The sequence below is a fragment of the Olivibacter sitiensis DSM 17696 genome, from assembly GCF_000427965.1.
GTDB lineage: Bacteria > Bacteroidota > Bacteroidia > Sphingobacteriales > Sphingobacteriaceae > Olivibacter > Olivibacter sitiensis.
Window position 1 is genome coordinate 1 of the sequence record NZ_ATZA01000002.1, and the last position, 115,343, is coordinate 115,343.

The 115,343-nt window shown below is 43.9% G+C and carries 95 protein-coding genes (1 of these 95 running past the window's edge); 33 read left to right on the forward strand and 62 right to left on the reverse strand.

Annotation, left to right across the window (positions count from 1 at the left end; translation table 11 throughout):
• The coding region (locus A37S_RS27360; protein ID WP_036600858.1) for a hypothetical protein at positions 1–252 on the forward strand (252 nt) is incomplete at its 5' end.
• A gap of 14 nt (positions 253–266) precedes the next feature.
• Here the strand turns inward: A37S_RS27360 and A37S_RS23150 are convergent.
• The 10 genes from A37S_RS23150 to A37S_RS0101245 all read right to left on the reverse strand — a co-directional run bounded on the left by A37S_RS23150 (position 267) and on the right by A37S_RS0101245 (position 16,696).
• Positions 267–2,534: a DUF5107 domain-containing protein gene (locus A37S_RS23150; protein ID WP_169719412.1), complete on the reverse strand. Its 2,268-nt coding sequence runs from the start codon at positions 2,532–2,534 to the stop codon at positions 267–269.
• A 56-nt stretch (positions 2,535–2,590) separates the two neighbouring features.
• On the reverse strand, positions 2,591–5,575 hold the full coding sequence (locus A37S_RS0101205) for a glycoside hydrolase domain-containing protein (RefSeq protein WP_245586280.1): 2,985 nt from the start codon (positions 5,573–5,575) through the stop codon (positions 2,591–2,593).
• Between the two features lie 34 nt (positions 5,576–5,609).
• Entirely contained in the window at positions 5,610–7,223 is a 1,614-nt protein-coding gene (locus A37S_RS0101210) for a M60 family metallopeptidase (RefSeq protein ID WP_028295415.1), read from the reverse strand.
• 154 nt (positions 7,224–7,377) lie between these two features.
• Positions 7,378–8,364 carry a DUF5007 domain-containing protein gene (locus tag A37S_RS0101215; protein ID WP_028295416.1) on the reverse strand — a complete coding sequence of 329 codons (987 nt, stop codon included), beginning with the start codon at positions 8,362–8,364 and terminating at the stop codon, positions 7,378–7,380.
• Between the two features lie 25 nt (positions 8,365–8,389).
• Positions 8,390–9,079: a fasciclin domain-containing protein gene (locus A37S_RS0101220; RefSeq protein ID WP_028295417.1), complete on the reverse strand. Its 690-nt coding sequence runs from the start codon at positions 9,077–9,079 to the stop codon at positions 8,390–8,392.
• Between the two features lie 21 nt (positions 9,080–9,100).
• Positions 9,101–10,558: a RagB/SusD family nutrient uptake outer membrane protein gene (locus tag A37S_RS0101225; RefSeq protein ID WP_169719413.1), complete on the reverse strand. Its 1,458-nt coding sequence runs from the start codon at positions 10,556–10,558 to the stop codon at positions 9,101–9,103.
• 49 nt (positions 10,559–10,607) lie between these two features.
• On the reverse strand, positions 10,608–13,772 hold the full coding sequence (locus tag A37S_RS0101230) for a SusC/RagA family TonB-linked outer membrane protein (protein WP_028295419.1): 3,165 nt from the start codon (positions 13,770–13,772) through the stop codon (positions 10,608–10,610).
• Between the two features lie 516 nt (positions 13,773–14,288).
• A complete protein-coding gene (locus tag A37S_RS23155; RefSeq protein ID WP_211229700.1) occupies positions 14,289–15,296 on the reverse strand; it encodes a glycoside hydrolase family 43 protein in 1,008 nt (335 codons plus the stop codon).
• Positions 15,297–15,445: 149 nt separating this feature from the next.
• Positions 15,446–16,045, reverse strand: a complete 600-nt coding sequence (locus A37S_RS0101240) for a Crp/Fnr family transcriptional regulator (RefSeq protein ID WP_051292628.1) — start codon at positions 16,043–16,045, stop codon at positions 15,446–15,448.
• Positions 16,046–16,057: 12 nt separating this feature from the next.
• Positions 16,058–16,696 (reverse strand): rhomboid family intramembrane serine protease, encoded by a 639-nt coding sequence (locus tag A37S_RS0101245; RefSeq protein WP_028295421.1) that lies wholly within the window; start codon positions 16,694–16,696, stop codon positions 16,058–16,060.
• Positions 16,697–16,820: 124 nt separating this feature from the next.
• Here A37S_RS0101245 and A37S_RS0101250 point away from each other — a divergent pair, with 124 nt between their 5' ends.
• Positions 16,821–20,057 carry a S41 family peptidase gene (locus A37S_RS0101250; protein WP_036600859.1) on the forward strand — a complete coding sequence of 1,079 codons (3,237 nt, stop codon included), beginning with the start codon at positions 16,821–16,823 and terminating at the stop codon, positions 20,055–20,057.
• A 49-nt stretch (positions 20,058–20,106) separates the two neighbouring features.
• Here the strand turns inward: A37S_RS0101250 and A37S_RS0101255 are convergent, their stop codons facing one another.
• The 6 genes from A37S_RS0101255 to parS all read right to left on the reverse strand — a co-directional run bounded on the left by A37S_RS0101255 (position 20,107) and on the right by parS (position 26,142).
• Complete coding sequence (locus tag A37S_RS0101255; protein WP_036600865.1) at positions 20,107–21,102, reverse strand: alpha/beta fold hydrolase; 996 nt, start codon at positions 21,100–21,102, stop codon at positions 20,107–20,109.
• A gap of 14 nt (positions 21,103–21,116) precedes the next feature.
• Complete coding sequence (locus A37S_RS0101260; protein ID WP_051292629.1) at positions 21,117–22,265, reverse strand: metallophosphoesterase; 1,149 nt, start codon at positions 22,263–22,265, stop codon at positions 21,117–21,119.
• Positions 22,266–22,337: 72 nt separating this feature from the next.
• Positions 22,338–23,561 (reverse strand): sterol desaturase family protein, encoded by a 1,224-nt coding sequence (locus A37S_RS0101265; protein ID WP_028295425.1) that lies wholly within the window; start codon positions 23,559–23,561, stop codon positions 22,338–22,340.
• A 235-nt stretch (positions 23,562–23,796) separates the two neighbouring features.
• Positions 23,797–25,173, reverse strand: coding sequence for a dipeptidase (locus tag A37S_RS0101270; protein ID WP_028295426.1), 1,377 nt, complete (start codon positions 25,171–25,173; stop codon positions 23,797–23,799).
• A gap of 58 nt (positions 25,174–25,231) precedes the next feature.
• On the reverse strand, positions 25,232–25,699 hold the full coding sequence (locus tag A37S_RS26000; RefSeq protein WP_028295427.1) for an RES family NAD+ phosphorylase: 468 nt from the start codon (positions 25,697–25,699) through the stop codon (positions 25,232–25,234).
• Positions 25,696–26,142, reverse strand: coding sequence for a type II RES/Xre toxin-antitoxin system antitoxin (gene parS / locus A37S_RS0101280; RefSeq protein WP_157278305.1), 447 nt, complete (start codon positions 26,140–26,142; stop codon positions 25,696–25,698). The genes A37S_RS26000 and parS overlap by 4 nt, the downstream gene beginning before the upstream one ends.
• 96 nt (positions 26,143–26,238) lie before the next feature.
• Between parS and A37S_RS0101285 the strand changes: the two genes are divergently transcribed.
• A complete protein-coding gene (locus tag A37S_RS0101285; RefSeq protein ID WP_036600867.1) occupies positions 26,239–27,444 on the forward strand; it encodes an MFS transporter in 1,206 nt (401 codons plus the stop codon).
• A gap of 35 nt (positions 27,445–27,479) precedes the next feature.
• On the opposite strand, the gene trpA is transcribed toward A37S_RS0101285, so the two are convergent.
• Genes trpA through trpD form a run of 4 tightly spaced genes read right to left on the reverse strand, consistent with a single transcriptional unit; the run spans position 27,480 to position 31,133 of the window.
• A complete protein-coding gene (trpA, locus tag A37S_RS0101290) occupies positions 27,480–28,268 on the reverse strand; it encodes a tryptophan synthase subunit alpha (RefSeq protein ID WP_028295430.1) in 789 nt (262 codons plus the stop codon).
• An 11-nt stretch (positions 28,269–28,279) separates the two neighbouring features.
• A complete protein-coding gene (gene trpB / locus A37S_RS0101295; protein WP_028295431.1) occupies positions 28,280–29,461 on the reverse strand; it encodes a tryptophan synthase subunit beta in 1,182 nt (393 codons plus the stop codon).
• Positions 29,462–29,472: 11 nt separating this feature from the next.
• The gene (locus A37S_RS0101300) at positions 29,473–30,129 is read right to left on the reverse strand and encodes a phosphoribosylanthranilate isomerase (protein WP_036600868.1); all 657 of its coding nucleotides are present in this window, start codon (positions 30,127–30,129) and stop codon (positions 29,473–29,475) included.
• Positions 30,126–31,133 carry an anthranilate phosphoribosyltransferase gene (trpD, locus tag A37S_RS0101305; protein ID WP_028295433.1) on the reverse strand — a complete coding sequence of 336 codons (1,008 nt, stop codon included), beginning with the start codon at positions 31,131–31,133 and terminating at the stop codon, positions 30,126–30,128. The genes A37S_RS0101300 and trpD overlap by 4 nt, the downstream gene beginning before the upstream one ends.
• Before the next feature lie 265 nt (positions 31,134–31,398).
• On the opposite strand from trpD, the gene A37S_RS0101310 reads away from it, so the two are divergent.
• Positions 31,399–32,610, forward strand: a complete 1,212-nt coding sequence (locus A37S_RS0101310; protein WP_028295434.1) for an NAD(P)/FAD-dependent oxidoreductase — start codon at positions 31,399–31,401, stop codon at positions 32,608–32,610.
• 4 nt (positions 32,611–32,614) lie between these two features.
• Here the strand turns inward: A37S_RS0101310 and A37S_RS0101315 are convergent, their stop codons facing one another.
• Entirely contained in the window at positions 32,615–33,235 is a 621-nt protein-coding gene (locus A37S_RS0101315) for a DUF1684 domain-containing protein (RefSeq protein ID WP_028295435.1), read from the reverse strand.
• Between the two features lie 156 nt (positions 33,236–33,391).
• On the opposite strand from A37S_RS0101315, the gene A37S_RS0101320 reads away from it, so the two are divergent.
• The 4 genes from A37S_RS0101320 to A37S_RS23165 are packed head-to-tail and all read left to right on the forward strand — an operon-like array spanning position 33,392 to position 38,203.
• Positions 33,392–34,831, forward strand: coding sequence for a TolC family protein (locus A37S_RS0101320; protein ID WP_051292630.1), 1,440 nt, complete (start codon positions 33,392–33,394; stop codon positions 34,829–34,831).
• Positions 34,828–35,820: an HlyD family secretion protein gene (locus A37S_RS0101325; protein WP_028295437.1), complete on the forward strand. Its 993-nt coding sequence runs from the start codon at positions 34,828–34,830 to the stop codon at positions 35,818–35,820. Before A37S_RS0101320 ends, A37S_RS0101325 begins: the two co-directional genes overlap by 4 nt.
• A gap of 24 nt (positions 35,821–35,844) precedes the next feature.
• A complete protein-coding gene (locus tag A37S_RS0101330; RefSeq protein ID WP_028295438.1) occupies positions 35,845–37,014 on the forward strand; it encodes an ABC transporter permease in 1,170 nt (389 codons plus the stop codon).
• Positions 37,001–38,203, forward strand: coding sequence for an ABC transporter permease (locus A37S_RS23165; RefSeq protein ID WP_051292631.1), 1,203 nt, complete (start codon positions 37,001–37,003; stop codon positions 38,201–38,203). The genes A37S_RS0101330 and A37S_RS23165 overlap by 14 nt, the downstream gene beginning before the upstream one ends.
• A 21-nt stretch (positions 38,204–38,224) precedes the next feature.
• On the opposite strand, the gene A37S_RS0101340 is transcribed toward A37S_RS23165, so the two are convergent.
• From A37S_RS0101340 to A37S_RS0101355, 4 genes are all read right to left on the reverse strand, one after another.
• A complete protein-coding gene (locus tag A37S_RS0101340) occupies positions 38,225–39,073 on the reverse strand; it encodes an NYN domain-containing protein (protein ID WP_028295439.1) in 849 nt (282 codons plus the stop codon).
• Positions 39,074–39,174: 101 nt separating this feature from the next.
• Positions 39,175–40,191, reverse strand: a complete 1,017-nt coding sequence (locus tag A37S_RS23170; protein WP_036600870.1) for a fatty acid desaturase — start codon at positions 40,189–40,191, stop codon at positions 39,175–39,177.
• 65 nt (positions 40,192–40,256) lie between these two features.
• Complete coding sequence (pnuC, locus tag A37S_RS0101350; protein ID WP_036600873.1) at positions 40,257–40,862, reverse strand: nicotinamide riboside transporter PnuC; 606 nt, start codon at positions 40,860–40,862, stop codon at positions 40,257–40,259.
• Positions 40,859–43,657, reverse strand: coding sequence for a carboxypeptidase-like regulatory domain-containing protein (locus A37S_RS0101355; protein WP_028295441.1), 2,799 nt, complete (start codon positions 43,655–43,657; stop codon positions 40,859–40,861). Before A37S_RS0101355 ends, pnuC begins: the two co-directional genes overlap by 4 nt.
• Before the next feature lie 240 nt (positions 43,658–43,897).
• On the opposite strand from A37S_RS0101355, the gene A37S_RS0101360 reads away from it, so the two are divergent.
• A complete protein-coding gene (locus A37S_RS0101360; protein ID WP_028295442.1) occupies positions 43,898–44,704 on the forward strand; it encodes a hypothetical protein in 807 nt (268 codons plus the stop codon).
• Positions 44,705–44,743: 39 nt separating this feature from the next.
• On the opposite strand, the gene A37S_RS0101365 is transcribed toward A37S_RS0101360, so the two are convergent.
• Positions 44,744–47,800 carry an AAA family ATPase gene (locus A37S_RS0101365; RefSeq protein ID WP_028295443.1) on the reverse strand — a complete coding sequence of 1,019 codons (3,057 nt, stop codon included), beginning with the start codon at positions 47,798–47,800 and terminating at the stop codon, positions 44,744–44,746.
• Positions 47,797–49,020 carry a metallophosphoesterase family protein gene (locus A37S_RS0101370; protein ID WP_028295444.1) on the reverse strand — a complete coding sequence of 408 codons (1,224 nt, stop codon included), beginning with the start codon at positions 49,018–49,020 and terminating at the stop codon, positions 47,797–47,799. The genes A37S_RS0101365 and A37S_RS0101370 overlap by 4 nt, the downstream gene beginning before the upstream one ends.
• A gap of 251 nt (positions 49,021–49,271) precedes the next feature.
• On the opposite strand from A37S_RS0101370, the gene A37S_RS0101375 reads away from it, so the two are divergent.
• From A37S_RS0101375 to A37S_RS0101390, 4 genes are all read left to right on the forward strand, one after another.
• Positions 49,272–50,105, forward strand: coding sequence for a sulfite exporter TauE/SafE family protein (locus A37S_RS0101375; protein WP_028295445.1), 834 nt, complete (start codon positions 49,272–49,274; stop codon positions 50,103–50,105).
• Between the two features lie 133 nt (positions 50,106–50,238).
• A complete protein-coding gene (locus A37S_RS0101380; RefSeq protein WP_028295446.1) occupies positions 50,239–50,634 on the forward strand; it encodes a DUF1634 domain-containing protein in 396 nt (131 codons plus the stop codon).
• 190 nt (positions 50,635–50,824) lie between these two features.
• Positions 50,825–51,802, forward strand: coding sequence for a 2-hydroxyacid dehydrogenase (locus A37S_RS0101385; protein ID WP_028295447.1), 978 nt, complete (start codon positions 50,825–50,827; stop codon positions 51,800–51,802).
• Between the two features lie 148 nt (positions 51,803–51,950).
• The gene (locus A37S_RS0101390; RefSeq protein WP_028295448.1) at positions 51,951–53,483 is read left to right on the forward strand and encodes a CotH kinase family protein; all 1,533 of its coding nucleotides are present in this window, start codon (positions 51,951–51,953) and stop codon (positions 53,481–53,483) included.
• Positions 53,484–53,537: 54 nt separating this feature from the next.
• On the opposite strand, the gene bshB1 is transcribed toward A37S_RS0101390, so the two are convergent.
• The 3 genes from bshB1 to A37S_RS0101405 are packed head-to-tail and all read right to left on the reverse strand — an operon-like array spanning position 53,538 to position 55,425.
• Positions 53,538–54,260 (reverse strand): bacillithiol biosynthesis deacetylase BshB1, encoded by a 723-nt coding sequence (gene bshB1 / locus A37S_RS0101395; RefSeq protein ID WP_028295449.1) that lies wholly within the window; start codon positions 54,258–54,260, stop codon positions 53,538–53,540.
• Between the two features lie 51 nt (positions 54,261–54,311).
• Positions 54,312–54,797: a glutathione peroxidase gene (locus A37S_RS0101400; protein WP_028295450.1), complete on the reverse strand. Its 486-nt coding sequence runs from the start codon at positions 54,795–54,797 to the stop codon at positions 54,312–54,314.
• A 7-nt stretch (positions 54,798–54,804) separates the two neighbouring features.
• Positions 54,805–55,425 (reverse strand): DUF4294 domain-containing protein, encoded by a 621-nt coding sequence (locus A37S_RS0101405; protein WP_028295451.1) that lies wholly within the window; start codon positions 55,423–55,425, stop codon positions 54,805–54,807.
• Between the two features lie 220 nt (positions 55,426–55,645).
• Here A37S_RS0101405 and A37S_RS0101410 point away from each other — a divergent pair, with 220 nt between their 5' ends.
• The 4 genes from A37S_RS0101410 to A37S_RS0101425 all read left to right on the forward strand — a co-directional run bounded on the left by A37S_RS0101410 (position 55,646) and on the right by A37S_RS0101425 (position 61,165).
• Positions 55,646–57,859, forward strand: a complete 2,214-nt coding sequence (locus tag A37S_RS0101410) for a RelA/SpoT family protein (RefSeq protein ID WP_028295452.1) — start codon at positions 55,646–55,648, stop codon at positions 57,857–57,859.
• An 85-nt stretch (positions 57,860–57,944) separates the two neighbouring features.
• Positions 57,945–58,439: a Fur family transcriptional regulator gene (locus A37S_RS0101415; RefSeq protein WP_028295453.1), complete on the forward strand. Its 495-nt coding sequence runs from the start codon at positions 57,945–57,947 to the stop codon at positions 58,437–58,439.
• Between the two features lie 143 nt (positions 58,440–58,582).
• The gene (locus A37S_RS0101420; protein ID WP_028295454.1) at positions 58,583–59,857 is read left to right on the forward strand and encodes an adenylosuccinate synthase; all 1,275 of its coding nucleotides are present in this window, start codon (positions 58,583–58,585) and stop codon (positions 59,855–59,857) included.
• A gap of 12 nt (positions 59,858–59,869) precedes the next feature.
• Positions 59,870–61,165, forward strand: a complete 1,296-nt coding sequence (locus A37S_RS0101425; RefSeq protein WP_028295455.1) for an anthranilate synthase component I family protein — start codon at positions 59,870–59,872, stop codon at positions 61,163–61,165.
• Between the two features lie 60 nt (positions 61,166–61,225).
• Here the strand turns inward: A37S_RS0101425 and A37S_RS0101430 are convergent, their stop codons facing one another.
• Entirely contained in the window at positions 61,226–61,450 is a 225-nt protein-coding gene (locus tag A37S_RS0101430; protein ID WP_028295456.1) for a hypothetical protein, read from the reverse strand.
• 142 nt (positions 61,451–61,592) lie between these two features.
• Between A37S_RS0101430 and A37S_RS0101435 the strand changes: the two genes are divergently transcribed.
• The 4 genes from A37S_RS0101435 to A37S_RS0101450 all read left to right on the forward strand — a co-directional run bounded on the left by A37S_RS0101435 (position 61,593) and on the right by A37S_RS0101450 (position 69,959).
• Entirely contained in the window at positions 61,593–61,775 is a 183-nt protein-coding gene (locus A37S_RS0101435; protein WP_028295457.1) for a hypothetical protein, read from the forward strand.
• A 103-nt stretch (positions 61,776–61,878) separates the two neighbouring features.
• Positions 61,879–67,194, forward strand: a complete 5,316-nt coding sequence (locus A37S_RS23175; protein WP_051292632.1) for a translocation/assembly module TamB domain-containing protein — start codon at positions 61,879–61,881, stop codon at positions 67,192–67,194.
• Positions 67,109–69,490, forward strand: coding sequence for a translocation and assembly module lipoprotein TamL (gene tamL, locus A37S_RS0101445; protein WP_245586281.1), 2,382 nt, complete (start codon positions 67,109–67,111; stop codon positions 69,488–69,490). Before A37S_RS23175 ends, tamL begins: the two co-directional genes overlap by 86 nt.
• A 31-nt stretch (positions 69,491–69,521) precedes the next feature.
• Complete coding sequence (locus A37S_RS0101450; protein ID WP_028295459.1) at positions 69,522–69,959, forward strand: aspartyl protease family protein; 438 nt, start codon at positions 69,522–69,524, stop codon at positions 69,957–69,959.
• Between the two features lie 13 nt (positions 69,960–69,972).
• Here the strand turns inward: A37S_RS0101450 and A37S_RS0101455 are convergent, their stop codons facing one another.
• From A37S_RS0101455 to A37S_RS0101500, 10 genes are all read right to left on the reverse strand, one after another.
• Positions 69,973–70,869 carry an aldo/keto reductase gene (locus A37S_RS0101455; RefSeq protein ID WP_028295460.1) on the reverse strand — a complete coding sequence of 299 codons (897 nt, stop codon included), beginning with the start codon at positions 70,867–70,869 and terminating at the stop codon, positions 69,973–69,975.
• An 84-nt stretch (positions 70,870–70,953) separates the two neighbouring features.
• Positions 70,954–71,667 (reverse strand): BamJ family beta-barrel-assembly machinery protein, encoded by a 714-nt coding sequence (gene bamJ, locus A37S_RS0101460; RefSeq protein WP_211229701.1) that lies wholly within the window; start codon positions 71,665–71,667, stop codon positions 70,954–70,956.
• Between the two features lie 134 nt (positions 71,668–71,801).
• Positions 71,802–72,404: a 2,3-bisphosphoglycerate-dependent phosphoglycerate mutase gene (locus A37S_RS0101465; protein ID WP_028295462.1), complete on the reverse strand. Its 603-nt coding sequence runs from the start codon at positions 72,402–72,404 to the stop codon at positions 71,802–71,804.
• Between the two features lie 120 nt (positions 72,405–72,524).
• Positions 72,525–73,520, reverse strand: a complete 996-nt coding sequence (locus tag A37S_RS0101470) for a glycosyltransferase family protein (RefSeq protein ID WP_028295463.1) — start codon at positions 73,518–73,520, stop codon at positions 72,525–72,527.
• Between the two features lie 37 nt (positions 73,521–73,557).
• Positions 73,558–74,091 carry a DUF962 domain-containing protein gene (locus tag A37S_RS27365; RefSeq protein ID WP_028295464.1) on the reverse strand — a complete coding sequence of 178 codons (534 nt, stop codon included), beginning with the start codon at positions 74,089–74,091 and terminating at the stop codon, positions 73,558–73,560.
• Between the two features lie 74 nt (positions 74,092–74,165).
• A complete protein-coding gene (gene rny / locus A37S_RS0101480; RefSeq protein ID WP_028295465.1) occupies positions 74,166–75,719 on the reverse strand; it encodes a ribonuclease Y in 1,554 nt (517 codons plus the stop codon).
• Between the two features lie 307 nt (positions 75,720–76,026).
• On the reverse strand, positions 76,027–76,320 hold the full coding sequence (locus A37S_RS0101485) for a cell division protein ZapA (RefSeq protein WP_028295466.1): 294 nt from the start codon (positions 76,318–76,320) through the stop codon (positions 76,027–76,029).
• Between the two features lie 36 nt (positions 76,321–76,356).
• On the reverse strand, positions 76,357–76,665 hold the full coding sequence (locus A37S_RS0101490) for a hypothetical protein (RefSeq protein WP_028295467.1): 309 nt from the start codon (positions 76,663–76,665) through the stop codon (positions 76,357–76,359).
• A 45-nt stretch (positions 76,666–76,710) separates the two neighbouring features.
• Positions 76,711–79,104, reverse strand: coding sequence for a phenylalanine--tRNA ligase subunit beta (gene pheT / locus A37S_RS0101495; RefSeq protein ID WP_028295468.1), 2,394 nt, complete (start codon positions 79,102–79,104; stop codon positions 76,711–76,713).
• Between the two features lie 143 nt (positions 79,105–79,247).
• Entirely contained in the window at positions 79,248–81,182 is a 1,935-nt protein-coding gene (locus A37S_RS0101500) for a KUP/HAK/KT family potassium transporter (RefSeq protein WP_028295469.1), read from the reverse strand.
• A 320-nt stretch (positions 81,183–81,502) separates the two neighbouring features.
• On the opposite strand from A37S_RS0101500, the gene A37S_RS23180 reads away from it, so the two are divergent.
• The 10 genes from A37S_RS23180 to A37S_RS0101555 all read left to right on the forward strand — a co-directional run bounded on the left by A37S_RS23180 (position 81,503) and on the right by A37S_RS0101555 (position 90,016).
• Positions 81,503–82,027 carry a T9SS type A sorting domain-containing protein gene (locus tag A37S_RS23180; RefSeq protein ID WP_157278308.1) on the forward strand — a complete coding sequence of 175 codons (525 nt, stop codon included), beginning with the start codon at positions 81,503–81,505 and terminating at the stop codon, positions 82,025–82,027.
• A gap of 246 nt (positions 82,028–82,273) precedes the next feature.
• Positions 82,274–82,885, forward strand: a complete 612-nt coding sequence (locus tag A37S_RS0101515; RefSeq protein ID WP_028295470.1) for a fumarylacetoacetate hydrolase family protein — start codon at positions 82,274–82,276, stop codon at positions 82,883–82,885.
• A 29-nt stretch (positions 82,886–82,914) separates the two neighbouring features.
• The gene (locus A37S_RS0101520) at positions 82,915–84,642 is read left to right on the forward strand and encodes a M23 family metallopeptidase (protein WP_051292634.1); all 1,728 of its coding nucleotides are present in this window, start codon (positions 82,915–82,917) and stop codon (positions 84,640–84,642) included.
• A 52-nt stretch (positions 84,643–84,694) separates the two neighbouring features.
• Complete coding sequence (gene bcp, locus A37S_RS0101525) at positions 84,695–85,156, forward strand: thioredoxin-dependent thiol peroxidase (protein ID WP_028295472.1); 462 nt, start codon at positions 84,695–84,697, stop codon at positions 85,154–85,156.
• 91 nt (positions 85,157–85,247) lie between these two features.
• Complete coding sequence (locus A37S_RS0101530) at positions 85,248–86,093, forward strand: transketolase (RefSeq protein WP_028295473.1); 846 nt, start codon at positions 85,248–85,250, stop codon at positions 86,091–86,093.
• Positions 86,094–86,178: 85 nt separating this feature from the next.
• The gene (locus tag A37S_RS0101535; RefSeq protein WP_028295474.1) at positions 86,179–87,135 is read left to right on the forward strand and encodes a transketolase family protein; all 957 of its coding nucleotides are present in this window, start codon (positions 86,179–86,181) and stop codon (positions 87,133–87,135) included.
• A 73-nt stretch (positions 87,136–87,208) separates the two neighbouring features.
• Positions 87,209–87,754: an RNA polymerase sigma factor gene (locus tag A37S_RS0101540; RefSeq protein WP_028295475.1), complete on the forward strand. Its 546-nt coding sequence runs from the start codon at positions 87,209–87,211 to the stop codon at positions 87,752–87,754.
• A 35-nt stretch (positions 87,755–87,789) separates the two neighbouring features.
• Positions 87,790–88,431: a hypothetical protein gene (locus A37S_RS0101545; RefSeq protein WP_028295476.1), complete on the forward strand. Its 642-nt coding sequence runs from the start codon at positions 87,790–87,792 to the stop codon at positions 88,429–88,431.
• Between the two features lie 6 nt (positions 88,432–88,437).
• Positions 88,438–88,842 (forward strand): hypothetical protein, encoded by a 405-nt coding sequence (locus tag A37S_RS0101550; RefSeq protein ID WP_028295477.1) that lies wholly within the window; start codon positions 88,438–88,440, stop codon positions 88,840–88,842.
• The gene (locus tag A37S_RS0101555; RefSeq protein WP_036600874.1) at positions 88,823–90,016 is read left to right on the forward strand and encodes an aspartate aminotransferase family protein; all 1,194 of its coding nucleotides are present in this window, start codon (positions 88,823–88,825) and stop codon (positions 90,014–90,016) included. The genes A37S_RS0101550 and A37S_RS0101555 overlap by 20 nt, the downstream gene beginning before the upstream one ends.
• 128 nt (positions 90,017–90,144) lie before the next feature.
• Here the strand turns inward: A37S_RS0101555 and A37S_RS0101560 are convergent, their stop codons facing one another.
• Positions 90,145–91,608, reverse strand: coding sequence for a DUF294 nucleotidyltransferase-like domain-containing protein (locus A37S_RS0101560; RefSeq protein WP_028295479.1), 1,464 nt, complete (start codon positions 91,606–91,608; stop codon positions 90,145–90,147).
• Between the two features lie 6 nt (positions 91,609–91,614).
• Entirely contained in the window at positions 91,615–92,289 is a 675-nt protein-coding gene (locus A37S_RS0101565) for a 3'-5' exonuclease (protein ID WP_028295480.1), read from the reverse strand.
• A gap of 204 nt (positions 92,290–92,493) precedes the next feature.
• Here A37S_RS0101565 and A37S_RS23185 point away from each other — a divergent pair, with 204 nt between their 5' ends.
• Positions 92,494–93,690: an alpha/beta hydrolase gene (locus tag A37S_RS23185; protein WP_051292635.1), complete on the forward strand. Its 1,197-nt coding sequence runs from the start codon at positions 92,494–92,496 to the stop codon at positions 93,688–93,690.
• A 364-nt stretch (positions 93,691–94,054) separates the two neighbouring features.
• On the opposite strand, the gene A37S_RS0101575 is transcribed toward A37S_RS23185, so the two are convergent.
• Complete coding sequence (locus A37S_RS0101575; protein ID WP_245586282.1) at positions 94,055–94,636, reverse strand: DUF4136 domain-containing protein; 582 nt, start codon at positions 94,634–94,636, stop codon at positions 94,055–94,057.
• A 70-nt stretch (positions 94,637–94,706) separates the two neighbouring features.
• Entirely contained in the window at positions 94,707–96,353 is a 1,647-nt protein-coding gene (locus A37S_RS0101580; RefSeq protein ID WP_028295482.1) for an NAD+ synthase, read from the reverse strand.
• Between the two features lie 73 nt (positions 96,354–96,426).
• Between A37S_RS0101580 and gldB the strand changes: the two genes are divergently transcribed.
• A complete protein-coding gene (gene gldB, locus A37S_RS0101585; RefSeq protein ID WP_028295483.1) occupies positions 96,427–97,455 on the forward strand; it encodes a gliding motility lipoprotein GldB in 1,029 nt (342 codons plus the stop codon).
• 3 nt (positions 97,456–97,458) lie between these two features.
• On the opposite strand, the gene A37S_RS0101590 is transcribed toward gldB, so the two are convergent.
• The 17 genes from A37S_RS0101590 to A37S_RS0101670 form a co-directional block, all read right to left on the reverse strand.
• Positions 97,459–98,082, reverse strand: coding sequence for a hypothetical protein (locus tag A37S_RS0101590; protein ID WP_245586283.1), 624 nt, complete (start codon positions 98,080–98,082; stop codon positions 97,459–97,461).
• A 263-nt stretch (positions 98,083–98,345) separates the two neighbouring features.
• Positions 98,346–98,564: a hypothetical protein gene (locus tag A37S_RS0101595; RefSeq protein ID WP_028295485.1), complete on the reverse strand. Its 219-nt coding sequence runs from the start codon at positions 98,562–98,564 to the stop codon at positions 98,346–98,348.
• A gap of 50 nt (positions 98,565–98,614) precedes the next feature.
• On the reverse strand, positions 98,615–99,394 hold the full coding sequence (locus A37S_RS0101600; protein ID WP_028295486.1) for a 5'-nucleotidase, lipoprotein e(P4) family: 780 nt from the start codon (positions 99,392–99,394) through the stop codon (positions 98,615–98,617).
• A gap of 97 nt (positions 99,395–99,491) precedes the next feature.
• A complete protein-coding gene (gene atpG, locus A37S_RS0101605) occupies positions 99,492–100,379 on the reverse strand; it encodes an ATP synthase F1 subunit gamma (protein ID WP_028295487.1) in 888 nt (295 codons plus the stop codon).
• A 94-nt stretch (positions 100,380–100,473) separates the two neighbouring features.
• Positions 100,474–102,048 (reverse strand): F0F1 ATP synthase subunit alpha, encoded by a 1,575-nt coding sequence (gene atpA / locus A37S_RS0101610; RefSeq protein ID WP_028295488.1) that lies wholly within the window; start codon positions 102,046–102,048, stop codon positions 100,474–100,476.
• 46 nt (positions 102,049–102,094) lie between these two features.
• Positions 102,095–102,634, reverse strand: coding sequence for an ATP synthase F1 subunit delta (atpH, locus tag A37S_RS0101615; RefSeq protein WP_028295489.1), 540 nt, complete (start codon positions 102,632–102,634; stop codon positions 102,095–102,097).
• Between the two features lie 9 nt (positions 102,635–102,643).
• Positions 102,644–103,138 (reverse strand): F0F1 ATP synthase subunit B, encoded by a 495-nt coding sequence (locus tag A37S_RS0101620; protein ID WP_028295490.1) that lies wholly within the window; start codon positions 103,136–103,138, stop codon positions 102,644–102,646.
• Between the two features lie 146 nt (positions 103,139–103,284).
• Positions 103,285–103,488, reverse strand: coding sequence for an ATP synthase F0 subunit C (atpE, locus tag A37S_RS0101625; RefSeq protein ID WP_028295491.1), 204 nt, complete (start codon positions 103,486–103,488; stop codon positions 103,285–103,287).
• Positions 103,489–103,528: 40 nt separating this feature from the next.
• Entirely contained in the window at positions 103,529–104,695 is a 1,167-nt protein-coding gene (gene atpB / locus A37S_RS0101630; protein ID WP_028295492.1) for a F0F1 ATP synthase subunit A, read from the reverse strand.
• A gap of 14 nt (positions 104,696–104,709) precedes the next feature.
• Positions 104,710–105,105, reverse strand: coding sequence for a hypothetical protein (locus A37S_RS0101635; protein ID WP_028295493.1), 396 nt, complete (start codon positions 105,103–105,105; stop codon positions 104,710–104,712).
• Positions 105,102–105,332 carry an AtpZ/AtpI family protein gene (locus A37S_RS0101640; RefSeq protein WP_036600876.1) on the reverse strand — a complete coding sequence of 77 codons (231 nt, stop codon included), beginning with the start codon at positions 105,330–105,332 and terminating at the stop codon, positions 105,102–105,104. Before A37S_RS0101640 ends, A37S_RS0101635 begins: the two co-directional genes overlap by 4 nt.
• Before the next feature lie 103 nt (positions 105,333–105,435).
• Positions 105,436–106,626, reverse strand: a complete 1,191-nt coding sequence (locus tag A37S_RS0101645) for a glycoside hydrolase family 88 protein (protein WP_084163711.1) — start codon at positions 106,624–106,626, stop codon at positions 105,436–105,438.
• Positions 106,627–106,772: 146 nt separating this feature from the next.
• Entirely contained in the window at positions 106,773–108,044 is a 1,272-nt protein-coding gene (locus A37S_RS0101650) for a glucose-1-phosphate adenylyltransferase (protein ID WP_028295496.1), read from the reverse strand.
• Positions 108,045–108,171: 127 nt separating this feature from the next.
• Positions 108,172–109,596, reverse strand: a complete 1,425-nt coding sequence (locus tag A37S_RS0101655; protein ID WP_028295497.1) for a glycogen synthase — start codon at positions 109,594–109,596, stop codon at positions 108,172–108,174.
• Positions 109,597–109,628: 32 nt separating this feature from the next.
• Positions 109,629–111,770: a 1,4-alpha-glucan branching protein GlgB gene (glgB, locus tag A37S_RS23190; RefSeq protein ID WP_084163712.1), complete on the reverse strand. Its 2,142-nt coding sequence runs from the start codon at positions 111,768–111,770 to the stop codon at positions 109,629–109,631.
• Positions 111,771–111,801: 31 nt separating this feature from the next.
• Complete coding sequence (locus A37S_RS0101665) at positions 111,802–114,255, reverse strand: glycoside hydrolase family 31 protein (RefSeq protein ID WP_028295498.1); 2,454 nt, start codon at positions 114,253–114,255, stop codon at positions 111,802–111,804.
• Between the two features lie 192 nt (positions 114,256–114,447).
• Positions 114,448–115,343 carry the 3' portion of an acyl-CoA dehydrogenase family protein gene (locus A37S_RS0101670; RefSeq protein WP_245586284.1) on the reverse strand. Its footprint extends 619 nt past the window's final position, so 896 of the gene's 1,515 nt are visible here — the last part of the coding sequence; the start codon falls outside the window, past its right edge; the stop codon is at positions 114,448–114,450.

Sequence of the window (115,343 nt, forward strand, 5' to 3'; positions counted from 1 at the left end):
GACAGGGAACTCAAAGCACTGCTCTACATGGGTGCAAAAGCTGCCGTGAAACACAACAAGGAATATCGGCTGTATTACCAGAAAAAGCAACAGGAGGGCAAACCCCATTACCTAATCATGAATAATGTTATGAACAAATTATTAAGAACAATCTACAGTGTGGTAAAGAACAAAACACCATACTCACGGGACTACGTATGTCTCGACCCAAGAGAGAAAAATGTAAACGGCTCCGAAAAAATAGTGGCCTAAAAACTTGTAATTTATTAGAGTATATGAAGTAATGCCAAGAGATAACGGGGTTTCCAAGATGAGGATTCTTCCATTGCCCACTCCAATACAGGCGCAGACTCTTCTCTAAAGGGGAAGACATGAAACATTTCGCTATCGCCGATTAATGACAACCACTTATTTTTTTCTGCCTCCCGATCTTTATCTAACCAGGCCAGCCAAAACAATACTTCTGCATTTTTGGGAGCAAGCGCCAAAATTTGCTTGACGCCATCATATTGATTGATATTTGCATACCAGATAGCCAACTCCAAATATGTTTCTATAAGTAATTCACTTCTTATCAAAGAGGTGAAACGTTCTTTGCCATCCTCATCAAGATTGTCTGAATAACTTTCAAAACGGACAAAATGGTTCAAAGGATCCAAGTTCAAAAGAACCTTCTCTACGGAGTCTCTCGTACTTCTTAAGTTCAATGCCTTCGCACATAAATAGGTCAATTGCAATGCCTCGATATTTTCACCGTTATTTTTCAACGCCTTGCGTGAATAATCCAACGATTTGCGATAGTCCGTATTACGGATATACTGTTTACTTAAAGAAGTATAGGCGGCACTTTGAAGCGAAGGATCAAGGGAAGCTACCTCAAATCCATCTATGGCATCGTATTCTTTGCCCAGTTTTAGCGCCGCCAGGCCATAGTAATAATTTGCTTCTCCGTTGTATGTATCAATACTTAGCGCTCTTTGTGCATAAAAATAAGCCGAATCGTATTGCATGTGAAACAGATGCAATTTGGACATTTCGACTAAAGATGGAACAAAATACGGGTCGACGGTAAGCGATTGCCTTATTTTTGGTTCCGCCCCGGCGTTATTCCTGAAGCGCATTAAATCCCTTCCCTGCAAATGCAATCCGTAAACTGTTCCAGTATCAACGTCAGAGGGAGTTATTATCGGTCTTTTTAATGCATTCAACGCCTTACTTCCATCCAAGTCCAGAACAGTTTCATTGAGCTTTAACTTCACTGCTATTTCTTTGCTTGGCAAGGCCATTTCTTCATCCATGGTTTGCCCTACGGATAGTGCAACAAAACGTGAAGCTATAATTGCTCCTTTCCCATTGTAAACAAACAAACTATCGGCTATTTGACAATTAGGATCTATCTTTATTTTAATCTTATTGCCTTCTTGATGTACGACAAAAGTCCCAAGGAGATTTGCACTGGAAGGCTCGCCAATTCCACTATAAGGATACCAATATTCTGTCCAGGAATCACTTTGATATGGGGCAAATCCAAGTTGCTTAAAAGGCGTAAAACTACTTTCAAATACATTCTGATTAAAAAGCCGTCCACTTTGTATTTCTACGTATTGTCCGCTTTCATCCGTAAGCAGCTCTTCCCATATCTTTCCTTCATCAGACTGGGCCCACAGAAAGATCTTTTTGCCCAATTTGTCTTCTCTATTGGCATAACGGATCATGCCATAATTTTTATCTTTCCAGTAAGCACCAAAATAATTGCTAAGTGCACCCAATACATGGTAAGATTTTGATCCACCAAAATCATTCTGTTTATAAAACGAAAGATCACGCCCGTGCTCGTCTATAGGCCAAGAATGACTGCGTCCATCATGTCCGATGTAATGATTGCCAGGATATATGAATTGCAAATCGTCGCCTGCAGGCACCCCTAGGTTCATCCATGTATAATAAGGTTGTTCCAAGGAATTCGTATTGCACCAATAAGACCGGGTAGAAAAATACTTTTTGTCCTTTTCCAATTTTATTTCCATTACCCAGCGCGTGCGCGTTAGCAAGTCAAGCGTCCCAACGAAACAACTAACGCTCCCGTCATCATTAGTTCTAGTCAAATAGTCCACCGGTGTAGAAGTGTTTGGTGTATGGCCAATAATTCCATAGTTGGCTTCTATACCCCCACTTGTCCACGGTCCGCGCATGGCGATATCCCTGAACTTGACCACCCCATTATTATAAATAAAATCTCTCTTTGAAATTTTATCATAGGCGCTCCAGATTTTGCCGCCTATTTCAGGCATAATTTGTACCTTGATAAAATCATTCTCCATCTCCACTATTTTCCACTCCTTCTCTTCTGGTATATCCGTAAAGCCATCAAACCTATAATAGGGGTAAATTTTCTGCACGGCTGGAACTGGTTCGGGATCCGAAAAAGGATAAGTAGTATATGTTTTTGTAGATTCTGTAATAGTTGCCGTCCGTTGTGCATATAACCCAAGGGGCAGCAAGCTAATTAATGTGATAAAGAAAGACTTATTCATGAATTGTTTAATTACGTTCATTAATCCCTATAATTTGACAAGTGAGAGATAACTTATCACTCAATAATGAGCAGCCATCCTTTGTTTTTTGCTACAGGCACGGTCTCCCCTAGCTTCATTTTTGTTGCCTGCTGAAAATCTGCAATCTCTGGTGCGTAAATAGTTGCTTTTTCTGAATCAATACCAAGTCCTTTCCAGTCTATCGACAAATTCACCTGCACATCCTCTTCGGCCCAGCTTGCTAGTGCAAGCATTATTTTTCCTTCTTTTTTAAAAACCGTAGCTAAAACTTGTTGGTGATCGGTCTTTACGGGGCTGTTATCCACCCAATAGCCAATCATTTGTGACCCTTTAATCCCGAAATCATCCCAGGCTTTCCATAGCGCCTGTGGGCCGCTTTTCTGATAAGGCAAGCGATTGGTCATTCCGTAAATCATGCCTCGCCAAGGATTTCCTCCGTCCTGCAACATCTCTCCCATCAACCCAAAAGGGATACCGCTAATCTCGGTAAGGAAGAAATCAGGATTGTTGTTTTCATAGTCGAAATACTCACCAAACCATAATCTGTTGAGATATGGAAAATGCTCCAAATAGAGATGAGCACTATTATTAAAACCATCCCGTTCATTGTATTGGTTGGCAGAATGAAGATCTATTAAGCCAGGTCGACCGTTTTTGGTCATGACCCTTTTTATCCGTTTCATAGTTACCCGGTCAAATGCTACATCATCAAGATATATCCCATCTATACCTATATGGTCAACCAACCAGTTCATACCTTCCACATAGTAATTGTGCCAGCGGTTCATGCCGCTGTTAATAATTGCCGCATCTTTGTAATAAGGCACAAACCATGCAGCAATATAGTCGTCATGGAGATGCTCCTGTAGCCAAGAATACCCTTTACCTGGACCAGCCGAAAACACCTCGTGTCCTAGGCTACGAAGCGGGTATAACTCATACATTCGGTTGGAAACCTCCCTTACCGTATTGTAGATTTTCACCTTCAAGCCCACCTGATGCGCAGAATCGATATACGCTTTCATCTCCTTCGTTGCTATAAAAGGGTAGTTAATATAGGGGTTTAAAGCATTTGCATGGTGAATATTAATAACATTTGCTCCGCTTTTCTTCACGGTATCAACTGGTTTATAAGCGTGAAAATAACGCTCATCCCATTGTGCTTCTGTATTAAGGGCGTGAAAGGGAGTTAGGAGCAAGGTAAAATTGTAATATAGCGTATCGCCCGCCCGCATGTTCCGTTCTCCACTGTAGTTGTTCACAAGCAGGGACGCTCCTTCCATACTGATATCAATCCCCCCTTTATTTCCATTTCCCCATGAACTGGGTAATAGCAGGGGTTTTTGTAAATAAAAATTAGTATTCAACGGACGTTGATATTTTTCGTCACGCAGCGAGAATTGTATGCCTGCATTTACGTTACCTATCCACGCACCATCTTGGTTTTTCTTGGCAACATCCCATTTCCAGGAGATACTATCTGGCCGAAACCCACCCTTTTTACCCAGTCCTAGCATATAAGTAGCCATCTGTGGTTGGTAAGGTATATGCATTGCAATGTCCTGCAGCTCCAAATCTTTTAAGGCGACAAGCTTAACGACATAATTAACGAAACCATCGAATTCTAGCGAAGCAGCCACCTCCATCGTCAATTCGTCCGATACGTTGTGGCTTATCCAACTAACGGTGCCTGCCTGTTTTTTGGTTAGCGAAAGTCCTTCTGCTTTGAATTGAACATCCCCCTTACCCGTTTTACGTGTCACGTGAAAGTGAATAGGTTCCGCCAGTAGGCTTATGGCTGTCTTTCCAATACTCGTCATTTCCGGGGTAAAATAACTCAGTATTTGTTTAGGAAATCCACTGGCATCGAGAACGACTTTACGACCTAATAAGGAAATAGCAGTATCTCCTTCTACTTCCAGTGGAGTATAAGGCTTTATCACGCTATTCTCTTGTGCCAAGGTAGAGTTCAGCCAAGGCAACCTCGTCATCCTCCACGGCTCGTCTACGCCGCCGTTAACGGCAACGGCTGGCAGCACCGTCAAGCTAATCTGTACTATCTTTTCCGGGGCATTGGCGGGTTTGATATGCACGGTGCCACTATAGATGCCCGGTTTGGTATCTTTTGGTATTTTTAGCCCACACCACAGTGCCTGCACCTTCGATTGCGGTACGTCGACTTTCATGGACATCGGCTTCTCCGTGTAGCTAATGCCCTGTGTATTGATGCAGTCAAATGCGTCAGCAGACAAAACGGCCCCGTTCTCACTTTTTAAGGAAGAGCAACCGACCTGCACGTCCTTCAAATCTGTCTTTGCCGACCATAATCCCAACTGAAAGGCGTAGTATGCTCCTCGCTCCGTTTCTCCCTCCAGAGATAAAAGCCCAGATTTACCCTCTACCCATCGCCGAGGCAGATGTGATGACATCTTAATAGGATGGGTATACCGTTCCGGAAAGACGAAATAGCTTTCCCCTTTGAACTTTTGTAAGTAGGCTTGTACTTCGGCTTCTGTGGCTGTCACCTCCATGGGATCATTGCTGTTGAACTCGTCTACAGCCTCCAACCGCAAGAGTATTGCGCTATTTTTAGCCTCAATGGATTTTATAGACTCCTGCTCAACTGGCCGCTTAAGGTACTCGGCTTCCGGGTAATAACGACTGCCCTTCAATCGATAGGGCAAATAGTAAACATAATAGATACCAGAGCCGGAGGTCGCTTCAAAAATAAAATCGCCCTTCTCTTCTGAAAATGCTCCATAATGAATGTTTTCTACCAACCGATTGCGGGCGCTATCGACAATAAACAAAAGTTGATCTGCGGTTACCTGACGATTTCTCCATGCAATTGATGCCTTAGCGAACTTATCCTCTCCCTTAACCAACAAAACCGCACGTTGATTGCCCAATGAATCGGCGTTCCATTTAGCTACTTCGGGTGGAAAGGGGTATTGTGCGAGGCTTTGCCGCGCGGCCAAAACGACAATAAAGAAAAGGGATATAATTCGAACAAAGTTCATATGCTGATCAATAATGGTAAAACTAGTGGACAGTTCAATCCTTTAATAAGCTAATATCTAGCTTTGGTTTTGAAAGGCTCATCGCCTTGATTTCAGCTTTGCATTTGTCCACCATATCTTGGGTCATATTATAACTGTAATCACCATAATCATCGTACTGAAATTGCCCTACGTAGAAAAAGCCATATTGCTCAAAAAAATCTGTCAAGTCTATTCTGGACACTTCACATGCAGTCTTCACAAAATTCAATTGAAACGTTGCTGGATTAGCGCCCCTATCACCCCAGCCCCCTCTACGGCTCGGATTTCGCATGTTGGCTCCTTGCCGACGGAACGCCTCGAAGAGATCAGGATAAAAATCAGGTTGCTCGCCCTCCCTCTCAAAATACAACTGCAATTGCCAGAAAGGGATTAAGCGGTTGAATACATCCTTGTCTTGCAAATAGCAGATCTTACGATCTATAATGCTATCGCGTGCCTTTTGGTAGTTATTTTGTTCTGAAACCCGACTTTTATTGCCAAATGACTTCGTCACGTAAAGAGCAAAGACATTATTACTTACCTCGCCCAATCCGCCCCAGTTAAAGAAAGGCCTCAATTGATGAACATGACCGACTTCATGGCTAAAACCCCAGCATGGGTCGCCCTTTATTACGCGATCTGGATCGACTACCAGAGACATGGCATTGCCCGGATCTGTACCCATATATGCCACCCCATCGCCATCCCTGAACATATAATAATTATAGTTCACACGGGCCAGAATATGATTTTTTGGTACTTTATCGTATTTCACAAGTCCCAAAAGGCGGTGCTGCCGATATACCAACGAATCGTAATTGCTGATCAATTCCTTGCCCCTTCCATAAGCGTATTTCTTGCAATCCGCTGCCGGATAAACGATTTGGATATGTTTCCCAATGGCATCTATAATTGGATAAACAGCGTTGTCTATGAGGCTGTTCCAGTCAGCATCGTCATTTTTTGCAATGTCAAAGTATCCATTCACTTTAGCATCGGGAAAGTGAACCAGCACAGCTTGGGCATCTTCTGGCTTATCAGAAAAGTAATCGATATAAGCCAATCCGTCAAAATCCTTCAACTCAATGATGTTCACCCCATTTTGCAGCCTGAATTCCTGTTTCACCACTCCCCAACCAGCGGGATCTTTTGTTGGATCCGCGGCATTCGGTGCACGGCGATTCCAATTGGGCACTACAAGATTTACTTCTTTGCCCGGGTCAATGTTATCTACCAGTACAAGATGCTTGCCCAATGGGAGATAAACACCAGTAATATTTTCATATCTACTGTAACCATCACCTATCATCAGCTGATTGCCTAAGTTATAAGGATTCAGGAAAGCATCGTACTTTGCAATACGATATTTTGCATCATACTGTTTAGCCAGCAACGAGCGAGCGACTTCTTTTAATTGGGCATTTTTGATTTTCTCAATATTTCCTTTTCTCGTGCCTTTTTTTAAGGACATAGCCATTGGTGTTTCAAACAAAGAAAGGTCTGCATAGACAGACGCTATTTCCGCTGCCGACTGTGCCAGTGATACTTGGCATATACAGGTACAACAAACGACTAGCAATACGGTCCTTTTTACCCCCAATGCAAGTTTAATAAAGCAGTTTGACATATTATATATTTATCAATTACGATGTTCATAAATCTATCTTAATACCCCTTTAGATATCTCAACAGCGATGGAGGTTATTGCACGAGATAATCCTTCCATCACTGGGTATATATCTGTCTCAATATCGAGAGATATATTAGTGTTACCCCCTAACTTACCGATGCGCCACGCCAAGAACAGTGACGGTGATTTCGTAGGTTCCTGGATAGTATGCTCTGAAAGAAAATCTCGCATTGCAGGAGTAAGTATCGTCCGCTATGTCTAAACTTTCATCAAAATGTACATATTGGGTAGGAATGCGATAGTAATAGTTAAACCCATTGCCCAATGAATTTAATGGGAAAGGTACCACGCCATAAATAAATTCCATCCGATCATCAAATGTTTGATAACTCAAAGAGTAATCTTGCATAGTCTGCAAATAGCCCCCCGCTGTTCCAGAATTTGGTCTACGGGCTATTTCGCCAGCGGCTGGATTGAATGGGGTGCCATTTTTGTCAACTATGCGAACAATTATTTTATCTTCCTCACCAATCCGTTCTACACTAATTTCACCTGCTGGAAGTGTCTTTGTCGTAGATTCAGCTCCCACCATCATAGCAACGGTACTGCGAGCGGCCGGTATTTCGTAAGTTGGGGCGCTACTCAGCTCAAACTCACCTATCCTACTATAGATGTTTGTGCCAGCGGGATTGGAGATTTCCAGATCAAACTGGTAAGATCCAGTTGGGACATTCAATGTTCCCATATTTGCTTCCAACTGCCCACTATATTCATTGATGACGATAGGAGGAAGGTCCTGATATGTACGTTTTGCATTGATCAGGTCTAGAGTAGTGTCAATTTGGGGGTCATACAAACCTGTCCACACTGGCACGTTGTATGTCTGCGCAAATAGATCATCCACATTAGCTCCCGTTTCCTTATTGTAAACGTGGAGCAGTTTGACAGTGACGGGCTTTCCAGAACCGTCCAAATTTAACGCCGAACTAACGGATGCTCTCCCTTGCGCCACCGCTATGGGAAATTCCTCGTACCGGATATACTGACTTAGAAAACCATCGGGTACTTTCTTGCAGGCTATGGCCGTGACAAGCGTAACGAGTGTCAGGCCTAATGCGATCTTATAGTTTCTTTTCATAACAATAGTTTTAATCTAGTTTCAATTATCGAGCATAAAACAACCTGTGACTATTGGATAGTACATTCACTCTCCCTGTTTGCGTTTCAATGCCCGAAGTCTGTACCAAGGTTCTTGCCCCTTGTTCAGAGGTAATATTGGGCGCAATGAGAGGAGAAGGTGCTGGGCCAAACAAATAGGTGTAGTACATCACCTGGGGTAGGTTGGCACTATTACTGTTATAGCCCAAATTAGGATCGTCCGTATATTCAAACGAAACCACAGAATTTTGTCCCGCCATTTGAGTAGCATACAGCGTTCCATTATTTGTCAGATCATCGTATGTAATAACCTGAGGGACAATGTAGATATCCAGTGAATCTGCAAAACGAGGTAATTCGTACTTAATGATTGAATCTACAGTCCACATCCGAAAGGGGTCTATCTCCTGTTCTATGGCTGTACGGTACTCTATATAAGAGTTGATGGAATAGTCGGTAGGTGCAAAGAAGGTAATACCCGGTTGGTTTATCTTATCTGCCACGCCAGCCCTATCTACCAAAAGCAATAAGGTGTCGAACAAACCCCTATCATTGCTTTGCAGGAAATCATAGGTGGACATTTCTACTTTAGCAGTGTGTAAAGATCCACCGATAAAATAATCATCTTGTTTACAGGCTGGAATCAAAACGGCCAAGCCCAACAACATATAAAAATATTTAAACAATGTTTTCATAATCTATTTTTTTGAATGAAATTAATGACTCTTCCACCATTCGTTTTGTGTCAACAAAGGTGCCTGTGGCAATAAGGTACGCATAGCCAAAGGCCAGAAATACCCTTGTTGAGCTATCCGATCGCTGGAATAAATTGTGGGGTATAGGCGTTGGTGCTGTTCCATCCGGATCATATCAAACGCAGTGCAGCCTTCTCCAATGAGCTCCCTTCTGCGTTCATCAAAGATCTCGTTGAACAAGTCATCGCCAGAACCGCTATAAGAGGCAAGTTTGGCCCTGTTCCGAATCAGGTTTAAATCAGCCAACGCACCAGATTCATTACCATTCTTGAAACGGGACTCTGCCCTTAGCAAATAAATATCTGCCAGACGCATAAGCACCAGGTTGTTGCTGACCACATAAGTGTTTGGATTGTTTGCGTCATAATAATCGACACCCATGTACTTGGCCAAGATCCTACTCGAACCGCCCCCTGCTGCTACCTTGATAATGGTGTCTGCCCGAGCCTCGTCTTCCACGAACAGATTGTTCAATACCTCACTGCTCAGGGGCCAAGCGCTATTTAAGCTTCTGCTCCTAATATAGGGATCAGTTAAGAATATATTGAAAAAACCTGAGGTGCCTTCATTGCTTATGGCATCATAAAGCATATTGAGCTCAAAAATACTCTCTTCTGAATGGCCATTCCATATTTGAAGGTAGTTTTCAACGTCTTCCAAGGCAAACCCTCCAGTGGTAATCACTTCATTGGCATAAGTTTCCGCATTGGAATAATCATGCTCCCATGCATAAATATGAGCCAAAAGGGCTTGTGCAGCACTTCTGTTTGCTACGGTCACTGGTTCACCATTGTCCAGCAATTCAATTGCCTTCAGCAAATCATCCTTGCAAAATGTCAGCGTTTCTTCCTGTGGAACCCTTCCTAGTTCCGGTACGTTTTGGGGATCTTTTAATGCTTCCCTTGTCAGGATGACATCTCCCCACACTCTTTGCAGATAGAAGTATACGTATGCCCGCAGAAAGCGGGCCTCACCTTCAATCCGGTTCCGCTGTACCTCACCTCCGCTGAAACTGGAAACATCTATATTGGGCGTGTTTTCGATAATGAGATGGCATTGATTGATGATGCTATAGAAACGGCTCCAGTTGTGTACGGCACTTTCCAGATATGGAGCATAACTAAATCTGAAGTTCCCGCTTTCCACGAGCGTATTATAGTTCCAATAGTCTCCTCCCACAGCCAAGTTACCTCCTGCAATGTCACCAAATATGAAATAGCTTCTCGTATCTCTGAAAGCATCTCTCAATAAGCTATATGCTCCGGACAACGCTTTACTTACGTTTGCCCCGTTCACCCAGAAAACCTCATCGTAGGTAGAGTTCTTAGGTTCCAAATCCAGATACTTATTGCAGCTTGGAGCAGTCAGTGATGTAGCAAGTATACCTGCCAGCACCAATCTTTTAATATTATTCTTCATGTTCATTGCGATATCCATGTTTTAAGTACTAAACAAATTGTGTCTATGCCTATAAAGTTACTTCTACGCCAAACGTAAATTTCTTGGGTAGTGGATAAGATCCTCCAGTATATTCCCCTTGTGGGCTTACCAGCTCGGCATCTGGCACACGAGAAGACTGGAAAATATGAACATTGTCCATGATACCGTAAACCCTAGCACCCTTGATACCTAACCTGCTTAGCATATTGCTGTTAAAGAAATAACCTACCGTAATGGTTTTGATCTTAAAGTAGCTTCCATTTTCATTCCACATGGTAGAAAATGGCAAGAATTGATAATAATTCGGTCCATATGGGCTAATCGAAGGGAAATCGGCATTGAAATTCGGGTCTTCGGCCTTAGATGGCGTCCAATAGTTAAGTCCTTCCAGATCTGGCAAGCGCTGATTGGCAAGCGTATATGTACTGCCGTAATTCCAGATATTGGAAAATTGATTGGCCATCAAGGTGTTGATGATATCCCTATCAAAGGTAAAGGTACCCAATATTCCCAACGAAAAGTTCTTCCAGGTAAACTCATTATAGAGACCTCCCGTAAATTTAGGGTTCGGATCGCCCGTGGGCACCAAATCGCCATCTGCATTGCCCGTATCCGAATCACTCCATACGTCCCAATCGCCATTGACATCCGACCAAACTGGGAAGCCGGGTTGTACTGGATTGTAAGTTTTGTAATAGCTTAACCTTTGTCCATTGGCGGGGTTGACAGGAATATCTTCCAATCGGTTATAAACCTGGCCCGTATAGATCAATTGTGCCCATTGGTAAATGGGATCGCCCACATTGTAATATAATTGTTGATTAAAACCTCTGGAGTCACCGTAAAAACTTCGATTGCCGTTTGGCAAAGAGCCTAGCCTGTTTTTATTGTAACTAATATTTAGATTAGTACTCCACTGCAACTTGCTGCTGGCATTAAGATTCCTGGTGTTGATGGTCAACTCTATACCCTCGTTCAAAATGGTCATGGGCACGTTGTACGAGAGGCGGGTATAACCAGTATAGAAAGGGAAGTCAAAGGCCATAATCGGATCGATGGTTTCCTTTCGGTAAAAATCGGTCGTGATATTTAGCCTGTTTTTGAACAAGTAAATGTCGGCACCGATATTGGTTTGTTTTGATTTGTTCCAGGTCAAATCGGGTTGTGTCAACGGGTTACTGCCATAGTTTGGCGTAGCAATGGAGTTTCCGTCATAAGTGGTGGAAGACATGTTCCAAGAGTTGTACGGCGCATAATAATCCGAGGGCAATGTGCCCGATAAGCCGTAACTTCCCCTGAACTTCAACAATTCGATCCATTCAACGGGTTTCAAGAAATTTTCTTCCGAGGCTAGCCAAGCTACCGACGCTGCCGGAAAATAGCCCCATTTGGTATTTGCTCCAAAACGACTGGATCCATCAGCGCGCCAAGAAGCGTTGACTATATATTTTTCTTTATAATCATAGGAGAATTGGCCCAGATAAGAGATCAGCCCAGATTCCCGCAGATTGGAGTTGGCATCAAGGTAACGTTGAGCCACGCCCTGCACCACCTGAACGTCATCGGTAGGGAGATAGGAGCCATAAGCATATACACTTTTTATATTATCATACTCGAAGGCCTGCATCCCCGTTAAGGCAATCGTATGTGTATCAGCAAAGGTTTTTCCCCAGTTCAAAATATTGGTCACATTGTATTTGTAGTTTTCATACCGATTACTGGAAGCAAACGACTCGCCCACACTGCTCAATTCTGCCGGTTGGAACCTATCCCTCCGGTCAAATTTAGCCTGAACAGATGCTTGCAATGAATATTTAATTCCCTTAAACAAATCTATGTCTGTCTGGGAGAAAATATCTACGGCATCAGACTGGTTGTCATCCCGCAATTTGTCATATTGCCCATAGTAAAAATCATAATCACTTTCGGTCAGTTTTACAAACGAAGAAGGCATGGACGATGCGGTAATGGGCACTATTTCGTCAACCCCTCTACCCAACCCCCTTTTGCGATCCATCCTGGACGCAGCCACTATCAGATTCGTTCTGGCATTGGGAAAAAGCCTGAAATCAAAGTTGCCGCGCATGGTATAACGTTTAAATCCCGAATTCCTGACTATACCGTCTTCATTATAATGATTAAATGCCAGACGATAATTGAGAATATCAGTTCCTGCAGATATATTCACATCATAGTTTTGCACCGAACCCGTACGATAAAATAAATCCTGCCAATCGGTAGCGTTGTTGAAATTTGGATTTAAACTGTCTGTAAGAACCTGTGGGATATCCGATAGTTGAGCATGGCTACCATACTCCTGGAATATCCCCATTTTGAGTCTTCTTTCTTCAGCTCCAGCTAGCGTATTTTGTAGTTCCGGCCTTTGCGTTGCGCCTACATAGGACGAAAACCTTACGGTCGGCTTTCCCATTAAACCCTTTTTGGTTTTAATCACGATGACCCCATTTGCTCCTCGTGACCCCCATACGGCAGTAGCCGCCGCATCCTTCTGGATGACAATACTTTCAATGTCATTGACATTGATCCCTGCAATATAGTTTGTCCCCGTTGCCGTAGATCCGGAAAGATCCGTTACAGATACCGGCATACCATCAATAATGAATAGCGGAGAACTCATGGTATTTGCCAAATCTAAATTGTCAGTATTCAAATCGCCGCTAATAGTCGTATTTCCACGAACGGTAAAGGTATTACGCACACCTGGCTCCCCCGTAAAGTTTTGAATGTTGACCCCTGCGACACGACCTTGCAGTAAAGTTTCAAAGCTTGGCGCAGGCAGGTTTTCAATTTGTTTACCCGTAATCGTTTGTACCGCGCTGGTCGTTTTCTTGATGGACTGCTGTTGGTAACCCACAACAACCACTTCGTCAAGATCAGATCGATTTTCAAGTAATACGACTGTCACTTCTTGTGTATTCGATACATTGACTTCTTTTGTCTGAAACCCAATCATGGAAAAAGCAAGAGTGTTAGAGCTCCCGTTTAACGTTATCGTAAATTGGCCCCTCGTATCGGTCTGAACCGCATTCTTTGTGCCTTTTTCGATCACAGAGATGCCCGGTAAGACCTGCCCATCGCTATCGGTCACTATCCCAGTGATCCTATTTTGCTGAGCATACGAAAAGTATGAGCAAAACCATAGCAGGATAAAAAAAGTAACTCTTTTTTTCATACAATTTTTGATTAAGAAATTATTTTGTTTTTGATTTAGTTTTGTACTAGTTCTCTTCCAAAAATGAAACACCAGCACAACATGCGCGTAATTTTAACTCATACATAAACACAGTTAATTATTCAACAAATAAATAACCCCTAGAATAATAATTGGTATCGTTAGCTATGCGTAACATTGATTCTTCCTAATGTCCCGTTGAATCAACATTAATACAATAATAGCCATGTGTTTTTACTATGACAAGTTATTTCCAAACGCAACCGATTGCGTAATTTGCGCAACCGATTGCGTAAATCACACTGCATTTTAACTGCAAAGACAGCAATTTTCTTTTTCCCTATTAACCTACCCTATCCCCAAAAATTCAGTTGGAACCCGAACTAAAAAGCAATATAGTGCCGAGTCACCCTATTGGAGATATCGGGTCAATCCTTCTACATGCTTTGGCGATAAAAACGGGATAATCTACATGACGACTAGTCATAGATACGCCGAGACATCAAATCATGCCCACTACTCTTTTTTTCGTGCATAGAGGTGCCTGAATGCGGAGGCATCAAATCGAGGAATGGCTATTTGGTGGTTTTTGTCGTGCACAAAAGCAAATGGCACAATGGCTGTCTTTCTGGGTCCTACCTTTTCGTCCGAATAATGCGTATGACAAATGTAATACCACCCCTTGTCATTTCTGAAGACGTCTCCATGTCCTGTACCTGCCCAATGGGTGTTGGCCATGCTCAGAAGTGGCGATTCCCCTATCCTTTCCCACGGACCGTACACCTTGTCCGCTACGGCCACTCCCACAGCATATTGCTTGTTCCTGAAATCATTGGCAGAATAGAATAGGTAATAACGTCCTTCGTACTTTATTACAGTAGGCCCCTCCACCACGGGCCAATCCACTTCGTCCGTATTTTCCCATTTTAGCTCTGCATGGATACATTCCTTTAGCGTGCCAGCCACTATACCCCTATATCCGTCTTCCAGTTCTGCCACGAATATGCGGTTGCCCGCTTGCAGACGCACATGGAACAAATAGGTTTTGCCGTCATCGTCATGAAAAATAAACGGGTCGATTTGCTTACCATCCGCTATTAAAGGTTGCTGTTCAACTTGCGCAAACGGCCCAAGGGGAGAACTGCCAGATGCTATTGCAATATTTTCATTGGCCGTATAAGCCATATAAAATCTGCCTGCATGTTCCCACACTTGTGGCGCCCAGAAGCCCCTGTCACCATAAGCAACTCGGCTATGTAAGGCATATCCGTCTAGCACCCCAACCGCCTCTTCCCAATTTTCCAGGTCTGCAGACCGAAAGACTTTGATGCCCTGATGGGCATCATCGCCATCCGTACCATAAAGGTAATACTGCCCATCATGAAAAAAAATGGTTGGATCTGCCTGTGTAATCTGGACGCCTGTCTGATCCACTTTGGACAACTTGCGGGCACTACACGCCATTAGCAACATCACCATACCAACAAAACAGCAGAAATGACCGTATCTTTTAAGGAAGTCCATAACCTTCATATTGCTAATTGACGCCATGGCACACGATAGCGATGCCATTGGTACAAATATGGGCATTCGCTCCTAGAATGAAGGGACAAGCTTTATCAATAAATCGCCAAATTGTCTCAATCATTACGTTTGTCCACCTTCACAAGCTTCTACTTATACAACCTCCTCCTCACTTTGCTCAAAAACTCCGGCGTGAAACCAAGGTAAGAAGCAATATAATGCTGTGCCACCCTATTGGGGATATTGGGGTAGCGCTCCAAGAAATTGAGGTATTTCTCTACGGCAGAAGTGGTAACGGTCTGAAAAAGCCGCTCCTGCAAATTGGCCAGGTTGCGTTGCACCATAAGACGGAAGACCCGCTCAAACAGTGGGATTTCTTTCAACAGCAGCTCTTTGGTTTCCAGCGTGAGCAGCAGCAGTTCGCTGTCTTCCAAGGTCTCTATAAACAGTGTACTCGGTTTATGTTCTTGAAAACTAGCGATATCGCTTACCCACCAGTCTTCTACCGCAAAGTATAGCGTCAATTCTGCTCCTTGCGCATCTATGAAATACACCCGTACACAGCCCTTGACCACATAAGCCTCAAATCGACAAATCTCTCCTTGATGCAGCAAAAAGGTTTTTTTAGGCACTTCTTTATATTGGAGCAAGTTGTTGAAAAACTGCAGCTCCTTATCGGAAAATATACCGCACTTTTGCACATTAGCATTGATTCCTGCAAATTTATCGCTGTCATCCTTCCGTATCATAAATGTTCATCGCTATCCTAAATAATAAGAAAATATACCAGCGGTGTTGTGCCAGAAAAACAACAATCCAATGATGGTACCGCCCAGCACGCCGAAGAAATGGTTCCAATGGTCAACCATTTCGTCTGATTGCCTGCTCAAGCTCAACGATACCAATACGAACAAAAACAGCAAAACGGCAAGACCATTGAAATGTCCTATGGGCTGTATGTTCAGCATATATTTGAATGGATTGAGCAAGAGATGAATGGCCATCAAGCCCAATGCGCCCCCAGATGAGCCCATGCTTCGCACCCTTAGATTTCTTCTATGACGCCAAGAAGATCCTATATTGGCCAAAAGAGCGCAAAGAAAGAAGAAAAACAACAACAAGAACGGAGATTGCCGCTCCAGTTTCAAATCTTTCTCCAGTCCCATCCCCACTATCAATAAAACGAGAAGATTGAGCAAGAGGTGGAGTACGTTCTTATGAACCAAGGGTGCCGTAAGCAATGTATATAATCTTTCTTTTTTGTACAGGCTATAAGGTACCATCACCAACTTCGCAAACAGCGAAGGCTTGAGAAAACCAACAATACTCACTGTTACGATTAGCAATACCAATGTGATAGTAGCTGGATTGTGCTGCAAAAATGTAGTAAAAAAATCCATAAAAAAGCTTTTCCGATAAAAGTGCTAAATATAGGCAAAAACCGCTGGTAACTTATGTGTTATTCTTAATTTATATGGCGATTCAATACTTATATTCGCTACATAAATTTACTAGATTATAAAAATGAAGAGATTGTTTACTCCATGCTTAGTCTTGCTCGCGACTTTTTCATCGCTGGCCCAGACAGCACCGCAATGGATCCGTTATCCTTCTGTTTCACCCGACGGGAAACAGATCGCATTCACCTACAAAGGCGATATCTACACCGTTCCCAGCACTGGCGGCGAAGCCCGTCAGCTCACCGTGCACGAAGCGCACGATTTCATGCCCGTCTGGAGCAAGGACAGCAAGCAGATTGCCTTTGCTTCGGACCGATATGGCAATTTCGATGTTTTTGTGATGAGCGCAACCGGTGGCCAGGCAAAACGCCTTACCTACCATTCCAACGACGAAGTTCCCTACAGTTTCTCCCACGACAACAGTTCCATCCTTTTTGGCGGCGTTCGTCAAGATGCGGTATTACATCGTCAATACCCTACCGCTTCGCAGCCCGAGCTTTATGCCGTGCCTGTCGCTGGTGGCCGTGTAGACCAAATCCTAACCGTACCAGCAGAGTGGGTACAGGTAAGCAAGGATGGCAACAAACTGATATACCACGACAAAAAAGGGGGTGAAAACGAGTGGCGCAAACACCACCAATCGTCCATAGCCAGGGATATTTGGCTTTATGATAAAACGAATGATAAGCACGAAAAAATAACGACATTCTATGGCGAGAATCGAAATCCGCTTTTTGCAGACGATGAGCAAGGCATGTACTACTTAAGTGAAGAAGACGGAACATTCAACATATTCAAGTCTAGCCTTTCACAAAAGGGAGACAAACGACAAGTCACGCATTTCAAGAAATTTCCGGTACGTTTCCTGAGCAAGTCAAACAGCGACCTGCTCTGCTTTGGATACGACGGAGAAGTATATACCTTGACCGATGGCCAAGAGCCGAAAAAAGTAGACATTGCCATCCATGCACAGGACAAGAGCAACAATGACGGCATCGTCACCATCAGTAGCGGTATCAGGGAATTTGACATCTCTCCCAACGGAAAAGAAATAGCCTTCATAGCGAGAGGCGAAGTGCTGGTATCTTCTGTGGATGGCAAATTGACCAAAAGAATAACCAATACGCCAGAACAGGAACGCTTTGTAAAATTCACCCCAGACGGCAAGTCCATCATCTATTCCAGTGAACGAAATGGCAAGTGGCGTATCTACCAAACCACCAAAACACGGGAGGAAGAACCCTTCTTCTTTGCCTCCACCCTATTGGAAGAAAAGGAATTACTGAGCAATGAAAATGACAACTATATGCCCGCAATCTCTCCGGATGGGAAAAAACTGGCATTTATAGAAAATAGGCGCAGCCTAAAGGTGATGGACATTACGTCAAAACAGATCGTCACATTGCTCACGCCAGAGCAGTTGTTTTACATGCAAGATGGGGATCAATATTTCACCTGGAGTCCCGATAGCAAGTGGCTGCTGGCTACCTACAGGCCCACCATGTCCAATGGGGAAGTCGTGTTGTTGGATGCCTCGGGCAAGCAGCCTATGAAAAACCTCACCCAAAGCGGTTATAGTGACGGCAATGCCAAGTGGGTGAACAATGGTAAGCAGATGATCTGGTTCAGCAACCGCGACGGCATGAAGGCCCATGCCAATAGCGGGAGTTCGCAACGCGATGTGTACAGCTTGTTCTTCACTCAGGAAGCCTGGGATAGGTACAGTCTCGACAAGGACGATTTCAACCTGTTAAAGGAAATTGAAGATCTCCAAAAAAAGGATAAGGAGAAAAAGGACGACAAGGAGAAAAAAGAGGACAGTAAAGAAAAGGCGACAGTATCCGATCTACGCTTCGATTGGGATGGCCTCGAAGAGAGAAAGGCCCGCTTGACCATTCATTCATCCAGTCTAGGAGATGCCGTACTATCCAAAGATGGCGAAAAACTATATTATCTCTCCAGTTTTGAAAAAGGGATGAACCTATGGAGCACCAATTTACGCACAAAGGAAACCAAAATGGAGATTGCATTGAACGGAAGTTCCGGCAGCCTCGTTTGGGACAAGGAAATGAAGAACCTGTATCTCTTAAGTGGCGGTAGTATCTCAAAAATCAACCCAGAAAACAACAAAAGAGAATCCATCAGCTTTGCCGGTGATATACAGCTCGACAACGATGCCGAGAGAAAATATATGTTTGACCACGTGTGGCTGCGCACCAAGGGAATGTTCTATACACCCAACATGCACCATGCCGACTGGGAAGCACTGCGGCCCGAATACGCCAAATATTTACCCCATATAGGCAATAGCTACGAGTTTGCCGAAATGCTCTCAGAAATGTTGGGCGAGCTCAATGTGTCACATTCCGGTGCCCGGTATAGCCGCAATATCCCCGAGGCCGATGCCACCGCATCGCTGGGCATATTGATGGATTACAACTATAAGGACAAGGGCATCAAAATAGCCGAAATACTCCAAGGAGGTCCATTGGACAAGGCTAGTATGAAGGTGAAACCAGGAATGATCATAGAGCGCATAGATGGAACAGACATCGATACCAAGCAGGATATTGCAGCCTATCTCAATCGCAAAGCGGACAAATTCACCCTGTTAGATGTGTTCGATCCCGCAAGCGGACAAAAGCAGCAAGTCACCGTTAAGCCTATTTCCCTAGCGGCCGAAAATCAATTGCTGTACAAACGTTGGGTAAAGAAAAACCAAGCCGAGGTAGATAGCGCTAGCGGCGGAACCTTGGGTTATGTACATATTCCCGGCATGAGCGATGGCCCGTACCGCAATACCTACGAGGAGATGATGGGCAAATATGCCGACAAAAAGGCCGTCATCGTGGACACCCGCTTCAACAGTGGTGGCGACCTGGTCTCCGATCTGGCCATGTTCTTCACGGGCGAGAAATTCCTGGATTACGCCACCGAGGATCGTTCCGTGGGATACGAGCCTACGTTCAGATGGACGAAACCCACTTTGGCTATGTTCAACGAGGCAAACTATAGCGATGGACATTGCTTTTCCTGTGGCTATACCGATCTTGGCATTGGCAAGACCGTAGGAATGCCTGTGCCTGGCACCTGTAGCTTTGCCGGATGGGAGATGCTGCCCGATGGCACCCGTTGGGGAGCAGTGCCCATCAGCGCCAAGAACAAGGCCGGTGAGTGGCTGGAGAACAACGAGACCAAGCCCAGTATCGAAATCAAAAATATGCCTGGCATCATAGACCATGGAAGAGATCAACAGCTGGAAACAGCCATACACGAACTGGCTTCTGAAGTGACTAACTAAAAAAGCAGGCCTGAACCCTTCCTTTCTTTAAAGGGTTCAGGCCTTGCTTTTACTGCTTTAAAAAATGGAGCAAGGGCAAAAGAAAGCGTTCATAGGATTCGATATGAGGAAGATGCCCTATCCCTTCAATCTCTACAAGTTCCGCATTTCTTATTTTCTCGGCAGTTTCCCTGCCCAATTTTGGGTAGTTGCCAAGTAGTTCCTGCGCTTCCTTTGGTGCCTTGGCCTTGCCAAGAGCCGTTCTATCCCTTTGTCCTATGACCAACAACGTGGGCATTGATAGATTCCCGAACTCGTAGCAAACAGGCTGGGTAAATATCATATCATACAATAAGGCCGAGTTCCAGGCCACACGTGGATAATCGACACTGGCAAGCCAACCTGCCGAAAGCGCCAGCCACCTATCATATTCGGGCTTCCATTGATTGTCATAGTAAAAAGTCAGCTGATATTGTTTCATTTTTTCATAAGTCTGGGCCAATTCGCCCTCGTACCATTCCTCCACCGCTTGATACGGCACATGGATTTTCCAATCCTCCAAACCTATTGGATTTTCCAATATCAGCTTTTCTACCATATCGGGATAAGATAGCGCAAATCGTGTGGCCAACATGCCTCCCATAGAATGCCCAAGCAGACTGATTCTATCAATTCCCAAACTATCTAACAGGCCTTTTGTATTGCTTGCCAAGAGCTGAAACGTATATTGTATGCTCACCGGTTTAGAGGACTTGCCAAAGCCGATTTGATCTGGTACGATAACCCTATAGCCTTCATCGCTTAAATCTTTTGCCGTTTGTTCCCAATAAGCGCCATTGAAATTCTTGCCATGCAACAATACGACTACCCGTCCATTTGGTTTTTGTGGCCTCACGTCCATAAAGGCCATTTGCAAATGTTCACCCTGAATGCTTACGTGATGATATTTCACCTCAAACGGGTAATCAAATCCCTCCAGATTGGGCCCGTAATTGGATTGTGCACACAGTATGGGACAAAACAGTGTAAACAAGCAAATAATCCCTACATTCTTCAGATAATTCATAGTCAAGCAACTTTTTACTTATGTTTATTTATGTCGTTAATTAGTGCCTCCAGGCTTTCTTCCTCTGCAACGATACGTTCTGGCTGTCCACTAGCTTCATTCCTGTGCCACTTTACCAGTCGGATGCAACCTTCAGCCAATTCTATCCCCGTAATGGTACCATCATCAAAACAACAACAACCAGTATTGAAATAAGATGGCTTGAGGTGACCATAGTCCATTTGTAGAACATCGTACTCTCTCAATCTTCTAGGTATTTCCTTCAATATCCTTGCTTCCTCGTCTGTGTTTTTCTCCCTTCTGGCCTTATCCAATCTCAGGTACAGACGCTCCAGATGGCTCAATGAATTGAATACAGGTTGATGGGTATGCCCCGTTATCAATAAGAGGTTGTTTTGCCGGGCGCTCCATTCGTACATCAATTGATTGTGCACGGATTTAAGTCGATTGTCATGCGCAGGAGTATTGATATTGATTCTCAAAAAGCTTTGTAATGGAGCCCAAATATAGGTTACAAACCATACACTGAACTTATTGCCATCGCTCTGCTTATCCCCTTGATGTCCATGTGTACAAAAAATATCAAAATGATTGCCAGTAGGAAAATTCAAACGAATGACCATTGCCCCTAGCATCCTCACCGACCTTCCGTAAATCTCTTTCAGATAGATTGGTGCCAAGGGGTCTAAATGCCAAAAGACGTCATGATTGCCATATATCTTGGCCATCGCCTTTCGCCGGTGAAATTTTGCCTCGGCCGCAAAACTGCGCTTGTTCTGGGACATAATGCTGAAGATATTGTACTTCCAGAAATCTTCGCTATCCCCCAAATTGATATAATAGGCCTTTTGCTTGTTGTAGTAATTCAAAGCAGCCACATAATTGTCTTCGGCAGCCGCAAATTCGTCACTTCCTCCCTTATTTCCTTTATGCTGATCGCTCAATATGATGATCGGATTGCTTTTATCCATGTCCCATTCAAATAAACTATCGCTATCTGCACGCGTACACTGTTCATACAAATACGACAGTGACTCGAATACATCTTCCTTAATGGGAGCTGAAGAAACTTTATTGGCAAAATAGACAATGGGCTTCCGCAAGAAAAAATTAAGTACCTTTCTTATAGGATGAGCAATTATAGCAAGCAGTTTTATTATCATTCAGCCGTCTTTATCCACAAAAATGCAATCTTTGATATTAACTTCCCATTAAACTTGCAAGGTGGTATTCCATTAAGCATACTTCTCTTGCTCACCTACTACCCACTCACTGTATTTCCCTTTTATAGGATAAAATATACTTACAATTGCAAAAGCTGCCAAAAAGGAAAGCGACAGCCAATACCCCTGAATTAGGTAGTCTAGAAATAAGAAAGTCAAAAACATACGTGTCAACTCTATGTAATAGGCATAGCTCTTATGATCCAATAATGCTCCGCAATTAATCAAGGTAAGTACCAAGAGTACGCATATGAACACAAAAGACACCCCATCCATATACTTGTAGAGCAACACGGTAAAAAATAGCACAATCAAGGCCAATGCAAGCTGTATGTTGATGTAAGATTTATAAGTGGACGACATGGGAAGCTTATTCTGATAGATCCTCAGCCTTCTCTCCAGTATGGGCCTTATACGAGGGTTCATGCTTTCGGGTCCTCCAAATAACAGTTTCAATTTATTTTTCCACTTCTTCTCTCTGCCCATTGCCACCCAAATCTCCATGTAGTAGTGAAAATGCGCCCATAGAAAGCCATAGCTCGTAAGAGGGTGGACGATCCCGTAAGTGGGTTCTTCCTCCTCTTCCACATAAGTGCCGAAAAGCTTATCCCAGAAAATGAATATATCGCCATAGTTTTTGTCCAGGTATTTTTCGTTGGCCGCATGGTGCACCCGATGATGGGATGGTGTTACCATGATTTTTTCGATCCATCCCAACTTGCCTATCATACGCGTGTGCGTAAAGAAAGAATAAACCCCGTGCAGTAAGAGAATGGGGATTACCATATCGGGATGAAAGCCCACAAGCGGCAAGATGGACCAGAAAACCGTTCGAATAAAGGCCTGAAACAAGGTAATCCTCGCCGCCGCACTGTAGTTAAACTCTTCACTTTGGTGATGGACGATATGGGCAGCCCAGAAAAAATTGATCTCGTGCCCCAAGCGATGATACCAGTACCACACCAAATCGGTAGCCAACAACAAGAATATCCAAACATACCATTGCTTTCCTATTTCGAAAAGATGAAAGTGCTCGTAAACATAATAATAAACTGAATAGAAGATAGCCGAGAAAAAAAGATCGAACAGGCGATCAGCTATGCCTACAGAGAGATTGGCTACAGTGCTCTCGTATTTGAATACGCCAACCTTATTTGCCTTTTTGGAATAGAAATATTCTATCCAGATTATCAAAAGTATAGCAGGAATGCCTAAAGCGATATAATTTAGTTCCATAAGTTCTGTCCATTTATTCGTGTAGATACCCGCACCACTAAATCCAAAACTAATTAATAATGTCCGCAATGGCTTGCTTTTGGCACCGCAGACAAACTAAAAATTACTTAAAAAAAACAAAAGCTCGGATATACCGAGCCCTTGAAATTACCTTTGTGATAAGGAAAGGAAAAAATTGTTTTCATAGATAGATGTCCCTTTTGAAAACAATAGTTATGCCAAAGACAATGGCTTCTTATTCTTTTTTGCTCAATTGCGCATAGAATTTATAAAACAAAGGAATAGTTTCGATTCCTTTAAAGTAATTGGCTATATCGTATTTTTCATTAGGGGAATGCAAATTATCACTGTCCAAGCCAAAGCCCATTAATACTGTTTTCAAACCCAAAACGTCTTCAAAAAGCGACACAATGGGAATGCTTCCTCCACCACGGCAAGGTATCGGATCTTTTCCAAAAGATTCTTTGATGGCCAAAGCAGCTGCTTTATATGCTATGCTGTCCGTAGGCGTCACAGCGGGTTCTCCTCCGTGATGCGGTGTCACCTTCACCTGTACATATGCGGGTGCTATGGATTCAAAATGCTTAGTAAACAATTCTGTTATTTTATCACTTTTCTGATTGGGTACCAATCGCATGGAGATCTTGGCATAGGCCTTTGAAGGCAATACCGTTTTTGCACCCTCACCTATATAACCACCCCATATGCCATTCACCTCTAAGGTGGGCCTGATTCCGGTACGTTCTATGGTAGTATATCCTTTTTCTCCCCATAGTTCCTTGATGCCCAAGTCATCTTTATACTCTTCCTCCGAGAAAGGAGCATTGTTCAATGCCTTACGCTCTTCCTCGCTCAGTTCTTGCACATCATCATAAAAACCTGGTATAGTAATTCTATTGTTTTCATCGTGCATGGAGGCAATCATCTTGGCCAATATCGTTGCTGGATTGGCAACCGCCCCACCATATACGCCTGAGTGAAGATCACGATTTGGTCCCGTCACCTCCACTTCCACATAGCTGAGGCCTCGCAAGCCCGTTTCCAATGAAGGATGTTCCAAGCTGATCATGGCTGTGTCGGAGATCAAGACTACGTCCGCCTGAAGGCGCTCCGTATTTTCCCGGACAAATATTTCCAAGTTTTTCGAGCCAACCTCTTCCTCACCTTCTATCATAAACTTGATATTGCAGGGAATGCCCCCATTTTTCTGCATCACCTCAAAGGCTTTCACATGCATGTATACCTGGCCCTTGTCATCACAGGCGCCGCGAGCAAATATCTTACCGTCCCTGATGGTCGGCTCAAACGGCGGCGTATGCCACAACTCCAATGGTTCGGGGGGCTGCACATCGTAGTGACCGTACACCAAAACCGTAGGCAAGGATGCATCTACTGTTTTTTCACCATAGACAATGGGATTGCCAGCTGTAGGACAAACCTCTACCTGGTCGGCTCCAGCTTCCCGCAATTTTTCTGCTAGATAGTCTGCTGCTTTCAGTACATCTCCCTTATATTTGGAATCAGCACTGACTGATGGAAACCGCAACAAGTCGAACAGCTCATCGAGAAAACGTTGTTTATTATTTTCTATATATTCGTTTATTGAAGACATAATACTTTTGTTGGTTTCTTGCAAACCTACAAAAACAAGGGACAAATGTGAAAAAAACTTAAGTTCTGAGTTTGGCCAATAATCGGTAGTCGGTAGCAAAATCGACAATCCTACGATAAACAACCTTTGCAAATAGTTTGGCACGGGGATTCAAGATAATATTACGTTCTTCAGGGATCAACGCAGATGGAACGGAAAAGGCCACTATAGACTCATCTTCCAGCAACTGCGTCCCCAGCCATTGAGTATAATCGATATCTAAAGACCATGAAGGCTTCAACTTAGCCAAATCAACCTCAAAAAACGATGCCTTTCCATCAGGAACCTCCATCTCCAACAGCGCCAAATCTTGCATCTGCTCCAGACCTTGGGCATGTACGTATTTTTCCAACAAAGCAAGGGAAATGAATTGACTAGCATAAATACAGGGCACTTTTGGCGGGTTCCAACGTCCGCCATAGAGCTTAGCACCAATCCCTTCTCTATCGGCTATATAAGACCTGGAAGCTAAGCGATAAGCCTTCATACATAAACACCGTGCTCTATTCTTCCCAACTCGTTGAGAAGGAGTTTTACCCCCCAAAAGGATTTTAGGGAAGAAAAGCCCAATTCATTACCAAGAATATTTTTGGGATGCATTAGCCATTCTTTGAATGTAGCTGGAGATGCAAATATGGCCGCACTCTTTTGAGCCAACAGCTGGATCTGCATGAGATGCTCCGCATACAAACCCTCAAAAGGCTTTTCGTCTTTTATATACCGTTGTAGTGTGCGATCACTGATATGCAGGACTTCTGCCCATTCTGCCTGTGACAGCGGAAGAAGATGGTCCAGTTCCAAAAATGCACTCATAGAAAACAGGACGGGTTCTTGCTGACTATTTTTGACATAGGCGGCGACCGCCTCCGCCGCCATAGTAGAACTATAACCTGCGTCTTGTGAAGGATCGTTGTAATTTAATCTTTTCATAAAGCCCTCCCTACTTTTGTCGCACCAAGGTACGACTTTTTTTTCGGGTTTCAAATTTTTCTTTCCCTTTCCCAAAATGAGTAAGTTTGCAATTGCATGGCTAGCGAAAATCGATTTCTTCACCTGTACTTTCAGTCCTACAGAGGGCTATCAGGTGCTACTTGGATGCTTGCACTTGTCATGTTGATTAACCGAAGTGGGGCAATGGTCCTTCCATTTTTGGGAGTATATATGACAGCACACCTCAAGTTTTCCTTATCGGAGGCAGGCATTGTGTTGAGTTGCTTTGGCCTAGGAGCCGTGAGCGGCTCGTGGATTGGGGGATGGCTCACTGACAAATACGGCGCCTTCAAAATCCAGTCTGGCAGTTTATTCTTATCGGCACCCCTATTTCTTGTTCTTCCTTTGCTGCAAAGCCCTTTATCCTTAGCGATCGGCATGCTTGTATTGAGCTTGGTAGCCGATACATTTAGGCCTGCCAACTCCGTTTCTGTCTCACAATACGCCAAAAAGGAAAACCTTACGCGGGCCTTCTCCCTCAACAGAATGGCCATCAATCTAGGTTTTTCCATTGGCCCAGCCCTTGGAGGACTACTGGCCGGCATCTCCTACAATTTCTTGTTTTATATCAATGGCATCACTTCCATACTGGCAGGTGTCACATTTTACTTATACTTCCGTAGCAAAAAGGCACGTAACGTCCTTAAAAAAGAACCAGAAGAACGAAGTTCCATCAAATCCCCATATAAAGATGGGCCGTTTTTACTTTTTTGCCTACTATGTTCACTATTTGCTATTTGTTTCTTTCAACTGCTCAGTACGCTTCCCCTGTTTTACAGAACGGATAAACTGATGACCGAAAAAGCCATCGGCCTTATTCTTGCCTTCAGCGGGCTTGTTGTATTCTCTTTAGAGATGCTCCTCGTACACATTGCGGAAAGAAAAATGAGCCCATCGGGAGCCATCGTGTTGGGTATCTTGTTATCTGGATGCTCCTTTTTTATGCTGACATTGCCAGGAGGCATTCCCATGCTATATGCATCCATATTTGTACTTTGCCTGGGAGAGATTCTGGCAATGCCTTTTACCTCTTCGGTGACGGCACAACGAAGCTCTACCGGCAACCACGGGGCCTATATGGGACTCAATTCATTGGCTTATTCCATTGCTCATATCATTTCGCCCACACTTGGCACCAAGATCGCATCCACTTGGAGTTTTGACGTACTTTGGTGGTCCACCACTATACTATGTTTAGTTACAGCATTTGCAATGCACAAAGTAATGAAACAAATGAAATAGCTCTATTAGCTAGAATTTGCTTTTCAAAAACATTTTCAGACCGATATGGGAAGTCCCTTGATATCGGCAATAAAAGTCGGTATGCGGTCCAGATAATCTTCCTTGTCCAGCAATTTGACAAATTCACTGCCGATAATGGCGGCGTCTGCATATTCAAGTGCCTGATCAAATTGCTCTTTGCCACGAATGCCAAATCCCATGACCAATGGATTCTTAAGCGCCAACGATTTCACTCTATTGAAATAGTTCGCCAAAGAAGTATCTACGTCAAGTTTATTGCCCGTGGTGGAAGCTGATGACACCATATAAATGAAGCCTGTAGTCAACTCATCAATTTGCCTGACTCTTTCCTCACTGGTTTGTGGAGTAATCAAAAAGATATTGGACAATCCGTATCTTGCGAAGATATCCTTGTAAAGTGACTCATATTCATATACGGGCAAATCCGGAACAATAATACCATCCACCCCCACTTCCGCACAGGATTGGCAAAAATGTTCTACACCATATTGAAGCAAAGGATTCACATAGCCCATGAGCAATACCGGAATATCTGTATATTGACGTAAGTCCTTCAGCTGCTCGAATAACAGCTTCACTGTCATGCCATTTTTTAATGCCTGCTCAGAACTATGCTGTATAGTGGGACCATCCGCCACTGGATCCGAATATGGAAAGCCTATCTCCAAAAAATCAGCTCCAGAAGCCGCCAGTTGCCTGGCGATTTCCAATGTATCGTTCAGCTTGGGATAGCCCGCCGTATAATATATAGATAATAGTTTTGAGCCTTCTTTTTCCTTAAACAATTTCTTTATCCTACTCATCTTTCAATGATTTAAAAACCGAAATACTTCATATAGTTGTCCAGATCCTTATCCCCCCTACCAGATAGGCAAACCACCACCTGTTCATTGCCCCGAAAAGTCATTTTTTCGAGTTGCGCCAATGCGTGAGCACTCTCTATAGCTGGTATAATACCCTCCAATCGCGTGAGTAACAAGCCCGCCTGCATGGCTTCCTCGTCGGTAATGCTCACGTACTCCGCCCTACCTATTTTATGCAAAAACGCATGTTGAGGACCTATGCCTGGATAGTCCAAGCCAGCAGAAATGGAATACGGTTCTACCACTTGACCATCGTCCGTTTGCATCAATATAGTCCTGCTTCCGTGCAACACTCCCTCTTTACCTAGCACGGACGTGGCAGCAGATTCTCCAGAATCCACTCCTTTTCCTGCTGCTTCCGCCGCTATGAGCCTAACCCCTTCTTCGTTGAGATAGTGATAAAACATCCCCATCGCATTGCTTCCACCCCCTACGCACGCAATCACAATATCCGGATTTTCACTGCCTGTTTGCTCCAAAAGCTGCTTTTTGGTTTCGGCCGAAATAATGGACTGAAATCGAGCTACCATATCTGGATATGGATGTGGGCCCACTACAGAACCAATGATATAATGGGTATCTACCGGATTGCTTATCCAGTCGCGCATGGCCTCATTGGTGGCGTCCTTCAGGGTCTTGCTTCCCGACACAGCCGGTCGCACTTCCGCCCCCATCATTTTCATACGTGCCACATTGGGTGCCTGCCGGGCCATATCTATCTCGCCCATATAGACTACGCATTCGAGCCCCATTAACGCACATACAGTAGCCGTGGCTACGCCGTGCTGCCCAGCACCTGTTTCAGCTATGATGCGGTTTTTCCCCAGCCGCTTGGCCAGCAGAATTTGCCCTATGGTATTGTTAATCTTGTGCGCACCTGTATGGTTCAAGTCTTCTCGTTTCAAGAATATCTTTGCTCCATAGCGCTCCGATAAGCGCTTGGCAAGATATAACGGAGATGGCCTGCCCACATAATCCTTCATCAGTTGGTCAAACTCCGCCTTGAAAGAGGGCTCTTCCATAATCTCCAGATAGCGTTTGCGCAATTCTTCTATATTGGGATACATCATCTCGGGGATATACGCTCCTCCGAAATCACCATAATAGCCCTTTTCATTCACCTGGTAATCCATCCTCATTCACTTTATTCGTTAATCTCTCTAGCTGTAATATTTTGCTCTAAAAGTGCCCCAGCCTTTCGCAATAGTTCAACATCTTTCAGGCCTGGCCTTATCTCAAAACGCGAATTCACATCTATGGCATAAAGCCTCTTATCATTTACCTTGGATAGTAGGTCTTTTAAGTTGTCTAATGCTATGCCACCACTCAAGAAATAAGGAATTCCAAAGGGATATTCCTTCAACAAGCTCCAATCGAATACCTGGCCAGAGCCACCATATGCAATGTGCTTTGTGTCAAAAAGGAAATAATCTACATCGCCTATGTACTGCTCCAGAATAGACCAATCAAAACCCTCAGAAATACCAAAGGCTTTAATGACCTTGACGCCATGTTGCCTCAATGCCTTGCACAGGTCTGGCCTTTCGTTGCCATGCAACTGCACGACATTTAGACCATAATTTTCTATCGCTTGATAGATAATCTCCTCTTCGGCATTGACAAAAACGCCCACCTTATTGGCCGTTGTAATGGACGATGCAAAATCCGCCGACAAATCGCCTACGTATCTCGGCGAACGGCCATAAAAGATAAATCCAATATAGTCTGGCCGTAGCCCTAGTACATGTCCGATATTCTCGGCATCCTTCAGCCCACAAATCTTCCACTTCAACGTGTTCATGAGCAACTAACCTTTTGCTTGCTCAGCAAAGCGTTGAAACTACTAAATGCCTTGCCGGAGAGGAGTGATTCCTCAGCTTCATAATAACAATCGGCAAGGCTTTTTTCTTGATGAATCGTCTGGATTGCTATCGCCGCATTGATTAGCACCACATTTTGCTGTGCACTGCTTCCATCTCCTTTGATGATCTTGAGAAAAATAGCGGCGGCTTCTTCAACCGTGTTTCCACCTTCAATTTCTGTGGCAGAGACGGCATCAAATCCCAATCTATCCAAGGTAAGGTAATCCTCGCCCTTATTATTTATTATCTTCACGTCGCCCGTTAAGGAAATCTCATCATAACCATCCATCGAATAGAGAATGGTATATCGCTTATCTGTCTTCTGGTAAAGGTAAGCGTACAAACGGGCTAGTTCCAAACTGAAAACGCCTACTGACTGATACGTTGGCAGCGCGGGATTGACCAAAGGACCAAGCATATTGAAAAAAGTTTTCACACCGAGCTCCTTGCGCACAGGAGCTACCGTTTTCATCGCTGGATGGAACAAGGGCGCATGCAGGAAGCAAATATTCGCTTCATCCAGCCCACGACGAATTTCACCTTCATCATTGGTAAATTGATACCCTAGATATTCCATCACATTGGATGACCCGCAGCCCGAGGAAACGCCATAATTGCCATGCTTGGCCACATGATAACCGGCACCGGCCACCACAAAAGATGCCAAGGTGGAAATATTGAACGTATTTTTGCCATCTCCACCCGTACCGCATAGATCGATGAGTTCGTAGCCCTGTACATCCACTGGCCTACGCAAATCCAGCATGGCGTCGCGAAAGCCGGCCAGCTCCTCCACCCTGATACTACGCATGCAATAGGCCGTCATAAACGCTGCCATTTGCGACACGTTGTATTTGCCCGAAGCGATATTGGTCAGAATGGCATAGGCTTCATCCCGACTAAAAGTTTTGTGCTCAAACAGATGCGACAGTATTTTCTTCATAGTGTGTTTTTTATGCTAAATCTCCAATTGTGATATAACAAAAAAGGCTTGCGCATATGGCAAGCCTTTTGTTATATTACATACTACACACAACAACGGTATTGCCATAAAGTCAACCTTTATGCCACCACCAAAAGCTATATGCAGATATATCGTTCATAGTTACGAGGCAAATATGTAAAAAGAAGCTGAAACTTGCAACTACAACGGCAGAAAAAACAAATGACAGTCAAAGCTGTTCTTTCGCATAGTTTAATATAGTTATATGGATCTTCACTCTGGCCTACCCTACTGGATAATAAAAAATCCACTTTACAATTATTTCAATCCGCTGAATATATCTATTAAGACAGATGTGCTCATTATAGGTTCGGGCATTACCGGAGCTCTCGTCGCCCACGAATTGTGCAGTGCTGGAATAGCGTGCACTGTAGTAGACAAACGCAGTATTGCCACGGGCAGCAGTGCTGCAAGCACATCGCAGCTACAGTATGAAATAGATGTGCCACTATGCCAAATGGCCGATCAGCTCGGCACAGACAGGGCTGTGCCCGCCTACTTGGCAAGCCTTCAATCCATATCAGATTTAGAAACACTATTTAAAACCACAGGGGTAAACGCCTATTTTGAGCGCGTACCGAGCTTATACTTAGCAAGCAATAAACAGGGACTTAAACTTATCGAAAGAGAATATGAAATAAGAACGGAATACAAATTGCCAGTAAGTTATTTTGACAAGAAGCATTTAAAGAATCAATTCAATATCTCAGCACCTGGAGCTTTATATAACAATAGGTCTGCTCAGATGGATTGCTATGCGGCAGCAATCGGATTATTAAAACACCATATGGAAGCTAACAATCTGCAACTGTTCTCTCATACGGAAATTGTTTCTTGGGAAGAGCGCCCCAGAAGCTATCTCTTCAAGGCATCGAACGGGAAAACAATCAGCTGCAAGTATGTCGTCATTGCAGCGGGTTTTGAGGCAGGAAAATTCCTGCCAAAAGATGTCATGGACCTGCAGTCAACTTATGCCCTCGTTTCCCAACCTATTCAACCTAATCAATTTTGGAAAGAACGCTGCCTCATCTGGGAAACCAGGGAACCCTATTTCTATATCAGAAGCACACAGGACAACCGCATCATTATTGGTGGAGGCGACGAGGACTTCAAAGACCCTGTACGGAGAGACAAGCTCTTGAGAAGAAAAATAGCCTCCCTCGAAAAGCAGTTTCACAAGCTGTTCCCAGAAATACCCTTTGTCACAGACATGGCCTGGTGCGGCACCTTCAGTTCCACCAAAGATGGCCTCCCCTACATAGGCACCTGGCCAGGTAAGGAGCGTATGTTCTTTGCCCTAGGGTACGGAGGCAATGGCATCACCTTTAGCATGATTGCTGCCCAGATGATAAGGAATAGACTGACAGGTCAAAAAGATGCTAGGGAAGATATCTTCGGATTTGAACGTGCCAAATAGTTTTTCAATCCTTTCGCTTTTTATAGGCACCTGTATATTTTTGTTCGCCCGCTAGAATAGCAATGGATAAAGAATTTTCCTTGGGAGGTATGGGACAGTTATAGCCCGAACTGTAGGCACAATATGGGTTGTAGGCTTTATTGAAATCGACAATTAACTTTCCATCGACAATATCTCCAAGCTTAAAGTCCAAATAACGTCCGCCGCCATAAGTTTCCTTGTCATTGGTGACGTCTGTAAATGGCAGAAAGAGATAATCGGCATACAAAGGATTGGAAGCAAGATCTACGCTCTTATAAAGGTACAGGCTCATTTCTTCACCGTTCAATTGAAAATCACGACGCGCATAGCGCAGGTAATTCTTTTCGACTCCGCTATAAGTTGGGATAACGATGGGCTCATCACCAGCTACCAAGCTTACCTTTGCCACAACTGCATATTGGCTATCAGGTTCAAAAAAATGTAATTGTTGCACATCAGCCGAGTCCAAAGGAGCGCGCTTATCCTGCAAGAATTCTTTTTTATAGGCATCTCTATGTAGAAGTGTCCTTTCGGCGAAATCTTGTCCGTGCAAATAATTCCCACTCATTACCAAACCTATCAAGATAAAAAATAGCTTACTCATATGCTGTTTGTTTCAAAATCAAATTTCGTTCTTAGAAGAGCAAAAATAGAAAATCAAAACATTTATTTTTCTAAAACCAAAATACAATCAAGATGGTTATAGTCTCAACAATAGATAATATCAAAGCTTAGCCCATATCATAATCAACATTCGAACATGCGAAAACTATACATTGTTGGTTTTATATACATTTCTTTTACCTCACAGCTATCGGCACAGGAGCTGGATCTCAATGCATGCTATAAGATTGCTCGGGAAAACAACCTATCTTTAAAGCAAGCCACATCTGCGCAAAAGGCCAGCATCTACAATCTGCAAGCAGAAAAAAACAGTTTCCTGCCCAAGGTAGACCTGCTGTCCAGCTACACATACATGAGCAGGCCGCTCACCATCAACCTACAAGAAGCAAGAGACGGTATCGTAGCGGGATCTTCCCAGCAGAGTGTAGAAGCCGCCAATGCTGTATATAGAGAAATAACAGGCAGTGATTTGTCTCCAGGCGTCCAACAGGGCATTTATAATACGGCAGCTAATGTTATCAACACTTTATATCCCAATTATAATCCACAACTAGCTCAACAAAGTTATTTTTTGGCTGGGATAGGCGTGCGGCAACCAATTTATCTGGGCAATAAATTAAATGCCGCGCGCAACTTGGCTGAATCGACAGCTTCTACTGCAACTATCAATGTAGATGTAGTACAAAAGGAGATCGATTTTCTTATCACGGTACAATATCTGCGACTGATGTACCTCAACACCCTCATAGAAAAGCAGGAGAACATCCTATCGGCCATGCAAAACAACAAGCGATATACCGATGAAATGGTTAAGAACGACATCCTACCTCCCTACCAACGCAATTGGGTGAACGTAGCCCTTAGTCAGGCAAAAACCAACCTCAGCAGCCTTCACCTCGAAAAGCAGAATGCCATTCCTGAACTCAACAAACTATTGGGCCTGGCCCTGGACAATGACACCAAGGTGAGTGACACCCTCAGGTATGCAACTATTGGTACCTCAAGCCCAAACAATGAATTTTGGCTTCAGAATCCAGTATTCCAACTGGCCAACAGCAAAACAGCATTTGCCAAGACATCGGAGAAAATCAGCAAATCATTCTCCTTACCCAATCTTTTTGCCATAGGCAACTACAACCTCTATCAAAGGGATCTGCCCGTCACCATTCCCGATTGGTTTGTGGGTTTAGAGTTGCAATGGACGCTGTTCAATGGTCAGACACGCAAGCGTACACAGGCGGCAAGGCAACTTATAGAAGAGGCTGAACTGGCGCAGCAGAACACCAGTCAAACCCTACAGGTAAGTCTCTTGGTTGCCAACAACAAGATGAAATCGCTGGAAAACGAGGTAGCAACGCTAGACAGTGCACGCAAAGAGGCTTACAACACGACAGGCATGGTACAAAAGCGCATGCAAAATCAGCTCTCATCGCCCAAAGATCTAAACGAAACCTTATTGGTACAAAACGAAATCGAAAAAGCATACTATACGGCCGTATTTGGATATTATCTTAGTCTGGCCGAGTATTACAATATATTAGGAGACCCGAAACAAATAAGTGCATATATTCCATGAAATCGGCAATAAGAAATTACTGGGCGGTAGTCATTCCCATTGCAGTAGTCATCATCGCGCTACTATTTTTCCTTCGAGCCCAAAAGGCTCAGTCAGAAGACAATTTGCTCATAGGCATGGTGGATGCCACCAACATAGACATCGCTTCGTCCATACCTGGCAGGGTGGACTCACTGGCAGTCCACGCCGGCGATACGGTCAAAAAGGGGCAACTTCTAGCTATATTAAGCTCCACGGAAATCAACGCATTGAAAGCACAGGCACAAGCAGCCATCGTGGCAGCGCAGGGCCAGCTTGAACTGTTGCAGAAAGGTGCCAGTCCCGAACTCATCCAAGCGGCGGGAAACCTGTACCAGATAAGCCAAGAACACTACACCCTGTTCAACACCACCTATGGCCGCATGCAGAACCTATACAATGAAGAGGTGATATCCGGACAGGAACGCGATGTATTCTACTTCAAGAAACAAGCAGCCGAAAAGGAAATGGAAACGGCACGCCTCAACCTGCAGTTGCTGCAAAATGGAGCGCGTCCCGAATTAATCAAATCGGCCAATGCCATTGTTCAGCAGGCCGAACAGGCCTATGAGATTACCAAGTCTTTATCGGAAAACAGCAAATTATACGCTCCATCAGACGGCATCATATCTTCATTGGTAGTACACGAAGGTGAGTTGGCATCCATAGGCTACCCTATTATGAGCGTCGAAAAATGGCAGTCAAAGGTCATCCGCTTCAATGTACGGCAAGATCAGGCAGGTCTCTTGCAATTGGGAAAGACAATACCTGTAAAGGTTCCCGGTTGCGACCCCGAGATATTCCAGGCCAAGGTAGTCAGTATTTCGCCTACATTGGAATTTGCCAATTGGACGCCTAGCAAGGACAGGGGAAAAGTAGAGCTCCGCACATTCACCATTGAACTGGAACCCGAAGAGCAAAGCAAGGTACAAGGTTTGCGCTCGGGAATGACGGCATCTTTGTCCCTGTAATGTACAAAAAGTATAAACACCAAGATGGGAATAATCGGGAAAATAACCCTTAGAGAGTGTAAACGGATATGGAAGCTGCCGGTCTTCTATGTAGTGATGCTTATTCTCCCAGTTGTCGTTTTTTCCTTTTACGGCCTCATCTATAAAGCTGGGGAGACAAAGCAATTGGCCTTTGCCATATGGGATGAGGACAACTCTACCATTTCGCGACAGCTCATTTTTCTGCTCCAACAACGCGATGCACTTCACGTACAACAACAGCGGGCACACAATGAACAGGAAATCAAAGACCTTATGCTACAGAACAAGGTTTATGGCGCCGTACATTTCCCGAAGGATATGGCAGCTCAATTGTACAGTAAGAAATCTGTCACTGTTACCATTTACGCCAATGCCACTTACCTGGTACCGTCCAAGATGATCTACAAGGCTGTAGCGGAAGTGATTCTGACAGCCAACGCGGGCGTCAATCTTCAAAAACTGACAAAACAAGGCATGCCCGAAGGGCAAGCAATGGCCATTGCCAATCCAATCCAGCTTACTACTTACCAGTTATACAATCCCAATTACGATTATCAAGAATATCTCGTACCAGGGCTCATTACCGTAGGCATGCAAATGGTGCTTATCATCAGCAGCATGCTTGCCCTCAACTACGAACGCAAAACAGGCAGCTTGCCCGCGCTGAAGGCATTGGCGCATGGCTCTGCTTCCCATATCATTGCCGGAAAACTTTTGGCACATTTACTTTTTGCATGGGTCAATTTTGTGCTCATTGCCTTTGTATTGTTTCCCATCTTTCAGATAGGGGTATTTGCGGCAACGGGAAAGTTTTTTGTCCTTTACACCCTATTTGCGCTGGCCTGCTTTGCCGTGGGTTTCTTCATTTCGGCTTTGCTACGCGATGTTATGCTTGCAGGCGATACCGCATTGTTTTACACTTCGCCCTCATTCGTCTTTAGCGGCTATACATTTCCGCGCTGGGCCTTGCCTTGGTACGACCAATTCTATGCTCAGATCATGCCATATACCCCCTTTTTAGATGGTTTCATCAGTACCTATTTCATGGAATTGCCCCTGTACCATGCCGCAGAGGCCATGGGAAAGCTCGCCCTGTTTTGCGTGGTACTTATCCCCACGGCAATCATACTGTTTCAACGTCAACTCAATGCATTAGCCCATGAAACAGCGTAGAAGCACTTTCTTACATGCCTTCCTCAGGGAATGGCGCCAAGTACCCAAGGACCATAGCCTCTTGCTCACCTTGCTTATTGCGCCATTGCTGTATGCATTCTTCTATGGCAGTATCTACATCAACAAGGAAGAAGGCGCCGTACCCCTGGCCATAGTGGACGAAGATGGTTCCGCCATATCGAGACAACTCGACCAACTGGTCAGTTATTCACCCAGTATAGAAGCCATACATTTCACGGATCTAGGCAGCGCCCAGAAACAATTTGATGAAGGAAAAGTGCAGGGGATTTTTTATATCCCCAATGGCATGGAGAAACTTATTTTCAGCAATAAGCAGGCAAATGTGACACTGACGATCAATGCATCTCGTTTCCTACCATCAAGCGATATTCTTTCATCCGTGCAGCAGATTGTACTTACCGTAGGTGCTGGTGTACGGTTGCAATACAATGAGAAAAAGAAAGGCTTAGATCAAGTACAGGCTATGAAAGAAGCTATGCCCATCAACCTAGATTATAGACCATTATTCAACTCCCGATCCAGTTACGGAGCCTTTCTATTGCCTGGCCTACTAGCTATCATTCTACAGCAGACATTATTAATAGGCATAGCCGAAAGCCTTGCCGCGGAGCGAGAGCATAAACGACTGTTTGAGTGGCATCGCGGACAGGTTTCAAGTGGCATTTGGGGCAAAGGATTGTTTTATTTTTTGCTGTTCGCTTGTTACGCCTTTTTCTTTATAAATGTCAATTTTCGCGTACTGGATCTAACCAACAAAGCCAATGGGCTACAATTGGCTATATTGTTTGCCTTATTTATCGCAACCATTATCCCGCTGGGACAATTTCTGGGTTCCTTTTTCAAATCGCAGCTGTTATGTCTTCAGGTGATGGCATTCAGCTCCTATCCCATTTTCCTAATTACTGGATTACCATGGCCTTTCTCCTCACTCCCTTATTATGTCCAATGGTTTTCTAATCTGCTTCCAACTACACCCTTCATTCGCATATACGTTTCCATGGTCTCTGGCGGTGCGCAATTGGCTCAGATGAGTGGAGACATTCTCCACCTGTCTTTCCTGTTCTTGTTATACAGCGCATTATGCCATTGGCGCATCGCCTCAATCAACAAGCTTTCAAAACCCAGGTCACAAGATTCCTATACAAATACTTCAACAAACATCAAATAAAGCCGCGTTACCGCAATACAACTAGTTAATAGATCGCGTTTTTACATCTTTCGCCCTTCTCCTAGTCGCTTTTTGAGGCTCCTTTATCCTTACGTATACATGCTTAATTTTTGTCTTTTCTGTATTTTTCTCTTCCAAGTCAAAATAGGCATCCAGCGATTTGAACAGGGGAGTAAGTTTGGAAAATCCGTATACACGGGGGTCAAAATCGGGCTTCCTTTTGCTAATCAATGCTCCGATACCAGCCAAAGGAGCCCATCCGCTCTCATCCGCCACATCGTTAACCGTAACCTTGAGAAGATTCATGGTCTCTGGATCAATTGGCTCATATAGCTGCGTCGTGTGATCGACCTGCTTTGTTGCGCTTCCTTCGACAAGCGTCGATTTATTGGGCTGTTTCCCTTTTACTACGGGCTTGGTAGCGGTTTCCTTCGCAAGGATTTCAATATATATGAACTTGTCGCAAGCGGCAATAAAGGGTTTGGGCGTCTTCTTTTCTCCCACGCCAATTACCAACTTACCCGATTCCCTTAATCGGATGGCAAGACGCGTAAAATCACTGTCACTGGAAACAATGGTAAACCCATCTACTTGATCGCTATGTAAAATATCCATTGCATCTATAATAAGCGCTGAGTCTGAGGAGTTTTTACCAGTCGTATAACTATATTGCTGTATTGGCGTAATGGCATGGGTGAGAAGTGGTTCTTTCCAACCCGTCACATGCGATTTTGTCCAGTCGGCGTAAATCCGCTTGATGGAGGGAACACCGTACCGCTTCACCTCATTTAGTATACTCTCTACTTTTGTGCTCGACACATTATCGGCATCAATCAATACGGCAATTTTCAAATCTGTCTCCTGTGCCATAAAAATACTATTGATTTACATTGATATGATGGAGAAGCTCACAAAAACCATTTTTTTGAAAATAAAACATATAAAAGCAACTGATAGTTCTCCTAAATGTTTTATGCCTTTACATCAAAATATCGCTTTAAGAATACCGCCTTGGAGTCATGATAAGATGTAACAGCTCCTATGACATGCAAAAACTTGATGTAGTACCAAGCTAAATCAATCTGATGTCGCAGAAAACCCGAGCGAGCACTATTGGGAAATAGGTGGTGATTGTTATGCCATTCACCGGCGACAATGCCTGGCCAAGCCTGATTGATCGACATATCATTTTCGTTTAAATCATATCCCTTTTTTCGTTTGTCGACACCTTTACCATGCCCTTCGTAATTAAAGGTCCTTACACCTATTGCCCAAAACGCGGCAGCACCAAATAAGGTGCAAGCCAGTGCGTGTCCGCCAATAAGATATGCCAAGGCATACCAAACTACCCAATTCAGCATACAGGCTAAAACCGCATGCCAAGGATGGACAATCGATCCCCACTTCTGATAGGCAGCATATGTATTTGGGCGGACACCCGTATGTGCCATCAAATTTATCGTGCGACGGTATTCGTCAGAGGTTAAGTTCTTCGAGATGGGCTGATGGTTCACATCTGCCAGAAAACAATACAAAAAGCCCGCACTGGCATTATATGGATCTCCTGGCTTGTCAGACTTAGCATGATGCACATGATGAGAAATGACGTAGATTTCTTCTGGAATCATGCTGATCGTCAAATTCTGAGTGAATATTCTCCAAAAAGCATTTCTAAATGTATAGGCCCTATGCGTGCAATAACGATGATGCCAAATAGTACCGTGCGTTCCCATGATCACCATGCTGTAAACAAAGGCGACAAGAAGCAAACCGATGCTGAAATACTCGAAAATAAAGAGATAGAGCAAAGGCAGTAACAAAACAACACGCAACCAACTAAAAAACGGCAGCCAGTTTTTGCGTGTGTGAAAGATATTCAAACGCTTAAAAAATTCCTTGAAAATTTGTTTAGAGGTAGGTTTAACTAGGTTTCCCTCTTGGTCTGACCACCCGTATGATGGTGGATCCAATACTTTATCTAATAGCATCTTACGGATAATTTTCGAAAGATACTCTTAAAAAATGACAATTCCTTGCACTGGCCAATATTAATTCATTGGAACTTGGATTCCAGCTGTCTCCTAATTATCCTTTTCCAATCAAAATATCCTAATATAGCGACAATAAAAAGTATGGCGGTCAAAACGGCGTACATGGGCAATTCCTTATGAATAAGTAAAGGGATGGCAAAAGCATTGCTAACATTCAGGAACAACCAATTTTCTATTTTGCGTCGTGCCAAGAGCCACATGCCTGCCCATGCCGTGGCGCTCACCCAAGCATCCCAAAGCGGCACGGTAGAGTCCGTATGGTACCTAAGTACGCAATACAAGAACGGCGTACCAATACCGACTATGGCGAGTGCAATGGACCACTGCTGCATATCGGAGTAGGCAACGGGCACTGCCGGCTCGTGTACCCGTCGATACCAATGGTACCATCCATACACGCTCATAATCAAATAATAGAGATTGAGCAAAATTTCCGCATATAAACCCGCCTCCCATAACACGAAAAGCGTAATGAGAATACTGATGATACCGCATGGATAAAGCGCTATCTTATTGGCCTTGGCCAAGAATACCTCCAATATGCCAAAGGTGACACCTATCCACTGTAAAAGAGGAGTTTCCAATAACTGTTGCCAGAAAAGTTTCATTGCACTGTCAATTTACCGTAAGCTACACCCAACCCGCCTTGCAGATCGCTCCCTTCTACCACCACGCCATAGCTTCCTTTTCTATCAGAGGTATAAAACGTGACGGTGGCTTTACCAGATTCGTCCGTAATGACCATTGGTTCCCAATGAATGGTAGCACGTACGTCTTCATATGCTGCTTTACCTTCCACCATTTCGTACCTTGGTCTATAGAACTCCTTGGGCCATACAAAAGGCATGGGCCTCACATGGGCCACCCCTGGCGTTTTCTTGAATATGGGCCCATGACCAGACCGGGTAGTAATTTCCAGGTAGGTGGGTGGATCGAGCCCCATGTTCATCCGTTCCATGGGATCCAGAAACCTATTATGGTAGTTGTTACTATACTTGGAAGAGTGCATCACCTCCACCCCCAACACATCATTGCCGCTGAAGCTTTTTAAATAATTCTCCATAAAAAGCAATTTCTCATTTGACTGCCCTGTGAACGCCTCAAAGAAAAAATCCAGATCCACGCCATCGAAGATGAGCTTGGTAACCCGATTTTGCACCTTAAACACCAATTTGGCATTTTGTCCTTTTCCAATGTACCCAACCGTAAAACTACCCACTTTCTCCTTAATAATCTGCAAGAGATCCTTATCCCCTTCCTGCACGAGCACCTCCTCGCTCAATACCTGATCTGCCCCACCAGCACCATTGAGATTCTTTGAGTTTTTCACCACCGCATTGGCCGTCACCTCCACCTCCCTGAGCTTGATAGCATTGGCGTCATAGCCATTTACTGCGATGGATACATTACGTTGGTATTCCTGCTGCTCACGTATGCGACGTCGCATGGTGCTATCCAAACCCACATACCATGCCTTTATGGGATATATTTTAGTTTTGGGTATTTCCGCCGCCTCAATTTCTTTCATCTCCAGCCCTATATTGAAACTTTTGTTGCGCCTGTTCCTCGCTTGCACCAAAAAGGCGGCCGTGTCAAATGGGGCAATATCCTGAAAGCGGAAATGTCCTTTATTGTCCGTTAACGTATCGGCATAGAATAGCTGCTCGCCCGTTGCCAATAGGAGAACATTGGATTGCTCTACAGCCTTTCCAAATGCGTTCTTCACCGTGCCTTCGATACTAAATATAGGCTCTGGATCGTACTGAATTGCTTGTTTCAACAACGGCGTATCGTACCTTACCCATCCCTGTGTCAATAGCAAACAATCCATGGCGCGAGCCGCGCCTTCCTGTCCCGAGTAGTAAAAACCTGGTTCTTCTACATAGCCTCTCAAATCGGAACCGAGATAGTGGTAATTCCAAATGTTCTGCTTGTACTCATCGAGCGTGTATTGGCCATCATCGGTCACGGCCAAGGAAAAACTGCCACGCACGGGCTCTCCCAAGGTATCGGTCACTTTGATTTCCAGCGCCACGCTGTCCTTGGTGCTGTAGTGTTCTTTATCGGGCGACAGGGCAATGGACAGGGCCCGTTTTCTCAAGCGATTGTATACTAACCTTTCGGACAGGATAGCTCCTTCCGGTGTCCGTACACTGAAACGCACGATACCCTCTGGGAAATAATGCCTTGGAAGCCGAATATAATGCTGTTTGGTATCTGTCTTCAGCAGGGCACCATAGCACATGATCCCCCCAATCTGTCCAATCAGCATCAATCTGTCTACCCTTCCCATTTTCTCGGATGGCCATACGTATTCAATGGATAGGAGAATCTCATCTTGGTTTCCTTCATCATCGTGGTGCAGTACCACGCCATGGCTTTCCATCTTGGGCAGCTCATAGGACCTTTCGCTTCCGTCAGGAAACGTCACTTTTGCTCGATATTCCCCCACGGGCAAAGTGGGAAAGTCTACTTTCCCCATTCCCTTATGTAAGGTGGCAAAGTGAGCCACTTGCTTACCTTCTGCATCCAAGATTTCACCTTTCACCTGTACCCCCTTGCCAAATCCATCGATAGCCTTGACACCCAGCACCGTAGGCATATCCGTCACCCAGTGGCCACCTTCGGGCAAAAACTGTACATCGTATCGCTGCGGTACCAATTGCGCCCAAGGAAAGCGGGCCAGTTTGTCGCGTTCTGTTTCCAATACAAGATTTAGGTTGGCCATATCCACCTTCTCGGGCATAGTGAGAGAGAAATCCATTTGACCACTGCCGCTTGGCAAAGCTTTGCTTTGAGCCACGATCTTTTCATTGCCGCTTACCAGCTTTAGACTCACCGCGTCGCGTCCCAACTTCTTATCACCCAAGGGATATAAGGCAAGGGAAAGATCGATCTGTTTATTAGCCTTACTATTTGCTACCTTAATGGGCGCGCTTTTTACCCCCCACTGCTGCTCATAATCTCCCACCACATCCAAATAGCGCATGAAATAATGTTCTTCCCCAAAATTCTTCATCCAGTGGGTATAAGCCCTAAGTAGGAGTCTGCCGGGCTTCACCTTATCCACATCCAGTACAAATTCCCCATAACTGCTTCCCGCAAACGAATGTATCCTAGATCGCTGTATCAAAGCACCTGTGGCGTCAAAAAGTTCTACGTAAACTATGCCGCTCAAAGCTGATATCCCGCCCGTTTCGCCGTCCATCGCATAAGCCTTGTACCATATCGTATCCCCCGATATATATTGTTCCTTATCTGTATGAACGTAGACTTTTTCACGCGGCATCTTAGCCCTAAGGCTATCTAAGTCATCTTGCACTTCCAAGATCGCTTCTCTCTGGGCATAGACAACGGTATGAACCGACAGAAAGAAGCAGCAGAAAATCAAGTAGTATCTCATAAATTGGTCGTCTCAATCGTTCACCGTTGCCTTATAGCGCACTGAATAAATAACAAAACAAGACGAATTTAAGTTTTTTGTTGCATTTCTGCCAGTTCCAGAGTATGAAAATCCACACTTCATAAATCCCTGATTTCAACTAGTCATTCTATCCGAAACTGTTTTTATCTTTGACTTTGAATAATTCATAACGCCATGAGATACCTCATTTTTATACTTCTCACTATAGCCTCAACCTGTATGAACGCAATAGCACAAGAAGATGAATACGTAGGTTCCTATAATGGATCTAGACCTGAACTAGCCTTTCAACTATATATTTTGCCAGAGCAGGATTTTGTGGTTATGATGAGCTATGGTGCTGTAGACAGAATTGTGATAGGGAAATGGGAAAAGCAAGGAGATGGGATTTTCCTGAAGGAAGAACAAGCGCCGCAACCGCCTTTTTTAGTTTATCAAGCCAAAGGCGATGGACCCGAAAAGGTGTTTTCTTTTCATAACTTCGACCAAAATACTACTACTGCATTCCGCCTATTGGAAAAGTTCAATGCAGATAGCTTGGTTTACATTCATCTGCCAGATGAGACAAGGTTCAGCCGTAGCAATATTTTAAATGTGCCCGAAAACAGCACGACGACATTTTTCATCAGCCGAAATTTGACGGAAGACGATTGTGAAGTGTATGAGTTTGAACTAGACAAAGGATATGAGAGCGTGTCGCTGTATTATAATTATGGGTTGGACGAACCTCCCTTTGAAGCCAATGCCATACTGAAAGACCACAAACTCTATCTCACCGATTCCTTTGGCGACGCGAATCCCTTGGGCAGTAAAAATCCCCTTCCGGAAGACTACAAAGATTTGGTGGCGGAGGCAAAAGCATATACGGCTATTCCGGATAGCTTTAGTGACGAACAGTCTGATGTAAAAGTTACGTACTATCTGCTAAAACCAAAAAACAGCTTTAAAAGCGCCTTACACCTGGATGCGAACAGGGCTTACTTTCGTTCTCAGGACGACACCTATCCGCCTTCTTCTCAAGAGTAAGGAAAACGAAATAACATAGAGTACATTCCATTTCAATATTTACTCCCAATTCCCTTTCACCCTGGTTCCTTTGTCCGCATCGTTCACCACATGCAGATACACATCGATTTCTTGCTGTAGTTCTTCCACATGCGATATGATTCCCACTATTCTGTTTTCCTTCCGTAGGGATTTGAGGGTATCAAAGGCTACCGCTAGGGATTCCTTGTCGAGCGATCCAAAGCCTTCGTCAAGGAAGAAGAAGTTCTGCTTCGCTTTGTTCTGTTGCTGCACGGACTCGGCCAGTGCCAAAGCCAAGGAAAGCGACGCCTGAAAAGTCTGCCCCCCAGAAAGGGTCTTAGCCAAGCGCACCTTGCCGTCGTTGAGGAAATCGCGTACCTGAAACTCGTTCTTATCGGTCACCTCCAGTTGAAGTTGTTGCCTTGTGAGTTTATGGAAACGCTTGTTGGCCGCGTCGCAAAGCTGTTGCAGGTAAACAGATGAAATATAGCTTACGAAACCGCTCCCTTTGAAGAGATTTTTCAGAACGCCCAGGTTGGCCGTCCTGCGCTCCAAGACTTCCAGTTCCCGCAATAATCCAGTCTTTTCCTCCAACATATGCACATGGCGCTCATAACCTGTTTTTTCGGCTACGTAAGAGTCATTCTGCTCCTGTAGCCTTCGCCTGGCTTCTATTAACCGATTCTTCAATTCTTCAAACGTTTCTGCATCAAAACGTCGGCCTTCTACCTGCTGCTCCAAGTGCAATAGTTTTCCTTGCGCACTGAAGAGCTGCTGTTTGTGCTGTTCCAGCTTTTTTCGCATCTCATCAAGCGCTATCGCCTTTTTCAAAATAGCCCGCACCTCTTCCAGACTGCTAAAATAAGAGTTTGATAAGGCCTCTTGCAATTGCTCTTGCACCACGGCCATCCTTTCGCTTTCGGCCTTTATATTGTCCTCTACCGAAGCAATACGCTCGGCTAGCGTCGCCTTCAGCCGCTGTTGTTCCACCAATAAGATCTGAATTTGCTCATATTGACTGCTTACTTGGCTAATCGTTTCCGTAGTATGTGCCAACATATCGTGCAATTCGTCTTTGCCTTGCTGCATTTCTTCCTTGGACAACACCTTGATCTGTCCTTTCAACGTAGCGAGCTCCCCTTGCTTTGCCCCTTGCTCGGCAATGAATTTATGCAGTGCCTGCTCAAATCTTGCTATTTCGTTTTCTACCTCATGCAGCTTTTTTTCCTTTTCCGATCTATCTTTATCCAGATTTTCTAACTCGTGCTTCAGAGATTGAGCAGTTTTGAGTGCTGCCTCCACTACGCCATTGTCATTTGGTTGGTAACGCTGCCAATGAAATGTGGCCAAATGCGCCTTTTGCTCTTCGTCGATTTCTTGCACACGCCCTTGGGAAGCTTGCAGCTGTTCTTCCAGCTGCCTTCTTTCTTGCAGCAAGAGCTGCAAGCTTTGCTCCCACTGCATCAGTTCCTCCTGCCGCTTTCTTATTTCCGCAAGCTGTGCTTCCTTATCTTGCAAGTGACCTTTTACATCGCTTACTTCCAACACATGAGGGTGATCTATAGCGCCACACAAAGGGCAAGGCTCCCCAGCTTGCAGGGCTGAGGCAAACTCGCCTAATCGCAATTGCAACTGATCGTGCATAAATTGTTGCTGCAGCTGCTTGGCCTTCAGTTCACTTTCTTCCCAGAGCTGCCGTATACGCATCGGCACATCATCTTCGTTATGCAATTTTACCTTTTGCAGGAAGGTTTCGTAATTCGAAGTAGCGAGCGCAATCTTACCCTCGATAGTGCTGCATTCCCGTACCTGTTGTTGCCTTTTCTCATCCAAGAAAGCCTTTTTCCCATACCAGGCCTGTAGCGCGCTCAATTGTTGCATATCGGGCATTTTAGCCTGTATTTGCTGAACAGATTCTTGTATGGTCGTCAAATTTTGCTTCAGCTCTTCTTGTTCTTGCTTTTTATCGTGCACTACTTGCAGTCCCTTAGAGACCCGTTCATTTAACGTATTCAGGGATGTCTCCACCGTATGGATACGTAGGGCACCCTCCAAGTCCGCCTGTTTTAGCTTCAGGTTATCGAGCGTTTGGTATGCCGCATGTATACGTGCATATTCTTGCTGTATCTCCATAAGACGCGTATCCGCTATTTTGCCGTCTTGTATGTGTTTTTCCAATGCCTCTTTGCGTCTGGAGATACCGTCCAACAGTTCGTCTTGCCGCAGCAATTGCACCTTAAAATTCCTTTCTACATACTCATAGTCGACGATTTGCTGTTCCATTGCGGCAAAAGCTTCGGCCTGTTCATTCAATTTCTCCAAATCGGACTTGGCCGCTTTCAGTTCCTCAAAAAGTTGCCGTAGCCGCTCTTGCTCCTTGAATGTGGCCTCCTCTACCTCGATGTACGCCTGGAGCTTTTCCAAGGCCAACCGCATTTCGGCCAAGCTTTTGCGTTGCATCTCCAGCCTTTCCTCATCTATTTCAGTAAAGGCGACCAACCTACCTTTCAACTGATGGACCTTCTCATTGTTCTTTCTTTCCAAGCTGGCCGTTTGCTGAAAAAACTCAAACCTATCCAGTTGGAAAATCTCTTTTAGCATGTCAGTTCTGGCCTTGTCGCTCAGCTGCAAGAACTCCTGAAACTTTCCCTGCGGGATGATGATGGTACGCCGGAAGTTTTCATAGCTCAGTCCCAGTAGCTGCTCTGCCGTGGTGTGTTCCAGTGGTAGCCACTGCTGTTCCACCTTCCTATAGGCCGATCTGACGAAGGTCTTTACGTCGTCAAAGTTCTTTCTGTTGCGCTTACCCTGCACTACAAAACGGTACTGCCGGCCATCATGGTTCTCGAACACAAAATCGATGAGCAATTCATCGGACTTGAGGTTCATCATGTTATAGTTGCGGCTATCCGCTCTGTTCAGCCGTTCGGTATCGCCGTACAAGGCATAGGCAATGGCTTCCAATATAGACGATTTGCCCGAGCCCACCGTGCCGAATATGCCAAACAACTGTGCCTCTATCAATCGGTCGAACAAGATGACCTGCTCACCCTGATAGGAATATAATCCTTTTATCTTTAATGAAATGGGAATCATTGTTCGTTTTCCTCCGCTCTTACTTCCTTAAAAAGAGCCAATAGTTCCTCATTTGGCTCTTGTCCATACCGATGTTCGAAATACTGGGCAAATAACTCTTCCATGCGCAAATTCATGTCTATTGCCTGGCGTTCGTTGCCAACATGTGCCTTGTGGGTCACTTCGGGTATGATGGTCACGATACCATTATGCGATTGCAAGAGTCGCCTCCTGTCATCCGCACTCATAAAATCGCCGCTTACCATGGTCAATTCAACTAAGGCCTCGGGATTTTCCCCCAACCAAAGCAAGGCCTCCTCTACACTGGAAAATCGCTTGCGATACAATTGTTTACCCTCATGCAACGCCAATTTTTCAAATTGCGCGAAAGACGCAGGCAACACCTCCACCAGCACGGCATATTTCTGCTGCCCTGCCTCGGAAAAACTGTAAGCCAAGGGGCTGCTACTATATACGATTGGCATGCGATCTTTGTCCATCTCCTGAAAGCGATGAAGGTGCCCCAATGCCGCATACTGTATTTGGGATGGTATCGCTTGTGTGTACACGGCTTGCGCTCCACCAATGTGGAGGATAGGTTTTTCATCTTCTGGCTCTTCTGGTGGCTGTTCTCCCTGTTTCATCATGTACAGGTGCGCCATAAGGAAATTGACCCCTTTTTCATCGCAATAGGTATCGGCCAGCCTTTGCCAGTGGCCATGCAATAGGTCGCGCATTTGTGCCTCTGCATCTTCCAGTCCCAAAAAAGTGCGCAAGCGAAACTCGTTGGCATAGGGCGTGAGCAATAGCCGTAAGGGATAATCATATTGGGGAAGTCGGATTTCCAGAAAGCCAGGCTCACTTCTGGTCACCGCTACCCCGGTCTCTAGCGCAAATGGCGCTATATGCGAATAGGGATAGCCCGCAAACAAGATACCGCATTCCCTTGCCAAGGGATCTGGCGCCTCGATGCGCTCTGGCGAATCGTGATTGCCGGCAATGGCGATCACAGGACGGCGCCCATTGTTAGTCAGCTTCTTTAGCACCTTGTATAATAGCTCGATAGCCTCCGAAGATGGGTTGTAGGCATCAAACAAATCGCCCGCTACCAAAACGGCATCTACCTCGTGCTCATCGGCCAGATTGATCAACTCTTCCAAAACAAGTCGTTGCTCATCCAATCTGGAAAATCTTTCCAGACGCTTGCCCAGATGCCAGTCGGCCGTGTGCAATATCTTCATATGGTAAATAAACTAAAAAATTCTGCTAACAAAAAATCAATTTGTCGCTTTGGTTTTCCTCGCAAAACTGTAAGATCGCAAAGCAGTTGATATATAATGCCATAAAGCGATTTCCATTATAAACCACTAGATTCAAAAGAATTAAAAAACATACAACACAAATTCTATGGAAACCATAGGCTTTATTTTACTTGTTTTCACAAGCGCAATAAGGGATAATCCTTTATATTTGAATGAAATTCAAAAAGCTAATGACCGTTTTAACTTTTACCCTTATCCTGTTCGTAGGCGCTTTCTGTGCCGGTTTGGTAGGTTCGCTGACCGGACTGGGAGGAGGCGTCATCATCATTCCGTTGTTGACCGTCATTCTCGGAGTAGACCTGCACTACGCCATCGGCACGGCCCTGGTTTCTGTCATTGCTACCTCTTCCGGCTCTGCCGCAGCTTATGTGAAAGAAGGCATTACCAATATGAGGCTAGGAATGTTCCTGGAGATAGCTACGACCATCGGCGCCATCGTAGGAGCATTGTTATCCGCAATTGCCCCTTCCAGCTATATCGCCATTCTTTTTGGCTTTGTGCTGATGTTCAACTCCATCAATTCGCTTCGCAAGAAAGAAGAGCATCCAGTGGTGCAATCTAGCCCTTTGGCCATCAAGTTGAAACTTCCTAGCTCCTATCCCAGCAAAAATGGCCCTATAGCCTATGGGACAAAGAATGTGATGGGCGGTTTTAGTATGATGGGCCTAGCGGGAGTGCTATCTGGACTATTAGGTATTGGCTCGGGGGCGTTCAAGGTGATTGCCATGGACAATATCATGAAGATTCCCTTCAAGGTGTCTACCACTACCAGCAATTTCATGATGGGGGTAACAGCGACTGCCAGTGCCGTTATCTACCTGCAAAAAGGCTATATAGAACCTGCCATCTGCATGCCAGTACTTATTGGGGTGCTACTTGGTGCCATGGCCGGCGCTCGTATCCTTATTCGCTCAAACCCAAAGGCCCTGCGTTTGTTTTTTGCACTTGTCATCTTGCTATTGGCCTTCAACATGATCTATAACGGGTTCAAAGGAAACATATGAGACATGAGACGCTCGACATAAGACACAAGAAAGCTGGCAAATCGGAAAGTTAGTCTTGATACTTGATACTTACCTGCCTACCGCAGGCAGGCGTCTTGATACTATCTACTAATAGATAAATACTAATAAAAAAATGCAAAACACCAACAAAACCATAGCTGACAAGGACATACAACAAATCATAGGCAATATACTGCGCTACGGCATCTGGTTGGCATTGGGCGTAGCCGCCATTGGTGGTATCATCTATATTTATAGGCATGCGCAGGAAACGGTAGACTATAGTCACTTCGTAGAGCACGACGAAAACCTATTTCACTTGGTTTACCTCGCTGCAACGGGCATGTTTCAATTGAAAGGAAGAGCCATTATCTTGGTAGGTGTACTATTGCTCTTTCTGACACCTGTACTACGGCTTATCTTTTCGCTCGTGGCCTTTCTGTTCGAAAAAGACTACCTATACGTCGTGATTACGGCACTGGTCATCGTTATTATCTGTGTCAGCATCTTCTTTGGTTTTTCGCATTAGTAGCTTTCAGCTGTCAGAAATTAACTATCAGCCGCAAGACCCAGAGCGCTTCTTTACCGAGATAAGCTCTATATCCGAAACGGATATCAAGCCGGTCAACTTTTGGCAAAGCCAAATCCGCCAAACTTTAATTTCGTTATATTGTTAAATTATCAAAAATATCACATGCCAACAGACAAATCCTTAGCTAATGAAAGTATTTATTGATAGAAAAATCCCTGAAGTAGGATTGGAAAAACTAAAAGCCGCGCATATTGAGATTGAAGAGTGGACTGAGAACAGAGAACTAAGCAAAGATGAATTGATAAACTATTGTCAGCAAAGCGATGCTTTTCTAAGTGCCGGATCTAACAGCCTGGATGCAGATTTTTTGGACCAATGCAGCCACCTGAAAGTTATTGCCTTGCACTCGGTGGGCTATGACAGAGTAGATATAGAAAAGGCAACAGAACTGGGCATTCCTATCGGCAACACGCCGGGCGTGCTAAGCAAGGCAACGGCAGACATTGCCTTTCTACTCATGCTTAGCGTATCCAGAAAAGCGATCTTCCTCCATCAACAAATAAAAAACGACCAATGGCATTTCACACAGCCTACAGACAATTTGGGAGTGGAGCTGGAAGGCAAAATCCTGGGTATCTTCGGCCTTGGCAGCATCGGCTTTGAATTGGCAAGAAAGGCAAAAGCTGCTTTTGACATGAAAATCATCTACCACAACCGCGGCCACAATGAACAAGCCGAAAAAGAGTTGGACGCAAAAAGGGTGAGCTTTGAGGACCTACTGTCGCAGAGCGACGTGCTTTCTGCCCATGCGGCGCTCACCACAGAAACCAAGGGCAAATTCGACATGGACACTTTCAAGAAAATGCGCAAGAATACCATATTTATCAATACTTCCAGAGGTGGCGTCCATCGGGAAGAAGATTTGATCGCCGCTCTTCAACAAGGCATTATCTGGGGCGCCGGCTTGGATGTCACCAACCCCGAACCGATGGCGGCAGACAATCCACTACTGGATATGCCCACAGTGGCAGTATTCCCCCATATAGGCTCTCAAACGGTAGAAACGAGGGACCAAATGGCCTTGATGGCCGCCGAAAATATCATTGCCGCGCTAGAAGGAAGAAAGATCCCCACATGTGTCAATAAGGAAATTTACAATTCATAGCGCAACAGACTCCCTCTTTTTAGGTATAAGACAGGAAAGATAGCCGTTTCGCAAATGACGGAAAGCAATTTTTTTCCTGTTTTTTACGTTTATCCTTATTAGAATAAGCAAAAACTTATTTCGGAAACCAATATATAAACGGAAAATTATGATAAGGAAAATATCTTGTAAGGTCTTTCTGCTCGTTGCCCTTGTTTCTCTTTTTTCATGTAAAAGGGATAATCATATCCCAGAAGGCACAGAACCTAGTCTCCTCTCATTCGAATTCAAAAAAGCATTGAACCCCTCCCTAGTCTATGATGTGCAAACGGAGATAATAGATGATACCATTTATGCCTATACCTTAGCGGGTACGGACATTGCAAATCTAATTCCTAATTTCGAACATGCTGGGGAGCAGGTAATCGTCAACGGCGAAATACAGGAGAGCGAAAATAGCCCTCAAGATTTCAGGCAATTGGTGAAGTATATAGTCAAGGCACAAAATGACGAAACGCATACATATGTCGTTAAGTTTGAAGATACCGGACTTCCTGCCATCTATGTAACAACTGCAGGTGCTCAGGAAATTGCTAATAGAGAAGATTACGTGGAGGGGAATATGAAGATCGTAAGGGGCTTTCAAAATGACATATTGTATGAAGGGCCTTTGGAAATAAGGGGACGCGGAAACTCCACTTGGGAAATGCCCAAAAAACCATTTAGGGTGAGGCTGAAAGAAAAAGCACCTTTGCTGGAAATGCCATCTAACAGACATTGGGCCTTAATGGCAAACTATGGCGATAAATCACTCATACGCAACGACATCGCTTTTGAACTAAGTCGCAGGTTAGAATTAGAGTATACCCCGAGGCAACAATATGCTGACATGTTCCTAAACGGCGAGTATATAGGCAATTACAACCTCACCGAACATATCCGAGAAGATAAGGATCGTGTAAACATTGAAGAAAGCAATGGTGGCTTTATACTAGAGGCAGATGGCTACGCCTATGCCGAACCTGTATATTTTATCACCCCTAAGGAAATGCCCATCACGGTCAAATTTCCGGACGAAGACGATATTACGCCCGAACAATTAGATTATATCACTACCTATTTTACTACATTTGAGAATAGCCTGTTTTCCGAGTCGTTCAGCGATCCAGAGATAGGATATCAACAATACTTTGATATGGAGACCTTTGTAAACTACTACCTGGTAAACGAGATATGTGGTAATCCAGATATGTTTTGGAGCACTCGGATGTATAAGAAAAGCACAGATGATCCCAAAATATACACGGGTCCGGTATGGGACTTCGACTTGGCATTCAACAACGACAGCCGCCTCAACGATGCCGTTAGAACCTTAATGCTAACCGATGCTCATGAACCGAAAACATGGATGCGAAGATTTGCACAAGATGCAAACTTCAAAAAAGCAGTACGCGATCGATGGAATGCCTCAAAAGCCAATGCCATAGACAACATCAATGAGTATATTGACCTACAAGCTAAGCGATTGCAACGAAGCCAAGCACTGAACTTCAAAAAATGGAATATCCTACAGAATCCCGATATTCATTTAAATTGGTATGTCGGCAGTACCTATCAAGATTATATCGAGTTCATCAAAACCTATTTTAACACAAGGATTGCATGGCTAGACGAAACCATCAACGGTGCCCAATTCGATTGAGAATCCCGTCCTCGTCAATCGCCTGTATTCCTAAACGCGGTTAAATATTGCAAACTAGCGAAGATGAAACAAATCATCCACACCTAACAATCGACGGCAAGTGAACCCTTCGGCATATTTGGCTCCGATGTACTTTCCGTATTCCATTGCCCTACCTTTTACATACTCGAAAAAGTCGGGATTGGAAATATAAGTTTGTGGCTCATCGGACGAATAGTCTTCGTGAAAGAACTGTGAACGATATGCCTTTATGGCCTCTAGCTTTCGCTCCCAGAAATCGGTGATATCAATGGCAATATCGGGCTTGATATAATAATCCTGTATGGATTGCAGCAAAAGTCGCGGTCTGTGTACCTCTTGCGCTTCACCATCTAGCGCAGTTTCTATTTTGCGCAGTCCCGACAGAAAACAGGCATCGTTTATCAAATCGCCCGAGCGCCCGTGGTCTGGATGGCGATCAAACAAAGCATTGCTGATGACAATCTCCGGCTTATATTTTCGTATTTCCCGCACTACTTGCAATTGATGCTGCTCATCGTTGCGAAAAAATCCATCGCACATTTTTAGGTTATCCCTTACGCTGAGTCCCATGATCCGAGAAGCCTCGCTGGCCTCAGCCATTCTCGACTCCACCGTCCCTCTCGTGCCTAACTCCCCTTGCGTAAGATCCACGACCCCCACTTTTTTTCCCATCGCTACATGCTTCATAATGGTTCCAGAACAGCCTAATTCGGCATCATCAGGATGCACTGTGAGCACCAGTATATCAAGTTTTATTGTTGGTATATCCATGTATATATTTAGCCTTACCCGTTAACAAACGGATGTTTAAAGTAGCTCCTCTATTTTTCTTTTCAACCTTTTCGATTCGGGATTGGTAAAGCTGTAGAAATAATCCACCACCTCACCATCTCGGTTTATCAAGTACTTGTGAAAGTTCCACCAAGGTTTACTGTTGACATGTCCATTCAGCGCCTTTTGCGAAAGAAACTTATAGACGGGATGTGTTTTCTCACCTCTAACGTGTACCCTATCAAATACTCTAAAATGAAGTTTTTGATCAACCCGACAGTAGTTTTGCAGTCGCTCCCCGGATAAACTTTCTTGTCCACCAAAATCGTTGCTTGGGAACGCGATGACCTCAAATCCCTTGTCCTTATAAGTTTGATACAGTGATTCCAACTGCTGATACTGTGGGGTAAAACCACATTCGCTTGCTGTATTGACCACCAACAAAACTTTTTTTTGAAAAATGCTAAAATCCACCACTGTACCATCTGGTCGGACGGCACAATAAGAATAAAACGTATCCATATCCTTTTTAGAAATAGTGGTACGTGCGGTCTACGTTGCGGAGTATATTTTCTATGTCCCTCTGTTCTTCGGGATCATAAGTAGCTTTTAGATTATGCCCAAATACACGGGCTACCGATTGATAGAAAAAAGCCGAAACCCCACCACGCAACTCACGCACCAGTTCATAACTAGAACTGCCTGTTTGCCTATCAATGAGCATAATAAGGATCTTCCCTTGATTGACGGACATCTTCTTTATCTCTCTATTGAACATACCTTTGATTTCAGCCTCACAGGCCTTCACCAATCGTTTCTGTTCCTTCCGATCACCTGTCATAGCCAAATCACGTTGCAACTTATCATAGCGTTGTTCTGCAAAACGCGCATAAGGCAACACCTTCATTACATTATACTTGAGTCTATTATATTTGGCCTTTTCCTCAGGTGTTTTAAACACCCTGACAGCATATACCTGTACTTCAGGCAAAGGAATCCAAGGCAAGCGCTCTCCATTAATGACCGTTACAGGCAGTTTGATTTGCCGTTTAGGCGCAGAGGCAGTATCAACAATGGCCATATCTTGAGCCATTGTCTTCCCGGAGAAAAACAGAAATACAGGCACTACAAATAGCAGTCTATTTTTCATATTGTTTAACCTCTAACAAACTTACGCATAAATAACAAAACCTCAAAAGCACACCCCAACCCCCCTTAAACTACAAGGAAAAATTTTGAATGTGTATCCTGCAAAAAAACAGTATTTTTTATGTAAATTGCCAATAAATCGTACTTTGCGTACGTCTTTGATTAGCAATATCAAAGTTACGAATTTAATATTCAGATTCGCAATAGTTTACAACAAGAAGATGAAGGAAGTCACGATAGATCTAGAAGCGGAAAAAAAAGAAATACTGAAGCGGTACAGGGCTTTGCTGCGTGCTTGCAAGCCTACTTTGCAAAAAGGGGATAAGCAAATGATTAGGCGTGCGTTCGATCTGGCGCTTGAAAGCCACAAGAATATGCGCCGTAAGTCTGGCGAACCCTACATTTACCATCCCATCGCCGTGGCACAGATCGCCGCGGAGGAGATCGGCTTGGGAACAACTTCCATAGTCTGCGCCCTGCTGCACGACGTGGTGGAAGACACAGACGTCACGCTGGAACAAATTGAAAACCAATTCGGCAAAAAAGTGGCCAAGATTATAGATGGCCTTACCAAAATATCGGGCATATTCGACCCCAATAGTTCCATTCAGGCCGAGAACTTCCGCAAGATGCTACTCACATTGGCCGACGATGTGCGGGTAATACTCATCAAGCTGGCAGACCGCCTGCACAACATGCGTACCATGGAGTTCATGGCTAGGGACAAACAATTGAAAATAGCCTCCGAAACCAGTTACCTTTACGCTCCCCTCGCCCATCGCTTAGGACTATACGCCATCAAATCCGAGCTAGAGGACCTCAGCATGAAGTATACCGATCCAGATACTTATAAGTTCATCGCGAGGAAACTGAACGAAAAGAAAGCCGAGAGAGAAAAATATATCCATCAGTTTGTAGCGCCTATCCAAGAGATCATCGCCGAGCAGGGAATCAAGGCCAGGGTCTTCGGACGCCCAAAATCTATCTTCTCCATATGGAACAAGATGCGCAAAAAGTCCATTCCTTTTGAGGAAGTCTATGACCTATTCGCCATCCGCATCATCATAGACACCACGCCCGAAATGGAAAAAGCCGAGTGCTGGAAAGCCTATTCCATCGTTACGGATCTCTATCGCCCTAATCCCGATCGCCTGCGCGATTGGATTTCCTCGCCAAAAATCAATGGCTATGAATCGTTGCATACAACCGTAATGGGTGCCAAAGGACAATGGGTGGAAATCCAGATCCGTACCGAGCGCATGAACGAAATAGCGGAAAAGGGCTTTGCCGCGCACTGGAAATATAAGGAATCCAACTCCGATAGTGGACTGGATCAATGGATTCAGAAAATCCGAGACATACTAAGCAATCCCGAACAAAATGCGCTCGACTTCGTCGACGATTTCAAGATGAACCTCTTCTCCGATGAGATTTTTATCTTTACACCAAAGGGAGCGCTTATTCAGCTACCTGCCGGTGCTACGGCGCTTGATTTTGCTTTTGAAATACATTCCGACCTAGGAGCTAGCTGTATAGGCGCCAAGGTGAACCACAAGCTGGTGCCACTTTCATACAAATTGGCCAATGGCGACCAAGTAGAAATCATCACTTCAAATAAACAGACTCCTAAAGAAGACTGGCTCAATTTTGTGGTGACAGCCAAAGCTAAGTCCAAAATAAAATCGGCACTCAAGGAAGAGAAAAGAAGGATTGCCGAAGACGGCAAAGAGATACTGGAAAGGAAGCTCAAATCACTAAAGATCACCTATAATACGGACAATTTAAATAAACTCGCTGCCTTCCTTAAACTCCCTTCCACGCAAGATCTCTTCTACAATGTGGCAAAAGGATTGACAGACCTAAAACAACTGAAAGACTTTGCCGCATCTGAAAGAAGCATCGACACCTCGCCTGGCCCCAGCACACGTATCGAACAACATATAGACGGGCTGTCCAAAAAGGTAGATAAAAAAGCCGATGACACGCTACTAATAGGTGACGATATGCAAGCAATAGACTATACACTGGCCAATTGCTGCAACCCCATACCTGGTGATGATGTATTTGGCTTTGTCACCGTCAATGACGGCATCAAGATTCACCGCACGAACTGTCCCAATGCATCCAAGCTGATGGCAAATTATGGCTACCGCATTGTGAAAGCCCAATGGGCATCACGCAACGAAAGTGCCTTTTTGACGGGATTACATATCGTGGGAATAGACGATGTAGGCCTCATAAATAAGATCACAGCTGTCATATCGCAAGATTTCAAAGTCAACATCAGATCATTAAGTATAGGCAGCAATCAAGGTATATTTGAGGGCAACATCATGGTTTATGTAAACAGTACAGAACACCTAGAGAACCTCATCAATAACCTCAAACATATTAAGGGCGTAACAGGTATCACAAGATATGATTCCGAAAATTGAAAAAGCATTTACAGCGCTTTTTCAATCACTTTTTAATGCCATTTTTTTTAAATAGCTTTGTAACTTAATAAGGAGTACCATCACAATGTCGACAGCAGAAAACAAAAATACGGTAAAAAAGATTTTCGAGGCCTACCTCGAGAACAAAAGTCTGCGCAAAACTCCAGAGCGCTTTGCCATCTTGGAAGAAATCTATTCCCGAAATGACCATTTTGATGTGGAGTCCCTGTACATCCACATGAAGAATAAAAGGTACCGTGTCAGTAGGGCTACGGTATACAATACACTGGAGCTATTAGTCTCTTGCGATTTGGTTACCAAGCACCAGTTTGGCAAGAACATGGCGCAATTTGAAAAATCATACGGATTTAAGCAACACGATCATATCATCTGCATAGAATGTGGAAAAGTAGTGGAATTCTGCGATCCCCGCATCCATCAAATACAAAGCATGATGGGCGAGCTGCTACACTTTGATATCAAGCACCATTCGCTCAATCTATATGGCGTATGCAGTGACTGCAAGGCAAAGAAAGCACATGAAGCCAAAATGCAGAATAAAGATTTGGCGACTGCTTAATTGACATGGAAAATATATTCTTAATATAGGCTGCCTGATTATCTTTCGTTCCATACATTTGTTGCGAAAAATAGTCAGGCAGCTTTTGTTTTTAAAATTATTCATAAACGCTAACAACAGATTAATAAAACAACATAGAAATGATGAAAGTCGATGTGCTTTTGGGACTGCAATGGGGTGACGAAGGCAAAGGTAAAATCGTGGATGTATTGACTCCCGACTACGACCTCATAGCTCGTTTCCAAGGCGGACCAAATGCAGGCCATACATTGGAATTTGATGGGCAAAAGTATGTGCTAAATACGATTCCTTCGGGAATATTCAATCCAAAAACCTTGAATTTGATAGGAAATGGCGTCGTCATAGACCCTATCATTCTAAAACGTGAACTGGACAACCTGAAGAAAAATGGTTTCGATCCAGTAAAAGAAGGCAAGTTAGTATTGGCTCGCAGAGCACATCTTATATTGCCCACCCATCAGCTATTAGATGCTGCGTCCGAAAGCAACATGGGGACAAAGAAAATCGGGTCTACGCTAAAAGGTATCGGCCCGACTTATATGGATAAGACTGGCAGGAACGGTATCCGTGTAGGAGACACCACTTTGCCCGATTTTAAGGAAAGATATCAAAAATTGGTGGACAAGCACAAGTCTATCCTATCCCATTATGGAGAAATACCCGACTTCAGCGAGAAAGAAGCTGCTTTCTTCGAGGCCATTGCATTCATCAAGACGATCCCTCACGTAGATAGCGAACAACTAGTAAACAATTACCTCAAAGAGGGTAAGAAAGTATTGGCGGAAGGCGCACAAGGCACCTTGCTCGACATCGATTTCGGATCGTATCCATTTGTCACCTCATCCAATACCACTACGGCTGGCGCCTGTACCGGACTGGGCGTAGCACCCAAAAACATCGGTGACGTGATAGGTATCTTCAAGGCTTATTGTACCAGGGTAGGTGGCGGCCCTTTTCCCACCGAGCTGCATGACGAGACTGGCGAAACCCTAAGGCAGGTAGGACATGAATTTGGAGCCACAACTGGTAGAGCCCGCCGTACCGGTTGGATAGATCTTCCAGCACTTAAATACGCTATCATGCTCAATGGCGTGACAGAACTGGTAATGACCAAGGCAGATGTATTGAACGATTTTGCCGAAATCAAGGTCTGTACACATTACATTCAAAATGGGGAAAAAGTAGATTTAATGCCTTACGACATTATCACTCATGAAGCAAAACCGGTATACGAAACCGTAAAAGGCTGGCAAGAAGACATCTGCCACATCAAAGCTGAAAGCGAAATCCCACAAGCGTTGAAAGATTATATAGCCTATTTGGAAAAACACCTAGAAGTGCCCATCAAGTACCTCTCCGTAGGCCCAGACAGGTTGCAGACGCTTGTATTGAACTAAAAAGGCATATCCATGTATGAGGTAGTTTTTGACCATAAAGATGCCTTGGAACTGTATACAAAGAAAGCCCTTCAATGGGCTTCTTTGTTTGATCAATTTTGCTATCTCAATGGCAACCAGTTAGATGATCGATATGGCAAATACCATGCTATACTTGCTGTGGGTGCTAAATCTCAATTTGTATGGGGAAAGCAGGGAAATAGCGACACCTTTTCTCAGCTCCAAGCCTTTCTAGACACCAAGAAAGGCGATTGGAAGTTTGGTTTCCTGACATACGATCTTAAGAACAAAATAGAGAAACTCCACAGCCCGAAGACACCTTCCATCGTTTTCCCGCTCTCCTATTTTTTCGTTCCCCAACACTTGCTGCTAATAGACAAGGACGACCTACGGGTAGAGATCCAATCGGATGAACCCAATGACATACTCCATCAAATCCGTGAGCAGGAAATCCAGCATGCGGCATTCGTGTTCAAAGGTGAAATACACCCCAAAACTAGCAGGGAGAAATATGTCGAAATCTTTGAAAACCTGAAACGGCACATCTTAAGAGGAGACATCTACGAGGTCAATCTCTGCCAAGAATTTGTGGGCGAACAGACGTCGATAGATCCACTCCAAGCCTATTGGACACTAAACAGTATATCCCCCGCCCCCTTCTCATCCATGTTCAAGCACAACCAAAAATATGTGTTATGCACATCGCCAGAGCGCTTTTTGGCAAGAAGAGGGAAACAACTCATCAGCCAACCCATCAAAGGCACGGCAAAAAGGGGCAATGATGAGCAAGAAGACGATCATATCAAAAACACATTGTTGCACGACCCGAAGGAAAGAAGCGAGAATATCATGATCGTAGACTTGGTGCGCCATGATCTCACAAAAAGTGCCGAAGCAGGAACGGTGCGGGTGCTCGAACTTGCCGGTCTGCACAGTTTCAAAACAGTACATCAGCTCATTTCTACCGTAGCTTGTGAAGTGAGGAATAACATAAATGAAACAAACATCATTGCCAATACCTTTCCCCCAGGTTCCATGACCGGTGCTCCAAAGATAAGCGCCATGCAGCTGATAGATCGATACGAGGAAAGCGCACGCGGCATCTATTCGGGCTCCATCGGATACTTCTCCCCCGATGGGGATTTCGACTTCAACGTGGTAATAAGAAGTTTGATATATGATGCCAACCAAGGGCTCATCTCCTTTCACGTAGGTGGGGCCATCACCGCACTGGCCGATGCCGAAAAAGAATATGAAGAATGTTTAACGAAGGCAGCTGGGATTTTGCAATTATTGGAATTGCATTAACTGCACTATTTCGGAAAGGGCGACCCTTGAAATACATCTCCATTTCTCGAGTCTCCTCGCTCATTCCTTGGCCTTCACCTCATCTGCCCGCACGATAGTCCTCACTAGCCAGTCGTGGTCATCGCTCTTACACCTTTCCAAGAAAACGGTATAAGCGTGTGCCTTACCATCTTCTCCAAGCAATTCAAATTCGAACTTCACTTCTCCTAAGTCATTCTCCTTGCTGAAGTCTACTTCATCCAAGTGGCTATAGACATATTCCTTTATTTCGTCGTCGCTATGCATGTTTTTCAAGATTTGAATTATCAACTAAACAACTGTGGCAGCTATTTTGTTGTTCGAATAGCGATAAACAAAAATGATGAAAAACAAACCCCCAATTAAAGTGGGCCTAGTACAATAAACAATTCAAGAAAAAAAATCTATCATGGAAAACAGAGAAAAGATCAACAAAAAAATTGAGAAGGATTACAATGCTCATCAAGAAAATCCCGGACCATCGGAAGAATCCATCAAAGAAAAAGACGACAAGCCCGTAGCCAATACCATAAAATGGGTCATCGCCATTGCCGTTATAATTATGGCAATTATTTATTTCTTTTTCTTATAATTTAAACGGACAATACCAAGCATAGTCAAATATGCCTATTTTTGCGTTTCAAATACATAAAGTCATCTTTCATCATTTGATACTTTTTTAATTTTACTCCATTTTGAAGAATTTCGGCAGAATCGCATTTAAAGTAGTACTATGGCTCATCGGGTCCATTATCGGCTTAGTCCTATTGATATTCATTCTCATCAGGATTCCTGCAGTACAGAATTTCATCGTACAAAAGGCGGTTACCTTCTTAGAAAACAAAATTAAAACTCCCGTAAGAATAGCCCGTGTATCGCTGGACTTACCCAAACTGATTGTGCTAGAAGGTGTCTATTTTGAAGATCAGAAGCAAGATACGCTTTTAGCTGGCGATAAATTGATGGTCGACATCAGTCTGCTGAAACTTCTGAAAAACAAAGTGGAGATCAATGAGATAGACCTAGAGGGGATAACTGCCAAGATAGATAGAACGCTTCCCGACAGCGCTTTCAACTTCGATTATATCATTAGGGCATTTGTCAGTGAGGATCAGGAAGAACCCAAACCTGAAGACACCACCTCTACCATGGAGTTTTCCATCGACAAAATAAAACTCGATAGGATCCGACTGGTATATCACGATGAGATAATAGGTACAGACGTCGATTTCAATCTCGTTCATTTCGATACGCGCATTAAGGTATTCGATCTCAATAACATGAATTTTGAGATCCCCAACATCAACATAAAAGGCATCAACACCAACCTGAAACAATGGCAAGTAGCGCAGGCAGAGGATATTCCTTCTCCTGACGACCTCGGCGTAGAGCAAGCTACCGGCGATACGGCAGCCATGCCAGGCCTCAAGCTAGGTAGAATCAATCTGGAGGACATACGCCTAGCCTACAATGACGAAAGCTCGGCAATGGATGCCAAGGTTGCTTTCAAGAAACTGTTGGTGAATATCAATTCCCTTGACCTGAACAAGGAACTCGTTGACATTAAAGACCTGCTGTTGCAGGAGTCCAAATCGAGCATCGTTTTTGGGAAGACCAATCCCAAAACTACTGCCACTGCCAGCACCGCGGATACGTCCTCCATCAACTGGCAGGTAAAAGTGGGCGATATTAACCTCGCCAACAATGAACTTTCGTTCTACGATGCCAATCAGCCAAAGATCAAACAAGGGATGGATTATTCCAATATCGACATCAAGCAATTTGACCTAAAGCTGGAAAACCTGTTCTTCTCTATGGACTCCATTAGCGGAAACTTGAACCAATTGAATTTCAAGGATAGAAGCGGATTGGAGCTGAAACGTGCGGAGACGGACTTTGCTTACAACGATCACGGAGCAACACTGTCCAACCTCCTTATCGAGACACCAAATACGCTGATCAGAGATAGGGCAGTGGTACAATATGCTTCTTTGGAAAGGTTAAGCGACGAAATTGGCAATATGTCGCTGGACGTCAACGTAAATCGCAGCCATGTAGGCATGAAGGACATCCTGCTGTTGATGCCCGATATAGCCACCATGCCGGAAGTACAGCCCCTGAGAAACCAAACTTTCAAAATCCACGGGAAAATAAATGGTAAAGTCAACGACTTACGCATCCCTAATCTGGAATTCAGCACCCTCAACCAGACCAAGATACATGCCAGTGCCCATATCAAGGGATTGCCCGACACCGATAAGCTATATGCCGATCTGGTGATTAAAGATTTCAGAACCAGCAAAGGAGACCTGGATAGAATGTTGGCAAAAGGCATACTGCCCGATAGCATCAACATTCCGCAAAACATGCAGTTGCAGGGCTCTTTCAAGGGCGGCATGAGTAACTTCATCACGTCCATGCATCTGAAAACAAGCAATGGCAACGCCGATGTAGATGCCAAATATAATGTGAATGGTCAACGGGACACCAGCTATAATGCCAATCTTAACATTGCCGACCTGGATGTAGGCCATATCATGATGGATACCACTTTGGGTAAAGTTTCCTTTGAGGCGGAGCTGCAAGGCACTGGCCTAGATCCTTCAAAAATGGTGGCCGAAGCCAAGGCTACCCTGATCAGTGCGGAAGCAATGGGATATACTTATAAAGATATCCAGCTAGAGGCACAGGCCAATGCAGGAGACATGACGGCAAAGATGAATAGCGATGATCCCAATATCCAGTTCAATATGGATGCCTCTGCCAATATGCAAGGTCAATATCCGCGTGTATCGGCACGATTGATGATTGACAGCGTCAACGCGCAGAACTTGAACCTTACGACCGATGAAATTCGCTTTCATGGCCAGATAGATGCCGATTTTGAAACGGCAGATCCCGATTTCCTGAATGGAAGGATTGACTTGGCCAAAGCTATCTTGGTCTACAACAACGAACGCTTCGTTTTTGACACCATCAGTGTGGTTGCTTCGGCTACAGAGCAACAAAACAGGATTCAACTGGTATCCGATTTCCTGAATGCGCATGTAACCGGAAAATACAAGCTGACAGAAATAGCTAATGCTCTCCAAGATGTCATTGCGGTATACTACCATCCCGAGGAAACGGAAGAGGCGGTCTTGGCAAGTCAACAGAACAATAAAAGCACTGCCGATACAACGGGCTACAGCCCTGCCGAATTTGAGTTTGGCGCCACCTTCACCAGATCGGCACTTATCCAAAAGGTGGTACCTGACTTGACGGAGATGCAACCAATCAATATAGATGGGTATTTCAATAGCGATATGCAATTGGTCATGATGAAAGCCGTGGCTCCACGTACGGAATATGCAGGCACACAACTCAGGAACATCGTAGTAGACGTCAACACGGCCGACAGCACTTTGTACTATTCGGTATTGGTAGGCGAAGTGGCATTGGCCGAATTTCAACTGATCAACACGATTCTAAGCGGCTCCGTAAAGGACAACAACGTAGATGTAGGACTTTGGATAAAAGATAAAAAGGGGAAAGAACAATACCATATAGGAGCCAATGTGCTGGCACAAGCCAAGGATTTTGTCTTCAGCCTGAAAGAGGATGGTCTTATGCTCAACTATGACAGCTGGCAAGTAAACCCAGACAATGCCGTCATATTTGGAGGGAACGGCTTCTTGGCCCATCAATTCGATTTAAGCCTGAATGGACAGTCGCTTCACGTTGTATCGCAAGACAGCAGTTACAATGCTCCGCTAAGGCTGGATTTTGAAAACTTTAAAATAGAAACATTTACCAATATCATAGAAAGTAATACCCTTGTGTTTGGAGGTAGCATCAATGGCAATGCAACGATAGATCGCTTGGAAAGTTCCCCAGTATTCACTTCAGATATATCGATCAACCAATTCACCTTTGGCAATGATCCGGTGGGCGACATCAATATTCAGGTGAACAATCTCAAAGAAAATACCTTTACCGCCAAAATATCCATTACCGGCAACGACAACGACGTGGTGCTCTCCGGAGACTATGTCAGTCCTCCAAATGGAACAGCAAATATGGATTTCACATTGGATGTAAACAGGTTGAACATGAGCACCATTCAGGCCTTCAGTTTGGGCAATTTGCGCCGCACTACCGGTGCCATACATGGCAGCTTGGATATCACCGGCACTACGGTAGCTCCCCGCATCAATGGCGATCTGATCTTCGATAAGGCGAGTCTGAACGTATCTATGCTCAACGCGACCTTCAACATGGACCAGCAACGCATCAATTTCAACGATCGAGGCATCCGTTTCAATCGTTTCACCCTAGCGGATAGCGTGGGCAACAAGGCCATCGTAAATGGCAGCATCAACACCACAAACTATACAGACTATGCGCTCAATCTCGATCTCACGGCCGATGATTTTCAGGTACTGAACAGTACCATTGAAGATAACGACCTGTTCTATGGCCTGCTCTTTCTCGATACGGACATGCATATCAGGGGACCTATGACTGCTCCATCCGTCAATGGCTCATTGAAAATCAATGGCAACACCGATATGACTTATATTATGCCGCTCACCGATCCGGGCATGGTGGACAGGGAAGGTATCGTAGAATTTGTGAGCCTAGCTCCGCAGACACAAGATAGTATATCCATACTCAACGTGCGGGATAGTACGGAAACGAGCGATGGCAGTAATGCCATCACGGGAATGAATATTTCTCTTAACCTGGAAATAGAGAAGAATGCAGCATTCCACGTGGTAGTAGATCCCGGAACGGGCGATCAGCTTAATATCAAAGGACAAGCCTTGCTCTCCCTTGGCATCGAACCAGGTGGAGAAATGACCTTGGCAGGAACCTATGAAGTGGAAGAAGGAGACTACTCGCTATCGTTTTCGATGATAAACCGCAAATTCCTCTTCAAAAAGGGTAGTACCATCACATGGGGAGGAGACGTAATGGATGCGGACCTCAACATGACGGCTATCTACAATGTACAGGCGCAACCTATCGACTTGGTACAAAATCAAATGAGCGGTCAAAATTCCGCCTACTTCTTGCAACGCATTCCCTTTAACGTCAATCTCATCATTGGTGGCAAAATGATGAAACCTATTATTTCCTTTGATATCGATCTGGGCACAGGCGGCAACCTCAATACCTTGCCGCAGGATGCTACCCAACTGATCGAGACGCGATTGGCAGAGTTGAAGGAAAACGAATCGGAAATGAATAAGCAGACCTTTGCCTTGTTGGTATTGGGTAGGTTTATCGCCGATAATCCGTTCTCCTCGGCGGGTGGGTCGAGCACCGAGACCATGGTACGTTCCAGCGTGAGCAGCCTGCTGTCCAATCAGCTAAACAAATTGGCTGGTGACCTGGTGGGTGGTGTCGAGTTAAATTTTGATCTGCAATCCACCGCCGATGATTATAGTACGGGAAGCCAGCAAACTCGAACCGACCTCAACGTCGGGGTGTCAAAAAGGTTGTTGGACGACCGCTTGAAAGTGACCGTAGGATCGAGCTTTGAACTTGAGGGCAGCCAACAGCCAGGCCAAAAGGCCAACAATATTGCTGGCGATATTAACATTGAATACCAACTGTCCAGGGATGGCCGATATGTGGCCCGGGTCTACCGCGTGAACCAATATCAAGTTACCCTACAAGGCCAATTCATAGAGACGGGCCTTGGATTTATCGTTAACATGAGCTATGACGAGTTCAGGGAAATATTTATGCGTGCGAAAAACCTAGAAAAATTAAATCAGCAGCGGGCTGATTCCGTTAGCACACAGATGAGAGAATATATGGACAGGAGAAGGACAGACTCGCTGGAAAGACGCCGACGCATCCCTCCGGCCGAGCGCAAAAGAAGAGCGATAGAGGAAAGTGGTGGCTCTGGCGACGAATCATCATCTAACGAAAACAATGACCATAATCACAATAGTGCTGCTAGCAGAAATGAAAATGAAAGCTATATCCATGAAGAGACAGGAGGGCAAGATGCTAAATAAACTAATACGTCATTTGGCAATGTGCTTTGTTCTCCTCCTGACCCTATCGGCATGTAGCAACATCAAATACCTCAAGGAAGGAGAAAATCTATATGTGAGCGGAGAAGTAGAGTTAGACGATAGCGACAGTATTCCTGCCCGCTTTAGGGGACCGCTAGAAAGTGACCTGGAAGAACTGTTAAGACCCAAACCTACTTCCAGTATCTTTGGCCTTCGCCCACGCTTGTATATATACAATATGATGGGCGAACCCAAAAAGAAAACAGGCGTGCGCGCATGGATTAAGAACAAGGTAGGCAAGGCACCCGTGCTACTGAGCGATGTCAACGTAGAGTACAACCAAAATCTCTTGCGCAATAGACTAGAAAGCAGGGGATTTTTCAATGCCAGCATATCTGCCGACAGCACCATCAGCAACAGGAAGGCAAGCCTCCTGTATACGGCACATACCGAAAGGATATTCCGAACCAGAAACGTTACCTGGCCAAAAGACACTTCGCTCATATCCCGCGAAATAGCAGCCACAAAAGAGCAAAGTCTATTGCAACCAAGACGTCCCTACAACTTGGACAATATCATCACGGAAAGAGAACGCATAGACAATGTACTGAAAGACAAGGGCTATTTCTTTTTCAGTCCAGATCATATCCTGGTACAGGTAGACAGTGCCTTAGGCAACAACCAGGTAGACATGAACGTCAAGATCAAAAAAGAAACGCCCGAAAATGCTAAACATCCCTATAAGATCAATAATGTATTCATCTATCCTGAATATTCCCTGCAGCAAGGCAACTACGTCATAGCCAGTTCCGAAAAAGCCGAAAACTACAAGGGCTATTATTTCGTAGATCCCAATAGAACCTTTCGCAAATTTGCACTGGCTAGGACGATATTTCTAAATAAAGGTGACACCTATAACAGAGACTTGCAGAATCAAACAATCAGTCAACTGGTGGGAATGGGAACCTTTCGTTTTGTGAAAACGAATTATATCGTTGCAGATAGTGCAAACCATTTATTAGATGTACACTACTATTTGACACCCCAGCAGAAAAAGACCATCCGGACAGAGCTGTTGGGCAAAACTGCCGCCGTTTACAACGGAGCTGAACTCAACGTAAGTTGGCGCCACAGGAATGCCTTTAAAGCGGCGGAACTCTTGCGCTTTTCGGTATACGGTGGTTACGAAGTGCAATCTGGCGGCGGTGTAAATATCAATTCAAACTTTTACCGTTATGGAGCCGAAGCGGCCTTGACTTGGCCTCGTATCATTGCGCCATTCAATTGGTCTCCTACACGCCGCTTCGTACCACATACCACCACCTTGGTAGCATACGAATTCCTCAACCGTAGACAGGCATACCGTTTGAACTCCATGCGCTTTGCATGGGGCTATCAATGGCAGGAGTCCATCAAAAAGGACCATAACCTCAATGTGCTGGATGTAGGCTATGTACAACCCAGAAACGTGACCGATTTTTACCTCGACTTGATAGAACAGTACCCCAATTTGCAACGCGCTATAGACAGACAGTTCACCTTCGGCCCTACGTATAAGTTTACCTATACCAACACGATGGAAAACACCAGGCGAAATACGATGTATTTTCTGGGCGGGCTAGACCTATCTGGTAATATCACCGGCCTGCTGATGAATGCCGATGCCAATACGAATCCGAAAAACATATTTGGCGCACAATTCTCACAATACATCAAGACCGAACTAGAGTACCGAAACTATTTTAAACTGACCTCCAAGAGTACCATTGCTGCACGTGCCATGGTGGGCTATGGCTATTCTTATGGAAATTCTCGACAATTGCCTTACGTGAAGCAATTCTTTGCTGGCGGGCCAAACAGCTTGAGAGCCTTCAGGGCCCGCGCCATTGGCCCCGGGTCTTATGATCCAGACCGCATAGGCAACAACAACTTCGTGCCCGATATGACGGGCGACATCAAGATGGAACTCAATGCCGAGTACCGCGGAAAGATAGTCAGTTTTCTGGATTGGGCGGCTTTTGTAGACGCAGGCAACATATGGTTGCAAAATGCCGATTCCTTAAGAGGGGGTGGTCAATTTACAAAAGACTTTGCCAAGGAATTTGCCGTGGGTGGCGGCCTAGGCCTACGGTTTGATTTCTCTGTACTGGTACTCCGTACCGATTTTGCCATTCCTTTCCGTCTTCCTTACTTGCCGGAAAACGAAAGATGGGTATTCAATAAAATCAATTTCAGGGATCCCGAATGGCGTAGCAACAATATTGTCTTCAACCTCGCTATTGGTTATCCATTCTAACTTATTTATTGGACGACGGAAAAGATACTACATGATCAAGATACCACTTGAAGTACTGCAACTGGAGGATGGGGTTCACCTCTTGGTGGAACTGTTTGCCTTCGGCAAATCCTTCAAAGCCGTTTTGGACACGGGTGCTTCCAAAACGGTATTCGACAAGACCACCATAGAAAACTATCTCGATGGTAGTAGCCTCATTACTACCGACCGCGTATCCACGGGATTGGGTACCACCAATATGGAAAGCTTCCTGTGGAACGTGAGCCATTTAAAAATAGGAGATCTAGAATTAAGCGATATTGAAGTTGCTATCCTAGATTTATCAACGATCAATTATGCTTATGCCAATATGAACCTCGAACCGGTCATAGGCGTAATAGGTGGAGATCTCCTATCGCAATACAAAGCGGTAATAGATTACGGCAAGGGTACCTTATCGCTCAAGAAACCGAGGTATAAGAGAACTTAGTTGCACAAATCGATTATCGATGTTCGGTATAGTGAATGGCCCTTATCTGTGAGGAAAGGGCATATACTTCCTCATTGCTTAAACTGACTTTATTTTCCCATGCCTTCAATGCCTCATCCAGCTGCTCTTCTGTGCGAATGCCCGTAACGGCACTGGCCACCACAGGATGATGCCATAGGTAAGACAAAGCTATAGTAATAGCGTCACAGTTTCTTTGCTCGGCCAAAGCTTCCACGGCTCTCGCTTCCTTGGCTACTTCGCTGGCAGTATATTGAAGGTAGTCCTTCGGTTCCTTGCCCAACAACAAACCTTGCGCCACTCCCCCTCTAGCGATAACGCTGATGCCCTGCTCTTGCAATAGCTGCAATACCTCTTCTTCGGGTCGCCTGTCCAGCAAACTATATTGCATCATCACAGATTGGATATTCGAACGCTTCACGTATTCCCGAATGACATTGGGTCTAATAGAGGAAATACCGTACCAACGAATCTTACCCTGCTTCTTGAGCAGTTCAAAAGCTTCTATCGTTTCGTCTATCGGGTCGTCTATGGTTCCCCCATGCAGTTGGTACAAGTCGATATAATCCGTCTGAAGGCGTTTCAGGCTTTGGTCTACCGCTTTGAGAATATAATCTTTGGTAGGATTCCAGTCCCATCCGCTCCCGTCAGGGCGCAATTGGTTGCCCACTTTTGTAGTAAGGATGACCTTCTTTCGAATATCTTTCAGGGCAGTACCAACATGTAGTTCGTTTAGCCCCTTGTTATATAGATCCGCTGTATCAAAGAAATTGATTCCCTTGTCAAATGCCTTGTTCAATAAGTGGCTAACGTGCTTTTGGTTGTCGCCCAAAGACATGCAGCCAAAAGCCAATTCACTAACTTGTAGATCTGATTTCCCTAATTGTACCATTTAAAAAAAATTACCCCATTCACCCATTCAGTAGGGACGTAATATATTACGCCTCTCTAACCTTCTTCGCTCCTACTGTCGATATTATTGTCCATTGATCTTGAACAGCTCGACATCAAAAATCAGTGCACTATAAGGTGGAATATCATTGCCCGCGCCGCGCTCGCCATATGCCAGATCATAAGGGATAAAGAAACGGTAGTGACTGCCCACGGGCATCAGTTGCACTCCTTCGGTCCATCCTTTAATGACCCTGTTTAGCTGAAACGAGATAGTTTCATTTCGATCATACGAACTATCGAAAACTTTGCCGCCTATCAAAGTGCCTTTGTAATGTACAGTCACCTCGTCCGATTCACTACTTGGCTTGGGACCAGTTCCCTGTCGAACAACCTCATATTGTAATCCACTGGCCGTGGTGTGCACTCCTTCTCGTTTGGCATTTTCCTCCAAAAACTGTACGCCGGCTGCCATTTGCTTCTTCTTGAGCTCATCTGCCGCCTCGGTAAGTACGGTACGAATTGATTCCATCATTTCACTTTCCTGCATTAGCAACGTGCTGTCGTTGAAAACATCCTCGATTGCCTTGGCTACAGCCTGAGCGTTCAACTTTTTGAGTCCACGTCCTTTCAAGTCCTTCGCCAGACTAAGTCCAAAAGCATAGGATGCCGAATCAATTTTGTTTTCCACCAATGGCTTCTTTTCTATCTCCATTACTTCTGTTTTTTTCTTTTTCTGGGCCATTAAATCTGCGCCAAAAGGACACAATATGGCCATTAATAAAACTATTGTTTTCATCGCGTCGCAAAAATACAAAAAATAGTTGTTCGTTACCCGTTAACAGCTATGCGACACACTTTATGGTTTTCATTTTGTTTATCATTGCGAATTTATGAAACCATAAGCTATGACGGGTACCTGAGGGAGCAAACTTATAAATAATCGGCAGACTTCACACTGCCGTCGGCATTAAACTCATATACCCTGGGTACGCCGGTAGGAATATTAATTTCGGTAATCTTCTCGGGTGACAGGCCTTCCAACACCATGAGCAACGCCCTTAGACTATTGCCATGAGCTACTACCAACACATGTTCACCTTTATCTACATAGGGTTTTATTTGATGCTCGTAATAGGGGATCACTCGGGCCGCAGTATCCTTGAGGCTTTCGCCCCCTGGCGGCCGCACATCATAGCTTCTCCGCCAAATATGTACCTGATCCTCTCCAAAGCGCTTGGCTGTTTCGGTTTTATTCAACCCCTGGAGATCTCCATAATTTCTTTCATTGAGTGCCCTGTCGCACGCAATAGGCAAGCTCTTTGGTGCACCTATTTCTTCCAAGACAATCTGCAAGGTATGTTTTGCTCTCTTTAATTCAGAACAAAACGCTCTATCAAAAGTATAGCCTTTCAATTTTGCACCCGCCTCTTTCGCCTCTTCGATACCGTGCTTTGTCAAATCTATATCTACCTCTCCAGTAAACTTATTTTCCAAATTCCACTGCGACTCACCATGTCTTATCAATACCAGCATAAATCATTAAATAAAATTTACTTGATGACGCTCCTCACTACAGCATAAGAAGTCATATTCACCAATCCTTAAACAACTCAAATTCATTAAAGTGTTTATTGGAATTAAAAATCAATCCTTTTATCGTTTTACTAAATGCCTACTGAGTACCAGATCGATAATTTCTTGGGTATTGTCAGGGTAATCAACAGAAACGCGATGGTTACTTTCCAGCCAAGCATCTATCTCTTCGTCATATTTAGGTTTCAAGCTCTTGATGACCGGCACACCCATCTGTTTCAAAGCTGCGGCATTAAGATGCTGCTCGTACTGATTCTTCATGGGGACTACCATTAACTTCTTACTAAGAAAAAGCGCTTCGGCCGGCGTTTCGAAACCTGCACCACATAGCACTCCCGTAGACGTAGCCATGCTCTTGACAAATGCCTCATTGTCGATGGGTTTTACCGAGACATTCTTGGTCGTGAACGGAGACTTATTGTGCTTGGAAAACACCTCCCACGACACATCCTTAAAACGCAGCAAATTCTTTATAAGCCTACGGTCGTCATATGCCGGCAAATAGACGGTATAATGATCTCCGGCAATCACCTCCTGCTCCCTCACTTGTTGCCTGATAACTGGAGTGAAGACGCAGTCGTTGTATATTTGAAAATGAAATCCGTAAGAAAGCGTACTAGGTGAATAATGCTTCAAAATAAACTTCCCCATCATGTCTTGCTCTTTGGGTTTGGGCGACAAGACATCGAGAACAGCCGCTTGATGGCTCAAACTAACGCATGGAAACTCCTTAAGGTAACATGCCCAAGCAGACACCGGTTCAAAGTCGGTAATCACCAGATCGTACTCTTCAATGGGCAAGCTATGGATTTCTTTAATGGTTTGGCGCAACTTGCTCTTCCGGAAGGTCCGCCATAAATCTACGCCCCCACTTTTCCCAAAGATAAAGCTCAATCCGCGCATGCGGTACTTAACGGCAAAGGGGACGGCTAGGTCAGCCTGTATCCCACTGATAAGAACATCCACGTCAACTCGTTTCTGCAGGCAGGGGACTATATCCATCGCCCTGCTAAGGTGACCATTGCCTGTGCCTTGAATAGCGTATAGTACTTTCATTGACAACCGATTAAGGACCTTATCGGCAAAATGGATGTTAATAACGCAAGCTCAGCTTGAGGAATACATACCTCCATAACCATAAGGGCCCTATAAATAACAACTTCATATTATCTAGAAGAGATACCTTTTTTCCTTGTTTTTTGTCTATAATATACCGACCTATCAACCCAATTATCGATGCAAGCACAAAAACAGCTAGACAGCACAGCCACGGCTCTGGCCCACTCTCTTTTTCCCAATATTCCAATTGGACAAAAAGATAGCTGAACAAACCAAAGGTAATCAACATAAAATAAGAAAGCATAGGTGAAAGGCGATAATAACAATAAATTAATATGGCCATTAAAAAAGTAAACCAATTAACAAATCCGTTATATCTCCCAAAAAAAACCAGATAAGGAAATGGAATGAACCACACGAGCCCACACAAACCAAACCACCAGAAAAGCATACCTACCGCCTGTGCCCCCCTTTTGGAGGGAGATGGATATTGTTCTTCATAAAAACGGAAGTAGGTATCTATCGGTCTTAGGGGTTCCTTTTTTGGTTTTTTGTTCTTTGCTGTCATCTTATTGGCAAATCAAAAGGTGCGACCTAAGAAAAATTCCAAGTGCCGCACCTTTACAAATAATATTCTAAAAACTACTTGGCAAAGGATACCGAACGCGTCTCGCGTATGACGGTCACCTTAATCTGCCCAGGATAAGTCATTTCGGTTTGAATTCTATTGGAAATATCGGCAGCTAGAATTTCGGCCTGTGCATCATTCACCTTTTCACTCTCCACTACTACACGTAATTCCCTACCCGCCTGTATGGCGAAAGTTTTTTCGACTCCCGGGTACGAGAGTGCTAGCTCTTCGAGTTCCTTCAAGCGTTTGATATAACTCTCTACCACCTCGCGTCTGGCACCTGGACGTGCACCTGATATGGCGTCACAAGCTTGCACGATGGGAGAAATCAGGGAAGTCATTTCAATTTCGTCATGGTGGGCACCAATTGCATTGCACACTTCCGGATGCTCTTTATATTTTTCTGCCAGTTGCATCCCCAAAATAGCGTGTGGCAACTCTGGATTATCGTCAGGCACCTTACCAATATCATGCAGAAGTCCGGCGCGCTTAGCAAGTTTCACATTCAGGCCCAACTCTGCAGCCATCGTGGCACAGAAGTTTGCCACTTCACGCGAGTGCTGCAATAGATTCTGTCCATAGGAGGAACGGTAGCGCATTCGGCCTACCATGCGGATAAGTTCTGGATGCAAACCGTGAATCCCCAAGTCTATGACTGTACGCTCGCCTATCTCCACAATCTCATCTTCAATCTGTTTTTTCGTTTTCGCTACCACCTCTTCTATTCTGGCGGGATGGATACGACCATCGGTCACCAAGCGGTGCAATGCCAAACGAGCAATCTCCCTACGCACCGGGTCGAATCCCGACAAAATGATGGCTTCTGGGGTATCGTCTACTATAATTTCTACCCCCGTGGCAGCTTCCAATGCGCGGATATTTCTACCCTCCCGGCCTATTACCCTACCTTTAATCTCATCATTTTCAATATTGAAAATAGAAACAGTATTCTCTATGGCGCTTTCGGTAGCAGTACGTTGAATGGTTTGGATAACTACTTTTTTAGCTTCTTTATTGGCCGTTAGTTTGGCTTCGTCCACAATATCCTTTATTTGGCTCATTGCCTGCGTACGAGCTTCCTCACGCAAGTTGGCCACCAATTGTTCCCTTGCTTCGCTAGCAGATAACCCAGCTATTGTCTCCAATTGCTTGATATGTTGTAGCTTTAACTGATCTACCTCTTCCTGCTTCTTCTCATTCAGCTCTATTTGTCTTTCGAGGTTCTTACGCGTATTGTCTATTTCTTGCTTTTCCCTGTTGGCATTTTCCAATTTCTGATTAAGGGACTGTTCCTTTTGCCTTAGACTATTCTCCTTTTGACTCAGGGTATTGTTCCGCTGATTTACCTCTTTTTCATGCTCGGCCTTCAAGTGCAAAAACTTTTCCTTAGCTTCCAGCATACGGTTCTTTTTCATCAACTCAGCCTCTTGTTCGGCTTCCTTGAGTATTTTCTTAGCTTTATTCTGGGCGGTTATCTCCTGCTTCTTCAACAATTTACGTAGCAGATATCGCCCTACAGCAAATCCGATTACCAGACCTATTATTATACCTATTATTGTCTCCATGTACTAAACTATAATTAAACGATGTTTGTGTGTAAAAACCACCTGTCTATCTTTTTGCAACAGGCGATAAGATCGTACCTTTTCTAAATTCTTTTTCTAAAAAAAAACCGCAGTTAATAATAAGATTCCAATATTTCAAACTTCTAATTACAAGTTTAGCGTACTAACTATCTTCAGGTGGCCTAAAAGGCAAAATGAAGTATGTCTATTTACGCTTCTTTATATTGAAGTGTTAAGTTTAAAAATAGTGAAATCCGCATTAACCGCGGTTATGTCTTCGAAGCTCTATCTATTACAAAGAACGTATTTATCTGATGCTAAAAAAGCCTGTCAGCAATTCATCTAACTCGGCAACTTTACTAGCCACTGCCGTATCCTCAGATTGCAGCGCTCGCTCGGCTTTCAGCGCAGTCGTGGCATAATGCAATACAGCCATCGACAATAAATCTTGTTTGTCTCTCACCGCATAATTTTCCTGATAATCTTTCAAACGGTCATTGATCACTTTTGCCGCTTGCCTGATAACCTCTTCCTCTTCCATAGCAATGGTAAGTGGATAAATTCTGTCGGCGATATTTATTTTTATGGAAATATCTCCCATATTGAGCTTGTCTTCACTATTTAACAGCAGAACATGCTACTTTAGCAGTTCTATGCACTTGTCAATTTCTCGCACAAAATCGTTAATTTTTTGCTTTATGTCAAGTGTTTTTTCATTTACATCCCTTGTCACAGCAGATGTACCTTCCAATGTACGAGCCACCGCCAAGGCTTTCACCTTCTCTTCCAGCTCCTTTACTTTTCCTTTACTGGTATCCAGGGCCACTTCCAGTGCCTGGTTTTGCAATTGCAGCATATCGTTCTGTTCCTTCAATGATAAGCACAACTCGATTAATTTCGTTGTCTTATCGACCACCTTATCCAGTTGTTTAGACAGCGTAGACATGTATTGCATTAAGTTTATATTCGTTCCGACAAGAGAGCGAGATAGCTATTTCCGTATCTCTGCTCCAGCCTGTTTTTCAAAGTTAAGAATTAATTTTTGCATCACCGCATCTATTTGTTTATCTGTGAGCGTTTTTTCATCGTCCTCCAGTATAAAGCTTAAAGCATACGATTTTTTATTTGCAGGAAGTTTTTCTCCCATATACACGTCAAACACGTTCACCTGTTTCAACAGCTTGCGTTCCGTTTTTTGGGCTATAGCTTTCAAATCCGCAAAACTCACAGACGACTCTATCAATAAGGACAAATCTCTTCTTACAGTAGGGAACTTGGATACTTCCTGATAAGTGATTTTGTTCTTGCTAATGGCTTTAAGAATCATTGCCCAGTCAAAATCAGCATAGAACACCTCTCCTGAAACATCCGTCTTGTCTTTCGGACCCGTCGCTACCGCTCCAAAAGACACTAGCCTCTTTGCTCCCCTTACATAAGCCAAACCATATACAAGATGATCAGAATCAACTTCCTCAACTTGAAGGTTGCTTATACCCAATCGCTTTAAAATGGCATCTACCACCCCCTTGATATCGTAAAAGCTAACAGCGGCATCTGCATTGTTCCATTGCTCGGCATGCCGATTTCCAACCAAGAACAAACTTACCCTCTGTTGTTCTTCATAACCATTCTCATTCGCAAAATAGGTCTTCCCGAATTCAAAGAACTTCAGGTTGATATTGCGTCTTTTTTGGTTGTAGGATATGGCTTCCAAGCCAGAAAACAATAAGCTCTGCCTCATAGTATCTAGGTCACTGCTTAAGGGATTGATAATGCGAACTGCTGTCGATTCATCAACGTAGGCAAGCTTCGTTAGCGAGTTGCACATAATCTCGTTAAAGCCGTTGGCTATCAATAGATCGGCAATGCTATTGTTCAGAACCTCTTTATCTGGTTTGGGTGACGTGGTGAGCGACGCCTTGATTTGCGTTTTAATTTCCACATTATTGTATCCATAGATACGCAGAATTTCTTCTATAACATCTATTTCTCTCGTCACATCCACCCTATAAGGCGGCACTTCTATCGAAAGCGCATCATCCTGTTCCTTTAGCACCTTGATGTCCAAGGCTTCGATGATTGCCTTAATCTCCGCAGGATCGATTTCCTTACCTATTATGGAAGTTACCCTGTCATAATGTACAGTTATGGCAAATGGCTCCATCTTTACGGGGTACACGTCGAGCACGGCCGAGCTAACGGCACCACCCGCCAACTCCTGAATGAGCAAGGCAGCCCATTTCAAGGCAATGACCGTCATATTGGGATCGGTACCGCGCTCGAAACGGAACGAAGAATCCGTCTTCAAGCCATGTCTTTTTGAAGATTTCCTTACGGTAACAGGAATAAAATAGGCACTTTCGAGAAATATTTTCGTAGTTCCTTCACTCACTCCCGAACCTTCCCCACCAAAAACACCCGCTATGCACATCGGCTCCTCGGCATTGCATATCATTAGATCTTCAGATGAAAGCTTACGTTCAACGCCATCCAGTGTCCTGAAGGGCGTCCCTTCTGAAACTCTTTTTACGACAACTTTGCCTCCAACAATCTTATCTGCATCGAAAGCATGCATAGGCTGACCCAATGCGTGCAGCACATAGTTGGTAACATCTACAATGTTGTTGATGGGGCGTACCCCAATAGCAGCTAGTTTTTCCACCAACCAATCGGGCGAAGGCTTTACCTCCACTCCACTTATTGTAAGAGAGGAGTATCGAGGGCACAAGCCCGCATCTTCCACCTCTACTGGGATAGTGAGTCCGTCCCCGGCAACAAAAGCAGTCACATCGGGAATTTTCACATCTGCTCTCAAGTAGGCGGCCACATCCCTTGCCACACCCAGGTGAGAGGCAGCATCGGCTCTATTAGGCGTTAGACCTATTTCGAAGCAATAATCGTCTTTTACTTCAAAATACTCTTTGGCCAGAGCACCAACCGGTGCATCCACATCCAATACCATGATACCATCATGAGATTGGCCCAAACCTATCTCGTCCTCCGCACAAATCATCCCTTCGGACACCTCCCCCCTTATTTTTGATTTATTGATCTTGAAAGACTCCCCTTCCAAGGGATATACGATGGTACCTACCGTAGCTACCACTACCTTTTGGCCTTCGGCTACGTTGGGTGCTCCACATACGATATGCAGAAGTTCTTCCCCACCTACGTCAACGGTAGTGACCCGCAGCCTGTCGGCATTCGGATGAGGCGCACATGATTTCACATGTCCAATCACCAGTCCTTCCAGGCCGCCAGGAATAGCCTGCACCAATTCCAAATGTTCCACTTCCAGGCCCACATCGGTCAGTATCAAAGCAAGCTCCTCCGGAGTTTTGTCTATTTGTATAAAATCTTTCAGCCAGTTATATGATATTTTCATTTTCTATATTCATTTTGCCTTTTCCCTCATCTTTACCGCCTCTTTTAATAGGTTGCAAACTTAGACAAAATTGCGTTTAGATACAATTTGGTTTAAGAAAGGAAAATGTACTCCCGTTGTATCAGAAAAAGCCTCCGCTTGCCCTATACACGCTTGATGTTAATTTCTTTGGTACCGATAATGAGCAGCGGAACACGCTCTATCGTGACGAAGCTGGAGTCCAAGCCGAAACCTTGTTCTTCAGACAAACTGAAGCGCTTGAGGAAATTATACACATCGATTACCATTTTGTCGATAAAGCGCAGATCATTTGAACGCGACACGACCTTTTCCAGTACTACAAAACGAAAGTCACCCACCATATTGTATTTTTTCAATGTAACGTAACGACTGGTAATATCCACTTCATTGTTTTTCACCATGTCCTCTATTACCTTCCTAAACAGCAAGCTAATACGCTGTTCCACGCGAAATCCCAAACGGAAATCTATTCTGATCAGCTTTTGAGGGATCAAGTGATCTACCTTGTACTCACTCGTATAGGGCTCATCGGTCACATCCACATGCACAAACCAGTATACATCTGCCCTTTTCGGCTTCTTTTGCAAGATGGAGTACATAATTTTCGATTCGATTTCGGACCGGAAGTTGGCACTGGTCAGGTAAACGAGTTGCGAAGCATACCTTGGAATACTCTCATCTTCTGTTATTTCGCTCAGAATGGGGAAGTAGTCCTCCACATCCACAAAACGCAAATAACTGTTTTTTACTTTTCTCGCCCACCACCATACCATCATTACAAACAGTACGATGGCAGACAACAATAGGGTAAGCCATCCACCATGGCTTATTTTACTGGCGTTAGCCATAAGAAAACCCAACTCGACCACCATATAAACACTTGCAAAAAGTGCCACAAGGTACCTGGAGACACGCTTGCGGTACAGGTATACAGTCATCAGAATAGTCGTCGTAACGAACGTGACGTTGATAGCCAATCCATACGCAGCCTCCATGTTTTTCGATTCCTGAAAAACTAGTACTACCAACATACAACCTAACCAAAGTATGGTGTTGATAGAAGGCACATAAAGCTGCCCTTTCTGATTGCTAGGATAATTGATCTTTACCTTGGGCCATATATTGAGTCTCACAGCCTCCGAAATAAGAGTGAAAGACCCCGAGATCATCGCCTGGCTGGCAATAATAGCAGCAATCGTTGCAATGACGATGCCATAGGTCAAAAACCAATCTGGCATAATGAGATAGAATGGATTCTTGCCATCTAAAATAGCTCCTTGGTGCTGGTATAACCAAGCACCTTGCCCAAAATAATTAAGCACCAAGCATATCTTAACATATATCCAGCTAATACGGATATTGGCACGACCACAATGCCCCAAATCGGAATATAGGGATTCCGCACCTGTTGTACATAGGAAAATAGCACCCAAGATATACAATGAATTGGGATAATGGATTAGCAAGTCTATGGCATAGTACGGATTGAGTGCTTTGAATATCTCCGGAAAAAGTGAGGCATTGAAAAAGCCAAGCAAGCCCATCATAGTGAACCAAATAAACATAAATGGCCCAAAAATCTTGCCTACTACGGAGGTTCCGAATCGCTGAAAGACAAAAAGCAAAGATATGATGGCCATTACAATTGGCACCGTAGGCAGTTGGGGATTATATGCACGCAAGCCCTCTACAGCGGACGATACCGTAATGGGGGGAGTAATCATGCCATCGGCCAACAGAGAAGCTCCCCCTACCATGGCCGGAAAAATAAGCCATTTAGCACGCCTTTTGACCAAGGAATATAAAGATAAGATCCCGCCCTCCCCTTTATTATCTGCACGCAGGGTGATAATAACGTACTTGATCGTCGTCTGCAGGGTCAGCGTCCAAAAAACACAGGACAAGCCTCCGAGAACCACCATGGCACTAATGGCACCATCGCCTACTATCGCTTTGAAGACATATAAAGGGGAAGTACCTATATCTCCGAAAATGACACCTAAGCTGATAAGGAGTCCCGCGGCACTTAACCGGTGCAGGTTTTTTGAGTTTTCCACGCGCAATAATTGTGTGATCGGTGCAAAGGTAGCCAATTATACGACATACTAAATATTACCGTCAATTGGCATCAAAACAAACAACACAAACCCCAAGCAACTTCGCAACGATGAAACTTGTTAAAAATTGTTAAAATGTTTTTTTTATTTACAATACAACAGTTTTTGTGGAATAATTGTTATACTTTTGTAGTTAGATAAGCTGTAATTATCATAAACCACTAAGTGAGTATAAAAACATTAAAGTTGACCCAATTTAAGGCTAACTTGTTTGATGATACAAAGTGACAAAAAAGGCGCTATCATTAAATACTATTTGCATGAAAAAACGTTACTCTACTATATTTTTCACCACGCTCATAGCTTGTTTGGCTGTAGCCCTACACTGCCCTACGGTGTTGTTGGCAAATGCTGACCAATTGCCAACAACAAGGGACACCATTTTTAAAATGAGAGCCAATATAGAGCGTAAGCAAACTGTTTCTGAATTGTTAAAAAAAGGAAACACACCGTACGATAATGCGGTAAAAACCTATGCTGCCCTCACGACCTCTTCAAAGTATCTACAAGACACAGAAAAACTGCTTAGTAACGTAAAAGTGTTCCCTTCACAGGTGACAGATCAAATATCGCTCTCTTTTCGCTTGAGCAAGGATACGAATATCTCAGTCAAGCTGATGGACGCCTTGGGCAATGAAGTAGCCATTTTACTGTCTCAACGGTTAACCGCTGGCGACCACGATCACAGTTTCGCCATATCAAACAAGCTGAATAAAGGATATTATTTTCTTCGCGTAACGGCTGGTACAGAACAACCCATTATTAAGCGCATCGAAGCATTGTGATTCGCAGGAGGTATGCTCCTGCACTACAAGTTTTCTTCACAACTCATAGCTGGAAGCGCATCTGCAGTATTTCCCCATCAAGTGCCACACGGTGCTGAAGCTGCATGCTAAACTCTTGCCCCTATAGCCTGTCAGAGAGCGATCTTAAAACCTTTAAAATACCCACCAATGGGTTAACCCTAAAATGCATTGCATTGTCTCTCTTTTTTGCCTAAGTTTGGACAGAAAACAAACAGACAAATTCCAATGAAAATAATTGCCATCGGAAGAAACTATTCAGAACATGCCAAGGAGCTTAACAACCCCATACCAGAAAAACCCGTTATCTTTCTGAAGCCTGACACAGCAGTTCTTAAGGACAATAAGGACTTTTATTACCCTAGCTTTTCAAAAGATATTCACTATGAAGTGGAACTGATTTTGCAGATATGCAAAGAAGGAAGGCATATCAACCCCAAATTTGCATCCAACTATTATGATAAAATAGGACTAGGTATTGACTTCACTGCCAGAGACATACAAAGCGAACACAAGGCAAAAGGTCTTCCCTGGGAATTGGCCAAAGCCTTTGATCACTCGGCTCCCATCAGCGAATTACTCCCCAAATCGCAGTTTGCCGATTTGTATAACATTCATTTCTCGCTACTAAAAAATGGCAGCATCGTACAGAATGGCAACACACAGGATTTATTGTTTTCTTTCGAGGAGATTATCACCTTTGTCAGTCAATATATCACCTTACGAAAGGGAGACATCATCTTCACGGGCACGCCCTCTGGCGTAGGCCCTATTGCCATTGGCGATCACCTGGAGGGTTACATCGAACAAGAAAAGCTCTTGGACTTTAACATCAAATAAAGCAGCTAAATACTCAAAAGTAAAAAAGAATGCGGCACAAATTGACATTTGCAATCTTTCTCTATACTTATGGACTTTCCTCGGTGCTTGCACAGGAATCTATCATCCAAAGCAAGGTGTATCCAAAAGATTATTTCAGACCACCACTGGACCTAGCGCCACAGGCAGCCGGCTCATTTGGAGAGCTCAGGCCCAATCATTTCCATACCGGCACTGACTACCGTACCAATCAGCGCGAGGGCTATCCTGTATATGCCGTGGCCGATGGGTTCGTTTCTCGAGTACGCGTACAAATAGGTGGAGGTGGCAACATACTTTATATAGATCATCCAAATGGATACACAAGCGTCTATATGCACTTGCAACGATTCAATGGACAAGTGGTCGATTTGCTTCGCGCCAAACAAAAGGAAGAAGAACGCTTCGACGTAGACTTCATGCTTCAGCCTTTGTTCGTTTCGGTAAAAAAGGGAGATGTCATAGCCTACTCTGGCAATACTGGAGGGTCGGCCGGTCCTCACCTGCACTTTGAACTCCGCAACACGAAAACCGAGATGCCCATCAATGCACAGCTCTTCGGACTCACCATTCCCGACCGCATTCCACCCACCATCAGTGGCATCACCGTTTACCATATGGGCGATGGCCCTTTCAGCGAAAACACGGAGAGGGCACATCTCACCGTAACTGGCACTAATGGCAACTACAAGCTCGCTACCACCAGTCCCATCGCCATAAATGGCAAAACGGGATTTGGAATAGTTACTACCGACCGAAACTCGGCTTCTGCCAATGTAAACGGTGTGTATTCCGTCGAGCTATACCTGGACAATAAACGGATTTACAGCGCCGTATTCGAAACACTTTCTTTTGACAACAACAGAGCCATCAACGCTCATATAGACTACCCCACATACATACTACACAGTCGAAGAATACAGAAAAGTTTTGTTGAACCAGGAAACAAACTAGAAATATATCACCACTTAATAGAGCAAGGTATCATAGATATTCAAGATGAAGACATCCACGAATTAAAGTACTTGGTAAAAGACGTGGCTGGCAATAGCAGTAGCCTGACTTTTCCTGTTAAAAAAACAACCACGCTCTCCATAAAAAACGCTGACCCAAATACAGCAACGGCCATTTTCAAAAGAGACAGGGAAAATATATTTAAAAACGACAACATAAAACTGGAAATGGCAAAAGATAATCTCTATAGCGACCTCTATTTCCAATATTCGCAGGGTAAGAAGCCACTTACTGGCTATTCCTCCCTGCATAACATCCACAATCGCATGATCCCTGTACATAACGGGTACACGTTGTATATCAAGCCAGATTCCAACTTGCCCCCCGCACTGTATGACAAGGCACTAATTGTGGACAGTAAGGGCAATGCCCAAGGAGGTGCCTATGAAAATGGCTACGTCAAGGGATTCATGCGCACACTCGGCGCTTTCTACATTGCTGTAGATAGCGTAGCGCCCTCTATTACACCAGTAAACATCGTAGCTGGCAAAAGCATGAAAGGTATCTCCCGCATAAATCTGAAGATCAGGGATAACCTTTCGGGCATCAAATCGCTTAAAGGATATATCGACGACCAATGGGTGTTGATGGAATACGACAGCAAGACGGCATCGCTTTGGCACGTCTTCGACCCCAAGCTGCCCAGCGGCACGCATCACTTCAAACTGATAGTAAGCGATTGGAAAGACAATGTAAAGGAATATCAGGTAAACTTTGTGAGATAGATATGAGAGACGGAATGTGGGACAACCAAGAACAAACAACCAACAAACAAACATGGCAACACTAAAAGAGGGCGACATAGCCCCAAATTTTACGGCACAGGATCAATCGGGCAAATCCGTCACCTTGAGCGACTTTCGTGGCAAAAAGGTTATTCTCTATTTCTACCCTAAAGACAATACACCGGGCTGCACCACGGAAGCATGCAGCTTTCGCGACAATTACCAATCCCTGGTAAAAGATGGCTTTGAAGTACTTGGCGTAAGCACAGACAGTGTAGCATCGCACCAGAAGTTTATTGCCAAACATAGCCTACCTTTTACCCTTTTGGCAGATGAAAACAAGCAGATAGTAGAAGCTTATGGGGTGTGGGGTGAAAAAAACATGTACGGAAAAAAATACATGGGTATTGCTAGAACGACCTTCGTAATTGACGAAAAGGGGCATATAACCCATATAATCAAGAAAGTAGACACCAAAAATGCAAGCGAACAGGTAAGGTCACTATATCAATAGTCTTCCATTTTTTACTTTTTATTTTTTTACATTTTACTTATCCTATTACTTACCTTTGCCGCATCGCATATAAGAACATAACCAATTCAAAATGAATGCAGATATAACAAAACTAGAAAGCATTGCAAAACAAGTCCGAAGAGACATAGTCAGGATGGTACATGGCTGCCAATCAGGACATCCGGGTGGCTCCTTAGGTTGTGCAGATTACTTTGTTGCCTTATACTTCCAAGTATTGAAGCACGATCCAAGTTTTAATATGGACGGCATAGGCGAAGATCTTTTCTTTTTATCAAACGGACACATATCGCCCGTGTTTTACAGCACCTTGGCGCGGGCTGGGTACTTCGATGTCAAAGAGCTAAGTACTTTCCGCAAAATTGATTCGCGCTTGCAGGGCCACCCTACCACGCATGAGCATCTTCCTGGCATACGCATAGCTTCCGGATCTCTGGGACAAGGGCTATCTGTTGCTATAGGAGCGGCACAAGCAAAGAAACTTAACAATGACGACCGCACCGTATACGTGTTGATGGGCGATGGTGAGCTACAAGAAGGCCAGATATGGGAAGCGGCCATGTACGCACCTCACAACAAAGTGGACAACCTCATTGCTACCATCGATGTAAACGGTCAGCAGATCGATGGCTCAACCGAGCAGGTACTCTCTTTGGGTAATCTCGAAGCCAAGTGGCTAGCATTTGGTTGGGATGTATTGAAAACCAACGGCAATAACATGAGTGAGCTGCTAGAGGCTCTGGACGAAGCCAAAAGGCGTAGTGGCAGAGGAAAACCGATCATTATTCTCATGAGAACCGAAATGGGTAACGGTGTCGATTTCATGATGGGATCGCACAAATGGCATGGCGTAGCACCAAACGACGAGCAACTGGCTACAGCTTTGGATCAATTGGAAGAAACGCTCGGTGATTATTAATTTTGACCTGAAATTTGAGCCCATAGATTTGAGACCTTTAAACGCCGATCTCATATCTCATATCTCACATCTCATATCTGAGTACATGAAAAAATACACATATACAGAAAAGAAAGATACCCGCTCTGGCTTTGGTGCAGGCTTACATGAAGCTGGAAAGAAAAACGATCAGGTGGTGGCACTCTGTGCCGACCTCATTGGTTCATTGAAAATGGATGCCTTTAAGAAGGATTTTCCTGAGCGATTTTTCCAGACAGGGATAGCCGAAGCCAACATGATAGGCATGGCGGCAGGATTGACCATAGGTGGAAAAATCCCTTTCACCGGCACTTTTGCCAATTTTTCCACGGGAAGGGTCTATGACCAGATCAGGCAATCAGTGGCCTATTCTAACAAGAATGTGAAGATCTGCGCCAGCCACGCCGGCCTCACCTTAGGCGAAGATGGCGCTACCCATCAAATACTGGAAGACATCGGCCTGATGAAAATGCTTCCGGGCATGACGGTCATTAACCCCTGTGATTTCAATCAAACCAAGGCTGCCACCATAGCTATTGCTGAATATGAAGGCCCCGTATACCTCCGTTTTGGGCGTCCCGCCGTACCTATCTTTACCGATCCCGATCAGAAATTTGAGATCGGCAAAGCATGGATGGTCAATGAAGGCAGCGACGTGAGCATCATAGCTACCGGCCACATGGTATGGGAAGCCATACTTGCAGGAGAAAGACTGGAAGAAATGGGTATAGATGCCGAGATCATAAACATCCACACCATTAAACCCTTAGATGAAGAAGCTATCTTGAAATCGGTAGGGAAAACAGGTTGTGTCGTCACGGCAGAGGAGCACAACAGACTTGGTGGATTGGGAGATAGCGTTGCTCAGGTATTGTCCAAGCACCTCCCTACTCCACAAGAATATGTGGCAGTCAACGATAGCTTTGGAGAAAGCGGCACCCCAGCTCAATTGATGAAGAAATATGGACTAGATGCCGAAAGTATCGTAAATGCCGTAAAAAAAGTAATGGAACGCAAGAAATAGTGCTTCCTCTCTTCAAAAAAGGTGAAAATATTCATGGTATTTTCGCCTTTTTTATTTTATTTTCGTCCATATCATGACCGACGCTGAGATAATTGAAAAGTTTGCTGATGAGCAGTCGCGACACACGGCATTTAATGAGCTATTAAAAAAATACCAACAAAAGATTTATTGGCATGTACGCCGTTTTGTAGTCAATCATGACGATGCAGATGACCTGGTACAAGACATATTTGTAAAGGTATGGCGCAATTTGGCCAATTTCAGGGCAGATGCCCAATTGTATACTTGGCTATACCGCATTGCCAGCAATGAGTGTATCACCTTTCTCAATAAGAAGAAACAACAGCAAAATATTTCTCTGAATGACGAATCTTCTGCCTACCTTGCAGAGAACCTAACCGCATCCAACTACTTTAATGGCAATCAGGCACAGCTGAAACTGCAACAAGCTTTGCTCACACTGCCCGACAAACAACGGTTGGTATTCAACATGAAGTACTTTGATGACATGAAGTACGAGGAGATTTCCGAAGCGCTAGGAACCAGTGTGGGAGCCCTTAAGGCCTCATACCATCTTGCAGTAAAAAAAATAGAGCACTTTTTTAAGAATACGGATTAAACCTTTTAGTCAAGCAGTTATCTAATTCAGGTACTATGAACGGAAAATCAATCAATCAAGAAGGGCACGAAAACGGGATGATCTTCCTCCAGGAGGCAAAGGGAAATCCTTTTATCGTACCTACAGGTTATTTTGATTCCCTTACAAATCGAATCAACACGCGCATTCAGGTCAATGAAGCGGTAAAGGAGTCTTTTGTGGTACCGGAAAATTATTTTACCGGGCTATCGGAAGATATCCATACGCGCATAGCCGAATTTGAGTTGAAAAGCGAAGTTCCCTCTATTGACTATGAAGTTCCTAATGATTATTTCGACAGTCTATCGTCTCGTATCCAATCCAAGATTGCAGAAGAAAGTACACAACCAAAAGATGGTGGTGCGGTTATCCCTATAGGACGAAGAAAAAAATTCCCACTCTTCTATAGATATGCCGCCGCTGCATGCCTCTTCCTTGGTATCGGTACCATCACCTACAACAGGCTGTACCACGAAGCAAGTTTGCAAGAACGCATTGAACAAGTATCCGATAGCGATATTATCACCTATTTGGATTACTACGCTCAACTGGACGATATGGAATACTTATTGGAAAGCATGGGCGAAGAAGATCTAATATTAGAGTCAACCAGCTTTTCTCGGGAAGAAATAGAGGACTACCTGTCCCAAAATTTTTAAACACACATGAGACGTATTCTATTTATTTGTTTTATCGGTCTTGTTGGTATAGGCATAGTGAAAGGGCAAGATCATGATAGATTTAAAAAGATTGAAGCGGCCAAAATAGCCTACATTACCAAGGAGCTGGAGCTTACCCCCAAAGAGGCCGAGCGCTTCTTTCCTTTGTACAATCAGTACCATAGGGAAATGCGCTTACTTATGGATCGCAAGCACAGCAAAGATAACCGCAAAGGTGAAATCGAATCGGATGCAGAAATTGTCGCACTTAAGAAACGTTACAGGGAAGAGTTTGTCCCTATCATCAACCCACAGCGTGCCAGCCGTTTCTTTGAAGTGGAACGCGAGTTCAGGGAAGAATTGATGAAGGTGATCAGACAACGTAGGAAAAATGAAAACCCTGAACTATAGACAGCTTTTTTTGCTGAATACGGCCCAAACCTCCACTAGTCCCCGACTCATCGAAGTGGAAAAGGCCGAAGGAATATATCTCTATGGCCCCAATGGGGAAAAGTACATGGATCTAGTATCTGGTTTTGCCGTGAGCAATATTGGCCACAGGCACCCCAGAGTAGTACAAGCAGTGAAAGACCAGGTAGACAAATACATGCATGTCACGGTCTATGGCGAGTTTATACAAGCACCCCAGGTCTTATTGGCCACAGAACTCATTGCACTGTTGCCCAAGAGTCTCAACACCGTTTACTTCACCAATTCGGGTACGGAAGCTACAGAAGGTGCTATGAAAATAGCAAAAAAATATAGTGGAAAATCTAAATTCATAGCAGCCAGAAAAGCCTACCATGGCAGTACACAAGGTGCACTAAGCCTTATAGGCGATGAAAAATTCAGGACTCCTTTTGAGCCTTTGCTTCCAAACGTAGAATTTATACAATACAACGATAAGGACGAGCTGGACAAGATAGACGAAAATACGGCAGCGGTCATTTTGGAGTCTATCCAAGGTGAAGCTGGTATTCGAGTGCCAGATTTGGCTTATATGCAGGCCGTCCGCAAGAAATGTGATGAAACGGGCGCATTGCTCATCTTGGATGAAATACAAACCGGCTTTGGTCGCACAGGCAAGCTTTTTGCCTTTGAACACTACCTGATAGTGCCTGACATTCTCTTATTGGCCAAAGGCTTAGGCGGAGGCATGCCTTTGGGTGCTTTCGTAACAAGGCACGAAATAATGGATGTGATCAAAGATAACCCCATATTGGGGCATATCACTACCTTCGGCGGACATCCAGTGAGCTGTGCCGCTGGCCTTGCGTCGTTACAGGCTATATTGGATGAGCACCTAATGGATAAAGTAGAGGAAAAGCATCGCTTGTTCAGGCAATTGCTGGTACATCCAAGCATCAAAGAGATACGAGGTAAGGGGTTGATGATGTGTATCCAACTGGATACGTTCTACCAAGTGGAGAATATAAGCAAGTACTGCGCAGAACACGGCATTATGATAGATTGGTTCTTGCACCACGAAACCGCCTTAAGGCTAGCGCCACCATTGATTATTTCCGACAAACAAATCAGCGAGGCTTGTCAAGTGATCTTGCAGGGCATAGAAAAATATAGTTAATCCAAGAAAAAATCAAAAAAAAGACTACTTAATTAGTGGATTATTAATATATTTGTCGTTCCACACTCATATTAGGTTTATAATTGGTTAGCTCATCCCCTATTGCCCATCAATAGGGGATGTTTTGTTTAGCCCAACAGATTACCCGTAAACTTTACCCTCACACCAGTTTGAAAGTTTTCAATGCTTTTGAAAATTTCTTTAAGAGTCACTTTTTCTATTTTTGTAATGTCCTTTATATCCATATAATTGTCGGGGGGTACTTTTTGCTCTATGATTTGTGTCACTTGCTTATTGAGGCGCATGCTCATCAAGAAATAATAGGCCTGATAGAGTTCCTTGTATCGACCGTCGTCAAAGACCCCCATATCGCGCAATACTTCCATTCGCTCACCGGTATTTTCCCTAAAGACACGGTTTCGCAAGGCGTATAAACGTACCAAATCCACAATGGGAGTCATGGTTTTCTTGATGTCAAAAACATCCCTATTATCGACACGCATAGTTTTTATAGAGCCAAACAGAGAGCTTGGCGGTTCATATTGCAGGGCGTTCTTTGCCAAATAGACAAAAAACTTGTCCAATGGTTCTTGCAACTTCCTGTCTAGGTATTCCTTCAGTTCCTCCATTAACATCCGATTGCCATACAAATATCTACAATCAAAGAAAGTAGAAAATTGGATGGCAGTCTTTGGTTGCGACTCTTCCATCCAAGTATAGTAATTTTGTTTCCAATGCGACAGTGAGTGGGTCCACTTCGGATTGCTGGCCATATAGCCTCCAGTGCAATAGACAAAGCCCACCTCATGGAGCATGTCAGACACCTTTTGCCCAAATTGCAGAAAATACTCCCGCACTCCGTTTCTTTTCCCAGCCTCTACATCTTCATAAATAATGGCATTGTCCTGATCGGTTTTCAAAGTTTGCTCTCTCCTGCCCTCACTCCCTAATACCATAAAAACAAAACGAACCGGTGCCTCCCCCAGCTCTTTCAGTACAAGTTCAATGATATTTTGCGCAATGGTATCCGAAATAGTAGTGATCAGCTCGTTGATAATGGAGACCTTAACCTCTTCTTGCAGCAGTTGCTGAATGAAATAAGGTACCAACTCCCACTTCTGCTTCATTTCCGCAACTGTTTTTGCCAGTCTAACAGATTGTATAAATACTAAAGGAGATTGTGCTTGTTCGCTCAGCAGTTTATTCCTACTCAAAAAACCTATATACCTGTTTTCATCAATCACCAGTAGATACCTGATCCTATGATTGAACATATGCAACAATGCTTGATAAACGTAGTCACCCACGTCGATGCTATGTAGATCATAATTCATCACATTTCTTATTGGGCCATCCACATTGGCATCTACCGCAATAACCTTATCCCGCAAGATGATGTCGGTAACGTAGCCCACAATCATGCCACCTGGCGTTTTTACGAAAATACAACTCACTTTATTGGCCGCCATCAGATGGGCAACCTGCCTGATGGGCTCGCTTTCCAAACAAGTGACTAATTCCTTGTACGTAATCTCTTTGATGCGCTTGGCATATAGTTGCTGAACGCCCGAAAACTGTACGTTATTTTCCATAAAAAACTAAAACGTAATGACATAAAGTATAAACAACACAAACCCTACCACTACTACCCAAAGCAATAGGTGAAACCACCTGTTCATCTTATTATTAGTCAAAAAGGCTTTGCCTATCAAACCCTGATCATACAAACGATAAAAGCATCGAGCTGTTGCTTCTGCATCTTCAGCAGCATTATGCCAGTTCCTATTTGTTTCACCAAAGAGAAGCGCATACAATTCATCCAGCTTATAGAACTTACGGAAAGGATAGTCAACCAACAATGCACTGGCCTGCATAGTACAGCAAGTAGCAAGGTTGGCACACGGATTATACATGCCGACCCTTTCAAACTCTAGAGCAAGCAATTGCATATCGAATCGTATGTAATGTCCCACTATCATCCCTTTATATTGCTCTAGGTCCTCCTGTAGCAGCCTAAGAGCCATTTTTCTGTCTACCCCTAGCTGCCTTAATTTGTCTTTATCTATGCCGTGTAGCTTTATGGCATCCTCCGATATTTCAAAATCGGCATTTCCAATATAAAAATCTCGCTTCTCTACCAGCTCACGTTTAGCATTGTGCACCAACCACGATACTTGTACCATGGCCAAAGGCTGGCCGTCTATCGTCCATCCGCCATCTCCGTCGGGCATTCCATTTGCCTCAGTATCTATAAATATGTAATATGGCTGCACATTAATTGGTTTAACTTAACGCATTAAAGATAAGATAAAACTTCCAAAGCTATTAGGTGTCCCTCAAATTTATCCTTTTGTAAAATCGGTATTCATACCCATTAGCAGGACGTTTACATACAATTGCTAGGGTGTCTCCTGTTTTTAGGTGAATAATCCCTATATTCCACCCTAAAATCCAATTGATATAAACATCCAGAAGACATGTACAAACTGAAACTTTCATTTTTTGCCCTTTTACTTTCTGTGGTTCTCCTCATCCCAGGTTGCGGTAAAGACTCCGTTTCACCCGAGGAAATTTTCGTGCCAGAATTCTTAGTGAGTACTGAACCAGTGACCGTTGTCACTGCCGCCGAGATTAGGGAACGCTATCCACTAGCGGCAGCCATGGTAAACCAAGACGTAGCCGTGCTGAAAGTAGTTTATAACACAAAAATGGGCGAGACCTCCTTGCGTGCCTCGGGACTAGTGCTTCTACCGAATCATCCCCAAACCAATCTAACGATACTCAGTTTTCAACATGGAACCATTGCCACGCAGGATGAAGCACCATCGGCCTATAAGCCCGTGGGCAATATGGAGGCCTATGTAGCTGGCACGCTAGGCGCTTCTCTGGCCAAGGGTTATATGGTAGTGATGCCCGACTATATAGGCTATGGCGAAAGCAGCGAAGTATCTCATCCTTACCAGGAAAAGGCGAGTTTGGCTACGGCTTGTTTGGACATGCTGAAGGCCGTGAAGGAATTGGCTTATGTCAACCAAATAAACATCAATAAAGGGATACGGCTGCTAGGTTATTCGGAGGGTGGCTATGCCACCCTGGCTTTGCATCAGGCCATCGAGCAAGAGTCCAATGTCGATTTCAACGTGGAAGCAAGTTATCCTGCGGCTGGAGCTTATGATATGGTAGGTACAGCACAATGGGTAGTCAATCAAACATCCACTTTGCCCAGCCCCGCCACTTCTTTCTATATGTGGACATTGCTTACTTACAATCAGCTGTACGGCATCAATATGCCATTAGAAAGTGTCCTACAGCCCGAATATGTAGTCGCCGTGCAGCAAGCCCTAGCGGCAGGCAATCCCATGTCGGCACAAGTAAGCGACAATCCATCAGAATTGTTCGCGCCCAGTTTTATTGCGGGTATTACAGAAGGCAGCAATACCCCCTTCCTTGCGGCCTTGCAACAAAACAACGTATATGATTGGAAACCTAATGCTCCAGTAACCTTATACCATTCAGAAGGAGATCATATCGTACCATTTCTCAATGCCACCAATGCAAAAGCTGCTATGGAAGCACGGGGCGCCACGGTCAATATAATATCGCTTGGAGACCTAGAGCACCAAGCTGCCTCGGCGGCCTATATACAAGCAGTATTGCCTCAATTACTTCAATAGAGCTTTCCTCCATTACTATAATAACCTAGTCTGATTATCTTATGTCCCTCCTGGGGCATAAGATATAGATATAAAGATGGCAAAAACGGATACGGTAGCGGACATTCCCATCGTCCTTCGAGAGAACGGAAAAAGTACCTGTCTGGATTAGAGGCCGTGCGTCTACCTTGATATGTGTAAAGACAGGGTGCTGTTCCATCCTATTAGCCTTGAGAAGGGAAATATATCAGTCGAAATTACTACCTACATTCAACAGTTGCATCGTAAAAAACGAGCAAAATAGGATGACGAATTTAATTCTCTGAATAGGTTCACTTTCCAATCCCAGCGACCAAGAAAGGGAAAACAGGGAAAATAATAACCTTTACTTGCTTGCTAATGTCCTTGCAGGATATTGTTCCATGATACGAGAGACCACATCTGGCAATTGATTCACAGCCCTTTCTGGGTTTCTAACTTCGCCACTACCTCTACCTTGCCAAACTAATTTCTTTGTTTTGGCGTCAAAAGCCTCAATGATGATGTGTCCGGCACGATAACGCTCTGTACCAACGCCACCGCCCCAGCCCATACCCCAATATGGATTCCAGCCCCAACCCCAGCCCCAGCCGCCCCACATAGGAGCATAAACCGTGCGGCTGGTATTGTTCACAATAGCTTTATAACGGAACAGAATATCGGGATTCTGTTCTGTGAATTGGAGACCAAAAGACTGGAGCTCCTTGTCGACAGTTTCCAATATATTCTCTTCTGCTATTGTGTTATTATAATATGATTTGGACAAGCTATCTAATCCTGGCAACCAGGAATAAGTTTTATATTTTGAAAAATCTATGTTCTTGCTCTGAGTATTATAATAACGGTAACTCGAACAAGACGCTAATAGAAGCACCAGTAAAACAGGCATAGCAATAAACCATTTGCTTTTCATAATAATATCCTCCAACTATCTGTTTCTTTTTGACAGAAAACATGTTAATGGGTTTAATCCATTTATGAAATAAATAACATTTTTTTTAACGAGATGTTCTAGCCACTAGAGGCATCATCCTGCCTGCACCAAAGGACTTACGCGTAACCCGCAATATAGGCGGAGTCTGAAATCGCTTAAACTCAGCTCCGTTGACCAATGAAATAACACGTTCTACGACATCCTTGTCAAAGCCCATAAGCTTTATTTCCTCACCACTTCTCTCATATTCTACATAAAACGTCAATATAGCATCAAGAATATCGTATTCAGGCAACGAGTCGCTGTCTTTTTGGTCATGCCTCAGTTCAGCAGACGGTGCCTTGGTCATCGTGTTGATCGGGATAATTTCCCTTTCCCTGTTTATATATCGAGCTAATGCATATACTTTGGTCTTCAACACATCTCCTATGATGCCCAAAGCTCCCGCCATATCGCCATATAGGGTACCATAACCTACGGCCGCCTCACTTTTATTGGAGGTGTTGAGCAGGATATAACCATGTTTGTTGGACATGGCCATCAATATAACGGCTCTGCAACGTGCCTGAATATTTTCTTCGGTAATATCTGGCGACTTCCCCCTGAATGCCTCGCTCAATATATCGTCAAAAGCGGCGGCAACAGTTTTTATGGGAATAACCTCGTGCATACAGCCTGTGTTGCGCACCAAATCTAAGGCATCTTTCAAAGAATGATCTGTAGAATAAACAGAAGGCATCAGCACTGCCATGACATTTTCGGCTCCCAGCGCCTCACAAGCAAGTGACGCTACTACCGCCGAGTCGATACCTCCCGACAGCCCCAGTATAGCCTTGCTAAAGCCCGATTTCTGAAAAAAATCCCGAATACCCAATACGAGCGCATCATGAATCAGGGCTTCCTCGCTTGGCTCTTTATATGGGCTATAATTTCCCTTGGCACTTATTTTCCCTCCTTCATCTAAGCTATAAAATCGCAGCTCTTCCTTGAAGGCTGCTAAAGTGCCAGCCACCTCTCCCGCAGCGTCGATAACCAAAGACCGTCCGTCATAGATGATGTCAGTATGCGCTCCTACCTGGTTGACATAAAACATAGGTAGTCCATAATCCTTGGCTTGTGGCAACAGAACTGACAGCCTTGTTTCATAATGCCCTAGAGAAAATGGACTAGCAGCGATATTGACCACAAAATCGGGTCCTTCTTTGGCGAGCTCCTTCAGCGGGTCGACACCGTACAAGTGCGGTTGCAAGGGTCCCCATAAATCTTCACATATAGTAACCGCTATTTTTTTCCCTTCAAAGGTGATACAACCGAAATGCTTATTAGGCTCAAAATACCGATATTCATCAAAGACATCGTAATCTGGCAACAAAGTCTTACGTACAATATGCTGCACCTTGCCCTCGGCCATAAAAAAGGCAGCATTGCTTAACGACTTGCTATAACCTTCTACATTACGCACTGGCCCACCTATCACACAAGCAATTCCTATACATTCGCGAGCAATGAGCGCCACGTGTTTTTCACAATCGTCCAAAAAGGCCTTATAGCGAAACAGGTCTTTTGCAGCATACCCGCCTATCGCTAGTTCTGCAAACACGATCAGATCCGCCCCTTGTTCTTTGGCCCTCTTGATGGTTTGAACGATTTTTGCTGTATTTTTCTCAAAATCACCAATATGATAGTTAAGTTGTGCTAATGCAATGATCATATAGAAAAGTAAAAAATTAGTTGCCGCAGCTATTGTTTTTTTACGAACTTCGCTCGGCATGAGCGGCCCTTACATGAAAGCGCAAATTTATCTCTTTTTTTTAATTATATGCTATTGTTGCTGTCAGAACAGGAAATCGATAGATGTAAGCCATATTCCCGTCGACATACACATTGAGCGATTCGACCGAGAACTAGCTTCGCTCGACGTCGATAATATGCGAGAAAAAAATACGTTATGGCATCGACAATACGGTCAATTCTATGTCGATTTCATGCAATATATGTTGTCCGCAGGAAACATCAATGATACCACCGCACTTTATCAGAATCTCGGAGAGATAACTGCCAGCGAGGATTTCAAAGAGTTATCCAAAGAAATAGCCAAGATTTTCCCTGACCTCGACAGCCAAGACAAAGGTCTCACCAACGCTTTCAAAAGGATTAAATATTATTTCCCTCAAGCAAAAATCCCCCGATTTATCGCGTTTTTTAGTGGCTTTGGTGTACAAAGCCCCATCAATGAAGAATACATAGGTATCGGTTTAGATATGTTCTTGGGTGCTGATTCTAAATTTTATCCCGCCATAAGTTCCAGCACCCCGCGCTATGTGAGCCAAAAGTTTACCCCAGAAAACATTGTACCGCGATGTACTGAAGTGTTTTTGCGAGAGGAGCTTTTTCCAGAAACGGTCAATCTTGTCACTATGCTGGACCATATGGTATATAATGGCAAAGTAATGTACTTGATGGACAATATGCTTCCGCAAGTACCGGATAGCCTTAAAATAGGCTACACCGCCAAGCAAATGGCCTGGACACAGCAGTACCAGCGAGAGATATGGACATGGATGGTAAAAGAACAGATGCTCTATTCGCCAGATTATGCTTCGCTAAGAAAACATTTTGACGACGCACCATTTACGGCAGAGTTGGGCGAGCCCGGAGAATCCGCCCCAAAATTGGGTGTTTATATCGGATGGCAAATAGTAAGGCAATATATGGATAAAAATACAGATGCCAGTTTACAAGATATGCTTGCGATGCCCGCACAAACGATACTAAACGGAGCCAAATATAAAGGAAAATATCAGTCAAAATAAGCATCAAAAGCCCGAACTGGCCTTTATCTCTGTCTTTCCATCCCGTCCGGGTGAACCAGAGTAAATTTGCCCTTGGGGTGTGCTCCCTAGTCGGCCATTTCCTACCCGTATGCCCGCCGCGATTTGGCTATAGACAATAGCTAGATCACGTTGAGGCACTACCTTATAGCCACCCGCACGATTGTCTACACGTAGGTAATTGTCAGCTTTTTCATCATCAGTTTGTGGTTCTATCGCCGATTGCAAATAATAAAAGTTAACATTACCACCGTTCCCATTTGGAAAAGTTTTAAAACCATTATTCGCATCTCTTCCAGCGGTCAAGACATACAAGGACTTCAATTTATCCAACCCCATATAGATATCCATATGGCTGCCGTTGTTCTTATTGTCAGTTCCAGTTATATAAGCTTTCCCCTCAATAAATGCGTGCTTGACCTTTAAAGTTACTTTTTTGGCCGATAAAAAAGAAAGTGTAGCCCTATCCTTCATGATCAGCGTATCGATGCTCAGCGTGAACGAAGAGTCTCTATTTCTAACTTGGATGTGCTCTGTTTTTTTTCTACCTATTTCCAACTTATCCAAGTGCCGTATGCTGTCAACTTGTGCATGCAAAAAACTTGGCATAACTACTGACAAAAGCAGCAAGAGATATTGCAAAAACTTTTTCAATCGAACCATAGTCTCACCTCCTCCTTCATCAAATGTAAAAAAACAGGCACAACTCCATCTCAATAGCCTCAAACATCAAACCAAGTTGCGCCTGTAAAAATACACCTAAAAATCAATTCAATCTTTGGACAACTATGAACGCGAAAGGTTTAAGAACAAAAAAACCATTGGCAAAACGAATTCACCAATGGCTACTTTTTATTTTATTGTATTTCTACTTATTTCATAATTCTGAACACGGCACGTAAGGCAATGACAACTCCTATAATCAATAAAATATTGGAAATAGAAGTAAACAGAAATGAATCTTGGATAAATCTAAAGAATGTACCTGCAAGACCAAATATAACAGCAAACAATATTCCTATATAATATTCCGTCTTGTTCGCATTATTGTCCGTACTAACATGAGGTCTTTTTTCTACTGAACTTGCCATAAACTATTTTTTTGAAACAAAAATAAACATAATTGCGATATATAAAAGGACTAAAAGCCAATTATCTTCTTCTTTCTCATTTCGGCTTTTTCTTCATCTGTCAAATTGCGCTTGCCCTCATACAATTCCTGTTCCCAATCGCCATACATGGGGTTTGGCAACACAATAAAAGAAACGCCAAACAAGAACCCCAAGCGGTTCACTTCATCAAAAGTCTCCTTTCCTTCCTGATAGAATACCGTAGAGAAATCACTTAGGTTGTCCCCTACCAACAGCAAAACCTCATGCGTTTCCGAAACAAGATTTCTGCGCCTCTCCTTGTTGGAAACATCGCTTCTCAACAAGATATGCGCGGTATCTGCATCAGGAAGATCAAAATAACGAAGATTCTTAATGGTTGCATCCATCTCGCTTGGGTCTCTATTGCTAACATAGAAAACCTCCAAGCCTACAGAAGCAGCATATTTCAGAAAACTAGGCGCGCCCGGCACCGTATCTGCCTGTGCCAAGCCAGTCCAACGTTTCCACTCGTCAAGACTAAAGCTACGATTTCGAAGAATATCCTCCCCGCTAGAAGGAGAGTTATCCAGCACAGTTTCATCGATATCTACTATAACCGCCTTCGGCCTGCTATCCACACGCTTCAATTTTTGATCAAGGCTGAATCTGGCGGCGTTGTATGCCTGAAAACATAGTGCGCGATATTCTCCGGAACGTTGCTGCCAAAGCACTGCATTGGTATAATCTCTACTTGGCTGTTGAGCAATACACAACGCTGGATACGTGCAGAAAAGCACAAACACCCATAGATATATTTGAAATAATTTCATACGAAATGGTTCAAAGTATTGAACTAAACACGAAAGCCTCTAAATAATAGAGGCTTTCGACAGATTATATTTATATAAAACTGTGTCTTGCTTCTGCCTAGCCTTCTGAAAGCGCAGCAGCACCACTTACAATCTCCGTCAACTCCGTAGTAATAGCGGCCTGCCTAGCTCTATTATAAGATATTTTCAATGACTTCAGTAGTTCACCAGCATTATCTGTTGCTTTGTCCATTGCTGTCATCCGTGCTCCGTGCTCTGAGGCGTGCGAATCCAAGACCGCTTTGTACAACTGGATTTTAATCGACTTTGGTATCAAATCTCGGATTATTCTGTCTTGAGAAGGTTCCAAGATATAATCGACAGATACGCCATCGGTTTCTACATGCTCGTTATCCAAAGCTTGTAAAGGCAGCAACTGCTCTGTTGTCAATACCTGTACCGCTGCGTTCTTAAATTGGTTATATACAAGTTCTACGCGATCGTATTTTCCTTCCGCGAAATCGTGCATCACCTTATCGGCCAATTCGGAAACATGTTCAAAATCCAGATTGGCGAACAGATCGGTATTCTCACCTAAAATCTGGTAATCGCGCCGACTAAAAAAATCGTACCCTTTCTTACCGACAGTAATCAAGGTGACTTTGCCATTTTCCTTCTGTTTACTATACTTCGTGTTAATGAGAGTGCTAGTCGCTTTTATGACATTCATGTTAAACGCGCCAGCCAAGCCCCTATTGGAAGCAACAACAATAACCAATATATTCTTTGGGCTTCGCTGCTCCATGAAAGGAGAAAGTCCCCCTTCTGCAGTTGCGGACAAATTGGAAAGAATCTCTCTCAATTTCTCCGCATAGGGCCTCATTTGAACGATAGCATCTGTCGCACGTTTTAGCTTAGCGGCAGAGACCATCTTCATGGCTTTCGTAATTTGCTGCGTTGAGGTAATTGAAACAATTCTATTTCTAACTTCCTTTAAGTTTGCCATCTTTGTTTATCTAGACATCGGATAGTAGCCATCAGACAAAGGTATTTCTTAACTCCTTATCAAACCAGCTACTACCTTTAGCACTAATACTCTATTAATAATTTTCCGCAGTTTCCTTAGCTACTTTATCAAGTACGCCAGTGATTTCTTCGTTGAATTTACCGGCTTTCAACTCCTTCAATACTTCTGGATACCGCATTTCCAATTGCTCAAGGTATAGTCGCTCGAAGTCTTTTACCTTATTCACCGGAACTTTTCTGAACAAGCCCTTCACTCCGGCATAGATAATGGCCACTTGTTTCTCAACCGGCATTGGCGAAAACTGTCCTTGTTTCAAAATCTCCACATTGCGACGCCCTTTGTCGATCACCCCTTGGGTAGCGGCATCCAAATCGGATCCAAACTTGGCGAATGCTTCCAATTCCCGATACTGAGCCTGATCCAATTTAAGCGTACCCGCAACTTTCTTCATGGATTTAATTTGGGCACTTCCCCCAACACGTGACACCGAAATACCCACATTGATGGCCGGACGTACACCAGCATTGAACAAGTTCGATTCCAAGAAAATTTGCCCGTCAGTAATCGATATTACATTGGTTGGGATATAAGCTGAGACATCCCCTGCTTGTGTCTCGATGATCGGTAAAGCGGTCAATGACCCCCCGCCTTTCACAATATCCTTAATAGAATCTGGCAAATCGTTCATAGACTGCGCTATTTTGTCCGAAGCATTGATCTTAGCAGCACGCTCTAATAAGCGACTGTGCAGATAAAAAACATCACCAGGGTAGGCCTCACGTCCAGGAGGACGACGCAGCAAGAGAGAAACCTCACGATAAGCCACTGCTTGCTTTGACAAGTCATCATACACAATCAAAGCTGGACGTCCGGTATCGCGGAAAAACTCGCCAATTGCCGCACCAGCAAAAGGAGCGTAAAACTGCATTGGAGCAGGATCTGCAGCTGAAGCAGACACCACAATTGTGTACGCCATAGCTCCATTTTCTTCCAAGGTACGAACGATATTCGCTACCGTAGAATTCTTTTGGCCAACAGCTACATATATACAGTAAACAGGGTTTCCTGCTTCATAAAATTCCTTTTGGTTAATGATGGTATCAACACATACCGCCGTTTTACCTACCTGACGGTCACCAATAACCAATTCACGCTGTCCCCTACCAATAGGAATCATGGCATCTATTGCCTTAATCCCTGTTTGCAAAGGCTCGTTAACAGGTTGACGAAAAATAACGCCAGGTGCCTTACGTTCTATTGGCATTTCGTAAGTCTTTCCGGTTATTGGCCCCTTTCCATCAATAGGTTGTCCAAGCGTATTTACAACACGACCCAGCAGTCCCTCACCTACATTGATAGATGCAATTTTCTTTGTACGCTTAATGGTATCACCTTCCTTAATCTCATCGGACGAACCGAGCAATACCACCCCTACGTTATCCTCTTCAAGGTTCAAAACGATACCTTGCAATCCGTTTTCGAATTCAACCAATTCCCCTGATTGAACTTTGGTTAGGCCGTATATACGAGCAATACCATCACCCACCTGGAGTACGGTACCAACTTCCTCGAGTTCGGCTTCTGATTTGAAGTTCGATAGCTGCTCCCTCAAGATCGCCGATACTTCATCTGGTCTTACCTCTACCATGGTCTTTATATTTGAGTTTTATTTTTGTAAAAAATTAAATTACCAATCAGCTTAACTGAAAACTACGACTTAGTCTATTCAGCTTTCCAGACACGCTAGCATCTATTCGCTGATCACCTATTTGCAGTATAAAACCTCCTATAAGTGACGAATCAATTGCTGTATTCAGTTTAACTTTTCCGTTATAGGCCTCCGCAATCTGGCTTGACAATGTCGACTTTACCTTATCCGAAAGTGCAACAGCCGAAACAACATCGGCTATTATGATATGTTCATATTCGTTGTACTGTATTCCAAATTCCTTAGTGATAGCTAATAAAAGAGATGCTCTTCCTTTCTTCACCATCAATTTAAGAAAATCAACAATAATTGGTTCTACCCTCCCATCGAAAATTGCCAGTAAAACATCCATCTTCTTTTTGATAGGAACAATGGGATTGGCCAGCACTGCCTTGAGTTCGGTATTAGCCTTCAAAAGATCTGCTATCGCATCCATGTCGGACTTGAACGTATCTACTTTCTGCATTTCTTTGGCCAAATCGAGCAATGCTTTGGCATATCTAGAAGCTACTTTAAATTCTGACATCTTTATCGATTAATTCAATTTTACTTCTTTCAGCAGCTTGTCTACCAATACTTCCTGCTTTACCTGATCAGAAAGCTCAGATTCAAGTATTTTACGCGCTATTGCTATAGACAGTGTAGACACTTGATCTTTCACCTCCGATATAGCGATGGCCTTTTGGTTATTAATTTCCAATTTAGCATTTTCTATCAATCGGGCTCCTTCTTTCTGTGCCAGATCTTTAGCGTCTTTAAGCATTTGATCTTTAATCTGCTTTGCTTCTTTCAAAATAAGATCACGTTCCTCTCTAGCTTTCTTCAAGAGTTGTTCGTTTTCACTGGTCAATCGAGACATTTCGGCCTTGGCCTTTTCGGCTGCATCCAATGCATCTTCAATAGAACGCTCCCGTTCGCCTATAGCTTTCATCACAGGCTTCCAGGCAAATTTCCCTAACAGGAATAGCAAGATGAGAAATGAAATCGTATTCCAAAACAGAAGGCCAATCTCTGGGGTCAGTAAATCCATTGTTGTATATTATTGTATCAAAAAACTATTAATAATTCCTTTTCGGCTAATTGTTGCAATTTTAATTTTGGGAAGCTCAATCAAATCAAGGATCCACTTCCGGCAACCCCATGGTGGATCCTCGTTTTCAGTTTACTCCTAGATTATTAGCTAATCATAGAAACAACAACCGCGAAAAGCGCAACCGCCTCGATAAAGGCAGCAGCGATAAGCATCGCAGTCTGAATTTTTGAAGCAGCTTCTGGTTGGCGCGCGATTCCCTCCATAGCGGAGCTACCGATTTTACCAATACCCAAACCAGCGCCGATAGCAGCTAGACCTGCTCCAATTGCAGCTAATGAAATTCCCATTTTAATTTATTTTTAAAGTTTAACAAAAAATTGTTCATAATTAGTGGTGGTCAGCAGCATGTTCTTCTACCGCCATACCGATAAACAAGGCGCTCAGTATAGTAAAGATAAATGCTTGTATAAAAGCCACCAAAAGCTCGATAGCGCCAATAAATACGGCAAAAAATATGGACGCAGGTGCCACAGCCAATGAATTGAAAATGAAGATCAAACAAAGGAGAGACAACACCAAAATGTGCCCTGCTGTTATATTTGCAAAAAGACGAATCATCAAGGCAAAAGGCCTAGATATAATACTAATCATTTCGACGGGAATCATCAGCGGCTTCAACCACCAGGGCACTGGGGGATTAAAAATATGTCCCCAATAATACTTATTGCCGTTGAAATTAATCAAGATCATCGTAAACATAGCTAAAACCAACGTAGTCGCTATATTACCCGTCACGTTCGCCCCTCCAGGAAAGAAAGGAACTAAACCAAGCATATTGTTTATCCAAATAAAGAAAAAGACGGTCAATAAATAAGGCATAAAGCGCTCATACTTATAACCTAGATTTGGACGCGCGATATCATCACGCACAAACAAAATGATAGGTTCTATTAAAGACTGAAAACCTTTAGGTGCTTTCCCCTCGCGTTTTTTATAGGCATTAGCCACCGAAATAAATATCACTAACAACAATGCCACGGAAAAGAAGACGGAAAACACGTTCTTCGTAATCGAAAAGTCAAGCGGCCGTTCATTAGTGATCACATCTTTTCCCTTTTTATTTTTTTCGTGACTCACATATGAGCCATGCTCAGCTTCCTCATTGGCATAGTAAATCTTGCCATGCGCCTGCACAAAACGCATCCCTTTTACCTCAACGACCTTGCTCCCATCATCGTTCAGTTCAAAAGCCTTGGAGCTAAACGTTACCAACCCATTGTGGGTATATAAAATGATCGGAAGATATAGTCCTTTCCAATGCTCGCCTTCTCCCCAAAAGTGAAAAACATGCGAATCGCCTATGTGGTGAAATATAAATTCCGTTATGTTGAATTTCTCCTCTCCATGTTCCTTCGATACACTTTCGATATGTGCACTTTCACCTTCATGCGACGCATGCACATCTTGTGCCATTACAGCGCCAAACAGGCAGAAAAAAGCGAGAAAAGCGGTCAAAAAATATTTTTTTGAAATCAAAAACGGCCTATATTTCATCTATCCAACGATTTTTAAGAATTCTTTTGGTCGCGCAAGTTACTCAACAAACCAATAAGTTCAAAGACCGAAAACAATAAAACCAAAGAAAAATAACTAAAAGCGAAAACCGTTTGATTATCACTATATTTCTTTAGGTAAAAAACTGGAAGTAGCATGGCAAACAGCATCTTAACAATAATTCCAGAAAGAATAGCTACTGTGGCTGTTTGTCCGCCCTTCTGTATCCCAAAATAAGACACACCATAGGCTACAAGCACAATTATAAATAGAAATCCAAATACAAGCCAATAATGAGGAACTTTTTCTATGTAAGGGAAGATAGTGCTGTCAATAAGCACCGAAAATATCGCTATCAATACACCATAAATAAGATATACAGGGAGAAAGAAACGCTGCAAAAACCTCATTTTTTCTGATTGTCCTTCTTGATTATTGATCTAATCGTACTCACCAAACTCAATACTACACCGAGCAACGAAAATACGATGGTAAAAACCCCCACCTCCCCCGATCTGGAAGTGTCTATTTTATATCCTATAAAAGTCAATATACCTATTACGGCTATCATCTGGAATCCTACACCCGTATAATAGGCATAGTTCTTAGCGTTATTTTTTATATCGTCCTTATCCATTTTCGATGCCGATTTCTATTCCTCGACTTTGCAAAGGTAGTAAATTGAGAAGCTAAAGCTAACAAACAATATATGCTGTCTCAGGGATCAGCCAGCTTTGCGTCTAGTCTAAATACCAATCCTTATATCGTTTCAAGGCTTCTAAGAAATAATAATCAGCATAAATGATCGGAATGTCGATCTCGGAATTGAGAGGTAAGGCACCCGTGCTGTGCATCAGCAAAAAACCACCATTTTCTTTGGGTTGCGACCTGTAAGCATCGCTAGCTAAGGAGCGGATCATGGTTTCTGCTGCATCTACATATTCCTTTTGCTTCGCTTTTTTGGAATACTGACCAAGCTCTAGAAGGGCCGATGCTATCAATGCTCCTGCGGATGCGTCCTTAACGGCATATGGAATAAAGGGGGCATCAAAATCCCAAAATGGTATCTTATCTTCGGGCAAGTCCGGATGATTCAGTATAAAGTTAGCCACGGCCTTTGCCTGCCTCAGATACTTCTTATCCTTGGTACTCCGATACATGAGTATATAGCCATATAAAGACCAGCCCTGTCCCCTCGCCCATGCAGAGCTGTTGGCCGCACCCTGCCACGTCGCTTTCCGCAACACTTCTCCCGTCTCAGGGTTGTAGTCTACAACATGATAGGAACTTCCATCGGGTCTGAAATGATTCTTCAATGTGGTATTGGCATGCGTAATGGATATATCCTTGAACTTCTTATCTCCCCCCTGCTCACTTACCCAATTGAGTAACTCCAGGTTCATCATATTATCAATAATCACCGGATACTCCCAGTATTTGCTCTTGTTCCATGATTGAATTGCCTTAACGGCAGGCCTATAACGCGTAGACAAGGAAGCGGCCGACTCGAATAGGATATCTTTATAAGATGGTTCAGCAGTAATACGGTAGGCATTGCCAAAGCTGCAGAACATCATAAATCCCAGATCGTGATTTCCAGTATATGTCTTATTAGGAGAGATTACCTCAAGGGCCCGTATCGCCTCTTTCTTTATCGCTTCGTCTTTCGTTTGTTCATATATATACCACAAAGAACCTGGGTAAAAGCCGCTGCACCACCATTGGATATCACGTGAATCTACCTTTCCAGTCTTCGGGTCATAAGCTTGTGGCATTTTGTCCGAGGGAATATTAGAGGCTAACAACTTGTATTGACTATTGGCAAACTGGAAGTTTTCTTCAATCAATTTGGCCATTTCTTTTTCTTGCGCAAAACAAGGGAGTGTCAACATTGACATGGCAACCAAGCCTTTTACGAACAAACCTTTCATCTATATGTAACAGATATGTGTTTAAAATAAGCTATTAACACCACTAAAATAGTTCAATAAATGGCTATTGCAAATGAATATACCTACGCAACCGTTTGCGTTATTTTTCTATGCGCTATTTATCATAGAGAGGAGAAAATATCCACTCATCCTATAACCGTACCGCTAGGTATTACCGCTTTCTTTTTGACGACTATAATGCCATCTTTGATGGTATGGGTAGGGAAGTCGCCATCCTCCAGGTGTTTCCCGCCCTTGATTTGCACATCGTCACCTACAGCACAGCTTTTGTCCAGAATGGCAGTATCTATGTAACAATTTTCACCTACTCCTATCACTGGAATACCTCTTTCTTTGCTGCGATTCAGCTCCTCCAGGGATTGGTAAAAATCTGTTCCCATCATATAGGTGTTTCTAATAACCGTTCCCCCACCTATACGCGAACGCACACCGATGACCGATCGCTCTATCAGCTTAGCGTTGATGATGCACCCATCAGCAACAATGGCGTTGTGCAAGGTTGTGAGCAACATTTTGGAGGGGGGAAGCATACGAGGTCTGGTATATATCGTTTGCTTATCGAACAAATTGAATTCAGGAATTTCGTCGGTTAATCCTATATTCGCTTCCCAGAAAGAGTCTATATTCCCTATATCCGTCCAGTATCCATCATATTGGTAGCTCACCACCTTTTTATCGCCTTCAATTGCTTCCGGTAAAAGTTCCTTACCAAAATCAATGCCTGGAGAGTTTGACAACATATCTGACAATACGCCTTTGCTAAACACATAAATACCCATGGACGCAAGATAAATCCTCCCTTTTTCTTTCATCTCTTGGCTCACCTCCGAGCTCCAATCCTTGAGCAGTTCCGAATTGGGCTTTTCTATAAATGAGATGATATTGTCTTGATCATCGGCTTTCAGTATCCCAAAGGAAGTGGCATCCTTAGCATTGACGGGGATTGTGGCGATGGTAACCTGTGCTTTTTTACTAATATGGGCTTCTATCATTTCCTGAAAATCGATCTGATACAACTGATCGCCAGAAAGAATAAGTATAAAATCATATTCGTGATTGGCCATATAGCGCATGGCATGACGCACGGCATCGGCCGTACCCTGAAACCATTTATCACCTTCTATTGTCTGCTCGGCCGCTATAATATCCACAAAGCCTTTGCTAAAAATGCTGAAATTATAGGTGTTCTTGATATGCTTGTTTAAAGAAGCAGAGTTAAACTGGGTAAGCACAAAGATCCGGTTGTAGCCTGAATTGAGGCAATTGGAAATAGGGATATCTACTAGCCTATATTTACCGGCAATAGGCACGGCAGGTTTCGAACGTTGATCGGTTAGTGGTGAAAGGCGCGTTCCCCGGCCGCCGCCAAGCACAATAGAAAGAACTTTTGGTTTCATGATACTATAATTTTCTTCGTTTTAAATGTCCGCCCATGACGATGTAGGTTGCAACCAGTCAATTCTTTCTTTTTCAACCTTGCACATCATGCTATAGATTCATCATTGGATTTATTGTTATTGTTTACTATTTTACTTCTACCAATTCGGTATAAATGGCTTGATATTTTGCGGCCGATTTCTCCCAAGAAAAATCAAGTTGCATAATATGTTTCCTTATTTTAGATACCTGTTCATTATTTTCGAACAGACTGATTGCTCGCTCAATTGCCGTTACCGCAGCTCCAATATCCGCTTTACTAAAAAGAAAGCCGTAACCGTTCGGTTCACTTATGTCTATTACTGTATCTCTTAATCCACCGGTAGCACTTACTATTGGAATGGTGCCATAACGAAGTGCGTACAATTGATTAAGACCACAGGGTTCAACCCACGACGGCATCAGCAGAAAGTCGGCAGATGCGTAGATCTGGTGAGCCAATCCTTCGTTATAACCTATGTATAAGCCCATTTGTTGAGAATAATTGCCAAAAAGTTGTTGTAGTTCCCAAGTAACCTGTGCATCACCAGATCCCAGTACAAGGAAATTGACTTTACCCTGATTGTTGTTCAAAACTTGCCTAATAACGCTTGGAAGAAGATCTGCTCCTTTCTCTAGCGCAAAACGACCGATAAAGACCACTAAGGGAAGGGCAACGTCTAGTCCATATTGCTCGCAAAGGGCCAACTTGTTTGCCTGTTTACCGCGCCCCGCATCTTTAAGGCTATAGTTATTTGCCAACATAGGGTCATTTTTGGTATCCCAAACCTGCTTATCTATGCCATTCACAATTCCCGTAGCCTTAAAACTAAACTCGGCAAAAAGACGCTCCAAGCCATTCGCTTCCCTAAACAATTCCCTAAGATATCCCTCGGAAACGGTGGTATAATGCCATGCGGACCTCACCAAGCTGGCCAAAGGGTTAATCTGTCCGTTATATTCTAGCATAAAGGCACGATAGTCATCAAAAGGAGGGTAAAACCTCAACATATCCCACGGCTGCCATCCCTGATACTGCGCATTATGTATCGTAGCTACCGTAGGCGTACGCTTAATACGTCTAAATAGGGGCACATTTTCCAAAAAGAACGGGATCAGGCCTACGTGGTGGTCATGACAATGTATAATATCTGGTTGAAGGCCCGCAAAACAAATCCATTGTAGCGCAGCGTGCTGAAAAGCCAAGAATTGCAAGCTTTCATCGGGATAACAATAAACCTCTTCCCTATCGAGCAAGCCCGGTATCTGGATAAGATAGAGCTCAAAACCGAGTACGTCATGCCTCTCCTTTAACACCACGTATGGTTTTACGACACTGTCCTGCACAATCTCGCCGCTGTGGACAATCAACATTTCATGACTCTCCACAAAAGGTTTGCGAACATAAGGCATCACCACGGCAGCTCGCAGGCCAGCCTGCTGCTGGTATTTAGGCAATGCACCCAATACATCGGCTAGCCCCCCTACCTTGGCTACCGGATAACACTCTGCACTAAAATGGATGACGAACATATACCGTGTTAATTTTTAACATTATAAATTTATCATTCTTTTTTCTTTCTTGTAAGTTTGGCACCACTAGCGGGTATTTTTCCTTCCTCGTCATCTTTTTTGTTTTTCCTTGCTGGCTTAGTTTTAGACCTGGTAAGCTTGGGTTCATCCGCACTTTTATCATCCGCAAATTTCTCTCCCGCACTTGGTTTTTTCCTAGGAGTGAGTGTCTTATCTTCCACAACGGCTTCTTGTGTTACTTTTTTCTTTGCAGGCACCTCTTTCTTAGCTTTCTTTTTCAAAATAAGCCCACCTAAAGGAGGCAAGGTAAAATTGGCCGAGAAGTCCTTGTTCATCCATGCTATATATTCAGCCACTACTGGCTCCTGAATCACTCCGCTTCCGCCAAAACGAGCATCATCCGAGTTGAGTATGATCTCATACGTGCCTTTTTGGGGCAGGCCAATCCGATAATAGTAGCGCACTACTGGTGTGAGGTTCAAAATGACTACCAAATCCTCCTCCTTATCAAATCCTTTTCGATAATAGACCAAAACCGAATTTTCATTGTCTCCCAGTTCTACCCATTCGAATCCTTCATAGGAAAAGTTTCTTTCGTACAAGGCGGGCTGATGGCGATACAACCGGTTAAGTTCCTTTACAAATTCAAACAGGACCGCATGTGGCGCATATTCCAGCAAATGCCAATCTAAAGAAGTATTTGAGTTCCATTCGGAGGTTTGCCCAAACTCATTTCCCATAAAAAGCAATTTTGCTCCAGAATGGGTAAACATATATAGGTACATCGCTCTCAGATTGGCAAAGCGTTGCCATTCGTCGCCGGGCATGCGACTTATGAGCGATCCCTTTCCGTGCACCACCTCATCATGCGATAGCGGTAGCATAAAATTTTCGCTAAATGCGTACACCGTACTAAAGGTAATCTGCCCATGGTGGAATTTACGATTTATCGGATCTTCTCTAAAATAGTCAAGGGTGTCGTGCATCCAGCCCATCATCCACTTCATGCCAAATCCCAATCCGCCCAAAAATACGGGCCTACTTACGCCTGGCCATGCTGTTGATTCTTCGGCTATGGTTTGCACATCTGGATAGTGCTTGTAAACTGCCACATTCAGATCCTTTAGAAAAGAAATTGCTTCCAGATTCTCACGTCCTCCATATTCGTTTGGAATCCATTCGCCTTCTTTTCTTGAATAATCCAGATAGAGCATCGATGCTACCGCATCCACTCGCAATCCATCTGCATGATAGCGATCCAACCAGAATAAGGCATTGCTAATGAGAAAGGACCTCACCTCATTGCGTCCATAATTAAAGATGTACGAACTCCAGTCGGGATGAAAACCTTTTCTGGGGTCGGCATGCTCATATAGATGGGTACCATCAAACTTATAAAGTCCATTGGCATCACCGGGAAAATGGGAAGGAACCCAATCGAAAATAACGCCAATATCATTGAGATGCAGTTGTTCAATAAGATACATCAATTCCTGCGGTGGACCATAACGGGCACTTGCCGCAAAATAGCCCGTTATCTGATATCCCCATGAAGGGTAATAGGGATGCTCCATGAGCGGCATAAACTCCACGTGTGTGAAGCCTGCTTCTTTTATATATGGGATCAAGCTGTCGGCCACTTGTCCATAGCTCAAGTAATTTTTCGGGTTTTCGGGATCTCTACGCCAAGAGCCCAAGTGCATCTCATAGACCGAAATGGGTTTATCCAATGCGTTGTACTCCGTACGCTTTCCCATCCATGCTTCGTCTTTCCATTCGTACCATGTTGTTCCAATTTTCGAAGCTGTCTTGGGTGCTGTTTCCCACTCCAAAGCAAAAGGATCCCCTTTTTCCAAAAGCTCCCCTGTGTTGGAAACGATATAATATTTATACAATTCGCCAAGTATCACCTGGGGCACAAAGCCCTCCCATATGCCAGAACCGTCCCAACGTACGTATAGAGCATGGCTTTTCCTGTTCCAGCCGTTGAAATTGCCCACGACGTATACTTCTCGCGCATTAGGTGCCCAAACAGCGAAATAAGTTCCCTTGACGCCCTCCTTTTCTATTTCATGTGCACCAAACTTTTCATACAACCTATAGTGAGTTCCTTCACGGAACAAATTGATATCATAATCGGTAAAGAGCGTAAATGCTTCTACGGCGTTGGTCATAAATCTGTTGCTGTTATACTTGGTTTTTTATTCATTTAATCCATATCAACTGGAATTTTTTTGTCACTTCACACCTCATCATCCCATTGTCGTCTATTTCAAATGCGACATGCTTGTCATCGACTATGACTTGTGCTGGAAGAAACGGCAATCCTATAATGCAAAAAACATAAGCTTCGTACCTCTCTGTAAACAGCCCTTCCACTGATTGGTTTATGCGAAAGCTACTTTTTTCACCTTTTATTGTAAATTTCTTTTCAAGATATAGTTGCTGCTCATATGCCAAAGTATCGCCTTGGTCTTCATAAAGATAAGAATTGACCTCATAATCCGCATAATACACATTGAGTATTAGTTTATCTACTACATTCAGGTCTACATATTGCATCACCGGAAATTCAGGTATAACGCTTCCGGCTTTCACAAAGATGGGCATCTCGTCTATCGGAGTCTTTACCGTATATTCTTTACCTCCCTCATAGGTCTCCTCCGAGCGGAACTCATACCATTTCCCATTCGGCAAGTACACATTTTTTTCCATCTGCCCAGGGTATAACACGGGCGACACCAATAATTTGTCTCCAAACGTAAACTCCTCCTCACGAGCGATATTGGTGCCAACACGCTGTTCGTGCATCACCACTGGTCTTAGGATAGGAAAGCCATAGCGTGTTTGTTCCCAAAAAGTTGAATAGATATAGGGTAGTAAACGATATCGAAGTTCGATGAACTTGCGATTTATATTCTCAAAAAATGCGCCGAAACTCCAGGGCTCACGTTCACGCGTATCACCTGCAGAATGTGCCCTCATAAAAGGAGAAAACACGCCAAACTGTATCCACCTCGCAAAAAGTTCGCCATCTGGTTCGCCACTGAAACCGCCTATGTCTGTACCGCAAAAACAAAGCCCAGACATAGACAGGCGCTGAAGTTGCAATACGCCAAGTCTCAAATGCTCCCAAGTAGCCACATTATCGCCCGTCCATACCAACGCATAGCGCTGTGTACCCGAATAGGCAGAACGTGTAATGGTGAAAGGCCGTTTGTCTTTAAATAAACTTTTCAAACCTTCGTAGGTGGCCCGTACCATCTGCATACCGTAAACGTTATGCGCCTTACGGTGCGAGCCGCTATATCCTTCATAATCATGTCGTACGTCATTTGGGAAGGTTCCCCGTCCAAAAACTGCTGGTTCGTTCATGTCATTCCAGACCCCAGCTACCCCAAAATCCACTAGCTCCCGAAATAGCCTCCCCCACCAGACCCTTGTTTCAGGATTGGTAAAATCAGGGAATTGGCAACGCCCCGGCCATACATAACCTTCCATGAAATAATCATCTCCTCGCCGACAGAAATGTTTCTTCTCCTTCCCTTCTTTAAACACCCAATAGTTATCATCTATCTTGATGCCCGGATCGATGATAACTACCGTCTTAAAGCCACTGTCCGACAACTCCTTTATCATTCTTTTAGGATCTGGAAAATATTGCTTATTCCATGTGAAACAGCGATAGCCATCCATATAGTCTATATCGAGGTATAGGGCATCGCAGGGTATATTGCGCTTGCGGAATTCTTGTGCTATTTTCCTTACCTTGCTATCGGGATAATAGCTCCATCTAGATTGGTGATAACCTAGTGCCCACATGGGGGGAAGATAATGCGTACCAGTTAGCATATGATAACGCCTTACGACATCCAGCATACGTGGACCATGTATGTAATAATATTGCAGCTCTCCCCCCTCTGACCAAAAACTGGTTTGATCATAGTGTTCATGACCAAAGTCAAAGAAAGTTTTAAATGTATTATCGAAGAATATGCCATAGGCATCACCATCGTTTAGTCCGATATAAAAGGGGACGCTTCTGTACAGAGGATCCTGATCGAAACCAAAAGAGTAGGTGTCGGAATTCCAGTTCACAAAGCGCTTTCCTCTAATATTTAGGTGAGTAGGTTTGTCCCCCAATCCATAAAAAGCTTCATTTGAAGGCAAATACTTTGTACAAAACACGTAGTAGCCACCGAAGTCCGCATTTTCCTCCCAATGCATGGGCGCAAAATCCCTATTGATGATTTTGCCATTTCTATCTTCAAAAGAAATCAGAAAACTCTTTTTTTCTATCTTGCAAGATATCGTATTGGTCTTTACGACATAAGTATCACTTGTTTCCTTAAATTCAAAGACAGCAACATGCTGATCTTTATTCTCCACTGCATAGGAAAAATCTTCCAAAAATTGGCCTTGGGGGGCCAAACGAACACGAATGATTTCATCACTCACGACTTTCACTTCCACTGCGGCATTACCGTCAGTAAAAAAATAATTGTTGTCCTGCTGGTAATGGCCACTCACTGCCTTCAGGTAGCGTTTTACTATCTGCGGCAGATCCAGTACCGGGTTATTCTTATGTTGAATCCCTGAGTCTAGCGTCTCGTTCACCATCTCCCCATCACCGATAGATCCTTTGCTGTTATCCGCCATACGTATGCTTCAATTATTCCAAGACAAAATACTACATCTTCCTTTAAGTAAAAAATAAAAATTAATCCCGTGCCGAACGCATGCCAAGATAAAAATGCGAAAAATTTAGATTATATAATTGAAAAAGGCTTACCTAACTTCCAAAGACAATCATCGACAGTCCGAAGTTCGGTAAGCCAGCTGTTATTCTAATTAGGCGAAAGCCAACCAGTTGCTACTCTCAGAATAGCACTCTACCACATTTACTTTACTATTAAACGCAAAAGAGCTCATTAAGCAACTAATATCTTGACGCAGGATGGCAATACAACTCGCCACAAGTTCCCTGTTATAGCCTTTATCTTCCAATTTCAACACATAGCCCATGTTAATAAGCTTGGCTAATGCTCTTCCTAGGTCGATTTGCTTGCGCTGGGGCAAATTTCCGTCCACGCTTACAGCCATCTCATCTTTCACATAAACACAAGCGCTGGTCGTAAGCGGATTTTGACTTAAATACTCAAGCAGGTTATTGGCTTTCTTTTTTCTCATATCGCGCAACACGATGTCCGCGATCTGTGTATACAACATCTCATTAGATCCTTCAAATATCTGAAAGGGCCTGCTATCAAGTGTTCCTCTGCCGCCAATATGGCTGATCCGGTAACCATTGGCCCCTGAAAGTTGCATCAGCAATTGCGACGATTCCTGCATCAGATCGGTCACCAAGGCTTTCATGCTGTTTGCCTCCAACCCTTCGCTAGCTACGTTATTGTCCGTTCCACTGATATCGCAACTCCTTGCACACATGGCAGAACAGATGGTGTAGGCTGCCTGCATGCGGGAAATCTGATATTGCACCTGATCATAAGACAGCAAGTTACCCGATCCTACGTACCTATTCTGACAGTGGGCCACTGCCTCGTCTAGCATTCGCTTCAAGAAGCCCATTCCCATACCTGGGAATTGCATTCTACTGCGATGAAGGATATCCAACATCATTTTTAAACCCGTAGATTCAGGCTCCAAGCGGTTTAGCTTTGGCACCTCGACATCTACCTTATTCAACCCATAGGGAATCATATAAAGTCCCAGATTATCATAGTACT

Bases quoted from the DNA above. Each gene is read 5' to 3' on its own strand.
- A37S_RS0101240 (WP_051292628.1), bottom strand. From the start codon at position 16,045: ATGATACGGAAGGATGACAGCGATAAATTTGCAGGAATCAATGCTAAT.
- A37S_RS0101310 (WP_028295434.1), top strand. From the start codon at position 31,399: ATGGATCTTCACTCTGGCCTACCCTACTGGATAATAAAAAATCCACTT.
- A37S_RS0101215 (WP_028295416.1), bottom strand. From the start codon at position 8,364: ATGAAAAGAAACTATAAGATCGCATTAGGCCTGACACTCGTTACGCTT.
- A37S_RS0101340 (WP_028295439.1), bottom strand. From the start codon at position 39,073: ATGGCACAGGAGACAGATTTGAAAATTGCCGTATTGATTGATGCCGAT.
- A37S_RS0101530 (WP_028295473.1), top strand. From the start codon at position 85,248: ATGAATGCAGATATAACAAAACTAGAAAGCATTGCAAAACAAGTCCGA.
- A37S_RS0101515 (WP_028295470.1), top strand. From the start codon at position 82,274: ATGAAAATAATTGCCATCGGAAGAAACTATTCAGAACATGCCAAGGAG.
- A37S_RS0101595 (WP_028295485.1), bottom strand. From the start codon at position 98,564: ATGGCAAGTTCAGTAGAAAAAAGACCTCATGTTAGTACGGACAATAAT.
- A37S_RS0101645 (WP_084163711.1), bottom strand. From the start codon at position 106,626: ATGAAAGGTTTGTTCGTAAAAGGCTTGGTTGCCATGTCAATGTTGACA.
- A37S_RS0101635 (WP_028295493.1), bottom strand. From the start codon at position 105,105: ATGAGGTTTTTGCAGCGTTTCTTTCTCCCTGTATATCTTATTTATGGT.
- A37S_RS0101590 (WP_245586283.1), bottom strand. From the start codon at position 98,082: ATGCCAAGTTTTTTGCATGCACAAGTTGACAGCATACGGCACTTGGAT.
- A37S_RS23155 (WP_211229700.1), bottom strand. From the start codon at position 15,296: ATGGACTTCCTTAAAAGATACGGTCATTTCTGCTGTTTTGTTGGTATG.
- A37S_RS0101270 (WP_028295426.1), bottom strand. From the start codon at position 25,173: ATGTCTTCAATAAACGAATATATAGAAAATAATAAACAACGTTTTCTC.
- A37S_RS23170 (WP_036600870.1), bottom strand. From the start codon at position 40,191: ATGCTATTAGATAAAGTATTGGATCCACCATCATACGGGTGGTCAGAC.
- A37S_RS0101315 (WP_028295435.1), bottom strand. From the start codon at position 33,235: ATGAGTAAGCTATTTTTTATCTTGATAGGTTTGGTAATGAGTGGGAAT.
- A37S_RS0101555 (WP_036600874.1), top strand. From the start codon at position 88,823: ATGAAAACCCTGAACTATAGACAGCTTTTTTTGCTGAATACGGCCCAA.
- glgB (WP_084163712.1), bottom strand. From the start codon at position 111,770: ATGACCAACGCCGTAGAAGCATTTACGCTCTTTACCGATTATGATATC.
- trpA (WP_028295430.1), bottom strand. From the start codon at position 28,268: ATGAGTAGGATAAAGAAATTGTTTAAGGAAAAAGAAGGCTCAAAACTA.
- A37S_RS26000 (WP_028295427.1), bottom strand. From the start codon at position 25,699: ATGAAGGCTTATCGCTTAGCTTCCAGGTCTTATATAGCCGATAGAGAA.
- A37S_RS23150 (WP_169719412.1), bottom strand. From the start codon at position 2,534: ATGAATAAGTCTTTCTTTATCACATTAATTAGCTTGCTGCCCCTTGGG.
- A37S_RS0101230 (WP_028295419.1), bottom strand. From the start codon at position 13,772: ATGAAAAAAAGAGTTACTTTTTTTATCCTGCTATGGTTTTGCTCATAC.
- A37S_RS0101255 (WP_036600865.1), bottom strand. From the start codon at position 21,102: ATGAATTATCTGAAGAATGTAGGGATTATTTGCTTGTTTACACTGTTT.
- A37S_RS0101550 (WP_028295477.1), top strand. From the start codon at position 88,438: ATGAGACGTATTCTATTTATTTGTTTTATCGGTCTTGTTGGTATAGGC.
- A37S_RS0101435 (WP_028295457.1), top strand. From the start codon at position 61,593: ATGGAAAACAGAGAAAAGATCAACAAAAAAATTGAGAAGGATTACAAT.
- atpG (WP_028295487.1), bottom strand. From the start codon at position 100,379: ATGGCAAACTTAAAGGAAGTTAGAAATAGAATTGTTTCAATTACCTCA.
- A37S_RS0101485 (WP_028295466.1), bottom strand. From the start codon at position 76,320: ATGGGAGATATTTCCATAAAAATAAATATCGCCGACAGAATTTATCCA.
- A37S_RS0101540 (WP_028295475.1), top strand. From the start codon at position 87,209: ATGACCGACGCTGAGATAATTGAAAAGTTTGCTGATGAGCAGTCGCGA.
- A37S_RS0101250 (WP_036600859.1), top strand. From the start codon at position 16,821: ATGAAGAGATTGTTTACTCCATGCTTAGTCTTGCTCGCGACTTTTTCA.
- A37S_RS0101225 (WP_169719413.1), bottom strand. From the start codon at position 10,558: ATGAAGAATAATATTAAAAGATTGGTGCTGGCAGGTATACTTGCTACA.
- A37S_RS0101490 (WP_028295467.1), bottom strand. From the start codon at position 76,665: ATGTCTACGCTGTCTAAACAACTGGATAAGGTGGTCGATAAGACAACG.
- A37S_RS0101330 (WP_028295438.1), top strand. From the start codon at position 35,845: ATGGGAATAATCGGGAAAATAACCCTTAGAGAGTGTAAACGGATATGG.
- A37S_RS0101300 (WP_036600868.1), bottom strand. From the start codon at position 30,129: ATGAACACGTTGAAGTGGAAGATTTGTGGGCTGAAGGATGCCGAGAAT.
- atpB (WP_028295492.1), bottom strand. From the start codon at position 104,695: ATGAAATATAGGCCGTTTTTGATTTCAAAAAAATATTTTTTGACCGCT.
- A37S_RS0101665 (WP_028295498.1), bottom strand. From the start codon at position 114,255: ATGGCGGATAACAGCAAAGGATCTATCGGTGATGGGGAGATGGTGAAC.
- A37S_RS0101430 (WP_028295456.1), bottom strand. From the start codon at position 61,450: ATGCATAGCGACGACGAAATAAAGGAATATGTCTATAGCCACTTGGAT.
- A37S_RS0101405 (WP_028295451.1), bottom strand. From the start codon at position 55,425: ATGAAAAATAGACTGCTATTTGTAGTGCCTGTATTTCTGTTTTTCTCC.
- A37S_RS0101260 (WP_051292629.1), bottom strand. From the start codon at position 22,265: ATGATAATAAAACTGCTTGCTATAATTGCTCATCCTATAAGAAAGGTA.
- A37S_RS0101355 (WP_028295441.1), bottom strand. From the start codon at position 43,657: ATGAGATACTACTTGATTTTCTGCTGCTTCTTTCTGTCGGTTCATACC.
- A37S_RS0101320 (WP_051292630.1), top strand. From the start codon at position 33,392: ATGCGAAAACTATACATTGTTGGTTTTATATACATTTCTTTTACCTCA.
- A37S_RS0101420 (WP_028295454.1), top strand. From the start codon at position 58,583: ATGAAAGTCGATGTGCTTTTGGGACTGCAATGGGGTGACGAAGGCAAA.
- A37S_RS0101325 (WP_028295437.1), top strand. From the start codon at position 34,828: ATGAAATCGGCAATAAGAAATTACTGGGCGGTAGTCATTCCCATTGCA.
- A37S_RS0101365 (WP_028295443.1), bottom strand. From the start codon at position 47,800: ATGATTCCCATTTCATTAAAGATAAAAGGATTATATTCCTATCAGGGT.
- A37S_RS0101470 (WP_028295463.1), bottom strand. From the start codon at position 73,520: ATGAAAGTACTATACGCTATTCAAGGCACAGGCAATGGTCACCTTAGC.
- A37S_RS0101450 (WP_028295459.1), top strand. From the start codon at position 69,522: ATGATCAAGATACCACTTGAAGTACTGCAACTGGAGGATGGGGTTCAC.
- A37S_RS0101245 (WP_028295421.1), bottom strand. From the start codon at position 16,696: ATGGATTTTTTTACTACATTTTTGCAGCACAATCCAGCTACTATCACA.
- A37S_RS0101205 (WP_245586280.1), bottom strand. From the start codon at position 5,575: ATGAACTTTGTTCGAATTATATCCCTTTTCTTTATTGTCGTTTTGGCC.
- A37S_RS0101655 (WP_028295497.1), bottom strand. From the start codon at position 109,596: ATGTTCGTCATCCATTTTAGTGCAGAGTGTTATCCGGTAGCCAAGGTA.
- A37S_RS0101545 (WP_028295476.1), top strand. From the start codon at position 87,790: ATGAACGGAAAATCAATCAATCAAGAAGGGCACGAAAACGGGATGATC.
- rny (WP_028295465.1), bottom strand. From the start codon at position 75,719: ATGGAGACAATAATAGGTATAATAATAGGTCTGGTAATCGGATTTGCT.
- A37S_RS0101640 (WP_036600876.1), bottom strand. From the start codon at position 105,332: ATGGATAAGGACGATATAAAAAATAACGCTAAGAACTATGCCTATTAT.
- bcp (WP_028295472.1), top strand. From the start codon at position 84,695: ATGGCAACACTAAAAGAGGGCGACATAGCCCCAAATTTTACGGCACAG.
- A37S_RS0101370 (WP_028295444.1), bottom strand. From the start codon at position 49,020: ATGAAGATATTGCACACGGCCGACTGGCATCTGGGCAAGCGTCTGGAA.
- A37S_RS0101375 (WP_028295445.1), top strand. From the start codon at position 49,272: ATGACCGTTTTAACTTTTACCCTTATCCTGTTCGTAGGCGCTTTCTGT.
- A37S_RS0101600 (WP_028295486.1), bottom strand. From the start codon at position 99,394: ATGAAATTATTTCAAATATATCTATGGGTGTTTGTGCTTTTCTGCACG.
- A37S_RS0101520 (WP_051292634.1), top strand. From the start codon at position 82,915: ATGCGGCACAAATTGACATTTGCAATCTTTCTCTATACTTATGGACTT.
- A37S_RS0101620 (WP_028295490.1), bottom strand. From the start codon at position 103,138: ATGGATTTACTGACCCCAGAGATTGGCCTTCTGTTTTGGAATACGATT.
- parS (WP_157278305.1), bottom strand. From the start codon at position 26,142: ATGAAAAGATTAAATTACAACGATCCTTCACAAGACGCAGGTTATAGT.
- A37S_RS0101390 (WP_028295448.1), top strand. From the start codon at position 51,951: ATGATAAGGAAAATATCTTGTAAGGTCTTTCTGCTCGTTGCCCTTGTT.
- A37S_RS23185 (WP_051292635.1), top strand. From the start codon at position 92,494: ATGTACAAACTGAAACTTTCATTTTTTGCCCTTTTACTTTCTGTGGTT.
- A37S_RS0101465 (WP_028295462.1), bottom strand. From the start codon at position 72,404: ATGCTGGTATTGATAAGACATGGTGAGTCGCAGTGGAATTTGGAAAAT.
- A37S_RS0101285 (WP_036600867.1), top strand. From the start codon at position 26,239: ATGGCTAGCGAAAATCGATTTCTTCACCTGTACTTTCAGTCCTACAGA.
- A37S_RS23180 (WP_157278308.1), top strand. From the start codon at position 81,503: ATGAAAAAACGTTACTCTACTATATTTTTCACCACGCTCATAGCTTGT.
- A37S_RS0101455 (WP_028295460.1), bottom strand. From the start codon at position 70,869: ATGGTACAATTAGGGAAATCAGATCTACAAGTTAGTGAATTGGCTTTT.
- tamL (WP_245586281.1), top strand. From the start codon at position 67,109: ATGACCATAATCACAATAGTGCTGCTAGCAGAAATGAAAATGAAAGCT.
- A37S_RS23165 (WP_051292631.1), top strand. From the start codon at position 37,001: ATGAAACAGCGTAGAAGCACTTTCTTACATGCCTTCCTCAGGGAATGG.
- A37S_RS0101400 (WP_028295450.1), bottom strand. From the start codon at position 54,797: ATGGATACGTTTTATTCTTATTGTGCCGTCCGACCAGATGGTACAGTG.
- pheT (WP_028295468.1), bottom strand. From the start codon at position 79,104: ATGAAAATATCATATAACTGGCTGAAAGATTTTATACAAATAGACAAA.
- A37S_RS27365 (WP_028295464.1), bottom strand. From the start codon at position 74,091: ATGACAGCAAAGAACAAAAAACCAAAAAAGGAACCCCTAAGACCGATA.
- A37S_RS0101385 (WP_028295447.1), top strand. From the start codon at position 50,825: ATGAAAGTATTTATTGATAGAAAAATCCCTGAAGTAGGATTGGAAAAA.
- pnuC (WP_036600873.1), bottom strand. From the start codon at position 40,862: ATGAAACTTTTCTGGCAACAGTTATTGGAAACTCCTCTTTTACAGTGG.
- A37S_RS0101560 (WP_028295479.1), bottom strand. From the start codon at position 91,608: ATGGAAAATAACGTACAGTTTTCGGGCGTTCAGCAACTATATGCCAAG.
- A37S_RS0101650 (WP_028295496.1), bottom strand. From the start codon at position 108,044: ATGAAACCAAAAGTTCTTTCTATTGTGCTTGGCGGCGGCCGGGGAACG.
- bamJ (WP_211229701.1), bottom strand. From the start codon at position 71,667: ATGAAAACAATAGTTTTATTAATGGCCATATTGTGTCCTTTTGGCGCA.
- A37S_RS0101425 (WP_028295455.1), top strand. From the start codon at position 59,870: ATGTATGAGGTAGTTTTTGACCATAAAGATGCCTTGGAACTGTATACA.
- trpD (WP_028295433.1), bottom strand. From the start codon at position 31,133: ATGAAGAAAATACTGTCGCATCTGTTTGAGCACAAAACTTTTAGTCGG.
- A37S_RS0101210 (WP_028295415.1), bottom strand. From the start codon at position 7,223: ATGTCAAACTGCTTTATTAAACTTGCATTGGGGGTAAAAAGGACCGTA.
- A37S_RS0101580 (WP_028295482.1), bottom strand. From the start codon at position 96,353: ATGATCATTGCATTAGCACAACTTAACTATCATATTGGTGATTTTGAG.
- A37S_RS0101410 (WP_028295452.1), top strand. From the start codon at position 55,646: ATGAAGGAAGTCACGATAGATCTAGAAGCGGAAAAAAAAGAAATACTG.
- atpA (WP_028295488.1), bottom strand. From the start codon at position 102,048: ATGGTAGAGGTAAGACCAGATGAAGTATCGGCGATCTTGAGGGAGCAG.
- trpB (WP_028295431.1), bottom strand. From the start codon at position 29,461: ATGGATTACCAGGTGAATGAAAAGGGCTATTATGGTGATTTCGGAGGA.
- A37S_RS0101415 (WP_028295453.1), top strand. From the start codon at position 57,945: ATGTCGACAGCAGAAAACAAAAATACGGTAAAAAAGATTTTCGAGGCC.
- A37S_RS0101220 (WP_028295417.1), bottom strand. From the start codon at position 9,079: ATGAAAACATTGTTTAAATATTTTTATATGTTGTTGGGCTTGGCCGTT.
- gldB (WP_028295483.1), top strand. From the start codon at position 96,427: ATGAAAGCGCAAATTTATCTCTTTTTTTTAATTATATGCTATTGTTGC.
- atpH (WP_028295489.1), bottom strand. From the start codon at position 102,634: ATGTCAGAATTTAAAGTAGCTTCTAGATATGCCAAAGCATTGCTCGAT.
- A37S_RS0101360 (WP_028295442.1), top strand. From the start codon at position 43,898: ATGAACGCAATAGCACAAGAAGATGAATACGTAGGTTCCTATAATGGA.
- A37S_RS0101380 (WP_028295446.1), top strand. From the start codon at position 50,239: ATGCAAAACACCAACAAAACCATAGCTGACAAGGACATACAACAAATC.
- atpE (WP_028295491.1), bottom strand. From the start codon at position 103,488: ATGGGAATTTCATTAGCTGCAATTGGAGCAGGTCTAGCTGCTATCGGC.
- A37S_RS0101265 (WP_028295425.1), bottom strand. From the start codon at position 23,561: ATGGAACTAAATTATATCGCTTTAGGCATTCCTGCTATACTTTTGATA.
- A37S_RS0101535 (WP_028295474.1), top strand. From the start codon at position 86,179: ATGAAAAAATACACATATACAGAAAAGAAAGATACCCGCTCTGGCTTT.